Consider the following 115,343-nt stretch of genomic DNA (forward strand, 5'->3'; position numbering starts at 1 on the left):
CGACATTCCCGCCCTGCCGTTGGACGATGCGCTGGGTCGCTATGCCGCGCAGTCGCGGCGCTCGACGCTGTTTCGCAGCGCGACCGTGCAGGGGCGCATCTCCTCGGCCGTGCAGGGCCGCCATTCGCCCGAATCGGCGCTGCGCCTGCTGCTCGAGGGAACGGGCCTGGTCGCCGAGCGGCCCGAGGAAGGGCCGGCCGAGGCCTTCGTGCTGAAGGAGGCGACGGCACCGGCGCCGCCGCCGGTCCTCGGCAACGCGCCCGCCGCCGCCGACGAGGAGGACGACGGCTACGACGCCCGGCTCCAGGCCCGCGTCTGGGCCGCGCTGTGCGCCAACCCGCGCACCGCGCCGGGCAGCTACCGTTCGCTGCTGCGCTTCGAGGTGGACGCCGCGGGCAGCATCCTGCGCCCGCGCCTCCTGGGCTCGAGCGGCGACGGCGCGCGCGATGCGGCGCTGCTGCAGGCGCTGCGCGGCGTGCGCATGGACCAGCCGCCGCCCGCGGCCATGCCGCAGCCGCTGACCCTGATCGTGCTGCCGCGTACCCGGCGCGACGCGCCTTACTGCAACGCGGCGCGCTGACATGTCCGAAGGCGCGCAACCCGCATTGCTCGACTACCTGGTCGAGCGCTATGCCAGCCTCAAGCTGCGGCTCACGCGCGTGCTGCGCAACGGCGACCTGGCCGGCGACGCGCTGCAGGACACCTGGCTGCGCGTGCAGAGCCAGCCCGCCGACGACGCGATCCAGAGCCCGACCGCCTACCTGATGCACATGGCGGTCAACATCGCCATCGACATCCGGCGCAAGCAGGGGCGCACCCTGTCGAGCGACGACGTCGAGGACCTGCTGGAGCTGGCCGATCCCGCGCCGGACCCGGCGCGCAGCGCCGAGGCGCGCTCCGAGCTCGATGCGCTGGTGAAGGTGATGCGCGGCCTGCCGCAGCGCCGGCGCGAGATATTGATCCTGGTGCGCTGGGAAGGCATGGCGCAGAAGGACGTGGCGCGCCTGCTGGGCGTGTCGGTGCGCACGGTCGAGCACGAACTCAAGCGCGCCCACGACTACTGCGAAGCGCGCATGAACCATGACAAGAGATAGTTGGGGGATTTGGCCGGTGCCGAACGTCATAGCAGGTGAAGACAAGGATTCCCGCGAGGCATCGCCGGCCCTGAAGCCATGAAGACATCGCCCCACGACGGCATCGCGCCACCCGAGGAACTGCAGCGCCAGGCCGCGGCCTGGCTGCGCCGGCTCACCTCGGGGCGCGCGAGCGACACCGATGCCGAGGCCTTCCTGCAATGGAAGCGCGCCAGCCCCGCGCACCAGGCCGCCTTCGAGGAGGCGCGGCGCCGCTGGCAGCTGCTCAAGCCCGCGCTCGGCGAGCTGCTGCGCGAGGATCCGCAGACCCTGGCCCATCACCGGCAGGCGCTGCGCGGCGCGATGCCCAAACCGGCCCTGGGCCGCCGTGCCTTCGTCGGCGCGGCCGTGGGCGCGCTGGCCGTGGCCGGCATCGCGGTGGTGCGGCCGCCGCTCGGCCTGTGGCCCGCGGCCAGCACCTGGACCGCCGACTTCCACACCGGCACCGGCGAGCAGCAGGCCATCGCGCTGGCCGAGCGCATCGACGTGCTGCTGAACACCCAGACCAGCGTGCGACGCGTCGAGGCCGGTGGCCGCGTCGTCGGCATGGAGCTGCTGGCGGGCGAGGCCGCCATCGACCTGCGCGCGGGCAGCCCCGCCTTCCAGGTCGCGGCCGGCCCGGGCCGCAGCATGGCCGAGTCCGGCCGCTTCGAGGTGCGCTACCTCGCGGGCCGGGTCTGCGTGAGCTGCCTCGAAGGCACGGTGCGCGTCGCGCATCCGGCCGGCGAACGCCTGCTGCAGGCGCGGCAGCAAACCCTCTACGACACGGCGTCGATCGGCGGCGTGGTCGGCATCGAACCCGCGGCCGTCTCGGCCTGGCGCAGCGGCGAGCTGGTGTTCAGCCAGGTGCCGCTCGCGCAGGTCATCGACGAGATCAACCGCTACCGGCCCGGCCGCGTGCTGCTGATGAACGAGGCGGCCGGCAGCGATCCCGTCAGCGGACGCTTCTTCGTCGCCTCGCTCGAATCCGCGCTCTCGCAGCTCCAGCATTCGTTCCAGCTCAAGGCCCGGCGGCTGCCCGCGGGCGTGCTCGTGCTGAGCTGAGCGCCTTCGCTTTTTTCCACCCCCGGATGTGACCGCGCGATGACGCGCGCGGCTTCACGCGCGCGCCATTCCCGCCGCGAAAAATAGTTGGGGGATCGCGCCGAGGTCGCACGTCATAGCCGCAATGGGGTGTTGCTTTGCACGGCGTGCGAAGCGAATGCCTCTGCATCCATGGCTGCCCATCGCAGGGCGGCCGCATGGCATCGACTCAACCACGGCGGAACTGGCATGAACACAAGAGGGCGCGGCGCGAAGGACAACGGAGTGGGCGGGGAGCTTTCCGTCTTCAGGATGGCACCGGTGGCGAGGGTCATCACGCTGATGCTGGCTGCGATCGGCGCGGCGGGTGCGGCGCATGCGCAGCAGCGTGCGTTCAGTGCGGCGTGGATGACGCAGAAGAACATCGCGCAGGGACAAGCGATCGCTACAGGCCGGCTGCCGAATGGCCTGCCGGTGTCCTCGCTCAACACGCCGAGCGCGCAACAGCAGCAGGCGCGCGAGCAGTTGCAGCGTTCGCTCGGCAACCTGAACTTGGCCGCGCAGAGCATCGCGGCGCAGCAGGCCGCGCAGGCTGCGGCACGGCAGGCGGCACTGGACGATCCGTCTTCCGTGCCTGATGGCTTGGCCGATGGCGGTCTTCGCGTCGACACCAATTCGTTGACCGCGGGTTGGCTCAACGCGCAGGCACCGGTGCAATCGCAAGGCACCGATGGCCGTACCACGGTCACCATTCAACAGACCGGCGATCGCGCGATCCTCAACTGGGAGACCTTCAACGTCGGCAAGCGCACCACGGTCGATTTCAGGCAGCAGGCCGATTGGGCCGTGCTCAATCGCGTCAACGACCCGCAGGCACGGCCCTCGCAGATCCAGGGGCAGATCAAGGCCGATGGCACGGTGCTGATCGCGAACCGCAACGGCATCGTATTCAGCGGATCGAGCCAGACCGATACACGCAACCTCGTTGCGGCGGCCGCGAAGATCAGTGACGAGCAGTTCAAGACGCGCGGCATCTACAGCGCGCAGGCGAACGGCGCCTACACGCCGAGCTTCACCGATGCCGACGGCAAGGTCGAAGTGCAGGCAGGCGCTCGCATCAACACCACGCCGACGACCACGGTCACGCAAGGCGGCGGCTATGCGCTGCTGCTCGGCAAGGAGGTCGGCAACGCGGGTGCCATCACCACGCCGCGCGGCCAGGTGCAGATGGCGGCGGGCGACTTCTTCATCGTGCGGCCCGGCCAAGGCACCGCGGCGAACCAGACCTCCACCACGCGCGGCAATGAAGTGGCGCCGCAGTTCAATGTGGACAGCACGGCGGGCGCGGTGACGAACACCGGCTTGCTGCAGGCACCCGAAGGCGATATCACGCTCGCGGGCCGTAAGGTGGTGCAGGACGGCGTGGCCGTGTCCACGACTACGGTCGACACGCGCGGCACGATCCATCTGCTGAACGCGGCGAGCGACAAGCTCGGCAGCGTCACGGTGACCGCGCGTGCCCTCAATGCCATCCTGCTCGACGACCAGAACGGACGCACCGCACTCGACAGCCAGCGCGATGCGTTGATCGCCGATTCGGCCGTGCAGGACCTGGCACGCCGCACCGCGGCCTCGGGCGGCTTCGACAATCTCGCGCGCCTCGACGACCGCCGCGACCAGTCGCGCATCGAGATCGTCTCGGGCGGCGGCGTGGTGTTCGAAGGCGGATCGACCACGCTGGCCACTGGCGGCCAGATCGCGGTGGCCGCGAGCAATGGTCGCAGCACGGTGGCCAATGGCGCACGGCTCGATGTCTCGGGCGCCGTGGGCGTCCAGGTCGCGATGTCCTCGAACAACGTCGAGATCAACATCCAGGGCAACGAGCAGCGCGACGCCCCGCTGAACCGCGACACCACGATGCTCAACAACAGCAATGTGTGGATCGACCGGCGCAAGCTGCTGCGCGTGGCGGCCGGTGTGGGCGGCTACGACAAGGAGCGCTGGTACACGCCGGGCGGCCTGCTCGAGGTCGGCGGCTACCTGGGCCTGCAGGGCCACACCGTGTGCGAGTGGGGCGCGCAGGGCGGCAGCGTGGTGTTCGCGGGCAACGAACTGGTCGCGCAGGCGGGCTCGAACATCAACCTCTCGGGCGGCACGCTGGACGTGCAGACCGGGATGATCAAGCAGAGCTGGCTCAAGGGGGCCGATGGCCGGCTCTACGAGGTGTCGAGCGCGCCGGCCGATGTGCAGTACACGGGCCTCTACAAGGGCTACGAGGACGCGCACAAGCGCTGGGGCGACAAGACCACGGGCTTCTTCTACAACCCGCTGATCGGGCCGCAGCAGCGGCTGGAGAACGGCTACACGGTGGGGCGCGATGCGGGGCAGTTGATCGTCTCGACCGGCGCGGCCGTGCTCGAGGGCGACATCAGCTCGGGCGTTTACCAAGGCCCGAGGCAGACGACCAGGCGCGACGGCGGCATCGATGGCTATGCACAGTCGCACGACGCCGCGGCGCTCGCCGCGCAACTGATCCTCGGCAGCTACACCAGTGCCTTCAACACCAATGCGAAGAATGGTCCGACCGGCGTGTTCCACAACCTCGCACCGACCGTGGACCACATCGTGTTCGGCGGCGACCAGCCCGCGCTCGGTGACGGCATCGCGCCCGACGGCCCGCTGCCGCAGGCCCGCAAGGATGCGCTGCATGTCGACAGCGAGCGCCTCGACGGCTGGGGCCTCGGCGCGCTGATCGCCGTGGGCCGCGACAGCGTGCGCGTCGACGGCGCGCTCGCGGTGGTGCCCGGCGGCCGCATCGCGCTGCATGCGCAGCAGGTCGAGGTGAACGCGGACCTCACGGCGCGCGGCGGCAGCATCGCGCTGGGCAATGTGCTCAAGACGACCGCCACCACCGGCGTGACGGTCGAGACGCTGATGCCGTCCGACCCCACCCATCCGACCGCGGTGACGGTGGCGAATGGCGCCACCCTCGACACGCGCGGCCTGTGGACCAACCTGCAGCTCGATCCGAGCAACGGCCAGGGCCTGCCCTATGTCGACGGCGGCACGGTCGACATCCGCAGCGCGGGTGCCGTGACGCTCGCGGCCGGCAGCCTGATCGACAGCTCGTCCGGCGCGGCCTTGAAGGCCAATGGCGCGCTGGTCGCGGGCCATGGCGGCGACGTGACGCTGTTCGCGGGCTATGCCGTGCTGCCGGGCGACGCGCCGATCGACGCACCGCTGCGGCTGGACGGCGAGATCCGCGGCTTCGGCGTCGCGGGCGGCGGCACGCTGAGCCTGGGCTCGGGCCGCGCGGTGGGCATCGGCGCCGGCGTGCATGGCCTGAACGGCACGCTGGCCGCGGGCGAGACCACCGCGGTCAACCTGCAGCTCGAGCGCGACTACCTGGTGGCGGCCGGCGGCACCGTGCCCGCGGATTTCGCGGTGACGGTGCGCGCGGTCGCGGCGGGGCAGACGCTGGCCGCGGCCACGGCACCGCAGATCGATGCGGGCGCCTCGCTCACGGTCGCGGCCGACTGGGTGGTGCCGGCCGGCGGCCTCTACGTGCAGTCGACCAGCGGCATCTACTACTTCGGCGGCAGCGTGGTGCCCGCGGGCACCGCCCTGAGCCGCTTCAACGGCACGCTGCCCGCGGGCTACACCATTCCGGCCGATGCCTTCCCCGCCGGCGTGCCGATCGCGCCGGTGACCACGCGCTATGCCGCGGGCACGGTGGTCGACAGCGAGCTGCGCATTCCCGCCGGCGCGCTGGTGCTGGGCGGCAGCACCGCGCTCGCGGCGCTGCCGGTGCGCGCGGGCACGCTGCTCGACACCGGCCTGTTCCAGCAGGGCTTCTCGCGCTACGCGATCCAGGGCCGCGATGGCCTCGAGGTCGGCGACGGCACGCGGCTCGAGGTCGCGATGCCGGTGCTGCGCATCGATGCCGAGCGCACGCGGCTCGTGCCCACGGGCGCCGCGCCCGAGACGGCGCTGTCGCGCTGGACGCCGCCCGTGTATGCGGAGGACGCGGAGGCCGCAACGCTCACGCAGCGCGCGGGCGCGAGCCTGTCGCTGACGGCCGGCGCGCTGAACGCCACCGACCATGCGCCGCTGCGCATCGGCCGCGAAGCGCGGGTCGCGGTCGATCCGGGCGCGGCGATCGCGCTGCGTGCCGACGGGCAGCTCAGCGTCGAAGGCCGGCTCGATGCCTGGGGCGGCCGCATCGACCTCGCGAGCCTGCCGCAGGCGCAGGGCGCGAACGTGCTGCTCTCGACCGCGGGCCAGTCGGTGTGGATCGGCGAGACCGCGGTGCTCGACGTGGCCGGCCGCGCCCACGTGGCGCGCGACACGCAGGGCCGCGCCTACGGCGTGGCGCCCGGCGGCGGCACCATTGCCGTGGGCCTCAGCGATGCCTACGTGATCGTGCGCCCCGGCGCCTTGCTCGATGCCTCGGGCGCGGCGGTCGAGGTCGACGCGGCCGCGGGTGCGAACGGCCCCGCGGTGTCGCGCACGGTGATGCTGGCGGGCGATGGCGGCGGCATCGAGATGCGCTCGTACAGCGGCATCGTGCTCGACGGCACCTTGCGCGCGCAGGCCGGCGGCGCCAACGCCTTCGGCGGCTCGCTGGGCCTGTACCTGCAGGAGCGGCTGCAGGACCCCACGCGCGAGCCGGTCGGCGAGGCGCGCAACCAGCTCTACACGGTGCGGCTGGTGCAGAACGCCGCGCCCAGCGGCCTGGCGTCCGAGCTCGCGCCCGGCGAGGCCGATGCGCGGCTGGTCTACGGCCAGGCCACGCTCGGCGCCGACCAGGTGCGCGCCGGCGGCTTCGATGCGCTCACGCTGTCGGCGCACGACCGCATCCTGTTCGACGGCGACCTCGACCTGCAACTCGGCCGCAGCCTGAACCTGAAGCGCGGCGTGCTGACCGTGGCCGACGGCACGCCCGATGCGCAGGTGCGCATCGCCGCGCCCTACATCCGCCTGGACGGCGGCAACTGGGACCTGAAGGAGACGCTGCCGCCGACCTTCATGCCGGGCCTCGCGCTGGCCGGCGGCGGTGCCGCGCCCGCGGGCCGCAGCGCGCTGACCCTGTCGGCCGACCTGATCGACCTCTACGGCGCGGTGCTCTCGGGCGCCACCGGCGTGAAGGGCGCGGGCTCGCCCGATGGCGTCGGCTCGCTGCCGCAGAACCGGATCGTGCTCGACGGCTTCGCCGACGTGGCGCTGCACAGCAGCGGCGACGTGCGCCTGGCCGGCGGCTTCAACGTCAGCGGCAACCTCGAGGTGCGCGCCGCGCAGGTCTATCCGATGTCGGGCGCCTACGCGGCGCTGGTCGCGGGCAACCGCCCCACGGGCATCGCGCCCGACAGCACGCTCACCATCCGCTCGAGCACCGGCGGCGTGCCCGAGGTGCCGTACTCGGCCTTCGGCCAGCTGGTGCTGCTCGGCGGCACCGTCGACCAGGGCGGCGTGGTGCGCGCGCCGCTGGGCAACATCTCGATCGACACGCTGGGCGGCTTTCTCGGCACCGACTGGCAGGCCGTGCTGGTGCTCAACGGCGGCCCGGGCTTCGGCCCGGTGAACGCGAAGCTCACCGATCCCACGGTGATCCTGCGCGACGGCAGCCTGACCTCGGTCAGCGCCGCCGGCATGGAGATGCCCTTCGGCGGCACGGTGGACGGCGTGAGCTATGCCGGCCTCGCGAAGAACGGCCGCTACACCACGCAGTACAACCTCGCCGACACCTACGTGAGCCGCGGCGACAACAGCGGCACCAAGTCGGCCGACACCGACGCGCTGGTCAGCGGCATCAGCATCGGCGCCACGCGGCTGGTGGGCGAGGCCGGCGCGGTGCTCGACCTCTCGGGCGGCGGCGTGCTGCATGGCGAGGGCTTCACCTCGGGCCGCGGCGGCTCGGTCAACGTGCTCAACACGCCGCTGGTCAACACCAACCCCGCCAACGCCTCGCTGCGCCGCTTCAGCCAGCCCGGCAACGGCGTCTACGCGATCGTTCCGGGCCACGATCCGGGCTATGCGCCGGTGATCCTCGACAAGGGCGCGGGCGATCCGGCCATCGGCGCGCAGATCGAGATCGGCGCCGGCGTGCCCGGCCTGCCCGCGGGCACCTACACCTTGATGCCCGCGAGCTTCGCGCTGATGCCCGGCGCCTTCCGCGTCGAGCTCGGCGCGCAACTGCCGCTGCGCAGCCTGGGCACGGCGGGCACCGTGACGGCCGCGGGCGGCTCGTGGCTCGCCAGCGCCGTGCAGCGCGTGGCCGGCACCGCCAAGCGCGCGGCGGTGCCCACGCAGGTGCTGCTCACGCCCGCCGATGCGGTGCGCGACCTGGCCCAGTACAACGAGACCGGCTTCAGCGAGTTCCTGCTCGCGCAGGCCGAGCAGTTCGGCACGGTGCGCTCGCGCCTGCCCGAGGACGGCAAGATCCTCGACCTGCAGCTGCGCGCCAGCGACAAGGTGCAGGAGCCGCTGCGCTTCGAGGGCACGGCGCTGTTCGGCGGCGCGACGCGCGGCGAGGCGCGCGGCATCGACGGCCTGATGTTCGTCGGGTCCGACGGCAAGCTCATCGAGGTCCGCCCGCGCGATGCCGTCGACGCGGTGCGCGACGGCAGCCGGCTGTCGCTGGCCGACAGCGCGCTCAACGCCTTCGCGGCGCCCTCGCTGGCCATCGGCGGCGCCTGGCGCTACTTCGACGGTGCCAGCACCCTGGGCGAGAGCGCGCGCATGTACTTCGGCCAGGACGGCCGCGAGCATCCGGGCGTGGTGCTGCGCGACGGCACGGTGCTCAAGGCGGGGCAGGTGTTCCTGGTCGGCGACGCGATCTCGCTCGAGGGCGGCGCCGGCATCGACACGCGCGGCTTCGGCGGCCGGGTCATCGATTCGGCACTCGGCTACGTCTATGCCAACAGCCTCTCGTCGGGGCAGTTCGCGGGCGGCCCGGCGGTGCTGGCCGTGGGCAATGGCCTGCTCGACTTCCTGCCCTCGGCGGGCACGAGCACCATCGCCGTGGCCGACGGCGCGCGGCTGCGCACCGAAGGCACCATCGCCTTCGCGGCACCGGGCGCGCTCGAGCTCGGCGAGGTCGACATGGGCGCGCGCTACCTCACGGTGGCGCAGAACCAGATCAGCATCGGCACCGCCGAGAGCCTGGCCGCGGCCGCGGCGGCGGGCGTGCAGCCGCAGGGCTGGCACCTCACGCAGGCCGTGCTCGACCGGCTGCTGCGCCCCTCGGCCGAAGCCGGCGTGCCGGCGCTCGAGCGGCTCAACCTCACGGCCGGCGGCGCCTTCAACTTCTACGGCACGGTCACGCTCGACACCGGCGACTCGCCGGTGCAGATGGTGTTCGCCACGCCGGCCTTCTACGGCTGGGGCAGCGCCGGCGACACCGTGCGCATCGCCACCCGCAACCTGGTGTGGAACGGCATCGGCACCGGCGTCGGCAGCGCCGACAACCCCTATGCCAGCGTGGCGCCCGCGCCGGTGCAGGCTGGCGGGCCGGGCACCGGCAGCGGCCGGCTGGTGATCGACGCGCAGACGGTGCTGTTCGGCTACGACGCGCTGAGCCGGCCGCAGCGCCAGACCGCGCTCGACCGCCTCGCGCTGGGCTTCGCCGGCGTGGAGATCCATGCCGCGGACCGCGTGAGCGCGAACAACGCCGGCAGCCTCACCGTGGGCGGCATCCAGGCCGCCGACGGCAGCCGCACGGGCGGCGACCTGCGCATCGTCACGCCGCTGTGGACCGGCGAGGCCGGCTCCAGCATGAAGTACGTGGCCGGCGGACGGCTGGAAGCGATCGCGCCCGACGGCGGCGCCCGTGCCGACACCGCGGCGCTCGACACGCTCGGCGCCAGCCTGGCGCTCGAGGCGCGCTCGGTGCGGCTCGACACCGCGCTGGCGCTGCCCAGCGGCCGGCTCTCGGTGCGCGCCGACGGCGACATCGCGCTCGGCGACGGCGCGGCCATCGACCTCGCGGGCCGCAGCATCGACTTCTTCGACGTGCGCAAGTCGAGCTGGGGCGGCGACCTGAAGCTCGAGAGCGCGCACGGCAACATCGACCTGGCCGCCGGCTCGCGCGTGGACGTCTCGGCCGCGCGGCAGGACGCGGGCTCGTTCTCGGCCAGCGCCGCCAACGGCAGCGTGAGCCTCGCGGGCACGCTGCGCGCCTCGGGCGGCGGCGCGGACTTCGCCGACGGCCGCTTCGCGCTGACGACCGCGCGCCTCGGCGACGACGCCTTCGCGCAGCTCAACCGCCAGCTCGGCGAGGCCGGCTTCTTCGGCGCGCGCAGCTTCACGGTGAAGAACGGCGACCTGCGCGTGGGCGACGGCGTGCGCGCGCACGAGATCTCGATCGCGGCGGACGGCGGCAGCCTGCGCATCGGCGGCACGCTCGACGCCTCGGGCCGCGGCGTCGGCAGCATCGTGCTGTCGGCGCGCGACGAGCTCGCGCTCGAGGCCTCGGCGCTGCTCGACGCGCATGCCAGCGCACTGGCCGTGGACAGCCGCGGCGCGCCGATCGATGCCGCGAACCGCGCGCGCATCGCGCTGAGCTCGAGCCAGGGCACGGTGCGGCTGGCCGGCGGCGCCAGCTTCGACCTGCGCGCGGCCGACGGCATCGCGCGCGGCCAGCTCGACATCAACGCGCCGCGCACCGGCGAGACCAGCGGCGACCTGCGCATCGACGCGCCCGCGCCGCTGAACATCCGCGGCGCCAGGAGCGTGGCGGTCAATGCCTTCTGGACCTACGAGCCCACCGACGCCAACGGCAGCGTCAAGCAGAACAACGGCGATGCCAACGGCAGCCCGGTCGGCGCCGACGGCATGGTCGGCCTCGACCAGATCGACGCGCGCAGCCGCGCCTTCATCGACGCGGCCTGGAACAACGCCGGCCTGCAGGGCCGGCTGGCGGGCCTGAAGATCGACGGCGACGCCTTCCACCTGCGCCCCGGCGTGGAGATCCGCAGCAGCGGCGACCTGCACACCGTGGGCGACCTCGATCTCTCGGGCTACCGCTACGGCCCCGGCGCGAACGGCACGCGCGGCGCGGGCGAGGCCGGCGTGCTCACCTTGCGCGCGGGCGGCGAGCTGCACATCGATGGCAGCATCAACGACGGCTTCGCGCCGCCGCCCGACTCGCCCGACAGCAAGGTCTACCGCGAGGTGCTGAATTCGGTCACGCTGGAGACCGACTACCAGGTGCCCGCGGGCGGCCTCACGCTCGCCGCGGGCAGCCAGCTGCCGTATGGGGGCGTGCTCGGCTTCGACCTCGCGCTGCCGGCCAACACGCTGCTGACCCTGTCGGACGACGCACCGCTGCCGATGGACGTGGTGCTCGGCGGCAACACCCTGAACAACCGCGTGAAGGCGAACGTGGTCACCACGGCCGACATCATCCTGCCGACCGGCCGCGTGATCCCCGCGGGCACCAACACCTCGACGCTGGTCGGCGTGATCGGCACCACCACGGCGAACCTGCGGCTGCCGGCCGGCACCGTGCTGCGCGCGGGCATGAACGCGATCCAGTTCAGCAACGTCGCGATCTACGGGATGCGCATGGCGGCCACGACCTGGCGTGCCGGCACCGACGTGGCCGTGCTCAACGGCCTCGAGCTGGCCGACCCGGTCGAGCTCGCGGCCGGCAGCGTGCTGCCGGCCGGCATGTTCGTGAGCAGCGCGCTGGCGCAGACCGGCAGCCGCGCGATCTGGGCCATCGCGCCGATGCTCGGCGCGGGCAGCGCCTCGTGGTCGATGCGGCTGGTGGGCGGCGCCGACCTCGGCAGCAGCGATTCGCGCGCCGTGCGTTCGCAGGGCGGCGGCATCACGCTCAACGATCCGTTCCAGGTCAATCTGCAGGGCAAGGGCCTGGGGCCGCAGGCGCCCGGCACGAGCGTGGTGCGCACCGGCACCGGCGACCTCGAGCTGTTCGCCGCGGGCGACTACACGCAGCAAAGCCTCTACGGCGTGTACACCGCGGGCACCTGGGTGCCGGGCACGGGCGCCGGCACGGCCTGGAACGCGCCGCGCGAACTGCAGCCCGACGGCACCACGCTGGGCAGCAACCTCGGCGACCGTGACGGCTACCTCGCGGCCATCGACCCGAACCGCATGTGGTACACGACCGGCGGCGGCGACTTCACGCTGGCGGCCGGCGGCAACATCCGCGGCCTGCAGGGGAGCAATTCCGAGCTGGTCGGCGGCTGGCTGCTGCGCCAGGGCGCCGGCGAACTCGGCCAGGCCACCGGCTGGGGCGTGATGTTCGGCTCCTACGTGCTCGACGGCCCCGGCGTGTACGCCGACTACGCGGGCCTCGGTCTCGCGGCCTACGCGGGCCTGGGCGCATTGGGCGGCGGCAATGCGCGGGTGCGCGCGGGCGGCGACATCGGCACCGACCTCGCCGACACCGACCTGCCCACCAGCGGCCGCGGCATCGTGGTCGCGGTCGGCGGCAGCGGCCGCGTGATCGACGGCACGGTGGCGCAGACCGGCGGCGGCCTGCTCTCGGTGCAGGCCGACGGCCGGATCTACGGCGGCCAGTACGCCAACCTGCGCGGCGACACCGCGCTGCGCGCGGCCAGCCTCGGCGTGATGCAGCTCAAGAGCTACAGCGTGAGCCTCAACGACGACCCGCGCGGCCTCGACCCCTACATCGCCTATTCGGCCGCCAGCCGCGGCGGCGCGGTGTTCGCGCCGGGCGACGGCCGGGTCAGCGTGCAGACGCTGGGCGACCTGGTGCTGCGCGGCGTGATCGATCCGGGCCGCGGCATCCAGCGGCTCGAGACCCGGGTCAGCCTCGCCGACGGCAGCGAGGGCGCCGCCTCGAGCTGGTACACGCTGTGGACCAACGCCACCGCGATCGAGCTGTTCTCGGCCGGCGGCAACCTCTCGCCGCTGGGCACCGCGTCCGACACCACGACCGCGTTCCTGCCCTCGGTGCTGCGCGCGGTGGCGCCCGGCGGCAGCATCTACTTCGCGGGCCGGCAGCAGGACGACTACCTGATGCCGTCGCCCACCGGCCAGCTCGAGCTGCTGGCCGGCAACCGGGTGTCGGGCGTGAGCGCGAACAACACCAGCAACGCCGGCTCGCCGATCGGCCTGCTGGGCACCTCGGCCGACGCCATCGCCACGCCGTTGCGGCCGGCCTGGCGCGCGATGACGCCCGGCGACTTCGACGATGCGGCGCTGCTCGCGAGCAACTACTGGCGCGGCGGCACCTCGGCGATCGACGGCATCGCGAACCTGATCATCTACGCGAACGCCTACAGCCCCTACGACGGGCGCTACAACGGCACCGGCGGCACGCCGTTCATGTTCGGCCCCAACACGCTGAGCGACGACAGCATGGCCGGCAGCGGCACCGTCTCGCACGTCTATGCGCTGCGCGGCGACATCCAGAGCGTCGCGATCGGCGAGGTGCGCAACATCGGCAGCAGCTTCGACGGCACGCAGGGCCAGTACTTCCTGGCCTCGAAGCCGCTGCGCATGCTGGCCGGCGGCGACGTCGTCAACAGCGGCGGGCTGATCGCGCACGGCAGCGCCGCCGAGGTGTCGATGGTGGCCGCGGGCGGCGACATCTTCAACCAGGGCAGCGCCACCGGCTTCGCGATCCTCGGCCCGGGCACGCTCGAGGTGAGCGCGGGCGGCGACATCTACCTGGGCAACCGCGCGAGCCTCACCAGCCTCGGACCGGTCTCGGCGGCCGACAAGCGCCCGGGCGCGGGCATCGTGCTGCAGGCCGGCCTGGGCGCGGGCACGCCGGGCGAGGGCGCGAGCGATGTCGCGGGCTTCGCGAAGCGCTACCTCGATCCGGCCAACCTCATCGATGCCTCGGGCGCGCTGGCCGATCAGCCGGGCAAGGTCGCGAAGACCTACGACGCGGAGCTGGCGGCCTGGCTGGGCGAACGCTTCGGCTTCTCGGGCACGGCGGCCGAGGCGCTGCGCTATTTCGAGGCGCTGCCCGGCGAGCAGCAGCGCGTGTTCGTGCGCCAGGTGTTCTATGCCGAACTCACGGCCGGTGGTCGCGAGTACAACGACGTGGACAGCAAGCGCTATGGCAGCTACCTGCGCGGCCGCGAGGCCATCGCCGCGCTGTTCCCCACGCTCGATGCGGCCGGCCGGCCGGTGGCGCGCAACGGCGATATCACGCTGTTCCAGGGCGCCAGCACCAATGCCGGCGTGCGCACCGTGGCCGGCGGCGCGATCCAGACCCTGACACCGGGCGGCAGCACGGTCGTGGGCGTGGAAGGCGTGGTGCCCGCGACGGGCGACGAGGTCACGCCCGCCGGCCTGCTCACGCAGGGCGAGGGCGACATCCAGATGTACAGCAAGGGCAGCATCCTGCTGGGCCTGTCACGCATCATGACCACCTTCGGCGGCGACATCCTGGGCTGGTCGGCCGAGGGCGACATCAATGCCGGGCGCGGCTCGAAGACCACGCTGGTCTACACGCCGCCCAAGCGCGAGTACGACGCGCTGGGCAACGTGAAGCTCTCACCCAACGTGCCGAGCACCGGGGCTGGCATCGCGACGCTCGATCCGATTCCCGAGGTGCCGCCGGGGGACGTGGACCTGATCGCACCTCTCGGGACCATCGATGCGGGCGAGGCAGGGATTCGCGTCTCGGGCAACGTGAACCTCGCGGCGCTGCAGGTGGTGAATGCGGCCAACATCCAGGTCAAGGGCGAGTCGGCCGGGTTGCCGGTGATCGCGTCGGTCAACGTCGGCGCGCTCACCAATGCCAGCGCCGCCGCTTCGCAGGCCGCGATGGCGGCGCAGGACACGGTGCAGCGCGAACGCACGGCCGCGCGCCAGGCCTTGCCCTCGGTCTTCACGGTGCGCGTGCTGGGCTTCGGCAACGAGCAGCCCGAGGGTCGCGATGGCCGCGACGAGGCGCCCAAGTCCTCGACCGGTGCCAGCCTGCCGCCGAAGGAACGCTACGACCCGGCGAACCTGGTGCAGCTCGTGGGCCGCGGCCAGGACTTCCGGCCTGGCCAACTGGCGCGGCTCACCGAGGACGAGCGCCGCCGGCTGCTGCAGGACCGGTAGCTCTCCCGCCACGGACCTCCCCGTGCCCCGCCTGCCTCGCGCAGCGCGGGCGGGGGAGGGCTTCGCCGCGCACCGCGGCCCCGAACCCACGTCAAGGATCGAACCGCGATGGACATGAGCATCCAGCACGCGCTGCAGCGGCCCGAGGGCATGCCTCAGGGCCCGGCGCTGCGCGACTTCCTGGTCGCGAACTACGAGCGCCTGCGCCAGCGCCTCGCGCGCCGCCTCGGCTGCGGCGACCTCGCGGCCGACTGCCTGCACGACACCTGGCTGCGCCTGGGCGAACTCGGCGCGATGCAGGCGGTGCAGGCGCCCGAGGCCTATGTGTTCCGCATGGCCTGCAATGCGGCCGTCGATCAGTTGCGCGCCAACCGCCATGCGCGGCTGGGCGGCGAGATCGAGCTCGACCAGCTGGTCGACCCGGCGCCGGGGCCCGAGCTGATCAGCGAGTCACGCTCGAGGCTGCAGGCCGTGGATCGCGCGATGCAACGCCTGCCGCGCCGCCATCGCGCGGTGCTCGAGGCGCTGCGCATCGAGGAGATGACGCGGCACGAGGTCGCGAGCCGCTATGGCCTGTCGCTGCGCAGCGTCGACACCGCCCTGCAGCAGGCGCTGAGCTACTGCGCGCGGCACAGCGGGCAGCAAGTGCTCGCGGGTCCAAGCACCGCGCGGCGGCCGCTGCGCTGAGGCGGCATCAGTCGGCGGCCGCGCACGGCGCGCAATGCCGCAGCGCCAACCGCAACGCGGTGTCGACATTGCGCAGCGAGAGCTGATAGCGCCGCGCCACTTCCTGGCGCGTCATCTCCTCGATGCGCAGCGCTTCGAGCACCGCGCGATGGCGGCGCGGCAGCCGCTGCATCGCGCGCTCGAGCGCCCGCAGCTCGGAGCGCGCCTCGGCCACGGCCTCGGGGCCCGGCGAGGGATCGGCGAAGGCCTCGACCGTGAACTCGGGCTCCTGGACCTGCAGCGACGCGCGCTCGCCGCGCAGCCGGTCCAGCGCCACGTTGCAGGCGACGCGATAGACATAGGCCTCGGGCGCCTGCACCGCTGGCAGCGCCGCCATGTCGCCGAGCCGCAGCCAGGCATCGTGCAGGCAGTCGCTGGCGCGGTCGGCGCAGCCCAGGTGCCGCTGCAGCCGGCGATGCAGCCGCTGGTAGTTCGCCACCAGGCAGTCGCGCAGCGCGCGGCCGGGCTCGGCGCCGGCCTCGGGCGTGGCCAGGTGAACGTGGATGCTCATGTCCATGACGGGTCTGCTCTCCTGAGGGCGGGAACGGCGGGGCCGCGCCCCGTCCCGCCGGGACAGGGCGCGCTCGCTGCGCGTGAAGGACGCGTCAGTCGCGCTGTTGCAGGCGGCGCCGTTCTTCCTCGGTCAGCCGTGCCAGCAGGTCGGGCTTGAGTTCGGCGCCGTGCCCGATCACCTGCACGCGGTGGTTCGGCTCGTAGCGCACCACGCCGGGCCGGGCTTCGGGCGGCGGCTCGCGGCCTTCGGCCGGTTCGTTGCCGAAGCCCAGCACGCGCACCGTGAACACCGAGGGCAGGGCCTGGCGGCTCGCGGCGCGTTCGCGCTGCACCGTCTCCTGCGCGGCATTGGCGGCCTGCGAGGCCGCGGCGCTGGCGTTGGTGAGCGCGCCGACATTGACGGCCGTCACCACCGGCAGGCCCTTCGATTCGCCCTTGACCTCGATGTTGGCGGCATTGAGCACGTGCAGCGCGGCGATGTTGAGGTTGCCGCTGACGCGGATGCCCGCATCGCCCGCGTTGACCGTACCCTTCGGCGCGACCAGGTCGACGTCGCCCGGCACCACGTTCTCGAAGCCCTCGACGGTGCCGATGCCCGAGCCCGTGATGTCGGCCTTCTCGAGCGCGCGCGTGATGCCGTCGGCATCGGTCTCTATCACCGGTTGGCGGAACGAGCGCGTGGTCTTCGCGCCGCGGCCCGCGTCGATGTCGCCGAGCGTCGACCAGATGATCTCGTCGCCGCCCGCGAAGGTCAGCATGCGCGAGCGGTTGAGCAGCACGTCGCGCGCGGTGAACACGTGGATGTCGCCGTCGCCCAGCGTGACCAGCCCGCGGCCGTCGGCCGGCGCCTGGCCCAGCGCCGCCACCTGCAGGCCGCCGCCGGGTGCCAGCACCTCGATGCCGCCGCCCTGCAGCGTGCGCACGCTGCCGTCGGCCATCTGCACGTCGCCCTTCCAGCCGCCGCCGGGGAACAGCGTGGCGATGGCGCCGTAGCCGCGGTTGTAGCCGCCGTTGAGGGGCAGGTCGTCGACGCCGGGCAGCAGCTGGTCGCGCCCGGCGTTGCGCAGCTCCTGCATGTAGACCTCGCGCAGGAAGCGTTCGCGCGCGGGCGCTGGCAGGGTCTGGAAGCGGGCCCAGGCATCGAGCGGGGCCAGCGTCTCGCCCACGGCCTCTTGCACGAATGAGACCAGGCCGCGGCGCTCGAACTTCTTGCCGCCCCCCTCGAGCAGGCGCACGTCGTCGGTGAGGTACAGCGGCAGCGTGCGCCCGTCGAGCGTCTGCGTCAGGTAGGCCGGCATGCTCGCTGCGCGCGCGGGATCGAGGTAGGCCTGCGCGAAGGCCGCGTAGTCGGGCTCCTTGCCCTGCAGGCCGGCCATCAGCGTGATCGAGGCGCCGCGCTCGGGCAGGCCCTTGACGAGGGTCTGCGTGCGCGGCTCGCTCGAATTGAAGGCATAGCTCTGGTTGCCGACCGACTGGATCGTCAGCGGGAACGTGTTGCCGTCGCGCGCACCGGGCGCGAAGATGTCGCGCCCCGCGCTCACCAGCAGCGCGCCGGGCCCCTCGATCACGATGCCGGGGCTGCTGCCGACCACGTCGGTCGCGCTGCCGATGACGTCGTTGCCGGCCGACACGATCGAGACGTCGCTGCCGTGCAGGTTGCGCAGGTTGTACGAGACCTGGCGGATGTCGTGGCCCGCGCGGATCCAGCTCTCCTCGTTGGTCGCCACGGTGGCGCCGAGGATGGAGCCGCCGAGCGCATAGATGCGGCTCGGCGAGTGATCGCCGTCGAGCGGCATCTTCTCGGGATTGTTGAGCCCGAGCTGGCGCGAGTAGGACGAGCCGAAGGTGTTCTGCAGCACGCCGTCCAGGCCGATGCCCGAGCCCGACTCCTCCTCGCGGCCGCGTGGCATCAGCGGCGAGGGGATGAGTTCGGGCGCCGCGCGCGAGAGCACGATGCGCGGCACGCTGACCAGCGAGCCGGTGCCCTCGGAGCGGAACACCAGGTCCTGCGCCGCCAGCAGCTGGAAGTCGGCCTGCGGTGCCGGCGCGCCCGGTGCGCGCGCCGCGATGTAGCCGAGCTCCGGCGTCACGGCCATCGGCGCGGTCATGGTGTAGACCGGTCCCTGCACGATCACCGAGCCGCTCATGGCCACGATCTGCGTCGCGGCCGGGTAGCGGTTGCCGCCCTGGCCGATCGCGCTCTCGGCATAGGGCGAGCCGTCGGGGTCGCGGAAGATCGGCATGTAGGGAATCTGGCGGCTCTCGGCATAGGTGGTGTCGACCAGCGTGAGGTCGCCGCCGAGCGAGACCAGCCGCAGCGCGGTGCGGTTGGTGTGGCCGCTCATGTAGGCGCCCGGATCGACCGGGCCGCAGCAGGGATCGAACGCCAGCGGTGCCTGCAGCAGCAGCGGGTCGACCACGGTCTCCAGTCGCAGGTTGCCCTGGGTGCGCACGTCGAGCGTGGCGTCGCCGAGCGCGAGGATCGGCGCGATGTCCCAGGTGTGGACGCCATTGGCGTCGGTGGCGGTGACGGTGCGGCCGACCGCCATCTCGCCGGCCGTGATGCTGCCGGCGCCGCGGCCCACGTAGTAGTGGCCGGCGCGGATCGTGCCGCCCGCCTTGATGTCGAACAGGCCGCCGTTGCGCATCTCGAGCGTGGCCGCCTGGCCCGGCGCCAGCGCGCCGCGCAGGCGGGCGTTGGTCGGCAGCACCGCCACCACGTTGTCGAGGTCGCCGCCGGCCTCCAGCGCCAGGTTGCCGCCGCCGAGCGCGCCCAGGCCCTGGAACTGGCCGGGGTCGATCCACCAGCTCGGCTGCGTGCCGGTGAAGCGTGTGCCCCATTCGTCGGACCAGTCGGAGAACAGGCCGGTGCGCCAGTTGCCCTGGCCCTGGCGCCGCAGCCATTCGACGAAGCTCTGGTCGGTGGGCTTGGCATGCACCGAGCCCTGCGCCACCAGCCGCATGCTGCCGCCGTCGATGCCGTAGGCCGCTTCGGCCGGCGCGTTGAAGTCGTCGTAGGCGGTGGTGTCGCGGCGCCCGGCGGTGTAGATGGCCGAGACCTTGTCGGCCAGCACCAGGTCGCGCCCGGCGCGCAGCTCGATCTCGCCGGTGCCGGTGCGCACCAGCTTGCCGGCGTCGGCCGCGCCGAGCGTGATCGTGCCCTGGCCGGCCGCCTGCGCGGCCAGCGGCACCAGCGCCAGCGCATCGGCCGAGCCGCGGTCGGCGCCGGCCACCAGCGCGAGGTTCCACGAGCGGCCGGTCTGCAGGCTGCCGGCGGTGGTTGCGTCGGAGAAGCCGTCGCTGATCGATCCGTTCAGCAGCAGGTTGCCGCCGGCGCGCAGGGTCAGAGAGCCTTCGCGCGCGGTGGCGAAATCCTGCGCCAGGTTCCAGTCCGACTGCAGCGCGAGGTCGCCCGCGCTGCCGATCTCGATGCCGGGCATGACGGCGATGCCGCTCGCACCGAGCCGCGACGCGATGGCCTGCGCCTTGCCCCCGAAGGTGCGCGCATGCGCGATCGCGTCGGCCTTCACCGAATCGACGCTCACGCCGTCGTAGTCGGCCACGTCGTAGCGCGCCACGCCCTCGAGCACGGCCGATTGCGCGCCGACGATGTCGGCCTGGAGCGCCGTCACCCGCAGGTCGTCGTGCGCCGCCGTCTGGCCGGCGCGCAGCCGCACGCGGCCGCCCTGGCCGCCGCCCACGTCGATGCGGCCGCCGCGCAGGTCGAGCGCGCCATCGGCGGCGTCGAGCGTGACCGAGCCGTAGCCCAGCGGGCCGGTGGCGCCGGCGAGCAGCGCGGCGTTCGCGTTCATGGTGATGCCGTCGCCGGCCACCACGCGGATGCGCCCGCCGTAGGCCGAGCGCGTGTCGAGCATGCCGTCGAGCGTGACGTGGCCCTGGTCGGCCACCAGCAGGAATTCCTCGGCCCGCGTGGTGCCGTCGAGCAGCACGTCGCCGCTGCGCACGCGGAACGAGCGCGAGGCCTGGAAGCCGGCGTCGTTGAGCCGCGCGCTCAGGCCCGCGAAGTCGGGCAGCGAGGCGCTGTCGTACGAGATCGATCCGGCGCGCTGGCCGCTCGCGGCATGGGCATCGAGCAGGCCATCGAGCACCACGGCGCCGTTGCCGGTCACGGTGAGCGCGAGGTTGCCGGCAGCGCCGCCGGCCGGCGCGCCCGCCAGGCGCAGCGCGGCACCGGCGTCGAGCCGCACCGAGCCGCCGATCGCGGTGAGGGCGATCGAGCCCGCGTCGCCGTACTGGGTGACGTCGAAGAAGCGCTTCTCGAAGCCCGAGACGTCGATCGCCGCGCCCTCGCGCAGCCGCAGGTCGCCGCTGGCCGCGGTCACGTTGACCGAGCCGCCGCGCGCGAGCACCTGCCCCGCGAGGTCGACGCGGCCACCGGCCAGCGTGAGGCGCGCGCCCTGGCCATCGGCCGGGTCGGCATCGGAGGCAGGGCCTTCGCCGCCCGCGAGCGCCAGCAGGCCGGTGGTGCGCAGGGCCTGCGTCGCGGCCGCGCGCGCCGTCAGCAGCGGCGTGGCGAGCCGGATGTCGGCCGCGCCGGCATCGAGCGAGCCGCTGCCTTCGCCGAGGATGCGCCGCGTCGCGGCCAGTTCCAGCTGGCCGAAGCCCTGCACCGACTTGTCGCCCGTGCCCAGCACCAGCTCGTCGGCACGGATCGCCAGCGTGCCGGTGCCCACCGGCAGCGCGCTGGCATCGGCCACCGCCGCCGCGCTGTTCTCCAGCGTCAGGCCCTGGGCGCGCAGCACCACGCTCGCGTTGCCGTAGCCCGCCAGCGTGGCCGCGTCGAGCGTCACGTTGCCGAGGCCGGCGCGGCCGAAGTCGATGTCGCCGTGGAAATCCATGCTGGTGTAGCTGCGCAGCCGCAGCCGCTCGGCATTCGCGAGCTGGGCCAGCGCGCGCTGGTCGAACACCAGACCCTCGCTGCCGCCGCCGAAGCCCACGCGGCCGCCGCTCAGGGTGATGCCGCTGCCCGAGACCTGCGCCGACGAGGCGAGGGTGGTGCCGCGCGTGGCATCGATGGTCAGCGAGGCGCCGCCCTGCAGCACCGCGCCTTCCTGGATCACCGCGCGGCCGCCCTCGCTCAGGTCCACGCCCTCGCGCAGCACGCGCGCGTCGCCCGCGTTCGACAGCCGGATCAGCGCGCCCCAGTCGCGCGCCTTCGCGGTCAGCACGTCGTCGAGCGCATCCTTGGCGTCGATCACGCCGTCGTAGTTGTCGTCGAGCCAGCCGTCGGGATCGGTGTAGATGGCCTTGGCCTGCGGAGCGATCACCAGGCTGCCGGTGCTTGCCGTGTTGCCGCGCGCCGTGAGCACGCTGCCCGACTCGACCGTGACCTGGCCGCTCGCCGCCAGGATCAGCTCGGGGCCCGACAGCGCCGATTGCCCGTCGTTGCGCACCACGATGTCGCTGGCCGTCACCTCGACGCGCATGCCCAGCGGGTCGCCGGTGCGTACGCCGCCGATCAGCAGGCTGGCCGCACCGCTGTTCGACAGCGAGGCCGCGTCGATGACGAGGTAGCCCGCGGCGCGCAGCGCGCCGCCGTCCTGGCCCGCGCCCACCACGGCGATCTTCTGCGCCGCGATGTCCAGCATGCCGCCGCGCCCACCGGCCGCCGCTTTCATGTCGAGACGGCCGTCGAGCCTGAGCGAATCGGTGGCGCGCAGCACCAGCGAGCCGGCATCCACCGGCAGGCGCGGGATCGCGATGTCGGTGCCGGTGCGCCGGTACTGCGTGAGCCGGAAGGCGTCGGACGAGAAGAACTCGCTGGCCAGCGCCTCGTTGTATTCGCTGTAGCCGCGCAGCGCCTGGCCCGGAAGCACGCGCCAGCTGCTGTAGCCGGCTTCGCGCGCGCCGGTCAGCGCATCGCCCTTGAAGCCCGAGACGACCATCGAGCCGTCGGCCACGGCCACGGTGCGGGTCGCGTTGGCCGAGGCCGCGCCGCCGCCGGGCATGACCGCGAAAGCGCCCGGCAGCGCCGCGTAGCTCGCGGGCAGCACGGCATACCAGCCGGCCTCCAGGCCCTGGCCGCCCGCGAGCCAGATGCGTTCGCCCGCCGCGGCGCCCGGCGCCATGGCGGCCCGGCTCGCGGGCAGGATCGCGAACACGCCGGGCATGGCCAGCAGGTCGTGCGAGCCGCCGGTGCCGGGCACGAACTCGCGCGCCTGCAGGTCGCCGCCGCCGGCCACGTCGACCACCGAGCCCGCGGCCAGCGCCACGTTCGGCGCATCGAGCGTGATGCGCTTCTCGGGCGGCGCGCTCAGGTCGACCATGGCCTCGGTCTGCGGGCGCGTCGGGTCGGTCCAGAACTCGTTGTTGCGCAGCGCGCCGTAGGGCAGCACCTGGCCTTCGCCCGACACCGAGGTGAGGCTGCCCGCGCCGAGCGTGACGCTTTCGCCCGCCTTCAGCACGATCTGGCCGAAGGGCGCGCGCAGCACGCCGTTCTGCTCGATGCGCGACGCTTCCAATGTCAGGCTGCCGGCGGCCGACAGCGGCGCCTCGGCCTCGCCGTTGCGCTCGATGCGGATCGCATCGGTGGCGCGGATCGTGGCCCGGGCGCCGGTGGCCGGATAGACCTGCGCCGCCTGCATCAGCAGGCGTCCCTCGACGTCGAGCACGGCGCCGGGCGCATCGACGCTGTCGGCGATGCGCAGGTCGCGCGCCGTCAGCACCGTGTCGGCGAAGCCGCGGATCGCGGCGCCGCCGTCGATCTCGATCAGCGTAGCCGCGAGGTTCAGGTTGCCGGCGCGCTCGGCGGCCGCGTTGCCGGGTGTCACCTGGGGCGTCGACAGCACGATGCGCGGCGCCCGCAGGCTGGCATCGGCGCGGCCCGCGTTCGCGAGCGTGCCGCCGATGGCGATCGAGCGGCCGAGCCTGAGGTCCGCGCCGTCGAGGCGCACCGTCTTCGGCGTCTGGATCGCGAGCTGGTCGAAGCCGCCGTCGTTGACGGCCGAAGCCAGCAGCACCGAGGGCGGCCTGGCGCTGGCGGCGCCGGTGAACACGCCGCGCAGGTCGAAGCCGGGGCCGAAGTTGAGGATCTCCTCGAGGTAGCCGTCGGCGAAGAAGGCCGTGGCCGCAGGCAGGGCAGGGCCGCCGCCGGCGGCCGGCGCCTTGTTGACGACCCGGAGGTCGGCCGCGTCGGGCAGCGCCTCGAACAGCTCGACCAGTTCGCGCGTGAACACGAAGGGGCCGGCTGCCGTCGAGAAGTAGCTGCTGTAGTCGACGCCGATCGCGTCCTCCCACTTGGCGACGCCTTCGCCGCCCGCGAACTGCAGCATGATCCACTTGAGCTGGTCGGCCGGCGATTCCGCGCCGCCGGCGCTGGTGAGCCTGAGGCTGCCGCCGCGCGCGCCGGCACCGCCCGCGTGGGCGCGCAGGCTGCCGAGCACCTGGGCATGGCCCTCTATCTCGATGCTGCCGCCATCGCTGGCCAGCGCGAGCGTCGCGGCGCCGCGGTTGCGCGCGAAGCCCTGGCGCGGCACGTCGATCTCGCCGGTGCTGCCCGACACGTCGATCAGGCTGCCGGCGTCGAGCTGCGCGTCGCCGCGCAGCAGCACCTGGCCGCCATCGAGCACGCTGCCGCTGCGGCCGACGGGCCCGTCGCGATGGATCGCCGGCACGCCGCGCGCCAGCAGGCTCGCGCCCTCCGTCAGGCGGATCTCGCCGGTGCTGTGCAGCGCGATGCGCCCGGCCGGTGCCTCGAGCGTGCCGCGCACCACCACGCTGGCCGGCACCACGCCCACGGCGCCGCTGTCGTTGCCGAGCTGGATCGAACCGCCGGTGTCGACGTCGATGCGCGCGCCCGTGCCGACCTCCACCGTGCTGCCCGCCAGCAGCAGCGAGGCCGGTGCACGCGCGAGCCGCTGCTCGAGCGGCAGCGCGCGCAGCGGGCCCAGCTCGGCCAGGGTCGCGCCCGAGGCGATGCGCGTGGCGTCGACGCCGCCGAGGTCGATGGCCTGGGGCCGCAGCGAGACCGCCGCGCCTTCGGGCACGACGATGCTCTTGGCGTTGTCGACCGCCAGCGAACGGAAGCCGCGCGAGGCATAGAGGTCGGCGGGCAGGTGCAGCAGCGCTTCGCCGCCCGCGTCGACGCCACCGAGTTGCACGTCGTGGCCGTTCGCGTCGATCGACAGCGTGCCGCCCGAGCCGGCCGAGAAGGCGCGCAGGTCGAGCCGATCGAGGGTGTCGGCGCTGCCCAGCGTCAGCAGCTGGATCGCGCCGGCGTTGCCGGTGGCGACGCTGCGCTTGGTCGCGCTGCCCGCGACCTGGCCGCCGCCCGACACGTCGAGCACCGCGCCGGCCTCGGCCTGCAGCGCGCCCAGGATGATCGAGCCGCCCTTGATCGCGTGCTGCAGCCGGTCGGGACCGTCGGCGACCGTGTTGACCCAGGACCCCGAGACGTCGATGCGCGCGCCCGCGCCGAGCCTGATCTGTCCCGATGGCAGGTTGACCGAGCCGCCGGGCGCGCGGATCGTGCCCTCGATGGCCACGGGCACGTTGGTGTCGAGGGTCGCCAGGCCGACGTTGAGCGCGGCGCCGGGCTCGAGCCTGAGCACGGCATCCTTCTCGAGCAGGAAGCCCTTGCCGACGTTGAAGGTCATGGCGCCGAGGCCGGCGGCCTCGAGCGTGTCGGTCGAGAGCCAGCTGGTCTTGGTGTAGCGGCCCTCGCCGTCGACCGTGAAGAAGCGGCTGTCGACCGGGCTCTCGAGCGTGAAGTCGGCCGGCAGCAGTTCGGGCCGGTTGCCGAGGATCAGCTGACCCGGCGAGAACGCGAACGCGGGGTTGTCGGCGCTGCCCAGCACCAGGCGGCCGCCGCGGCTTTGCGTCACCGGCTGGGTGGCGCGCTCGCCCGCGACCGTGCCGCCCCAGATGCCGCCTTCGAGGATGTAGGCCTCGCCCGCGAAGACCTGGATCGAGCCGGCATCGCGGCCCTCGGTGTAGCCGGGCTCGAAGCGCGGCCGGCCGATCAGCGCGCTGCGCCAGTCGTCGGTGACGCCCCAGCGCGCATGGCTGTCGCTGAAGCGCCCGGCGATGCCGACGTACTGCATGTCGGGCGTGGCGCGGCCGATGTCGACCACGCGGCCGTCGGCGCTCAGCAGCTTGGTGGTGTCGATCCAGCCGTCGCCGTACTTCACCGAGCCGCCCGCGATGTCGAGCATCGAGCCGGCGCGCGTGATGACCGAGCCGCCGGCCTTGAGGTTGATGTGGCCGCCCAGGGTGGCGAGTTCGCCGACCGTGGTCTTGCTGAGGTTGACCCAGGTCGACACGTCGGCCAGCGGCGTGCCGACCCAGGCGCCCGGATCGTTCTCGCCGATCCACAGCACGCCGGCCATCGGGCCGTTGCCGAACACGCCGCGCACGCGCCGGTCCACCACCACCTTCTGGCCGCGCAGCCACGAGTCGCGATACAGCGGCGAATCGCGCAGCTCGTTGATGCGCAGGTCGGCCGTGACCAGGTTGCTCGCCATCGACAGCGGGATGTCCTGCAGCCCGGCCACGCTGAGCCAGGCGCCGTCGTCGATGTAGATGCGGCTGCCGTCGCGCAGGCTGGCGTCGTTGTTGGCGGGCTTGTCGGGCACCACGCCCGAGGGCTGGGCCGTGGCCAGCAGGCGGATCTCGCCCGCGGGCGCGACCAGGCGCGCGTCCTGCTGGACGTCGATGCGCTCGCCGCCCACGACGATGCGACCGGGCCGGTAGCGCGTGGCCAGCGCGCCGAGCTCGAGCTCGGTCTTGTCGGTGAGGTCGGGCATCACGGCGGTCACGCTGCCGCGCCCGAAAGTGACCGTGCCCGCGTCCCAGAACATCGGCACCGCGAACTCGCCCTCGCGGCTCAGCAGGCCCTGGCTCCAGCCCTGCAGCCGGATCGAGCCCTCGCGGTTGTTGAGCGCCGAGCTGGCCTGCAGGATGCCGTTCTGCGCGATGGTGCGGCCGGTGAGCGTGATGTCGCCGCGCGGCGCGTCGATCTGGCCGCTGTTGTCGACCTGGTAGCCGACCTCGGCGGCGCGCGCCACCATCGCGGGCATGACGGTGTCGCGCACGCCCTTGACCCAGCGCTGCTGCGAGTCGGAGGGCGAGAGCTGGCCGATGCCGTACATCGCGCCGTAGTAGCCGAAGGCGATCGCCGGCACCGCGGAGGCCGCGACCTCGAAGCCGCGCGCCGGGCTCAGGTAGTAGGGCACGGTGTCGGGCCCGGCATTCGAGGGCACGCTCGAGAGCCAGACGTTCTCGCCGGCCGCCATCACCACCTGGCCGTCGGGCGCCGAGAGGGTGCCGGCATTCGCGACCTTGGGCGCGAACAGCATGAGCTTGCCGCCCTTCTGCGCCGTGAGCCGCGCGCCGGCCTGCACGCTCACGCTGCCGGGCACGTGCGAGGGCGTGAACCAGGGCGCCGAGTTCTCGACCGTGGTGTCGATGGTGTAGGGCGCGACCTCGGGGAACTCGCCGAACTGCGGCGCCGGCGTGTTGGTGGGACTGCCGTAGGGGTCCTTGAGCAGCTCGTTGGTGTTGATGCCGGCCATGAACTGCCGGTCGGTCAGGCGCAGCGCGCTGGCCACCAGCGAGCGCGTGTCGACCTGGCTGCTGCCGGTGAAGACGATGCCGTTGCGGTTGACGATGTAGACCGAGCCGTCGGCCTTGATCTGCCCCGCGATGCGGCTCGGCCTACCGCTGGGATCGTTGACGCGGTTGAGCGCCACCCAGCCGTTGCTGCCGTCGGGCAGGGTGCCGGCGCGCTGGTCGAACTGCACCGTGGTGTTGCGCCCGACGTTGAAGCTCTCCCAGTTGAGGATCGCCTTCTCGGCGGTCTGCTCGATGCGCACCTGCGTGCGGCCCTCGGCCAGGCTCTGCTGCGGCGCCCTGGCGTTCAGCCAGCCCGCGCTGAGGCTCTGGCTGTCGACCTTGAGGCCGCCGTCGACCAGGCCGTCGGGCACCGAGTCGTCGTTCTGCGCCGCCTGCCGCGCCGCCGCCTGCGCGGCCTGCTGCGCCGCGATCGATTGCGCGGCCAGGTTCAGGTTGTTGAGCGAGCGCTGCCACTGCGCGTTGTTGCGCTGCTGCAGCGCCTGCGGGTTCGTGAGGCTGGAAGCCGGCTGCCCATTGGGCAGGTAGCCCGTGGCCGCGGCCGTGCTCTGCGCCGTGCCCTTGGCGTTGAACCAGGCGCCGCTGAAGGCGCGCTGCGCCTGGGCCGGGCCGACCACGCCGCCGGCCACCAGCACGAGCGCGATGGCGCGCGCGATCGGCGCCAGACTGAAATGCTCCCGCCCTGGTTCCAGGGACTGTCGTGGCCTGCCGATGCGCGCGCGCGTGTTCATGTGAGATTCCCGCCAATGAGTGAAGTCGTCGTGTGGTGCCGCCCTTCGCATTGCGACGGGCCGTCCTTGCAAGACACGGCAGGGCGGTGGAATCCGCCAACTTTTTTCTTCTCTCTTTTTCGCGCGCTCTTTTCTTGCGCGGCCGGCTCAGCTCAGTACCAGCAATCCACCGGGCAACGAACGCGCCTGCAGGCCGAACGAGTGCTGGATCTGCAGCAGCGCCTCGTCGAGCACGGCGATCGAGAAGCGCCCGCTGACCGGGTCGTCGCGCCGCGAGGCCGCCAGCAGCACCACGCGGCCGGGCCGGTAGCGGTTGATCTCGTCCACCACGCGCGCGAGCGGCGTCTGCCGGAACACCAGCTCGCCGCGGCGCCAGGCCGAGAGGTCGGCCGGCTCGATCGCGCGCACGCCGCTGATGGCCTGCGCGTCGTACACCAGCTGCTGGCGCGCCTGCAGCTGCCGCGTGCCCGCGGGATGCTCGAGCCGCACCGTGCCTTCGAGGCAGCTGAGGCAGGCCTTGCCCTGCAGGTAGCTGAGCTCGAAGCGGCCCGGCCCGTCGCCCCCCGCCAGCGCGCGGCCCGCGCCCGCGCTCACGACGAAGGGGGCGCCGCCTTCGGCCGGCAGGTCGACTGCGGCCTCGCCCGCGATCAACTCGAGGCCTTCGGCCTGGCGGCGCACGCTGGTCTGGGTGTTCAGCGTGACGCGCACCTGCCGTGCCAGCACGAGCTGCCGCTGCTCGCCGGTGGCGGTGCGCTCGTCGGCGCGCCATTCGCCGGCCGCGGGCCACAGGCCCAGCGGCGGATGCACGACCGCCACCACGCCGGCCGCGACCGCCGCGCCGGCGGCCGCGCCGAGAAAGGCCCGGCGGCCCGGCTGCGCCGAGGCGCCATGGCGCAGCCGCTCGTGGCGCGCGGCGAGCTTCGGGTCGGTACGCAGCAGGCCGCCGAGCGCGAGCCGCATCGAGGCCCACTGGCGCCTGGCCTCGTCGAAGGCGGCCGCGTGCGCGGGGCTGGTGCGCTGCCAGCGCTGGAAGGCCTGCACGTCCATCTGCGTGGGCTCGGCACCCGCCAGCCGGCTCAACCAGATGCGCGCCTCCTCGCGCAGCGCCTCGGCGGCTGCGGCGGGATCGTCGATCGGTGCGGAGGGTGTCTTCATGGCGTCACTGGTGCAAGACAGTTGGCGAGGCGCGAATCCGCCAACTATTTTTTCTTTCCCATCTGGGCGGCGCAGAAATCCTGCGCGCGCTTGAGTTCGTGCTCGACGGTGTGCAGCGAGATGCCCAGGCGCTGCGCCACCTCCTTCTGCGGCAGGCCTTCCCAGCGCACGAGCAGCAGCACGTCGCGGCGCCGCTGCGGCATGCGCGCGATGATCCTCTGCAGCGCCTCCATCTCCGAGCGCGACTCGGCGATCTGCTCGGGGCCCGGCGCCGCGTCGGGCACCTCGAGCAGCGCATCGACCTCGCTGCGCGGCACCACGCGGCTCTGGCTGCGCAGGTCGTTGATCGCGATGTTCACGGCCATGCGCATCAGGAAGGCGCGCGGATTCAAGATCGGCGCCTGGTCCTCGAGCCGCCGCAGGCGCAGCCAGGTGTCCTGCAGCGCGTCGCCCGCGAGGTCGTCGTTGCCCAGCACGCGCGTCAGCCGGCGCTTGAGGTCGCCATAGCGCTGCGACAGGAAGTCGAGCAGCAGCAGCCGGACTTCTTCCGACATCGCTAGCGCCCCCGGCTCGCGCAGGCCGGCGTGCCGCCCTGCTCGGGCAGGATCAGCATGGTCACCGGCTGCGGCATCTGCGGCGGCGGCGCGCGCCCGATGCGCACGCGCTCGAGCGCCTCGACCAGCAGCAGGTCGCGCCGCGCGTCGCCACTGCCGCCGAGCAGCTGCGCGCGCTGCACGCGGCCGGCCGCATCGATGCGAAAGCGCAGCAGCGAGCGGTAGCCGCCCTGCGCGGTCAGCGGGGCGGCGCACAGCGCCTCCCAGACCCGTGCCTGGATCAGGCTGTCGTAGTTCTCCTGGCCCGCGCGCGGGGCGGCGGCGACAGGGGCCGAGGGCGACGGGCCTGCGGGCTTGAGCACCAGCGCGGCGACGCGGCCCGCGCTGACTTCCTCGGCCTCGAGTCCCGTGCCCTGCAGCAGCGCCTGCAGCGCGGCCAGCGGCGCGAGGCGCCCGCGCACGGCCGCGGACGTGCGCCCGGCCACCAGCGTGCTGCTGAAGAGCGCGGCGCGGCCCGTGAGGTCGGCGAAGCGGTCGAGCGCCAGCGCGAGCGGCTGCGCGGGCAGGTCGAACTCGAAGGACGGCGCCTCGATGGCATCGGGCGCGGCGGCGAGCGGCGGCGCCACGGCCGGCTCAGCGGCGGCCAGCATCGGCGCCGCGAGCCCGCAGAGCATCCAGAGGGCGGCGCGCCGGCAGCGCGAACGACGCGCACGATCGGAAGAGGAGTCGCATCGGTGCGGCAAAGACGGGGCGCCTTGTGAGAACCGCGCATGCTCGCACCGGCCGGTGACGGTTTTGTTACTGGCGTGACGGCGCGGGCAGGTCGAGTTCGATCCAGGCCGGCGCGTGGTCGCTCGCGCCGGGGCGGCCGCGCACGTCGCGGTCCACGCCGGCCTCGCGCAGCAGCGGCGCGAGTTCGGCGTTGAGCAGCAGGTGGTCGATGCGCAGCCCGGCGTCGCGCGGGAAGCGGTTGCGCCAGTAGGTCCAGAAGGTGAAGGGCGCGCGCTCGGGATGGCGCGCGCGGATCGCATCGGTCCAGCCCTGCTTCAGCAGGCGCGCGTAGGCGGCGCGGCTCTCGGGCTGCAGCAGCGCGTCGTCGCGCCACGAGGCGGGGTTGTAGATGTCGGCATCGGTGGGCACGACGTTGTAGTCGCCCGCGAGCACCACGGGCAGACCGCTCGCGTACAGCTTCTTCGCGTGCTTGCGGAAGGCCTCGAACCACTGGAGCTTGTAGTCGAACTTCGGCCCGGGCTGCGGATTGCCGTTGGGCAGGTAGAGGCAGCCGACCAGCACGCCGTCGACCACGGCCTCGAGGTAGCGGCTCTGCGGGTCGTCCTCCATGCCCGGCAGGCCGCGCCCGGTTTCGATCGGCTCGCGCCCGCGCGCGAGGATGGCCACGCCGTTCCAGGCGGGCTGGCCGTGCGCGACCACGCCGTAGCCCGCGCGCCGGATCGCGGCGAGCGGCAATTTGGCATCGGGCGACTTGAGTTCCTGCAGGCAGGCCACGTCGGGCTTCGACTCGGCGAGCCATTCGAGCAGCCGGTCGAGCCGGCTGTGGATGCCGTTGACGTTGAAGGTGGCGATCTTCATGACGGCCATCTTCCGGCGCGTGCCGGCGCTTCGCGCGTCGGACAACGCGTCCTCCTGCCCGCAGAAATCACCCGGCCATGACGTCCCGCAGGTAGATGCCCTGCGACAGCGCGCCCTTGACCTGGCGCGTGCCCTCGTCGACCAGCACTTCCTCCTGGCCGGCCTCGATGGCCGCGAAGGACTGGCGCACCACGTCCTCGGGTGAGGCCTTCGGCACCTCGAGCGCGCGCACCATGTCGGTATCGATCGGGCCGGCATGGAAGCCCACCACCTGCGTGCCCTGCGCGCGCAGCTCGTGGCGCAGGCCGTTGGTCAGCGCCCAGGCCGCGGCCTTGCTCACGCCGTAGGCGCCGATCATCGGCGTGTTGGCCCAGCTGAGGAGCGACAGCAGGTTGAGCATCGCGCCGCCGCCGTTGCGGCCCAGCACGCCCGCGAAGGCGCGGCTCATGTGCAGCATGCCGAACAGGTTGGTCTCGAGCTGTTCGCGCAGGACGGCCACGGGGTCGGTCTCGGCATCGCCGCCGACGAAGCCGCCGAGCCGGCCGATGCCGGCGTTGTTGATCAGGAGCGTCACGTCGCGGCAATCGGCCGCGGCCTGGGCGACCTGCGCGGGATCGCGCACGTCGAGCCGGATCGGCAGCACGCCCAGCAGCGGGATCTGCGAGGGCTCGCGCGCGGCGGCATAGACCTTGGCGGCGCCGAGCGCCAGCGCCTGGCGGGCGAATTCGAGGCCGAGGCCCCGGTTGGCGCCCGTCACGAATACGACGGAACCTTGGATCTTCATGGTGTTTCCTTGTGCGCCGGAGCGCGGGGTGAGTCAAACGGTGGCCAGGGCGATCTGGTGCAGGAACAGGGTGCGGCGATGGCGGAAGCCGAGCCGCTCGTAGAGCGCGATGGCATTCGCGTTGTCGCTGAGCACGTGCAGGAAGGCGGTCTCGCCGCGCGCCTCGATGCGCGCGCGCAGCAGGTTCACGAGGCCGGCGGCCAGGCCACGTCCGCGCCAGGGGTCGTCGACGCAGACCGCGCTGATCTCGGCGTGGCCGTCGAAGCGCATGCGCTCGCCGGCCATGGCCACGAGCAGGCCCTGGTCGCGGACGCCGAGGTAGTCGCCCATCTCGAGCGTGCGCGGGCCGAAGGGGCCGGGCCGCGTGCGGCCGACGAGCGCCAGGGCATCGGGCACGTCGGAAGCGTCGAGCGGCGTGGCCTGCAGCTGCGCCGCGCGGCCCGTGCCGGGCTGCAGCGCGACCATCTGGTGGACCTGGCCCAGCAGCCTGGCCTGCAGGCCGTCGATGCCCGCGACCGGCGCGAGCGTGGGCACCATGACGCGATCGTCCGGGCCCAGCAGCGTGCGCAGCGCCTCGAAGGCGGCCGGGCTTTCCTCGACCAGCCCCGCGAACGGCGCGACCTCGGGGTGGTAGCGGCGGGCCAGGGCGTTGCCGTGGCCCAGGTGCGCCTGAAGGCCGACCAGCGCGGTCCAGGCCGAACGGTCCAGGGGGGAGTCGATGGGCGATGTCATGGTCCCTAGCGTAGGCGGGCCTTCCTAATGGCGCCATGGTCGTAAATGACAATATTGGTATCATTCGCGCCATGATGAAGCTCGCGATCCTGGCGCTCGATGGCGTGTTCGACACCGGCCTCAGCGTGTTCCTCGACCTGTTCTCCGCGGCCAACGAGGTGGCGGCCGAGCAGGGCGCGGCGCGGCCGCCCTTCGAGCTGCGCGTGGTCGGCGTGCGCCAGCGCATCCGCACCGCGCATGGCCTGACCATGGTGGTGGACCCGGCCGACGCGCTGCGCCAGCCCGACTGGGTGCTGGTGCCCGCGCTCAACACCAAGCAGCCCGCGCGCCTGGTCGAGGCGCTGGGCCGGCGCGACGTGCGCGATGCCATGGCCATGCTGCGCAGCTGGCATGCGCAGGGCAGCGGCGTGGGCGGCGCCTGCATCGCGAGCTTCCTGCTGGCCGAGACCGGCCTGCTCGACGGCCAGGAGGCCACCACCATGTGGCCGCTGGCGCCGCTGTTTCGCGAGCGCTATCCGCGGGTACGGCTCGACGAGTCGCGCATGGTGGTCGCCTCGGGCCGCGTGGTCACGGCCGGCGCGGCGATGGGCCATCTCGACCTCGCGCTGTGGCTGATGCGCCAGGCGAGCCCCGAGACCGCCGCGCTGGTGTCGCGCCTGATGCTGGTCGACAAGCGGCCCTCGCAGGCGCAATACATCATTCCCGACCACCTCGCGCATGCCGACCCGCTGATCGAGCGCTTCGAGCGCTGGGCCCGGGAACGCCTCGCGCGGGGCTTCTCGCTGCACGACGCGGCGGACGCGCTCGCGGTCAGCCCGCGCACCTTGCAGCGGCGCATGGAGGCCGTGCTCGGCAAGTCGCCGCTGGCCTTCTTCCAGGACCTGCGCGTCGAGCATGCGCAGCACCTGGTCTCGATCGGCCAGGGCCTCGAGGCGATCGCGAGCGAGGTCGGCTATGCCGATGCCGCGACCGTGCGCAGCCTGCTGCGGCGCAAGCTGGGGCGCGGGGTGCGGGAGCTGCGTTCGGCGCTGGCCTAGTGAACCCGGGGGAGGTGGCTGCTACAATTGAGAACCATTCGTATTAAATCCTGAGCGCAGCCAGTCGCTGCGGGGAGATGCCATGTCGGCCGCCGAGTTCGTGCCTCCGCACGAAGTGCAATCGCTCTACAGCAACCACCACGGGTGGCTGCAGGGGTGGCTGCGCCGCAAGCTGGGCTGCCCGCACAACGCGGCCGACCTCGCGCAGGACACCTTCGTCCGCGTGCTCGGCAAGAAGGAACCGGTGGCCGCCGCCGAGCCGCGCGCCTACCTCGCGACCATCGCCCACGGGCTGGTGGTCGACTTCCACCGCCGCCGCGCGCTCGAGCGTGCCTACCTCGAGACCCTGGCCGCGCTGCCCGAGCCGCAATCGCCCTCGCTCGAAGAACGCGCGATCGTGCTGGAGGCGCTGAGCGCGATCGACGCCATGCTCGACGGCATGAAGCCCGCGATCCGCCAGGCCTTCATCCTCTCGCAGCTCGAGGGCCTGACCTATGCGCAGATCGCGCAGCGGCTGCAGGTGACGGTGCGCACGGTCAACAACTACATGCTCAAGGCGCTCGAGCATTGCTATCTGCTCGCGCCATGAGCTCTTTCGAACTCGGCCTGCCCGCCAGCCAAGAGGCCCGCGTGCGCAAGGAGGCGATCGCCTGGTACGCGCAGCTGTGCTCGGGCGAGGCCACGCCGGCCGACCACGAGGCCTGGCGCCGCTGGCACCGCGCGCATGCGGAACACCGCCGCGCCTGGGAGAAGCTCGAGGCGATGCAGTCCACGCTGCAGCGCGTGCCCGGCCACATCGCGGCCTCGACCCTGCGCGCGGCCGGCGCGGCGCGCACCGACCGCCGGCGCCTGCTGCGCGGCGTCGCGCTGGTCGCCTCGGGCGGCGCGCTCGGCTACCTGTCGTGGCAGGTGGCCGATGGGGGCGGAAGCTGGCCCGCGCTGCTGGCCGACCACCGCACCAGCACCGGCGAGCAGCGCAGCATCGACCTCGCCGACGGCTCGCGGCTGCTGCTCAACACGCGCAGCGCGGTCGACGTGGTGTTCGACGGCACGCGGCGACTGATCCGGCTGCGCGAGGGCGAGCTGCTCGCGGAGACCGCGCGCCACCGCGTGCCCGGCAGCCACGACGCGCGCCCGTTCATGGTCGAGACCGCGCAGGGGAGCATCCTCGCGCTCGGCACCCGCTTCACCGTGCGCGGCGAGGGCGGCATCACGCGCGTCACGGTGCTCGACGACGCGGTCGAGGTCCGGGCCGCGAATGCGCCCGAACGCGCGCTGCGGCTGCAGGCCGGCCAGCAGGTCGACATCGGCAGCGACGGCGTGGGCCTGCCGCAGGCGGCCGACGCGGCCTCGGCCGCCTGGGCCCAGGGCAGCCTGGTCGTCAACGACTGGACGCTGCAGGAAGTGGTGGCCGAACTCGCGCGCTACCGGCGCGGCCGGCTGGCCTGCGATCCGGCGGTGGCGAACATCAAGGTGTCGGGCGCCTTCCCGATCCACGACACCGACAGGGCGCTGTCGGTGATCGCGCGCAGCTTCCCGGTGCGCGTGGCCAGCCTCACGCGCTACTGGGTCTCGCTGGTGCCGGCCTGATTCCTGCGTTCGGGCCCGCGTCAAAAAAATCTTCCGCCGCCTTTCATCTTTTCCGATTTCGTTCGGCCTTCCTCCTGAGAACCATGGCGAGCGCCATGGATTGCAGTTCTGCCGAAGGAATCCCATGCACGCGCACCCGTCCTCACCCACCCCCGTCTCCAAGGCGCTGCTGTGCCTGCTGGCGCTGGCGGCCGCCATGCCCGTCGCCGCGCTGGCCGCCGAGCCGGCGCGGCCTGCCGCGAGCGCCAACGCGCCCGGCGCCGCGCGCGCCTACCGCATCGAGCCCGGCCCGCTGGCCGCGGTGCTGGGCCGCTTCGCGGCCGCGGCGGGCGTGGCGCTGTCCTTCGATCCCGCCCACACCCGGGACCTGAACTCGCGCGGCCTCGACGGCAGCTTCACGGTGCAGGCCGGCTTCGCCACGCTGCTCGCGGGCACGGGCCTCGAGGCGGTCGAAGGCGGCGCGGGCGAATTCATCCTGCGCCGATCGGCGAGCGCGCAGGCCGAGCCCGGCGTGATCGAGGGCACCGGCGCGCTGCCCGCGGTACGCGTGGTGGCGCGCGCCGCACCCGTGCCCGGCGACGCCGACGACCGCTACCAGCCCACGCCCGATGCCTCGACCCTGCGCACCACCGCGCCGGTGCTCGAGATCCCGCAGGTGGTCAACGTGGTGCCCGCGCAGGTGATCCGCGACCAGCGCCCGCGCAACATCGACGATGCGCTCGCCAACGTCAGCGGCATCAACCAGGGCAACACCCTGGCCAGCACGCAGGACACGCTGATGAAGCGCGGCTTCGGCGGCAACCGCGACGGCTCGATCATGCACAACGGCATGCCGCTGGTGCAGGGCCGCGGCCTCAACGCCGCGGCCGAGAGCGTGGAGGTGCTCAAGGGCCCGTCCTCGCTGCTCTACGGCCTGATGGACCCGGGCGGCGTGATCAACGTGGTCAGCAAGAAGCCGCAGCTGACCCAGCGCACCGCGCTGTCGCTGGGCGCCTCGGGCTACGCGGGCGGACGCAACGGCACCGGCCAGACGCTCGACACCACCGGCCCCATCGGCGAGAACGGCCTGGCCTACCGGCTGATCGTCGACCGCGTGGACGAGGACTACTGGCGCAACTTCGGCACCCACCGCGAGACGCTGGTCGCGCCCTCGCTGGCCTGGTATGGCGAGGACACGCAGGCCGTGCTCTGGTACGAGTACCGCAAGTTCGTGACGCCCTTCGACCGCGGCACCGCGCTCGACCCGCGCACCAGGAGCCCGCTGGACCTGCCCAAGACCCGGCGCCTGGACGAGCCCTGGAACGAGATGCGCGGCGAGAGCCACCTGGCCCAGCTCTCGGTCGACCACCAGTTCGGTGGCGGCTGGGCCGGCCACCTGAACCTCAGCTACAACCGCGAGACCTACGATGCCAACCAGCTGCGCATCACCGGCCTGAACACCACGCGCGGCACGCTCACGCGCAGCAACGACGCCACGCACGGCGCGCTGAGCACCGACAGCTATGCCACCGCCTATGTCGACGGCCGCGTCGAGCTCGGCGGCATGCGGCACGACCTGCAGTTCGGCTGGGATGCCGAGTACCGCAAGATCTACCGCGCCGACCTGCTGCGCCAGGCCGTCACGCGCAGCTTCAGCTACCTCAATCCGGTCTACGGCCTCGAGTTCCCGTCGGCCACCGTGTCGGCCAGCGACAGCGACCAGACCGACAAGCTGCACAACCAGTCGGTCTTCTTCCAGGATTCGATCCATCTCAACGAGCGCTGGATCGCGGTGGCCGGGCTGCGCTACCAGGCCTGGTCGCAGACCGCGGGCCGCGGCCGTCCGTTCAAGGCCAACACCGACACCGACGGCTCCAAGGTGCTGCCGCGCGTGGGGCTGGTCTACAAGTGGAGCGACAGCCTGTCGCTCTACGGCAGCTACACCGAGTCGCTCAAGCCCACCTCGACCATCGCGCCGCTGTCATCGGGCTACATCGTCGATGCCTCGGTCGCGCCCGAGCAGGGCAAGTCGTGGGAACTCGGCGCCAAGCTCGACCTGGCCGGCGGCCTCACCGGCACCGTGGCGCTGTTCGACATCCGCAAGAAGAACGTGCTGGTCTCGCAATTCAACGACGTGACCAAGCTGACCGACTGGCGCACCTCGGGCGCGGCGCGCTCGCGCGGCCTCGAGCTCGACGTGGCCGGCGAGCTCGGCAGGAACTGGAGCGCGATCGCGAGCTACGCCTACATCGACGCCAAGACCACCGAAGACCCGCTGTACGCCGGCAACCGGCTGTGGAACGTGGCGCGCCAGACCGCGTCGCTGTCGGCCGTGTACGACTTCGGCCAGGTCTTCGGCGCCGAGGGCCGGCTGCGCGTGGGCGGCGGCGTGCACTACGTGGGCAAGCGGCCCGGCGACTCGGCCAACAGCTTCGTGCTGCCGGGCTACACCACCGCCGATGCCTTCGCCACCTACGACACGCGCATCCACGGCCGCAAGGTCAAGTTCCAGCTCAACGTGAAGAACCTGTTCGACAAGACCTACTACCCCTCGGCTGCGAACACCTACTTCATCTCCATGGGCGACGCGCGCCAGGTGTCGCTGCTTACCACCTTCGAGTTCTAGGCATGAAGAAGGACGCCGCTTCCATCGATCGCCGGTCCGCACTGCTGCGGCTCGCCATACCGCTTGCCGCGGGACTGACCGGCACGGCCGGCGCACAGCCGGCACCCGGCCGCAAGCTCGTGCTGCTGGTGCAGCGCGGCAGCCCGAACGCGGCGGTCGACGAGCAGGTCGCGCAGCACCTGGGCGCGCGCGGCTTCGCGGTCGCCATGCTCGACCAGGCGGTGGAGCCCGGCGCGGCAGCGGGCGCCGAACTGGTCGTGATCTCCTCGACCGTGGCCGCGAAGGACGTGCATCCGGGCTGGCGCCAGTTGCCGGTGCCGCTGCTGACCTGGGAGAACGACCTGCTCGACGACCTCGCGATGACCGGCAAGCGGCACGACGTCGATTTCGGCGAGGCGGCGAAGGAACGCTACCTGTGGCTGGTCAACGCGCCGCATCCGATGGGCGCGGGCCTGCCGGCCGGCGTGGCCAACGTCTACCAGCGGCAGGCCGGCATGAGCTGGGGCCGGCCCGGACTCGGCGCCACCACCATCGCCACCCTCTACGGCCAGCCCGAGAAGGCGGCCATCTTCGGCTACGAGAAAGGCGCCACCATGGACTACGAGTCGCTCGCGCCGGCGCGCCGCGTGATGGTCTTCCTGGGCAACGACGGCTTCACCAACCTGGCACCGGCCGGTCGCGCGCTCTTCGACGCGGCCGTGGACTGGGCCGCGGGAGCGCGCTGAATGACGATGCCGACATGGCGCCAGGCCTGGTTCCAGCTGCACTGGCTGCTGGGCATCACCGCGGGCAGCGTGCTGCTCGTGATCGGGCTCAGCGGCGCGGTGCTGTCGTTCCGCGAGGAGCTGATCGACGCGCTCAATCCCGGTGGTCGCCATGTGGCGGTGCAGGACAAGGAAGCGCTCGCGCCACTGCAGCTGCTCGCGGCCGTGCGCGAGGCCTTTCCCGGCCGCCAGGTCGGCACGCTCGCGCTGTTCGCCGAACCCGGCGCCGCGGCGCGCGTGATCTTCGCGCCGCGCCCCGGCGAGCGCCGCGGCGACACCGTCTACCTCGATCCCTATGCGGGCCGACCGCTGCCGCGGCTGGTGGGCGCCGAGTTCTTCGAATGGGTCGAGGCGCTGCATCGCTGGCTGCTGCTGCCGCGCGAGCCGGGCCGCGTCGCGGCCGGCGTGTTGGCGATCGGGCTGTTCGTGCTGGCGCTGTCGGGCCTGTACCTGCGCTGGCCGCGGCGGCCGCTCGACTGGCGCGCGTGGCTGACCTTCGACCCGGCGCTCAAGGGCCGGCCCTTTCTCTGGGGGCTGCATTCGGTGGCCGGCACCTGCGCCTTGCTGATGTACCTGGTGTTCACCACCACCGGCGTCTACTGGGCCTTCGACGCCGTGCGCGACCGCGTCGATGCCTTCGCGGGCCAGCCGCGCGCGCCCGCGCAGGCACGCAATGCGCCGCGCGTGCGCAACATGCAGCGCGACGACGCCGGCGCGGTCGACGTGGCGCCCGCCTGGGCCACGTTCCAGCGCCAGGCCGCCGCCAGCGGCTGGAGCGAGGTGATCCTGCGCGTGCCCACGGGGGCCGCGCCCACGGTGCTGTTCACCTGGCTCGATGCGCATCCGGCCCACGAACGCGCGCGCAACCGCATGACGGTGCGCCTGCCGGGCGGCGAGGTCGCGCAGGACGAGCGCCATGACGCCAAGCCCATGGGCGGCCGCTTCCTGGCCGCCATCTATCCGCTGCACATGGGCACCTATTTCGGGCTGCCGGGCCGCATCGCGATGATGCTCGCGGCGCTGATGCTGCCGGTGTTCACCGTCACGGGCTGGATGCTCTACCTCGACCGCCGGCGCAAGAAGCGCGCGGTGGCCGCGGAACGCGCGGCGCTCGCCGCCGGGGCAGGGCGGCCGTCGATCGACAACGCGACAGCGCCCGAAGGCGTGCTCGTGGCCTTCGCGAGCCAGTCGGGCACGGCCGAGGGCATCGCGCTGCGCAGCGCCGCCGCGCTCGAGGCCGGCGGCCTGCGCGTGACCGTGGCCTCGCTCGCGCGGCTCGATCCCGAACAACTGCGCCATCACCAGCGCCTGCTGCTGGTGGCCAGCAGCTTCGGCGAGGGCGGCCCGCCCGACGCGGCGCGGCGCTTCGCGCAGCGGCTGGTGCAGGTCGGCGGCGATGCGCTCGCGCACCTGCGCTACGGCCTGCTGGCGCTCGGCGACCGGCACTACGCGCGCTTCTGCGGCTTCGGCCATGCGCTCGACCATGCGCTGGTGGCGGCGGGCGCGCAGTCGCTGTTTCCGATGATCGAGGTCGACAACGGCGACACGGCCGCGCTTGCGCGCTGGCGCCGACAACTGGTGGCGCTGCGCGGCGCCGATGCGGGGCCGGCCGAGGCGCTGGCCGATGAACCGCTAGCGCCCGCATTCGAACCCTGGACCTTGAGCGCGCGCCGACTGCTGAATCCCGGCAGCCTGGGTGCGTCGCTCTACGAAATCGAACTCGCCGCGCCGCCCGATGCGACCGCCGCGTGGCGGCCCGGCGCGCTGGCCGAACTGCAGCCGCGGCTCGCGGCCGATACGGTGGCGGCCCTGTTGCGCGCGACGCCCTGGACCGCGGATGCACCCGTCGTGTTCCAGGGCCGGCACTGCACGCTCGCCGAAGCCCTGGCCCGCAGTGCCGTGCCCGCGCCGCAGTCGCTGGTGCAAGGCCTCGATGCGCAGGCGCTGGCCGATGCGTTGGTGCTGCTCGCCACGCGCCGCTATTCGATCGCGAGCCTGCCCTCGGAGGGCCACGTGCGGCTGCTCGTGCGGCAGGCGCGCCACGAGCAGGGCCTGGGCATCGCCTCGGGCTGGCTCACGGCGCATGCGCCGTTGATGGCGCAGGTGCCGCTGCGCCTGCTCGCCAACCCCGGCTTCGCGCCCGTGGCCGACGACCGCCCCTGCATCTTCGTGGGAAACGGCTCGGGTTACGCCGGCCTGCGCGGCCACCTGCGCGAACGCATCGAGCGCGGCCATCGGCGCAACTGGCTGGTGTTCGGCGAACGCCAGCTGGCGCGCGACGCCTTCTTCATGGACGAGCTGCGCCACTGGCAGGCCGCGGGCCAGGTCGAGCGCGTCGACCTCGCGTTCTCGCGCGACCACGCGCCGCGCATCCACGTGCAGGATCGCCTGCGCGAGCATGCGGGCGACCTGCGCCGCTGGGTGGGCGAGGGCGCCGCGATCTTCGTCTGCGGCAGCCTGCACGGCATGGCGGCGGGCGTGGACGAGGCGATCGAGGCCGCGCTGGGGCGTGCCACCCTCGACGACCTGATCGCCGAAGGGCGTTACCGGCGCGACGTGTACTGATAAGGCGCGCGCGGAGGAGTCGCTTCAGCCGCCGTTCAGCTTGATCGGCAAGCTCGGGGCTTTGGCCATTCTTTCGCGCATGCCCGAGCTTCCCCGTCCTTCCGCCCCCGACCCGGCCCACCTGTCCATCGACGGCCTGCGTGCATTGCACGTCGGCCCCATCGCGCTGCAGGCAGCGCGCGGCGAATGCATCGCCATCCTCGGCCCTTCGGGTTCGGGCAAGAGCGTGTTCCTGCGGCTGGTGGCCGACCTCGACCCGGGCGAGGGCCGCGTGGTGCTCGACGGCATCGATCGCGCGGCGCTGTCGGGTCCCGAATGGCGCCGGCGCGTGATCTACCAGGCGGCGGAGCCGGCGTGGTGGGGCACGGGCGTGGCCGAGCACTTTCCGGCCGGCCTCGACAGCGGCATGCTCGCGGGATGGATCGCGGAGCTCGGCCTGCCACGCGACGTGCTGCAGGCCGACATCGCACGGCTGTCGACCGGCGAACGCCAGCGGCTGGCCCTGCTGCGCTCGCTCGCGCACCGCCCCGTGGTGCTGCTGCTCGACGAACCCACCGCCTCGCTCGACCCTGCCACCACGCTCGCGGTCGAAGTGCTGCTGGCGCGCGAACAAGCCGCGGGGCTCACGCTGCTGTGGGTCACGCATTCGCACGAGCAGGCCGCGCGCGTCGCGGCACGTCATCTCGAACTGAACGCGGGCCGGCTGCAGCCGGTGGGGAGCGTCGCATGAGCCCCATCCATCTCGACGCCACCGACCTCGTGCTCGCCACGGTGCTCGTGCTGCTGAACGCGCTCGCCTCGCTGCTGCTGGGGCTGCAACTGCATCGGCAGGTGTTGTGGGCGGCCGCGCGCATGGTGGTGCAGTTGCTGCTGGTAGGGCTGGTGCTGCGCTTCGTGTTCGCGGCGGCTTCGCCGGGCGCCACCCTGGCCATCGTGCTGCTGATGATCCTGGCCGCGGCGCGCGAGGTGGCGGTGCGGCCCGCACACCGGTTGCGCGGCGGCGGCAACTTCGGCATCGGCGCGGCGGCCGTGGGCGTGTCGAGCGTGGCGACGGTGGTGCTGGCGCTGATGACCGCGATCCGGCCGCAGCCCTGGTACGACCCGCGCTATGCGATCCCGCTGATGGGCATCGTGCTCGGCAGCGTGCTCAATTCGGCCAGCCTGGGCCTCGACAGCTTCTTCGAGGGCGTGACCGAGGGGCGTGCGCGCATCGAGGCGCGGCTCGCGCTGGGCGCGACCATTCACCAGGCGATGGCGGTGCTGATCCGCTCGTCGATCCGCAAGGGGATGATCCCGATCGTCAACCAGATGTCGGCGGCCGGCGTGATCACCTTGCCCGGCATCATGACCGGCCAGCTGCTCGCGGGCATGGACCCGGTCGAGGCCGCGAAGTACCAGATCCTGCTGCTGTTCCTGCTCACAGGTGCCGGTGGCATGGCCGTCGCCGGCGCGGTCTACCTGGCGGCGCGCTCGCTGACCGACGATCGGCAGCGGCTGCGCGCCGATCGCCTGCGCTGAACCGAGCATGCGGATGCAGCCATCTTTACCTGCTGTTTTCAATCCGTCCGGCAGTTTTGCAACTGCGCTGCATCATGCTTTTGGAGAGGGTGCCGCGCCGCGGCACCCGCCGCTTCGACCCATCGACCATGCCCATGCCTGCTGAAAAACACCGGGAAGCAACGCTCGACGACGCCGCCATCCAGCGGCGCCTCGAGGACGCGGACATCCGCGTCAACCCCGAGCGCCTGCAGATCCTCGGCCGGCTGATGTCGCAAACCGGCCAGGCCTGCACGGCCCAGGAGCTCTATCCGCGCGGGGTCGAGGAATCGAATGCCGCCGCGGTGTCGCGCGTGTACCGGACGCTGCACCTGCTCGAGAAGAAGCGGGTGATCGAGCGGCGGGTGCGGCAGGTGCGCGGGCGGCCCGTGTTCACCTACATCTACGGCGAGGAGAGCGCCTCGTCGCGCATCCGCTTCCAGTGCCGAAGCTGCGGCGCCAGCGTGGTCGCCGACGACATCCAGTTGCGCGAGCAGGTCGCGAAGGTCGGGGCCGACCAGGGACTGCCCGTGGCCTCGAAGGAGGACATCGTGGTGTGGATCGCGTGCAACCGCTGCAGCGCTAGCGCACCGGACTGAACTACTCGACGCGCGCGGCCGTCTCCGACCACCAGCCGCGCAGCACCCAGTAGAGCGGCGGCAGCATCAGCACGGCGCACAGCCACGCATGGCGCGCGCCCTCTTCGAAGAAGGGCGCCACGGTCAGCGCCCAGGCCACGCCATCGTCGCGCAGCTCGGGAATGCGCAGCAGGTCGGCCACGCTGTAGAGCAGCAGTTGGATCGCGAGCAGGGCCAGCAGCAGCGCCGAGACCCGGAACGCCAGCAGCAGCCGCGCGCGCAGGTGCAGCCACTTCCACGCAGGCAGCAGCAGCCCGGTGGCGGCGACGCCCAACAGCACGCCCAGCGCGGCATCCGCCATGCCGGCGCGCGCGCCGATCGCGCGCACGAAGACCGCGATCTCGAGCGATTCGCGAAAGGCCGACAGCGCCACGAAGGCGACGACCAGGAAGGGCGCGGCCCGGCTGTCGAGCCAGGCCTCGTGGAACAGGTGGACGCGGCCGCGGATCTGCCGCACCGAGGCCGCCATGCTCGTCGCCATGACCAGGATGCCGAGCGCCATCAGGGTGCTGAGGCCGGCGCTGACGTTGCGGTCGACCGAGGCGTCCATCAGCAGCACCGACAGCGCCGCGGCGGGCGCGAGCCCCAGGCCCAGGCCCCAGCCGACGTACTTGAGCAGCGACAGACGCCGGGATTCGCGCAGGCAGACATGCAGCGAGCCCACGATCAGGATCAGCTCGGCCAGCTCGCGCAGGGTGATGGCGAAGGCGTCAAACATCGGTGGATCCGCGCGGCGTCGAGATGACAACGATTCTCATTGGTAAAGTATCGCACGGCCCTCCTCGAACGGCCCCGTGCGACACTGCCGTCGCGCCTTCGACAACAGAACAGCGCTTCGCAGCATTCAGGGGTATCGCCGTGGCCATGAACGATCAAGAAATCCTCAGCATCGTCGACCGGGCCGTCGACGAGTTCAACGGCGACCTCGACGACCTCGAAAGCGCGATCGGCATGCTGCTGCTCGGACGCCACTACGGCTGGCGCGTGGTGCTGCTGATCCACAGCCCGACCACCGTGCGCAAGTACCTGAAGATCCTCGGCCTGAAGAACCTGCGCGACGTGCTGCCCGAGGTCGGCGTGCTCGCGCACCGTTCGAACGCCTGGCGCCTGCTCGATGGCACCAAGAACTTCTGGAAGGTCGTGCGCGGCCAGATCAGCGGCGTGCGCTCCGCGCGGGTCGAGAAGTCCCCGAGCAAGCCCTCCTGAACCCTTCGATTCGTCTGGATCCGGGACTCGCCGGAGGGGGCGGCCGTGCGCGCTTGCGTGGCATTTTCCCAACACGAAAGTAGCTCTTTTGAAGACCACTGATCCTTGGCGTTCAGCGCCAGCGTCTTCCGTTTATCTCCTTTGAGATTGGCTGCCATGGCTCGCTTCGCGCCGAATCAGTAGCACTTGACAGTACTACTACCTGCTTCTACATTTGCTCGAAATTGCGAATCGTTCGTATTTCCGTCTCTTTCGCGGCCGCGACCAGAAGGGGGAGGTGGCAGCGGCGATGCGCTCTTTCGCAGCCGGCGCGAATGCGCCTTCTCTTTCCTTCATCAGTTCCAAATGAACAAGTCACGCAGCCCGCGCCTTCCGGGCATGGCACCCGCGATCGCGCCCAGCGCCGTCGTCCGGGCGATTCACCTGCTCACCGCCGGCGCCACCCTGGCCCTCGGCGCATCCACCGCCTGGTCGCAGACCGCCGACGGCAGCAACTCGCTGCCGCCCATCACCGTCACGGGCACCGAGCAGGGCTACGCCGCCAAGCGCAGCACCACCGCCACCAAGACCGACACGCCGCTGCGCGACACGCCGCAATCGATCAGCGTGGTGACCAGCGACGAGCTGCGCGACCGCGCGGTGCAGAGCATTGCCGAGGCCGCGCGCTACGTGCCGGGCGTGGGCTTCGCGCAGGGCGAGGGCAACCGCGAGACGCCGATCTTCCGCGGCATCAGCACCACCGGCGACTTCTTCATCGACGGCATCCGCGACGACGTCCAGTACTACCGCGACCTCTACAACATCGAGCGCGTGGAAGTGTTCAAGGGCCCGAACGCGATGATCTTCGGCCGCGGCGCCACCGGCGGGCTGATCAACCGCGTGAGCAAGCAGCCCGAGTGGACGCCTTCCTACGGCGCCTCGGTCACGCTGGGCTCGCACAGCAACCGCCGCCTGACGGCGGACATCAACCAGCCGATCAACGACCAGCTGTCATTCCGCCTCAACGGCCTGTACGAGAACTCCAAGAGCTACCGCGACGGCGTCTGGCTCGAGCGCTCGGGCATCAACCCGACCCTGAGCTGGCGCCCGAGCGCGAAGACGCTGGTGACGCTGGGCTACGAGCACTTCAAGGACAAGCGCATCGCCGACCGCGGCATCACCTCGTTCCGCGGCGTGCCGGTGGTCACCGATCCCTCGACCTTCTTCGGCAACGCGGCCGGCAGCCCGACCTGGTCCTCGCTCGATGCCTTCAACGCACTCGTCGAGCACGAGTTCGACAACGGCGTGGTGCTGCGCAACCGCACGCGCTGGTCCGAGCAGGACAAGTTCTACCGCAACGTGTTCCCCGGCGCGGTCAACGCGCTCGGCACCACGGTGGCGCTCAGCGCCTACGACAACGCGACCACGCGCAAGAGCTTCTTCAATCAGACGGACGTCAGCTTCACGCTGAACACTGGCGCGGTGAAGCACAAGTTCCTCGTGGGCGCGGAGATCGGCAAGCAGGACACCGACAACTTCCGCAACACCGGCTACTTCAACAACACGGCCACCAGCGTGAACGTGCCGCTGTGGCTGCCGACGACCTACGCGCCGGTGTTCTACCGCCAGTCCGCGACCGATGCCAACAACAGCGGCACCGCCAAGGTCGCGGCCCTCTACGTGCAGGACCAGATCGAGCTGACGCCGCAGTTCCAGCTCATCGCGGGCCTGCGCTACGACCGCTTCCGCGTCGACTTCCAGAACAACCGCAACGGCGACCGCTTCAAGACCAACGACGACCTGGTGTCGCCGCGCCTGGGCGTGATCTACAAGCCGGTCGAGCCGCTGTCGCTGTACGCGAACTACAGCATCGCCTACCAGCCGCGCGCGGGCGACCAGCTGTCCTCGCTGAGCCTCACCACCGCGTCGCTCAAGCCCGAGAAGTTCAAGAACTACGAGATCGGCGCCAAGTGGGACGTGCTGCCCGCGCTCGCGGCCACCGCCGCGCTCTACCGCCTCGACCGCTCCAACGTGGTGGTGCTCGACCCGACCGACCCGACCGGCGCGCGCACCATCCTCAGCGACGGCCAGCGCACCCAGGGCTTCGAGCTCGGCCTCAGCGGCAACATCACGCCGGCCTGGAGCGTCTCGGGCGGCTACTCCTACACCGACGCCAAGTTCAAGGCCGACACCTCGGCCACGATCCGCGCCGGCGCCCGCGTGGGCCAGGTGCCCAAGCACACCTTCGCGCTGTGGAACCGCTACGACTTCTCGCCGATGTGGGGCGCGGGTGCCGGCGTGATCCACCAGGCCAAGATGTTCGCGTCGAGCGAGCAGATCGTGACCAACGCGGCACCGTTCCCGAACGTGGTGCTGCCGGGCTACACGCGCGTCGACGCGGCGCTGTTCTTCACGCTGAACCGCAACGTGCAGATGCAGCTGAACGTCGAGAACCTGTTCAACCGCAAGTACTTCCTCAACGCGAACAGCAACACCAACATCACGCCGGGCGCGCCGCGCTCGTTCCGCGTGTCGCTGAACGCGAAGTTCTGATGCGTGCGGCCGGCGGGCTTCATCGCCCGCCGGCCGTGTCCGCCTGGGAGTCGAAGGTTTCAGGAGCCCGATGATGAATCCACCCACGAGCCCGCCGTGGCAGCCCGACGCGATGACCCGCCTCGTCAACCGCAAGGCGGGCCTGCGTCATCCGGCGTTCGGACCGCACTCCGGCGTCACCGACCGCAACCGGCTGCAGCACGATCGCATCCTCGCGGCCATGGTCGAGTCCGAGGGCGGCAACCTGCATCCGCGCGACCTGCACCGCAGGCTCACGCAGCGGGGCACGCCGATGAACATGTCGGCGATCTATTCGGCGCTCAAGCGGCTGGCGGCCGAGGGCGCGATCCAGCACCTGCTGGTGGAGCGCAACGGCCGCGCCGTCTCGACCTACAGCCTGCCCGAGAGCGATGCCTGCGACGCCGCGGGCCGGCTGGTCTGCACCGGCTGCCGGCGCTCGGTCGACATCCGCGGCACGGGCCTGCTGTCGCGGCTCATCGCCGATGCCTGCAAGGCCCACGTACCGGCGGCCTCGGTGGAGGCCGTCGAAGTGCAGGTGCTGTGCGAAGCCTGCCGCGAAGCGCGAGACGACTGAGCTTGGCGCCGCCTTGGCACCGCCTCACCAGCGGTGCGTGTAGCTCAGCTTCAGCACGGCACCGGGGGCGGGCAGGCGGCTCGTGTTGTTGTTGCTGCGAAGCAGCTGGCTGTAGAGCGGGAAGTACTTCCGGTTGAAGAGGTTCTCCACGCCGATCGCCAGGTTGTTCTTCTCGTCGATCTTCCAGCGGCTGATCAGGTCGACCGTGGTGTAGCCGCTGGCGTCGCGGCGCCCGAAGCTGCTCACGCCATCGAGGCGGTAGTCCTTGCCCGCATAGGAGGTCGCCTGCAGCCGGTGGCTCCACCGGCCGTCGGGCTTGTACTCGACGTAGGCCGCCAGCTTGAGCGGCGGGATGCGGTAGCCGGTCATGTCCTGGTAGCGCGCGGCGCCCTGCGGCAGCTCGCGGCCCTTCATCCAGGTGAAGCTGCCGCCCAGGGCCCAGCGCTCGTCGTCGCTGAAGTAGTCGAGCGCGCCTTCGAGGCCATGGATGCGCTCCTTGGTGCGCAGCAGGTTCAGGCCGTTGTTGAAGCTCTGCACGGCGCCGAGGTCCGACTGCGACTGGAAGGCCGCGAGGTTCGCGACCACGTTGGAGAAGCGGCCGCGCCATCCGAGCTCGAAGGTGTCGGTCTTGACCGGCTGCAGGTCGGAGCCCGCGATGTTGAAGGCCGGCGTGGCATTGCGCACCTGCAGGCCGATGTCGGGCAGCTCGAAGCCCTGGCTGTACGACAGGTAGAGGTCGTGCGCCTTGCTCGGGTTGAAGACCAGGCCCGCGTTGTAGGTCCAGCCCTTGTAGTCGACCGCGCCGCCATTGACCGGGCGCGGGTTGGCCACGCGCGATTGCGACAGCGGCACGAAGCTGTCGAAGCGCGTGCGGGCGCGGTCGTAGCGCACGCCGCCTTCGATCGACCACCGGTCGTCGAAGCGGTGCTGCAGCTGGGCGAAGCCGCCGAGGCTGCGCGTGGTGATCGGCGGCATGAAGATGCGCGAGCCGGTCTTGAGGAAGCGCAGGCCGCCGCTCAGGTCGTACAGGCGCGGATCGAACACGTCCAGCGGCATGTCGCTGCGTTCCTGGTTGAAGTCGGCGCCCCAGGTCAGTTGCGTCTTCTTGTCCGCGCCCAGCGGCGTCTTGATGGTCAGCCGGCCGCCATGGACCTCGGAGTTCTGCGTCACCTGGTCCACGTTGGCGCCGCGCACCGACACGCCGCGCGCATCGAAGGGCGCGAAGCGGGTGAAGAAGTCGCGGTAATAGAACTGTGCGGCCAGCGAGCTGCCGGCGATGTCGCGGTGCTGGTAGTCGATGCCCACCAGCGTGTTCTTCACGCGGTTCTGCTCGGCCAGTTGCAGCCCGCGCAGCGGCCGGGCCGCGGCGATGCCCGCGGGCAGCTTCGCCACCGAGGGATCGGAGCCGTAGTCGGTGTCCTGCTTCGCGTCGTAGTGGCTCGCGGACAGCTGCAGCCGCTGGTTCGCATCGATGCGCCAGCCGATCTTGGCCGAGGCGCTGTAGATGTTCGAGTCGAACAGGTCGCCCTGGCTCGGCTCGGGCGCGATGCGGCTGCCTCGCGCGTCGTAGGAGGCGCCGACGCGGCGCGCGCCGAGGCTCAGCGTGTAGTCGATCTTCTCGCCCGCGCCCGAGAGGTAGTGCTGCACCTCGCCGCCGAAGCCCGCCGAGCCGATGCGCGACAGCGGCGTCACGCCGGTCACCGTGGTCTCGGCGCGCGTCTGCCCGTCGGGCTGGCGCGTGCGGATGGAGACGATGCCGCCGGCCGCGCCGCTGCCGTAGATCGCGCTGCTGCCGCGCAGCACCTCGATCTGCTCGACATCGGCCGGGTTGACGTTGGCCAGGTTGCGCGAGGAGTCGCGGTTGGTGTTGAGCGGGATGCCGTCGACCAGCACCAGCATGTTGCGCCCGCGCAGGGTCTGGCCGAAGTCGGTGATGGTGTGGCTGGAATCGGCCATGCCCGGCACCACCTTGCTCAGCAGGGTGGCCACGCTGTCGGAACCCTGGCGCAGGCCCTCGAGCTCCTGGCGCTCGATCACCGTGACCTGGCGCGTGGGCGCCATCAGCTTGCTCTGGGTGCGGTCGGTCACCGTGATCGGTGCCAGCGCATCGCCCGGGATCGCGGGTTCGACGGCCGGTGCTACGGCACCCGAAGGTGTGGGACGGTCGGCCGGTGCCGCCGCATCGGCCGCCTCCAGGGTGAAGTTGCCGCCGCCCAGCGCGCGCGTGCGCAGGCCGCTGCCTGCCAGCAGGCGGTCGAAGCCTTCCTGCACCGCGAACGCGCCGCGCAGGCCCGGCGTCGAGAGGCCGCGCGTGCGTGCCAGGTCCATGCTGAGGTTGACGCCGGCCTGGCCCGCGAAATTGAGCAGCGCCGGGCCCAGCGGGCCCGCGGGAATGTCGTAGCGCGTGGGAGCCTGGGCCACGGCGGGATCGGCGGCCCGGGCCAGCGGCGCGGCCAGCGTGCCGCACAGGCCGAGCAGGCACAACGCGCCGCGCACGCTGCGCACGAGCGGGCGCGGCGGCGCCGCGCGGAGGGTTCGGGAAGCGGAAGGGCGGGGCCGTTCGGTCATGAAGAGGGGTCCTGTCGTCGGTCGTTGAAAGCGGGTCTCGTCCTGCATGACAGGCGAGCCGCGAAAACCGGACAGGGCGGCGCAAAAAAAGAACCCGCCGGGGTGGCGGGCCAAAGGGGGGTGGTGGTCGGGTCGGTCAACGCGCGGCGATGGTCACCCAGTAGCGCGTTCTGGATTCGATGCGCACCGGCAGGGTCTGGGCCAGCAGTTCCAGGATGCGGTCCGTGTCGTCGAGCTGGAAGGCGCCCGAGACCCGGATCTCGGCCGCCGCCGGATCGCAATGCAGGGCGCCGCTGCGGTAGCGCGCGAGCTCGGCCGCGAAGTCCGCGAGCCGCATCTCCTCGGCGTAGAGCACTCCACGGGCCCAGGCGTCGGCGCCGGCCGCCAGTGCGCGCGGCGCCGACACGGTCGTCGCGCTGAAGAAAGCCTGGCGCCCCGCGGGCACGATGACGGGTGCGCCGGGATCCCGCGCGGGCCGGATCTCGACCGCGCCTTCCAGCACGCTGAGGCGGCCGCGCGCGTCGTCGCTGCGCACCACGAAGCGCGTGCCCAGCGCGCGCAGGCTGGCGTGCGCGGTCTGGACGAGAAAAGGGCGCGGGTCGGGTGCGGTCTCGATCAGGATCTCCCCGGCGCGGTGGCGCAGCAGCCGCTGCGTGTCGTCGAAGTCCAGGCTCACGGCCGATGCGGTGTTGAGGTCGAGCCCGCTGCCGTCGGGCAGCAGCAGGTGCCTGCGCTCGCCGGTGGCGGTGCTGACATCCGCGCCGATCGCCTGCCAGGGCAGGGTGCGATAGCCGATCCACGCAGCCGATGGCACGCCGAGCAGCAGCGCCACCGTGCGCAGCAGCGCGCGCCGGCCGGCCGCGTCCCGGCGCCGGTCGAGCACCGGCATGCCCACGGCCACGGGCACCGCGCCGAAGCGGCGGCTCAACTGTTCGGCGCTCTGCCAGACGCGCTGGTGCTCGGGGCTCTGGTTGCGCCATGCCTCGCAGCCCCGCAGGTCGGCGGCGCTCGGGCGCCCGGCATGCAGGCGCGCGAGCCACTGCGCGGCTTCGTCGAGCAGCCGGGGATCGACCGGGGCGCCCGCGGGTCTCACGCGCCCTGCGCCAGCATCAGCCGAAGGCATTGCCGGAACCCCTGCGCCATGTAGCGCGTGACGGTGCGCACGCTGAGCTTCAGCCGCGCGGCGATCTCGTCGTAGGACAGGCCTTCGAGCTGCGACATCAGGAAGGCGGTGCGCACCGGGGGCGGCAGTTCGTCGAGCAGGGCGTCGAGCTCGTGCAGCGTTTCGAGCAGGATGGCGCGTTCCTCGACCGAGGGCACCAGCGCCTCGGGCAGCAGGGCCAGCGAGGCCAGGTAGGCGCGCTCGAGCGACTGGCGCTCGAAGTGATTGACCATCAGGCGCCGCGCCACGGTCGTGAGGTAGGCGCGCGGCTCGCGCAGCGGCGGAATGGCATCGGCGCGGTAGCCGGTCCACACGCGCATGAAGGTGTCGTGCGCGATGTCCGCCGCGTCGCAGCTGTTGCCGAGCCGGCTCCGCAGCCACCCGCAGAGCCACCCGTGGTGATCGCTGTAGAGCGCGTGGACCTCCCGCTGCAGGGCTGATTCGCCGACCACCATGCGCTTTCTCGTGCAGACCTGCTGCCGCCCTCTGTTTCTAAATAGGAATCCTTCGCATTGTAGTGCCTTGTGGCTACCTGGCCCCGCGCAATTCAGTGGCCGGCGCGCGGCAGCACGAAGGCGAGGGTGGCTTCGAACCCGTCCTCGTCGGCCTCGCTCCTGTCGCCGCGCGGGCGCACCAGCGAGGCCGCGATCACGTTGAGGCCGCTGCTGCCCAGCGTGAGCGTGGCGCGGCCCGCGCGGTCCGTCTTCACGCGCGGCCCTGCGGTGTTGCCCGTGAAATCGCCGATCACCTCGACACCCGCCACCGGCCGACCCTTCGACAGCACGCGCACCGCGAGGCGCTGGCCGCGCCGCAGCGCGAAGGGATCGGCCAGCGGCACGATCTCCAGCTCGGCACCAATCGGCGCGAAGGGCAGGCGGACCGGCGCGAGCAGGGTCGTGCCGTACTTCATGTAGTGCCCTGCCTTGCGCGCATCGGGCACCTGCCGGCGCGAGCCGCCGACCCACTTGCCGTCGCGGCCCTGCGACCAGAAGCCGTCCTCGAGCGCCACCCACAGCACGGCCGCGTCCTTCGCCGGCTCGACCACCGCGTTGCGCGCACGCGCCGATACCTGCACCTGCGACGGCGCACCGCTGGCGGTGAAGGCCTTCGTCTCGCGCAGCTGCCGCGGCTCGTAGGCCTCGTCGAGCGCGCCTTCGCCGAGCACCACGGCCAGTTCGCCCGCGCGCTGCGCGACCCACACGCCATGGGCCGACGACGCGCCGCAGCACAGGGCCGCGAGCGCCAGGACCATGTGCCGCAGGCCACTCCTTGCATCGATCTTCATGCGGGCCTCCTTCAGAAGTTGGCCGTCATCGACAGCCGGACGATGCGCGGATTGCCCTGCGTCACGCCGCCGTAGTTGACCGAGCTCCAGTAGCGCCGGTTCGTCACGTTCTCGATCGACAGCCGCAGGATCGATTGCGCGCCCATCAGCCGCGTGACATAGGCCGCGCCCAGGTCCCAGCGCGTGAAGCTCGGCACGATCAGCGTGTTGGCGCGGTCCAGCGGTCGGTTGCCGACGTGGTAGATGCCGGTGTTGAGCGACAGCCCCGGCACCGCCATCAGCCGGTAGTCGAGGAACAGGTTGGCCTGGAAGCGCGCCACGTTGCTCGGGCGGCGGCCCTCGAGCGCGGGGTCGCCGGTCTCGCGCTGCTGCGCGTCGAGCCAGGACACGCCGGCGATGCCACTGAGTTGCGACGTGATCTCGCCATTGGCCGTGAACTCCACGCCCCGATGCCGCTGGCGGCCCTGCTGGCGGAAGACGTTGTCGGCCGGCGAGACCGCCTGCAGCGGCTTGTCCATGTCGAAGGCCGCGGCCGTCACCATCAAGCCGTCGCGCACGCGGCTCTTCACGCCGACCTCGTACTGCCGGCTCTTGATCGGCCCGAGCTTCTGTAGCGCGTTGTCGGCATAGCTCGGTGCATAGGCCCCTTGCTCGAAGCCCTCGCCGTAGGTCGCGTAGAAGGTGGTGCGCTCCGAGGGTTTGTACATCGCGCTCACCGTGGGCACGGTCACGTTGGTCGTGTACTTCGGCGTGCCGTCGTACTTGCTGCCGATGTCGCTGCTGTAGTCGATGTGGCGCGCGCCGATCAGCAGCTGCCAGTTCGGCCCGAAGGAGATCGTGTCGCTCGCGAACAGGCTGCTCTGGCGCGCCTTGCTCGCGGGCAGGTGCGTGTCCTCGGGGATGAAGGGCGCGACGTAGGGCAGTGGCCGGTAGATGTTGCCGATGTACTGCGGGAAGCGCAGGTAGTCGCCATCGGGCGACTGCAGGCTCGAATACGAATAGCCGATGACCACCTCGTGCCCGATCGACCCGGTGTCGAAGCGCCCGGTCGTGAACACCTGGCCCGCGGTGGTGGGATAGGCCTCGCCCTCGTAGCGCGTGTTGCCGGCAATCACGTCGCCGTTCGGCGCCACTTTCGAGGCGTTGAAGAAGATCGCGTTGCGCTTGGTGCGGCTCAATGCGAGCTGCGCCGTCAGGTCCCAGTTCTCGCCGAGCGCGTAGTTCAGCCGCGCGCCGAGGTTCCAGGCGTCGGTCTTGTACTGGCCCCAGGGCTGGCCGACCAGCGTGCGCGGATCGAAGCTGCGCGCGGGCACCAGCAGGCCGTCGCTGCGCGGGCCGATCATGCCGCTGGCGGCCAGCGACTTGCGCTGCCAGTCGAAGTCGAGCTGCAGCAGCGCGTCGCGGTTGAGCTTGATGTCCACCGCGCCGCTGAGGAAGTCGCGCCGCAGGTCGCCGAAATGGGTGAAGTCGCCGACCCGCTCGCTCGCGGCATTGAAGCGGTAGCCCACGGTGCCGGCCTCGTCGAGCGGCCCGCCGGCATCGACGCTGGCATAGCGGCCGCCGTAGCTGCGCACCTCGGCGCTCACGCTCGCGAAGCGCTCGCGCGTCGGGCGCTTGAGCACGTAGTTGACGATGCCGCTGGGTTCGCCCACGCCGTACAGGAAGCCCGACAGCCCCTTGAGCACGTCGACGCGCTCCTTGTTCTCCAGCGGCACGTCGCTGTAGATGTTCGCCAGCAGGCCGTCGCGGCGCACGTTGTTGAAGGAGTTGGCCGAGAAGCCGCGCACCGCGACGCCATCGAACGAGGAGAAGCCCGAGGTGGGCGTGACGGAGGGATCGTTGCGCAGCACGTCGAGCGCGGTGCGCGCGCGCTGGTTCTCGATGGTGTCGACGGTGTAGGAGCCGACCGCGAAGGGCAGGTCCTGCAGCGAACGCACGCCGAGCGCGCCGGCGTTCACGTCCTGCACGTCGTAGAGCCGTTCGCGCTGGGCGCTGACCACCACCGGCGCCAGCGTGCCGGTGCGTGCCGCGGCCTCGGCGGCCGCGTCGGGCAGCGCGCTCGCACCGGTGGCCGGCGCGCCGATGCGGCGCAGTCGCCAGCCGCCGGCGGCCCCCGGCACCGCCTCGAGCCCGCTGCCGGCCAGCAGCCTGGCCAGGGCCTCGTTCACCGCGTAGCGGCCCTGCAGGCCGGGACTCGCGAGGCCCTGCGTCAGGGTCGGGTCGATCGCGATCATGGTGCCCGACTCGCGGCCGAAGCGGCCCAGCACGCTGTCGAGCGAGCCGGCGCCGATGGCATAGCTGCGCGGCGCTTCGGCGGCCGGTACGGGCTGGGCCAGCGCTGGCGTTGCCGAGGCGCCGAGCAGCGCCAGCGCCGCGCTCAGGCAGCCGGAGCGGGCGAAGGGCGCGAGCGGGAAGGGGCCGGTCCGGGCGGCGGACCGAGCATCGAATGCCATGGGAAGAACTCTCCGTGATCGTTGGAAGATGTGGGGCCCACGCGGCCCTCGCCGCGGGGTGTCTCTTCCTGCTTGATGCACGAGGTTTGGAAACCTGCCGTTTTTCTTCGATCTTTTTTTCGCGGCCCGTCGCCCCCGCTATCGCGCCGCGATCGTCGTCCAGTAGGGACCGATCGAACGGCGCCGCACCGGCAGCGTTTCTTCCAGCATGTCGAGCACCGCATCGGTCCGCGCGACCGGAAACGCGCCGCTCACGAGGATGGCGCCCACCGCCGGGTCGCAGCGCAGCACGCCCGGGCGGTAGCGCCCCAGCTCCGCGAGGAAGTCGTCGAGCCGCATGCGCTCGACCACCAGCACGCCCTGGGTCCAGGCCGCGGCGTTCTCGCTGCCAGGTTCGGGTGCCGAGATGCCATCCGCCGCATAGCGCGCGCCTTGGCCCGCGGGCAGGCGCAGCGTGCCTTCGCGGCCGGCCACGCTGAGCTCGACCAGGCCTTCGAGCACGACGACCTCGCCCGCGGCGGGCGCATCGGGCGCGCGCACCAGGAAGCGCGTGCCGATCGGAACCACGCGCCCGGGCCCCGCATGCACGACCAGCGGCCGCGCGGCCGGGTCGTGGCCCGAGCTGACCATGATCTCGCCGCCGAGCAGGTGGATGCCGCGCTCGGCCGCGCCGAAATGCACGTCGATCGCGCTGCGCGTGTTCAGCACCACGCGCGTGCCGTCCGGCAGCAGCACGCTGCGCTGTTCGCCGGTGGCCGTGCGGTAGTCGGCGCGCCAGCAGGCCATGTCGTCGCGCAGCGCCCAGGCGCCCACGCCGCCGCTCGCGGCCAGCACGAAGGCCTTGAGCGCCCAGCGCCGCCGCGCCGCGTCGGCGCCGCGCAAGGCGCCGCGGGCCGTCTCGGGCGCGAGGCCATGCACGCCGTCGCGCAGGTCGGCACCGAGGCCGCGCACGCGCTGCCAGGCTTGCTCGTGGTCGGGGTGCGCGCCGCGCCAATGCTCGCAGGCCGCGCGCTCGGCGGCGGAGGCGGCGCCCGATTGCAGCCGCACCAGCCATTCGACCGCCTGCGCGACGATGGCGCGATCGAGCGCCGCATCGCCCGCGGGCTGGAAGACCGCGCGCCGCGGCGCCGTGCCGACCTCAGCCGCCATAGACGGCGTCGTAGCAATGCGCATAGGCCTTCACCATGTCCTTCTGCACGATGTGGATCGACACGCCGAGCCGCTGAGCGATCTCGGCATAGGGCAGGCCGTCGAGCTGCGACAGCAGGAAGACCTCGCGCGTGCGCGGCTTCAGCCCGTCGAGCACCCGGCTGACCGCGGCCAGCGCCTCGAGCACCAGCAGGCGTGCCTCGGGCGAGGGGCTCGTGGCCTCGGGCAGGTGGGCGATCGCCTCGAGGTAGGCGCGCTCGAGCGCGAGGCGGCGGAAGTACTGCGCCGCGATGCGGCCGGCCACGGTCGTGAGGTAGGCGCGCGGCTCGCGCAGCGGGCCGGTCTCGTTGGCCGACAGGATGCGCGCGAAGGTGTCCTGCGCCAGGTCGGCCGCGTTCTCGATGTTGCCGAGCTTGCGCCGCAGCATCTGCAGCAGCCACGAATGGTGTTCGCCGTACAGCGTGGCGACCAGTCGCACGGAGGCATCGGAGGTGGACATCGGAGGACGGCAGGCCGCGCAGCTCGTTGAGAATAGTTCTCATTGTAAGAACTTCGTCTGCATGCCGAACGCAGGCGTCGCAACCGGACAACGCCGGCGCTCCCGCCGACGGGCGCGCTCAGCCGCCCTGGAGCACCGCCGACAGCGGCGCGATCCGGATCGCGCCCGGCTCGCCGGCCGCGGGCAGCGCCAGCGCGCGCAGCACCGCGTACTCGCGCATGCGCGCCGGGCCGTGCGGGTCGCCGGGCACCCGGCCCAGCGAGGGATGGCACATCAGCACGTCGCCGCGCCCGGCCACCGCGAGCCAGGCCAGCAGGCGCGCGCGATAGGCCTGGCCATCGCCCGAGAAGCCATAGACGCCGAGCAGGCGCCGGCTGGTGGGAATGCCGTGCTCGCGCGCCAGCGCCGCGAGCGCCGCGCCGCCCAGGCCGTGGATGACGGCCGCCTTGAAGCCGTCGCTGCCGTGGCGCCAGCCGGGCTCGGTGCTGCGCAGCCACGGCGGCGCGCCCGGATAGCGGCGCGCGAGCTCCGCGACCAGCAGCTCGCGCACGCCCGCGAACTGGTGCACGTGCCGGTGGCCGTCGACGAAGGCGGGCGCGCGGCCCATCGCGTCCTCGAAGCGCGCGAGCTGGGTGCGGATCTCCGCCTGGATCGCCAGCCGTGCGGCCGGGCGCAGCCGGGGTGCGACCAGCAGGCCGAGCAGACCCGGCTCGCGGCCGCCGGGCACGGCCGGGCGGGTCAGGTCCAGGTGCAGGCCGATGTCGGTGCGCTGCCGGTCGAGCCGGCGCAGCAGGCGCGCACCCGACGGCCATGCGGCGCGCCGCACCATGCAACCCACGGCGCTGATGCGCTCGCGCTCGGCGAGCACGAGCGCCGCTTCGTTGATCGCATGCCCCATGCCGAAGTCGTCGACGCAGATGCAGATCGAGCGCGGGCCCTCGGCAGTGGCCTCGCGTGGCGATGGGCTCATGGCTGCGCGTCCGCGTTCGGGGCCGTCTCGGGAATGCCCGCGCAATGCGACCCGCGCCGCGTGGCGCCGTCATGGCGCCACACGGCCAGCCGGTCGTTGACCGCCACCAGCTTCGTGCCCGCGAGCCACGGATGCGCGAGCTGCGAATTGTTCGGACCCACCAGCCAGGTGGTGCGGGGCGCGCACAGGATCGCGGGCAGTTGCGAGGCATCGACCAGCAGCCGCGAGGCCCGGGCCTTGTCGAAGCGCGCCGCATCCGCGAGTTCCTTGCGCCAGTCGTCGCGCTCCGGCTGCTGCTTCCAGTCGCCGAGCACCATCACCGGCGCGCGCAACTGCCAGTAGAAGGGCAGCTCGTAGACGTAGCTGTCGAGCATCAGCACCTGGTCGCCGGGCCCGATGCGCTCGCCCGCGGGCAGGCGCAGTCTCGCGCCCGGCTGCGGCATCGCGACCAGCGTGCCCACGCTCGCGAGGCACAGCGCCATCGCCGCGGCGGCGGCCGCCTTCAGGCCTCGTCCTTCGCGCATCGGGCCGCTGGCCAGGATGCGCCGCGCCACCAGAAAAGCCAGCGGCGCGAGCACGGGCAGCACATAGCCGACGAGCTTGGAGCGCGGCAGCGAGAAGAAGACCACGATGACGATCAGCCAGACCCCCATCAGCCGGTCGATGTCGCGCGTGGTGGTGCCGATGTCCGGCGCCGCGTTTCCGTGGCGCGGCAGCAGCAGGCCGATCGACCACGGCAGGGTCAGCGCGGCCAGCACGGGCAGATAGAACCAGAAGGGCTGCTCGTTGTTGAAGCCGCTCGAGGCGAAGCGCCGGAAGTGCTGCGTGATCACGAAGTAGTCGAAGAAGTCCGGGTACGCGCGCTGCATCGCCACGAACCAGGGCGCCGCGAGCGCGAGCAGCAGCACCCATCCGGGCAGCCAGCGGCACAGCCGCCACAGCGTGCGCAGCCGCCGCGTCCAGGCGCACCAGGCGAGCAGCACCAGGAACGGCAGCAGCAGGCCGATCAGCCCCTTGGCGAGCAGCCCGGCCGCGGCGCAGGCATGCGCACCCGCCAACGCACCGCGCCATGGCTGCGCCTCGTCGTGGGCCAGCACCGCCCAGGCCGCGAGCAGCACCGTCGCCGAGATGCAGCCGGCCACCAGCATGTCGAGGTTCGCGAACTGCGCGCCGAGGAAGAAGTAGGGCATGGTGGCGAGCACCACCGTCGACCACAGCGCGAGCCGGTCGTCGGTCCAGCGCCGCAGGAAGGCGAACAGCGCGATGCCGGCGGCGCTGGCGCCCAGCACCGAGGGCAGCCGCGCGGCCCATTCGAGCGGCCCCGCCACGCCCATTGCCGCGGCGCCGATCCAGTAGAACAGCGGCGGCTTGTGGAAGAAGGGCAGGCCGTCGAGCCGCGGCACCAGCCAGTCGCCCGAATGCAGCATGGCGAGCGCGACGCCCACGTAGCGGCCTTCGTCGGGCGCCATCAGGGACCGCGCCCCCGAGGTCGCCAGCAGCCATGCGACCAGAACCACGCCGACCCATAAGACACGTGGCCGCCCCGCGATTCCCGCGCTCATGAGCCCTCCGTGGCGAGACCGCCGCCACGCTCGCGACGCACCACGTACAGCGGCCGCCCCTTCGACTCCTCGTAGATCCGCGCGATGTACTCGCCGAGGATGCCGGTCGAGATCAACTGGATGCCGATGAAGAACATCAGGCTCACGACGATCGTGGTCCAGCCCGACACCGCGTTGCCGAACAGCAGCCGCTCGGCGCACAGGTAGAGGCCATAGGCGAAGGCCGGCAGCGCAATCGCGAGGCCCGCCACGCTCACCATCCGCAGCGGCCAGGTGGTGAAGGCGGTGAGCCCGTCGAGCGCCAGCAGCACGAGCCGGCGCGCGTTGAAGCTCGAGCGTCCCTCGGCGCGCGGCGCCGGTGTATAGGGCAGCGCCACCCCGCGAAAGCCGACCCAGGCGTACAGGCCCTTCATGAAGCGGCCGCGCTCGGGCAGGCGCATCAGCGCATCCACCACCTTGCGGTCCATCAGCCGGAAATCGCCCGCGTCCTCGGGCACCGCGAAGCGGTCCGAGGCATTGAGCAGGCGATAGAAGAGCCGGCTGCCGAGCCGCTTGAAACGGCTCTCGTCGTCGCGCCGCTCGCGCACCGCGTAGACGACCTCCGCGCCGGTGCGCCAATGCGCGAGCATCGCGTGGAGCAGCTCGGGCGGATGCTGCAGGTCGCCGTCCAGCAGGATCACCACGTCGCCCACCGCCGCGGCCAGCCCCGCGGTCAGCGCGGCCTCCTTGCCGAAATTGCGCGACAGCGAGATGCAGCGGAAACCGGGCAGTTCGCACCAGGCATCGACCACCGCGGCCGTGTCGTCGGTGCTGCCGTCGTCGACGATCACGATCTCCCAGCGCATGTGCGTGGACCAGAGGATGTCCTCCAGCAGCGGCAGCAGCCGGCGCAGGTTGGGGCCTTCGTTGAAGCAGGGGATCACGCAGGAGAGGCTGCGCGGTCGCTCGCCGGGGGGCGTGGGCGCCGGCAGCGGCGCCGGTGCCGCTTCCATCGCTTCCACCGTTTCGGCTGCTTCGGGCGCGCGGCGCAGGAATGTCTGCGCGTTCACGGCATCCTCCAGGTGGCGGGAGCCGCGCCTTCGGCCGGCAGGAGCCGGCGCGCGAGCCGCAGTGCGAGGGCCAGCGCACCCGCGAGCACCGCGCCCAGGGCGAGGCCCGCGGCGATGTCGATCGGGAAATGCACGCCCACGTAGATGCGCGCCCAGCCCGTGACGATGGCCGAGGCCAGCAGCGCGAGCCCGATGCAGCGCAGGCTCGGGCGCAGCAGGCAGGCCACGGCCACGAGGAACATCACGCTCGCATGGGTGCTGGGCAGCGAGCCGCGGCCCGCATGGTCGATGTAGGCCCGCGCCAGGCCCAGCACGAAGGGACGCGGCTGGTCCAGGCGCAACGCGATGGCATGACAGAGCAGGGCGCAGGGCCCGGTGGCTGCGAGCACGACCCACAGGTAGGCGCGGTCGGCGGCCTTCTTCCAGATCGCGAAGCCGACGATCCCCGCGCTGAGCCAGGCGCCGCCGAGCGCGAAGGCGGTGGCCAGGAACAGCGCAAACGGTGCCGGCGGCGTGCCGGCCACGAGCCATTGGAACAGGGCGAGATTGGGATCGCTCATGACACGAACTCCCACGCAGCCGCCGTGCTGCATGAAGACGGCCAACGGCCGCGCGTGAAGGGCGCAGGGCTGCGCCGGGCGCGGCTGGCGCGCCCAAAAAAGACGAACACGGGAAACCTCCGGTCGAGGAAGAGAAAGGCCGCTGCGGCAGGGCCAGCGCGGCAGGAAGGGCGGCGCGCGAGGCGTCGCTTCTCTCAGTGCGTCGGGGGTGGAGCGTTGGCGGGAGGGCGGCGCCTCCAGGGGAAAGCCGGCGGCGGCGCGCCGCCTCGGGGCGGCACCTGCTCGGGGCCTATGCGGCCGGTGGGGCCGATCGCCGGGCGCGCGACGCGCGCCAGCGGCAGCAGCGCGAGCACCAGGGCCAGCAGGGTGCCCAGGCCGGCATTCAGTGCCTGCGGGTGATCGATGCCCGCGGGCACCTGCGCAAAGATCGTGGTCTCGCGGTCGGACGCATGGTTCTCGCGGTCGTCGGCCTCGAACTGGCTCATCTCCCCGAGTGCGCGCACCCGCAGCATGGGCTCGTCCTCGATGCCGTCGCAGCAGAAGTGGGCGGCGATGAAGGGCTGAAGGAACACCAGCAGGATGCCCGCGAGGCACCACGCGCGGTGGTGTGCTTCGGCGAATCGGCGGATGCGTGCGAGCAGCATGCGCGGATGCTAGAAGCCTTGCGTGAACGGAACCTGATCGGCCGGGGCCCCGATCCCATCGCGGATAATCCCGGCGCGTTCGGACGCTTCCGAACCGCATCAGGTCAGCCACGCCGCGCCGAAGCCAACCTGCCCCAGGGACTTCGACCAACCTATTTCAGGACTTCGGCGGGCTGTGTTCGAGCGTTATTACCGCGAATTGCTGGGCTTTCTTTCCCGCAAGGTGTCCGACCGCAGCGTTGCGGCCGACATGACGCAGGAAAGCTATGCGCGCGTCTATGCGGCGCAGGCCTCGGGCTCGACCATCGGCGATCCGCGCGCGCTGCTCTACCAGACCGCGCGCAACCTCGTGATCGATCACCAGCGCCACGGCAGGGTGCGCGCCGGCGTGGAGCTGCCGCCCGCGCAACTCGAACCCGTCGAAGCGCCGGGCCCGCGAAGCTGGGAACCCGAAACCGCGCTGGCCTCGCGCCAGGGCCTGCTGGCGCTGGTCTCGGTCATCGACAATCTGCCGCCGCGCTGCCGCGAAGCCTTCATGCTCAACCGCTTCGACGGCCTGAGCTATGCCCAGGTCGCCGCGCAGATGGGCATTTCGGTCAAGATGGTGGAACAGCACATCAAGCATGCGCTCGATGCCTGCGAGCGCTGCCGCAACCTGTCCGCGGGCAACGACGGCAACACCGCCACTGTGCCGCGCAGGAAGCTCCACCGCTCGCGGCTCGAGTGAGAAAACCGTATCGCTGTCCGACCTAGGGTATTCGACCGCCCGCACGTCTACCTCGACGAGAACCAACGCCCCATGAGCCACCCATCGATCCAGCCAGCCGATGCCTCGCGCATGCGCGAGCAAGCGCTGGACTGGTTTGTCCGCCGCCGCGACGAAGCCTTCGGCGCGCGCGAGGAACAGGCCTTCCAGGACTGGCTCGCGGCCGATCCGCTGCACCGCGAGGCCTTCGAGCGCTGGGGCGGCGAATGGCAGGCCTTCGACGCGATCCCGCAGGACATGCGAAGCCTGCTGCAGCGCAACCTGGCCTACGACCGCGCCATGGAGGCCGCCAGCCCCGCCGGGACACCCGCCATGCCGGCCATGCCTTCGCGGCGCCGCGTGCTGGTGCCCGCCGTCGCGGTGGCGGCCGTCGTGGCCGTGGCGGCCGGCACGGGGCTGCTCGCCTGGAACCACTGGGAAGCCCAGCCGGTGTTCGTGCAGGCCATGGCCACCCGCCGCGGCCAGCAGCTCGACGTGCCGCTGCCCGACGGCAGCCGCCTGCGGCTCGACACCGCGACCCGGCTGGAGATCAGCTACTACCGCCAGCGCCGCGAGGTCCGGCTGCTCGAAGGCCAGGCGGCCTTCTCCGTGCAGGGCGATCCCGCGCGTCCCTTCCACGTGCTGGCCGGACCGCTGCGCATCACCGTCGTGGGCACGCGCTTCTTCGTGCGTCACACGCCCGACATCGCCGGCAGCGAAGGCGTGCACGTGGCCGTCGAGGAGGGCCGGGTGCGCGTCGGGCAGGCAGCGCGCGGCGCGGCCACCGAGGCGGGCCTGCTGCTGTCGCCCGGGCAGCAGGTCTCGAGCAATGCGCAAGGCGCGCTGTCGGCCGTCTCGCCGGTCTCCAGCGCCGGCCTCGCGCCCTGGCGCGATCACCGCGTCCGCTTCGACAACCAGCGCCTGGACCGCGCGCTGGCCGAGCTGGCGCGCTATGGCGATCCGCGGCTCGTGATCGCGGACCCCGCCGTCGCGGCCCTGCCGATCACCGGCGTGTTCGATCCGCGCGACATGGCGACCTTCCGGCGCGTGCTGCCGGCCTCGCTGCCCGTGCGCTTGAAAGAGACCGAGGGCGGCGCCGCGGAAGTGGTGCTGGCCCGATAGAACGGTCGCGCGGTCGCGCACATCGATTTTTTTCGCGGGCCCGACCTGGGGTATCCGGAAGCTCGCTCGTCTCCACGGCTGACTGCCATCCGTTTCATCTCTGGAGAACCCCTCATGTCCCGCTTTCCGTTGCGCCCCGTGCCGCTGGCCATTGCCTGCGCGCTGGTCTTCGCCGTTGCACCGCTGCACGCCCAGACCGCCGGCATCGATCTCTCGGCCGGTGCCGTGCGCTTCGACATCGCCGCCAAGCCGCTGGGCCAGGCCCTCGGCGACTGGGCCCTGCAGACGCGCATGCAGCTGATCGTCCAGCCCGCGCTGGTGCGCGACAAGATGGCGCCGGCCGTCTCGGGCGCCCTGAGCCCGAGGCAGGCGCTGGACCGGCTGCTGGCCGGCAGCGGCCTCGCGGCCCGCGTCGACGGCACGGCGGTGATCGTGCAGGAGTCGACGGCCCCGGCACCGGGCGCGACGCTGCCCCCGGTGACAGTCAACGCGCAGGAAGAGACCGTGACCGGGCCGGTGCGCGGCTACGTGGCGCTGCGCAGCGCGAGCGTCACCAAGACCGACACGCCGATCGTCGAGACGCCGCAGTCGATCTCCGTGGTCACGGCCGAGCGCATGGATGCCATCGGCGCGCGAACGCTGGGCACGGCGCTGGGCTACACGCCCGGCGTGACCTCGGCCTATAGCGCCGACAGCCGCTTCGACTGGATCTCGCTGCGCGGCTTCACCAACTACACGCCCGGCAACTACCTGGACGGCATGCCGCTGCGCAACATGAACACCTGGGGCCTGTGGCGGACCGACAACTACGGCCTGGAGCGGGTCGAGGTCCTGCGCGGCCCGGCATCGGTGCTGTTCGGCCAGGGCAGCCCGGGCGGCATCATCAACCAGACCAGCAAGCGGCCGACCGCCCAGCCGCTGCGCGAGATGCAGCTGCAGATCGGCGACCACGGCCGCCGCCAGGTGGCCGGCGATTTCTCGGGCCCGCTCGACGACGAGGGCAAGTGGCTCTATCGCATCACCGGCGTCGCGCGCGACGCCAACCTGCCGATCGATGCCAAGGAGAAGGACGACCGGCTCTACCTCGCGCCCTCGCTGACCTGGAAGCCTTCCGCCGACACCAGCCTCACGCTGCTGTCCCAGTTCCTGCGCGACCGCTCGGGCGTGGTCTACAACGCGGCGCCGGTCAAGGGAACGCTGCTGCCCAATCCGAACGGCAGGATCCGCGCCTCGACCTTCCTGGGCGAGCCCGGCTTCGACCGCTTCGACCAGAACCAGTGGATGGTCGGCTACCAGTTCGAGCACCGCTTCGGCGACACCTGGACCGTGCGCCAGAACCTGCGCTACGGCCGCCTGCGCACCGACCTGCAGCAGACCTGGCCTGGCGCCGGATACCGCACCGTCGACCCCGACAACGCCGACAGCCCGGTCAACTTCCGGCAGTTCGACCGCGTGGTGTTCGCGAGCAAGGAGAAGGCGAAGCAGTTCGTGGTCGACAACCAGGCCCAGGCCCGATTCCAGCTCGGCGCCACGCAGCACACCGCGCTGGTCGGCCTCGAGTACCAGCGCTCGCGCTACGACCAGATCAGCCGCTACGGCGGCAGCTTCGCGCCCATCGACGTGTTCGCGCCCGTCTACGGCGGTCCGGTGCAGGTGCCCGACCCGTACATCTCCAGCGACAGCACGCTGGCCCAGACCGGCCTCTACCTGCAGGACCAGATCAGGTTCGCGCAGAACTGGGTGGCGACGATCGGCGGGCGCTACGACAGCGCAGAAACCGAATCGACCGATCGCCTCGTCGACAGCTTCACGCGCATCCGCAGCCACAAGTTCACCAAGCGCGCGGGGCTGGTCTACCTCGCGCCCAGCGGCTGGGCACCCTACCTGAGCTACTCCGAATCGTTCACGCCGGTGCTCACGATCAACCCCGACACCCGGCGTCCCTTCGATCCCGAGACCGGCCGGCAGTACGAAGCGGGCCTGCGCTACCAGCCGCCGGGCACCAAGGACAGCTACAGCGCGGCGGTCTTCGACCTGCGGCGCAGGAACTACCTCTCGTACGACCCCGACTTCCAGCCGCGGCAGACGGGCGAGGTGCTGTCGCGCGGCCTGGAACTCGAGGCGCTGTTTCAGCCGATCCCGAAGATGAACGTGTCGCTGAGCTACACCTGGATCCCGCAGTACAAGACCATCGCCAGCAGCAATCCCAAGGACATCGGCACCCAGCCCAACGCGGTCGCCAGACAGCGCGCCGCGCTGTGGGTCGACTACCGCTTCGCCAACGGCGTCAAGGCGGGCCTCGGCATGCGCTACTCGGGTTCGACCCGCGGCGAAGGCAGTGCCGCCCCGGCCAAGGTGCCGGCCTACACCCTGTTCGACGCCATGGTCGGCTACGACTTCGAGCGCTGGAGCCTGGCGCTCAACCTGCGCAACCTGACCAACAAGGCCTACTTCGGCGGCTGCGATGCGAACTTCTGCTCCTTTGGCGACCTGCGGCAGGTGAGTGCCACGGCGACCTATCGCTGGTAGCTGCGCCGCGCCCAGCGTGGGCGACTGCGTGCAGTTCGATTCCACCATCGCGCACAAGCTGCGTTCGGCCGATGGGGAGGATGCGTCGGTGCTGGTGGTGATCGTCGCGAAGTAGCGGCGGCCTCACCTACTTTCTCGCCGCGGACTTCCGCACCCCGCCGCCCGCGCCCAGCGCGGCGGCAATGGCGACGATGCGCTCGACCATCGGATCCTGCGTCCGCGCGCTCCATGCGACCGCGATGGTCACGACGTCGACCTGTTCCTTCAAGGGCTTGATCGCGACCCGCTCGCCGCCGAGCTCCTGCAGCCCCAGCGGCACCAGCGCGATGCCCTGGCTGCAGCCGACCATGGCGATCTGCGAGGTGACCGAGCGCGATTCGTGCAGGATGCGCGGCGTGAAGCCGTGCGCGCGGCAGGCCGCGACGATGCCGTCGAAGAAGCTCGGGCTCACCGCGCGCGGGAACATGATGAATTCCTCGTCCGCCAGCTCGCGCAGCGCGATGGTCTTGCGCGCGGCCAGCCGGTGCCACGAGGGCAGGGCGACGCCGAGGCGCTCGGTGCGCAGCGGCCGCGCCTGCACCCCTTGCCCCGCGTCGCCCTCGATGCGCGCGAAGGCCACGTCGATCACGCCCTCTTCGAGCGCGACCAGCGCCTCGGCACTGTCGATCTCGATCACCGAGATGCTCGCGTCCGGCACCTCGGCCTTCAGCTGCTCGATCACCGCGGGCAGGGGGCTGGCCATGGCCGTGGTGATGGCGCCGATGGTGAGCATGCGCCCGCGGCCGCGCAGCGCCTCCTGCACCGAGACCTCCACGCGGTCCATCTGGAACACCAGCTTCTTCACGGCCGGCAGGATGGCCGCGCCCTCGGCCGTGAGCTGCACGCCCTTGCTCGAGCGCTCGAAGAGCCGGACCTTGAGCGCGGCCTCCAGCACCTGGATCTGCTCGGTCAGCGGCGGCTGCGACATGCCGAGCCGCGCCGCGGCGCGCCGGAAGTGCAGCTCCTCGGCGACCACCGAGAAAAGGTAGAGATGGCGGAGCAGGCGAAAGTTGATCATCGATAGGCCGAGCGTATCAAGTTCTTCCCTTCTTGCGAATGGACGTATCGCACCCGGCCCCGGAACATCGGCTTTCCCTTGCACCCGTGAACGCCATGACGGACCCGATCGCCTCCCTCGCCGCCACCAGCCCCTGAAAGACCATGACCACCGACGCCCAACGACTCTCCCGCCTCGCCGACCTGGACACCAACACCGTGTCCGACGCGCTGGACTTCCTCGAACTGCCCGGCGCCACCGTGGGCCTGCGTCCGCTGTGGCGGTGCCCGAAGATCGTCGGCCGCGCCTCCACCATCCAGTTCGCGCCCAAGCAGGCCAGCGGCGGCCTGACGGTGCATCCCATCACCAGCGTGATCGCCGAAAGCCGCGGCGACGACCGGATCCTCGTGATCGCCGGCGGCATCGAGGGCGTCTCGTGCTGGGGCGACATCGTCGCCAATGCCGCCACCATGAAGCACATCCGCGGCACGGTGATCGACGGCTTCAGCCGCGACATCGAGGGCAGCGAGGCCATCGGCTACCCGGTGTACGGCCGCGGCGTGACCATGGTCAGTGCCCGCAACCGCCTGGTGCAGACGGGCTCGGGCGCGCCCGTGAAGGTCGCGGGCGTCGAGGTCGCGCAGGACGACTTCGTGATCGCCGATCGCTGCGGCTGCGTGTTCGTGCCGGCCGCGCGCATCGACGAGATCCTCGACATCGCGGAACGCACCGCCGCGAAGCAGGCCGGCATGGTGTCGCGGATCCGCGCCGGCCAGTCGGTGGCCGAGGCCATGCACGACAGGCACTTCGCGGCGGTGATGGACGAGCGCCAGCCCGCCGAGGCGCGATAGACCGATCCGCATCGTCCAGTCCTCCGAGGTACTCCATGAGAAAAATCGCAATCCTCCTGGCGGCTGCGCTCGCGCTGGGCAGCGCCGCCGAAGCGCCGGCCCAGACTCTCGAGCGCATCCGCAGCACGGGCGTGGTCACGCTCGGCGTGCGCGACAGCTCGCTGCCGATGTCCTATGTGCTGGGCAGCGACCAGGCCGTGGGCTTCCAGGTCGACATCTGCCAGCGGATCGTCGCCGCGATCAGGAAGCAGCTGAACCTGCAGAAGCTCGAGGTCCGCTACCAGGTCGTGACCTCGCAGAACCGCGTGCCGCTGGTGAAGAACGGCGCGGTCGACCTCGAGTGCGGCTCCACCACCAACAACCAGGCCCGCCAGCAGGACGTCGCCTTCACGCTCACCACCTACATCGAGGAGGTGCGCATGGCGGTGCGCGCCAGCTCGGGCATCCGCTCGATCAAGGACCTCGAAGGCAGGACCGTGGTGGCGACCACGGGCACGACCTCGGTCCAGCATCTGCGCCGCAACAGCCGCGCCACGGGCCTGAAGTTCAACGAGATCCTCGGCAAGGACCACGCCGAGAGCTTCCTGATCCTCGAATCGGGCAAGGCCGACGCCTGGGTGATCGACGCGGGCCTGCTCAATGCGTCGATCGCCAATGCGAGGAATCCGGCCGACTTCGCCGTGGTGGGCGAGGTGCTCAACACCGAGCCGCTGGCGATCATGCTGAGCAAGGACGACGCGCCGCTCAAGGCGCTGGCCGACCGGACCCTGCGCGACATGATGCGTTCGGGCGAGATGAAGACGCTGTGGAACAAGTGGTACGCCGACCCCATTCCGCCGCGCAACGTACGGCTGAACATGGCGCCGCCCGCCGCGCTGCAGAAGCTCTGGCAGGACCCCAACGACCTGCCGATGGAAAGCTACGCGGCCGCGCGATAGACCACCACACCCAGCGAGCACACCGTGACCCTTTCCAACTTCGACATCGGGCCCGTCCCTCAACTGGCGCCCGAGGCGCTGACCGCCGCGCTGCGGGACGTCGTCACGCCGCACCTCAGCGACAACCTGCGGCGCCTGTCGGGCATCGTCGGCCTGCAGCGCTTCCACCGCGCGCGCAAGCTGGTCGGCACCGCCTTCACGATCAAGGCGCGGCCCGGCGACAACCTGCTGATCTATCGCGCGCTCAAGGACATCGAGCCCGGCCACGTGCTCGTGATCGATGGCGCGGGCGATCCCCACAACGCGCTGGTCGGTGAGCTGATCATGCTCTACGCGATGCAGCGCGGCTGCGCGGGCTTCGTGATCGACGGCGCGATCCGCGACACGCGCGCCTTCTTCGAGGCCGACTTCCCGTGCCACGCACGCAGCAGCACGCACCGCGGGCCCTACAAGTTCGGCCCCGGCTCCATGAACCGCGACGTCTGCGTCGGCGGGCAGGTGGTGCATCCGGGCGACGTGGTGGTCGGCGACGAGGACGGCGTGGTCTGCTTCGATCCCGCGGACGGGGAGCGCCTGCTCGCGGCCGTCGCGCAGACCGCCCGGACCGAGGACGCGATCAAGGCGGAGATCGCCACCGGGCGCGTCGAACAGGGCTGGCTCGACCGGACCCTGTCGGCGCACGGCCTCTGACATCCCTCACCACAATCCCAGCGAAAGCCATTCCCATGCAACAAGAAGACAAGGACCTCGTGGCCCTGTTCGAAGGCCTCGACACCCCCGGCGTTTCGGACGCTATGGACAAGCTCGGCCTGCCGGGCCATTGCTTCGGCCTCGTGCCGCTGGCCGACTACGCCGGCGTGACCGTGGGGCCCGCCTTCACGGTGAAGTACGTTCCGGCCAGCACGCCCGCGGGCTCGGTCGGCGACTTCATCGACGACGTGGCCGAGGGCGACGTGCTCGTCATCGACAACGGCGGACGCACCGACTGCACGGTCTGGGGCGACATCATGACCCAGTACGCGGGCCGGCGAAGGATCGCCGCCACCGTGATCGACGGCGTCTGCCGCGACGTGTCGAAGGCATTGAACGACGGCTACCCGTTGTTCACGCGCGGGCGCTTCATGCGCACCGGCAAGGACCGCGTGCAGGTCGAGGGCGTGAACGTTCCCGTGTCCGTCGGGCAGGCCCGCGTGGTCGCGCGCGACATCGTGGTGGCGGACGCGAACGGCGTGCTGGCGGTGCCGCGCGCGCGGGCCCGCGAGGTCGCGGAACTCGCGCGCAGGATCGAGACCGCCGAGTCGCAGATCCGCGCCTGGATCGAGCAAGGCAAGACGCTCGGCGAGGCGCGCGCGGCGATGGGCTACCACACGCTGCAGCGGAAGATGCCATGAGCAACGACACCGCAGTGGCATCGGCCGCCCGATTGAACGTGCATCTCGAGGCCGCCCAGCCCTCCGCGACCTACCGGATGATGGACCGGGTGGCGGCGCGACGCGCGGGCGGTGCCAGTATCGTCTCGCTGTCGGCCGGCGAGCCCGACTTCGACACGCCCGCGCACATCGGCGACGCGGCCGTGGCGGCCATCCGCGAGGGCCATACGCGCTACACGCAGGTCGCGGGCCTGCGCGCGCTGCGCGAGGCCGTCGCGGCCAAGTTCCGACGCGAGAACGGCCTGGACGTCGGCTGGCAGGACACGATCGTCTGTTCAGGCGGCAAGCAGGTGATCTTCAACGCGCTCGCGGCGACCTTGAACCTCGGCGACGAGGTGATCGTGCCGGCGCCTTACTGGGTCAGCTACCCCGAGATCGTGCAGCTGTGCGGCGCCAGGCCGATCGTGGTGCCTTGCGGTGGCGAGTCCGGCTTCAAGCTCGGGCCCGAGGCGCTGGAGGCCGCGATCACGCCGCGCACCCGATGGCTGATCCTCAACTCGCCGAGCAATCCGACGGGCGCCGTGTACACGCTCGCGGAACTGCGCGCGCTCGCCGAGGTGCTGATGCGCCATCCCCAGGTGCTGGTGCTGGCCGACGACATCTACGAGCACCTGGTCTTCGACGGGCTGGCCTTCCACACGCTGGCCCAGGCCGAACCCCGCCTCGCCGCGCGCACGCTGACGATGAACGGCGTGTCGAAGGCCTATGCCATGACCGGATGGCGCATCGGCTTCGGCACCGGCCCGCGCTGGCTGCTCGATGCCATGGAGAAGCTGCAGGGCCAGCAGACCTCGGGGGCCAGTTCGATCTCGCAGCATGCGGCGCTCGCGGCGCTGAACGGGCCGCAGGACTTCATCGCGCGTTCGCGCGCCGCCTTCGAGCGGCGCCGCGATCTGCTGGTCGCGTCGCTGAACGCCGCGCCAGGCTTGCGCTGCGACAGGCCATCGGGCGCCTTCTATGCCTTCGTCTCGTGCGAGGCACTGATCGGCCGGACGACCGCGGCCGGGACCGTGCTGGCCAGCGACGAGGATGTTGCGCTCGCGCTGCTCGACGAGGCGGATGTGGGCGTGGTCCACGGCGCGGCCTTCGGGCTGGCGCCGTACTTCCGCATCGCCTATGCGCTCGACGACGCATCGCTCGACATGGCCTGCCGGCGCATCGACCGCTTCTGCCGCGCGCTGCGCTGAGCCGGGCTCAGGGCAGCAGCCAGGCCTGCATCCACACCGACACGTGATCGAGCATTTGCTCGATCACCTGCGCGTCCGTCAGGCCCGATTTCTTCGGCACGTGAAAGCCATGGTCGGCCGCCGCGTATTCATCGACGCTCGCCCAGTCACCGAGCGAGGCAACGACCTGCGCGAAGCAGGGCGGTTCCGCGAGCTTGTCCTGCGCGCCGTGCACGAACAGCATCGGCACGTCGACCTCGTGCAGGTGCGCCGCGCGATCGATCGAGGGCTTGCCGGCCGCGTGCAGCGGGAATCCGAGGAAGACCAGCCCGGTCACCTCGGGCAGCAGGCCCAGCGCCTGGGCCTGCGAGGTCATGCGCCCGCCGAAGGACTTGCCGCCCGCGAACAGGGGCAGTCCCTGGAAGTGCGCGGCAGCGCCGGCCACGGCCGCGCGCACCGTGGCATGCGCGAGCGGCGGTGCGTCGGGCCGCTTCGAGCCGCGTTCCATGTACGGGAACTGGTAGCGCAGGCAGGCGATGCGGCGTTCGGCGAGGCCCTGCGCCACGGCCTCCATGAACGCGTGCGTCATGCCCGCGCCCGCGCCGTGCGCGAGCACGAGGGCGAAGCGTGCATCGTCGGCCGCGTCGATCAGGCCCGACACGCGCAGCTCGGCATCGACCTCGATCGTGATCTTTCTCGACGTGCTCATGCGGCGACCTCGACGGGTGGGAGTCCGAACAGCCGCCGGCTGTTGGCGCTGCAGGCCGCGACGACCTCGGCGACATCGCGTTCGAGCAGTTCGGCCACGCCCGCGGCAACCCAAGGCAGGTACGCCGGTTCGTTCGGCTTGCCGCGCAGGCCCGCGTTCTTCGGCAGCAGGTAGGGCGCATCGGTCTCGAGGTGCAGCCGGTCCAGCGGAATGGCCGGGATGGCGGCGCGCAAGGCCTGGCCGCGCTGCAGGTCCGTCACCCAGCCCGTGATGCCGATGTCGAGGCCCATCGCGAGAAAGGCCTCGGCTTCGGCGCGATCGCCGGTGAAGCAGTGGACCACGCCGTGCGCGCCATCGGCCACCACGGGCGCGAGCATGTCGTGGAAATCTGCGAAGGCATCGCGGCAGTGCAGGAACAGCGGCTTGCCGGTCTGCGCGGCCATCGAGAGCTGCCGGTCGAAGGCCGCGCGCTGCGCCTCGGGCGTCGAGAAGTTGCGGTTGTAGTCGAGGCCGCATTCGCCGACCGCCACGACCTCGGGGCAGCGCCAGAGTTCGGCCAGCTGCTCGAAGGTGGCAGCGTCGAAGGACTTCGCGTCATGCGGATGCACGCCCGCGGTCGCGAAGACCACGCCCCGATGCGTCCGCGCCAGCTCGAGCGCGCGCAGGCTCGAGGCGAGCGAGGTGCCCGTGGCCAGGATCTGCGCCACGCCCGCGGCCTTGGCACGCGCCAGCAGCGGCGCGGTGATCGACGCCAACTGGCCCGAATGGAAGTTGACGCCGATGTCGACGAGGGAAGGGGAGGCGGCTTTCGCTTCGATGCTCATGCATCGATGGTACGAGAACACCGCGCGTGCACGCGGTGCCCGCGCGATGCCGCGGCCCTCAGCTGCAGCTGTAGCTCGCCGCCACGTTCACGTCGCCCGAGCCCTTGTACTTCGGGTACTTGGGGTACTGGCAGGCGGGCATGCTGCGGGCCGTGCCGCCGCTGGTGAAGCTGTAGGTCAGCTGCGTGGGTGCGTCGTCGTTCTCCACCCAGCCCATGATGGCCGAGGCCCAGTCCACTTCCTGCAGGCTGCCGCCGGCACCATGCCCGCCGCCGGGAACGATGAAGAAGCGCGTGGCGCTGTTCGGATCGGCGAGCCCCAGCGACTTCGCGATGCCCGTCATGGTGGTCCAGTTGCGGTAGTGATCGTTCGGCGACAGCAGCGCGTCGCTGCCGGCGTGCCAGGAGATCAGCTTGCGGCCCGAGGCCACATAGCTGGCGATGGCGGCCTTGTCGTGGTCGGCACCGATGCGCGCCAGGCCCGCGCCGAGCATGTAGTAGTCGGTCTCGAGCTGGAAGCCGGCCTGCTTGGCCGGCGTGAGCCAGGCGGGGTCGCCGCTCGCGAGCAGCGCGAAGCCACCGCCGAGTCCGCCCCAGCCGAGCCCGAGGCCGTTGCCCCACGAATAGCCCGAGAGCACGGTCGAGCCGTTCGAGAGCTTCAGCGGCGACAGGAAGGACTGCAGCGTGCCCACCTGCGCGGCGCTCAGGCAGAGGGCCGGATCGCTGCTCGCGCCTGCCACGCCACACTGCAGCACGGCCGGATCGAAGCTGCAGGCCTGCGGATTGCCGATCAGGCCGTCGCTGGCGCCGTCGAGCGCATCGCAGGCCGACAGTGCGGCCGCATAGGCCGCGCCGGTCTGCGCGGGGCTCAGCGCCGCGGGCGTGCCGGTCAGCGAGGCCGCGCGCAGCCAGGCACCGGTCTGGCCCGCCATGTCCATGGTCTCGCAGCCCGCGACGATGCCGTCGAACTCCTGCGGCCAGCGCTGCGCGGCGATGTAGGCATTGCGTCCGCCGTTGGAACAGCCGTTGAAGTAGCTGTGGGTCGGCGCCTTGCCGAAGAAGGCCTGCGCGACGGCCTTGCCGAAGCGCAGCGTGGTGCCCACCGCGGCATAGGCGTAGTCGGTCGCCGATTGCTGGCCCTCGGGCGTGCCGCTGGCCCAGACGCCGGGGGCAGCCTGCGCGGGCACGCTCGCGCGGTTGCCGCCGTTCGAAGCCGCATACACCGCGCCCTTCAGCGCGAGCGTGGGATCGACCGCCGTCACCGCGCCGCCGCCGTCCTTGGTCACCGCCGAGGCGATGCGTCCGTCGAAGCCACCGCCACCCTGTTGCCAGTAGCGGCCGGTCCAGTTGTCGGGCACGTCGATCTCGATGTCGAGGAAGGGTGCGCGCGTGCCCAGCACCTGGCAGAAGCCCGAGGCGTTCACCGCCGTCTTGGCTTCGAAGCGCGCGGTCTGCGTGACCGTGACGCCCGCCAGCACCTGGCCCTTGAGGCCGTTGCAGGTGCTCTTGAGCTGCTCGACGCTGGGGCCCGACGGACCCGCGGGCGGCGGCGCGGCCGGTGCGGGCGCGGGCGCCGGAATCGGGAGGAAGCCGCTGCCGCCGCCGCCGCCACCCCCGCAGCCTTGCAGGGCCAGGCCGGCGGCCATCAGCAGGCCCGCCGACAGCAGGGCACGGTTCACACACTTCTCGTCGCGCATGGTTGTCTCCGATTTTTGATGGGTGCCGGATGGCCGGCGGATCTCGCTCGATGGGCTTCGTCGTCCGGTCGATGTGGATCGATCAGAAAACCAACCGACCGGTCGGTTTGGAAGCCGCGCAAGGCTAACGCAGCAGCGCGGACACGGGCAAGCGGCAAAGGCTCGGGACTAACCCCTAAGATCGCGGACCGCGTGGCCTCGCGCGCAGCCCTTCATTGCCCTCCATGACCGTTGAGACCGCTTCCTCCCGCCCCGGCGACCAGCGCAGCCTGATCGCCAGGGCCGCCGCCGAGCTGTTCGCCCGCAAGGGCTATGCGGCGACGTCGATGAACGAGATCGCCGAGGCCAGCCATCTGTCCAAGCCCGGCCTCTACCACCACTTCAAGGACAAGGCCGAGGTGCTGCTTCACATCGCTGACGGCCATGTGTCGCGCCTGGTCGACATCGTCACGGGCGTGGAAGCGCTGCAGCTCGCGCCCGACGAGCGGTTGCCCGAGCTGATCGAGGCCTTCATGGCCGAGTACGCCGAGGCGCAGCACGAGCACCGCGTGCTCACCGAGGACGTGCGCTTCCTCGCTCCCGAGGCGCAGGCGCGCGTGCTCGACAAGGAGCGCACGGTGGTGCGGGTGTTCGCCGACGCCATCGCCGCCACGCGCCCCGACCTGCACGCCTCGCAGCTGCACAAGCTGCTGACGATGTTCCTGTTCGGCATGCTCAACTGGATGTTCACCTGGTTCAAGCCCGGAGGCCGCTTCTCCTACGACCAGATGGCGCCGATCGCGACGCAGCTGTTCCTCAACGGCATCACGGGGCTGGAGATCGCGCCGGCAAAGAAGGCGCCGAAGGCGCGCAAGCCGTGATCGGCTGATCGGCCCCATCGCGCGTCTCGCTGTCATGGATCTCGCGAAGGGCGGGCCGCTCAATCGAGCTTGATGCGGCCGCTTGCGAGCAGTGCGCGGTGGCGCGCGATCTCGGCGGCGATGGTGCGCTGCATTTCCGCGGGATCGCCCGAGGCGGGATCGAAGCCCTGCGCGACCAGGGACTGGCGCAGCTTCGGGCTGGCCAGTGCGCGCTGCCAGGCCTGCAGGACTTCGCGCCGCGCCGCCGCCGGCGTGCCGGTGGGCAGCACCAGGCCGACCCAGGAGTGGTACTGGTAGCTGCGCAAGGCCGGCACGCCGGTTTCGGCGTAGCTCGGCACCTCGGGCAGCATCGCCCAGCGTTGCGAGGACGTGGCCGCCAGCGCGCGCACGCGGCCGCTCCGCACGAGCGGGACGATGGGCGCGGTGGCGTAGAGCATCAGGTCCACTTCGCCGCCCGCCAGCGCATTCATCGCCTGGGCCTCGCCCTTGTAGGGGATGTGCCGCGCGTCGATGCCGAGCGTGCGCAGCAGCTCCTCGCTCTGCAGGTGCAGGCTGGTGCCGATGCCGAAGGAGCCGTAGGTCAACTCGCCCGGATGCGCCTTCGCATAGCGCACCAGCTCGGCCATGTCGGCCACCGGCAGGTCGGCGCGCACCGCCACCACGCCGGCATTGGCCGCCACGATGCCCAGCGCATCGAAGTCGTTCAGCGGGTCATAGCCGGGCGCCTTGTCGAGCACCGGGTTGACCGAGGCGATGGAGGGCGAGACCGCGATCAGCGTGCGGCCGTCGCGCGGTGCGCGCAGGGCCGCCTGCACGCCGATCTTGCCGGCCGCGCCCAGGCGGTTGTCGACCAGCACGGGATGGCCGAGCGCGGCCGCGAGTTCGGGGGCGAGCAGCCGCGCCACGCGGTCGATGGGGCCGCCGGGCGGCGCGGGCACGATGATGGTGGAGACCTGCGGTGCGGCGGCGCAGGCCGCGCCGAACAGCAGGCCCGCCGCGAGCAGCAGGGCCGTGCGGCGCCTCGCGGTCGGCCGCGGTGCAGGGGGCTCCTGCGGCTTGTCTCTTCTTGTCATGCGGGCATCGTAGGCATGCCCTCTCATATTCGGAAATACCTTTTGGCGTCACATTTCCATATGCCGCGAGTATGGCTGCGTCGATGCCATGCGCTGCTTCACGCGCCGTGCAGGTACTGCGTGGGTGTGGTGCCGAGGCTGCGATCGAACAGCGCAACGAATGCACCGATGTTGCAATACCCGTCGCTTCGCCGCCGCGGCGCCCCCGCTCAGTGCGATGCCAGCACGTGCGCCTGGTACGACACGTCGAGCAGCTTGCCCTTTTGCACGTAATAGCGGTCGAGCCGCCACTCCTTGAGGATGTCGAGGGCCAGATCGAAGCTCTTGAGCTTCAGCGCATAGAGGCTGGCCAGGGAGAAATCGACATCCGATTCCAGCGCCAGGACCAGCCGTGCCAGGGTCAGGGACTCCTCGCTGTTCGGGTCGGCCGTGATGAGCCGGCGTGCTTCCTTGATCGCGTTCATGGAGGTCCTTCGTCGCGCTCGTTCGAGCGCTGTCGCGGTGGTGAAACGCAACCCTGGCTTGTCGTGCACTTCTGCGAGGCCGTCTGCTCCGCGTCGGGATTCGGCCCGCCAAGGTCTTGGAGCGGGAAGAGGCAGTCTAGCACCGCGTTTCCGGCGGCCGGACGCGCTGGAACGGCCCTTACACTGCCGCCCATGCGTACGCCGGGCGCCACCTCCACCCCGTCGGGCCAAGTGCCCGGGCCCGCCGACTCCCACGCCCAACTGGTCCGCGAACGCCTGCTGCGCCGCATGTTCGTGATGGGCCCGCCCACGGTGCTGACGGCGCTGGCCTCGGCGATCGCGATGGCCGGCGTGTTCTTCGGAATGACGCGCGGCTTCGGCGCGCTGGCGTGGGGCGTCGCGATCTGCACGCTGCTGTGCCTGCGGCTGGTGTTCATGCGCTGGAACGCGCGCCTCTATCCCGAGCCCGAGTTCACGCTGCGCCAGCCCGATGGCGCGTGGCGCTTCATGCTGCCGCTGGGTGCCTACATGTCGATGTGGACCCTGGCGCCCTGGGCGCTGATGCCACCGGGCACCGAATCGCCGATGCGCATCCTGATCCTGCTGCTGGGCATGTTCGCGGTGCTGATGGGCTCGGTGCCGGTGATCGCCACCTGGCGCGCGATGGTGCCCGTGGTCACGATCCCGCTCACGCTGGGCGTGGTCACGCGCTTCGCCTGGATGGGCGGCACCGATGGCTGGTTCATCTGCGTGGTCGGGCTGCTGTTCGGCGGCTCGATGGCGCGCTATGCGCTGTCGCAGCACCAGCTGATCCGGCGCAGCCTGTCCGACCAGATCGACAAGGAACTGCTGAGCGAGCAGCTGCTGCGCCAGTCCTTCGAGCTGCAGCGGCTCAACCGCGAGCGCAGCCGCTTCTTCGCCTCGGCCAGCCACGACCTGCGCCAGCCCGTGCATGCGCTGGCGCTGTTCTCGCGCTCGCTCGAACGCGACCTGGCCGACCATCCGCTGGCCCCCGTGGCCGGCCGCGTGGTGCAGGCCACCGATGCGGTGAGCGGCCTGCTCAACGCGATGCTCGACATCTCGAAGATCGATGCCGGCACCGTGGTGCCGCAGCCGGTGCGGATGGCGGTGGACCCGCTGTTCCTGCGGCTGTCGCAGATCTTCGAGCCGCGCACCCAGCAGGCCGGCCTCGCGCTGCGCTTCCACACCGCGCCCGAATGGCTGCAGACCGATGGCGACCTGCTGCTGCGCGTGCTGACCAACTTCGTCGACAACGCGCTCAAGTACACGCGCCAGGGCGGCATCCTCGTGAGCGCGCGGCCGCGCGGCGACCGCCTGCGGCTGGCCGTGTGGGACACCGGCCTGGGCATCGCGCCCGAGCACCTGCCGCATGTGTTCGACGAGTTCTACCAGGTCGACAACCCGCAGCGCGATGTCGCGCGCGGCCTGGGCATCGGGCTGGCGATCGTCAAGCGGCTGGTGGACCTGCTCGGCGGCGAGATCGGCGTGCGCTCGCGGCTCGGCCACGGCAGCGTGTTCTGGGTCGACCTGCCGCGCCGCCCGCCCGTGCCCACCGCCTTGCCCATCGCGCCCGCGGCCATGCCCGATACCGCGCAGGCCGACATCACCGAACTGCCGCTGGTGCCGCCACGCGTGCTGCTGCTCGACGACGAGCAGCCGGTGGGCGAGGCGGTGCGCATGTGGCTCGCACCCTACTGCGAGCGCATCGAGATCACCTGCCGGCTCGCCGATGCCAGCGCGCAGGTGCGCGCCACGCCCGACGGCTTCGACGCCTTCCTCATCGACTTCCGGCTCGCCGATCCGCAGGACGGCATCGAGGCGACCGCGGAATTGCGCCGGCTCGCCGGCCGCCGCGTGCCCACGATCCTGGTCACGGGCGATACCGATCCCGAGCGGGTGCGCGCGGCCTATGCCAGCGGGCTGGTCGTGATGTTCAAGCCGGTGCAGCCGGAGGTGCTGCTGCGAACGCTGCACCAGATCATTCGCGGAGAGCACGAGGAGCAGGACTGAGAGGCCCCGCGGGCGATCTGCGGCACCTGCGGTTCAGGTGTCCGCCGGCTCCACCGTCAGCTTGAAGCCCAGCGCCTTGATGACCTTGAACAAGGTATCGCTGCTGGGCGCTCTTTCTCCCGAGAGGCTCTTGTACAGGCTCTCGCGGGACAAGCCCGTGTCCTTGGCGAGCTGGGCCATGCCGCGTGCGCGCGCAATGGCGCCAAGTGCCCCTGCCAGCTCGGCCGGGTCGTTGTCATCCACGACCTGGCGCAGATACTCCACCATGTCGGCTTCGCTGGCGAGGTAGTTGGCGATGTCAAAGGGACGGGTCTTGATCTTGCTCATTTCGCAACTCCAGAGCCATCTTCCTGGCTCGTTCAATGTCGCGCTGCTGGGTCGATTTGTCGCCACCACCCAGCATGACGATGATGGTCCCGGCCTGCTCGATGAAATACATGCGCCAACCGGGGCCAAAGAACTCACGCATTTCAAAAACACCTTCCCCGACGGGCGCGACGTCCCCCAGATTCCCTCGGCGCGCCTTGTCGAGCCGACGGGCCAGCCGGATGCGCGTCATGCCATCCTTCAACCCCTCCAGCCACCCTGAGAACTCATCGGTTTCAATGACCGTGAACATGGGCCATTGTAGCCACAAGGCTACAGTTGCGCAACGACGCAGCGTGCTCAAGCGGCCACGCGCTCCGCCGCCTCCAGCGTCTGCGAGATCAACGTCGAGATCGTCATCGGCCCCACGCCGCCCGGCACCGGCGTGAGCGCCGCGCAGCGCTCGAACAGCCCCTCGGTCTCGATGTCGCCGACGCCGCCCTCGTGGTAGCCGGCATCGATGACGATGGCGCCGTCGCGGATCCAGTCGCTGCGGATGAAGCGCGGCCGGCCGACGGCGCCGACGATCACCTCGGCGCGCCGCACCTCGTCGGCGAGGTTCGCGGTCTTCGAGTGGCACACGGTCACCGTCGCATCGGCGTTCAGCAGCATCATCGCCAGCGGCTTGCCGAGGATCGGGCTGCGGCCGACCACCACCGCGCGCTTGCCGGCGACGCCGATGCCGTAGTGCGCGAGCAGCCGCATGATGCCCGCGGGCGTCGCCGAGCCGAAGGCCGGCTGGCCCAATGCCATCCGGCCGAAGCCGTGGCTGGTGACGCCGTCCACGTCCTTGCGGATCGCGATGCGGTCGAAGCACTGCCGCTCGTCCACCTGCCCGGGCACCGGATGCTGCAGCAGGATGCCGTGCACCTGTTCGTCGGCGTTCAGCGCATCGATCTCGCGCAGCACGTCCGCCGTGGTCGCGCGCGCATCGAGCGTCACGACGCGCGAGTCCATGCCGACGCGGCGGCAGGCATTGCCTTTCATCCGCACGTAGGTCGCGGACGAGGGATCGTCGCCGACCAGGAGGGTCGCGAGGATGGGGGTGCGTTCGCCGTTCCTCGCCTTCAATGCGAAGACCCGCTGTCGCAGCGCCTCCTCGTTCGCGGTGGCGACCGACTTGCCGTCGAGCAGGATGCAGGGCGTCGGGGCGGTCATCGCGCACCTCCGGAGCGGAGGGGCGAAAGCCGTGGAAGCCAAAGGATGCGCCGGTGCGGCGCGGACATGCGGACACTCATCGTCGGAACTCCTGAAAAGACGACAGACATGCCCAGGCGATCGGCGTGACGATGGCCGCGTTCCCTGATGGTGCTCCATCCGTTCGCCAGTTGCGCGGCGACGCGATTATCGGACAGCGGCCGTGCTGCCCCTCTTCGAGGAAGGCCGCCTAGGCCTTCGGCCCCTCGTCGCGCAACCGCCGCCACAGCGTCGAGCGGCTGATGCCGAGAATGGCGCAGGCCTGGCCCTGGTCGCCCTGGACCGACTGCAGCACCTCGCGCACCCGTTGCCGCTCCGCGGCCGTGCGCGCCCCCTTGAGCAGGCGATTGCGCGCAGGCGCCGGGCGTGCCTGCGTGCATTCGGCGAACACCTCGAGCAGCCGGGCGCGGTCCAAGCGGCCTTCGGGCGCCAGGTAGCCGTGGCAGGCCAGCAGGCGCTCGACGAGGTTCTCCAGTTCGCGCACATTGCCGGGCCAGCCGTAGCCCGCGGCCAGCTCCAGCAAGGCGGCGAGCCAGGCCGACGCCTGGTCCGCGGGCACACCCGCCGCGGGCGCGCGGCGCGCCATCAGGCCGGCGGCCAGGGGCGCGATATCGGCGCCGCGTTCGCGCAGCGGTGGCGTCTCGATGCGCAGCACCGCGAGCCGGTAGTACAGATCGCGCCGGAACAGGCCACGCTCCACCTGGGCCGCCAGGTCGGCATGGGTGGCCGCGATCACGCGCAGGTCGACCGGCACCGCCGCGGTGGCGCCCACGCGCAGCACCTCCCGCTCCTGCAGCACGCGCAGCAACCGGGTCTGCAGCGCCAAGGGCATGTCCCCGATCTCGTCGAGGAACAGGGTGCCCGTGTGGGCGGCCTCGATCAGGCCGGTCTTGCCGCCGCGCCGCGCACCGGTGAAGGCGCCTTCCTCGTGGCCGAACAGCTCGCTCTCGAGCAGGCTCTCTCCCAGCGCCGCGCAGTTCACGGCCAGAAAGGGCTGGGTGGCGCGCCGGCTCGCGCTGTGGATGCCCTGGGCCACCAGTTCCTTGCCGGTGCCGCTCTCGCCGACGATGAGCACGGTGGCGTCGCTGGCCGCGCACTGCCGCGCCAGCTCGCGCACGCGCCGTGCCGCGGCGCTGTCGCCCGCGAAGGCCTCGATCCGGTAGCGCGTGGGCGCGCCGCGTTGCCGCTGGTTGGCGCGCAGGTGGCGGTCGGCGCGCTGGATCACGGCGGGGTCGCGGCACACCAGCAGCGCGCCGGTGACCTCGCCGCTCTCGACGATGGGCGCGCGCCGCACGACCAGGGTGCGCATGCCGATCTGCAGCACCTCCTCGACCGGGGCCTCGCCCAGGCGCAAGGTGGCGCCGAGGTCCAGCACGGGCTCCACCTCGCTCAGCACGCGGCCGACCAGCTCCGCCACGGAAGCGCCGAGCAGCTGCGCCATGGCCGGGTTCAGCGCCTCGATGCGCTGGCGCAGGTCGACCGCGACCACGCCGTCCTGCAACTGGCCGAGGATGGTGCCGAGCCGCTCATGGCGCGCGCGCTCGGCATGGCCGTGGCGCGCCAGGTGGAGGGCGTCCTGCAGCGCCTGGCGCACGGCGTCCTCGGAATACATCAGCACGCTGGCGATGCCGGCCTGCTCGGCCAGGTCGGCCACCAGCCCGGGCGACACCACGGCCTCGATGCCGGCGGCGCGCAGGGCCTCCACGCAGGCCGGCGCGTCCTCCGCGCCGCAGTAGCTGAACTGCGCGATGCCCATGCCGAACAGGGCGTCGAGCTGCGCCAGGTGCTCCGACGGACCGTCGAACGACACCAGGCCCACGCGCGGCGAGAGGGCGCGCGCCGCGGCCAATGCGCGCATCAGGTCGAAGCCGCGCACCTCCACGATGGCCACCGGAATGTCCAGGTGCCGGCGCAGCCATTCGCCGCTGGCGCCCGCGGCCACCACCGCGTCGACGGGGCGCCGGGCATGCAGCGCGCGCACGGCCGCCACGGCATCGTCGAAGGCCTGCCCGACCAGCTCGACCTGTGCCTGCCCGGCCACCTCCGGTATCAGCCGCGCCAGCACGCGGCCCAGGCGGTGGCGGGCCACGGCCACGATATGCAGCGGCCGCGGCGTGACGGGGGAATGAGGGCTCGGGGCGGCGGGCAATGTATTCATTTCAATGGATTTCATTGTCTCATTCATGAAATCAGATTGAAATCCAAACCCGGACGAGCACCCGCCGAGGCAGCGCGAATTCCTTTCGAATCAATGACTTGGCAACGAGGGGAGCGCCCTTCGGGCCGATGGCACAGCGCTTGCGCAAACCCCGGTTCCAAGCTCAAAAACCAGGAGACCTCCGTGCACTTCCATCGCCTTTCCACCATCGCCTGCACGACCGCCGCCGCGCTGGCGTGCGCCTTGCCCCTGGCCGCGCAGGCCCAGGCCTGGCCCGCCAAGTCCATCCGCTTCGTCGTGCCGTTCGCGGCGGGCGGCGCCAACGACCTGTTGGCGCGCTCGGCGGCCGAAGGGGCGGCCAAGGTGCTGGGCCAGCCGGTCATCATCGACAACCGTCCCGGCGCGGGCGGCTCGCTCGGCGCCGACCTGGTGGCGCGCAGCGCGCCCGACGGCTACACCTTCCTGATCAGCGCCGCGGGCGTGATCTCCAACAGCATGATCAAGAAGTCCCTGCCGTTCAAGGACGAGGACCTGGTGCCGGTGGTCATGATCGGCCTGGCGCCCTCGGTGATCGTGGTGCCCAAGTCGGCCCCGTACGACAACCTGCGCGACTTCGTCGAGGCCTCGAAGAAGGGCGCGGGCTTCAACTTCGCGACCGCGGGCACAGGCAGCACGCCGCACTTCGTGGCCGAGATGCTCAACGTGAAGTACGGTGCGAAGCTGCAGGCCGTGCCGTACAAGAGCGGCTCGGAGAGCACGACCGCCGTGCTGGGCGGGCAGGTCGAGGGCACCTCCGAGGCCAGCATCATCGCGTTGCCGCACATCCGGGGCGAGGGCAAGTTCAAGCCGCTGGCCACCACCTGGACCCAGCGCATCTCGGCCTACCCGCAACTGCCCACGGCCGTCGAGCAGGGCTTCCCCGAGGTGCAGATCGCGCACTGGGCCGGCCTGCATGCGCCGCGCGGCACGCCCAACGACATCCTGGACAAGCTCGCCGCCGCCGTCGACAAGGCCATGCGCGATCCCGCCACCGTGGCCAAGCTCCAGGGCCTGGGCATCGAGCCCGTCGGCGGCACGCGCCAGGAGTTCGTGAAGTTCACCGATGCCGAGCGCAAGCGCCTGGGCGAGATCGTCAAGGCGGCCCGGATGCAGGAGAAGTGAGCGCACCGCGGGTTCTCCTTTCTTTTCCTTCCAGCCGATCCATGAATACCAAGCAACAACTGCGCGCCCTGGCGCAGGCCCGCCGCGGCGTCATCGTTCCGGGCGCCTTCAATGCCCTGTCGGCCCGCGTCGCCGAGGACCTGGGCTTCGAGGCGATCTACATCACCGGCGCCGGCGTCACCAACATGTGGTTCGGCCTGCCGGACCAGGGCTTCGTGGGCCTGGCCGAGATGGCCGACCACACGGCGCGCATCCGCGATGCGGTGCGCGTGCCGCTGATCGTCGATGCCGACACCGGCTTCGGCAACGCGCTCAACGTGCGCCATGCGGTGCGCACCCTCGAGCGCGCGGGCGCCGACTGCATCCAGCTCGAGGACCAGATCGCACCCAAGCGCTGCGGCCACTTCGAGGGCAAGGCCGTCATCTCGACGGAGGAGGCCGTGAGCAAGATCAAGGCGGCCGTCGATGCGCGGCAGGACCCCGACCTGCTGATCCTGGCGCGCACCGACGCCTGTGCCGTGCTGGGTTTCGAAGCCGCGATCGAGCGCGCGCAGAAGTTCGCCGAGGCCGGCGCCGACATCCTGTTCGTCGAGGCGGTCACCAGCGCCGAGCAGATCCGCGCCCTGCCGCAGCGCCTCGACCGGCCGCAGCTCATGAACATGGTGATCGGCGGCAAGACGCCCGTCTTCGGCGCCGAGGACCTCGGCGGCATGGGCTATGGCCTCGTGCTGTACGCGAACGCCGCGCTGCAGGGCGCCGTGGTCGGCATGCAGAAGGCGCTCACGGTGCTGCGCGATGCGAGGCGGCTCGAGGAAGATCCCGCGCTGGTCGCTCCGTTCGCCGAGCGCCAGCGGCTGGTGGGCAAGCCCGCGTGGGATGCGCTCGAGCGCCGCTACACATGAGGCGGCCGCTCGGGCGTTGACGGGTGCGAGCCCTTCATCGCTGCCCGGACGCGAACAGCTCCAGGTGCCCGCTGCGCAGCTGGAACTTCTGCACCTTGCCCGTTGGCGTCATCGGCAGCGCGTCGACGAAGCGGATCGACTTCGGCACCTCGAAGCGGCCCAGGCGCTCGCGGCAGAAGGCCAGCAGCTCGTCCTCGCCGCAGGCCTCGGCGGCGGGGCGCCGCACCACGAAGGCCGCGACCGCCTCGCCCCAGTGCGGATGCGGCAGGCCCACCACGGCCGCGGCGCCGACCGCGGGATGGGCCAGCAGCACCGCCTCGAGCTTGATGCTCGAGACGTTCTCGCCGCCGGACTTGATCATGTCCTTCTTGCGGTCGAGGAACAGCATCTGCCCGTCGGCCTCGAACATGCCGATGTCGCCCGTGTGGTGCCAGCCGAAGCGGCGCGCCGCGGCCGTCGCCTCGGGGTCCTTGAGGTAGCCGAGGAAGACGTTGGGGCCGCGATGGACGATCTCGCCGATCTCGCCCGGCCCGAGCAGCCGGCCGTCGTCGTCCATCACCGCGGTCTCGACGCCCGCCACCGACATGCCCCAGCAGTTGCCGTCCTTGTCGGGATGGTCGCTCGCGCGGTAGACCATGGTCGGCGGGTACATCTCGGTCTGCCCGGTGCCCAGGCGCACGTCGGCGCACATCTCGCTGCGGATCTGCGCGAGCAGGTTCTTCGGTATCGGCGCCAGGCCGTACATGCACAGGCGCAGCGACGACAGATCGGTGGTGGGGCGCTGCGGATGCTTCATCAGCGCGTCGTACATCATCGGCAGGCACGACAGCCAGCTGATGCGCTCGCGCTCGATCGCCGCCAGCATGGCCGCGGGATCGAAGCCGCTGGCCAGCCAGATCGTGGCGCCGGTCAGCAGCGCGCCCATGCTGATGGTGTGCTGCGCGCAATGGAACAGCGGCAGCACCGAGCCGACCACGTCGTGCTCGGTGGCCTCGAAGCTCTGCGCGCAGCTCAGCAGCGCGCCGTGCACCGAGCGGTGCGAATGCATCACGCCCTTCTGCTTGCCGGTGGTGCCGCTGGTGTACATGATCAGCGCGAGCTCGTCGTCGCCACCCGGCGCGCCCAGTGGCTGCGTGGGCGCGCGCGAGGCCAGCGCGTCGAAGGGCAGGGTGCCCGCGGCGGCCGGCTGCGGGCCGCCGATCACCACCGTCAGCAGGCCCAGGCGCTCGATCAGCGCGCGCAGCGCCGGCACGGCAAATAGCGGCGCGTCGATGAAGGCGGCGCCGACCTCGGCATGGCTCAGCACGTGCTCGATCGCGGCCGCGTCGAGCTGCACGTTGACCGGCACCCAGACATTGCCGGACTTGTGGATGGCCTGGATCGCGCTCAGGTGCTCGATCGAGTTGAGGCACAGGGTCGCGATGCGGTGGCCCGTGAATCCCTGGTCGCGCAGCGCCTCGCCGACGCGCTCGCTGCCCGCGTCGAGCTCGGCGAAGCTGATGCGCCGCTCGCCCTGGATCACGGCCGTCTTGCCGGGATGGCGACGGGCGCCGCGGCGCACGATGTCGGCGAGGGACACGCGCGCGATGGCCGCGCGTTCGGGGTCGATGGTCTGCATGCGGGGGTCTCCTGAAAGGGGGCGAAGCGAAGAGGTCACGGTTCCACGAAGAAGTCGATCAGCGGCTCGACGCCCGGCGTCACGAGGTAGGGCGCGAAGTCGGTCACGCCGGCCTCGCGCAGCACCTGCTCGTCGAGCAGCAGCTGGCCCGTGAGCTCGCGGCTCGGCCGGGTCAGGATGTGCCAGGCGGCGTCGGCCATGATGGCCGGCACGCGTGCCTGGCCCGCCACCTCGGGCGCCGCGATGCGCAGCGCGCTGGTGGCGATCACGGTGCGCGGCCACAGCGAATTGCTCGCGATGCCGCGTTCGCGCAGCTCCTCGGCCAGGCCGCGGCTCAGCATGCTCATCGCGTATTTCGAGGTGGTGTAGGCCGCATGGCGCGCGAACCACTTGGGGTTCAGGTCCAGCGGCGGCGACAGGGTCAGGATGTGCGGATTGGCGGCCTTCTCGAGGTGCGGAAGGCAGGCCTGCGCGCAGAGGTAGCTGCCGCGCGCATTGATCTCGAACATCAGGTCGTAGCGCTTCATCGGCGTGCGCTCCACCGTCTCGAGGTGGATCGCGCTGGCGTTGTTGACCAGGATGTCGATGCCGCCGAAGCGCGCCACGGCGGCGTCGACGGCCGCGCGGACCTGCGCCTCGTCGCGAACGTCGACCACCACCGCGAGCGCCTGGCCGCCGGCCGCGACGATCTCCTCGGCGGCGCTGTGGATGGTGCCCGGCAGGCGCGGATCGGCCGTCGCCGTCTTGGCGGCGACCACGATGTTGGCGCCGTCGCGTGCGGCCCGCAGCGCGATGGCCTTGCCGATGCCGCGGCTCGCGCCGGTGACGAAGAGGGTCTTGGATTTCAGGGAAGGCATGAACGCTCCGGAATCGCGATCGCTCGATCGCGGGATGCGCAGGCTATGCGCGCCGGGCGGGGCGGCGCTTGCGCAGACTGGCTGGCATGGCGCCGCGCGGCAACTCAGCCAATCGACGCAAGGCGCGCCGCCATGCTGCGAGCGACGATCGGCGGGCCCACTCCCGGCGCGAGCCCCGCACCCGATGATCACGCTCTACCACTGCGCGAATGCCCGTTCGTTCCGCGTTCTCTGGATGCTCGAGGAACTGGGCACGCCCTACCGGCTGGAGATGCTGCCGTTTCCGCCGCGCGTGCTGCAGCGCGACTACCTCGCGATCCATCCGCAGGGCACGGTGCCGCTGCTGGTCGACGGCGAGATCCGCATGAACGAGTCGGTCGCGATCTGCCAATACCTGGCCAGCCTGCATGCGCCGACGCCATTGAACGTGGAGCGCGACGAGGCCGGCTATGCGCAGTACCTCAACTGGCTGCACTTCGGCGAGGCCTCGCTGACCTTTCCACAGGCCCTGGTGCTGCGCTACGGCACGCTCGAGCCGCAGGAGCGCCGGCTGCCCCAGGCCGCGCAGGACTACGCGCAGTTCTTCCACGGCCGCCTGCGGACGATCGAGCAGCTGCTGGAGACGCAGGACTTCGCCTGCGCCGGCCGCTTCACGGCCGCCGACATCTCGCTCGGCTATGCGCTGATGCTGGCGCGCGTGCTGGGGCTGCACGAGCGCTTCGGTCCGGCGGTGGGCGCGTACTGGTCGCGGCTGAGCGCGCGCGCGGGCTTCGAGCGCGCGATGGCGGTGCAGGAAGAGACGGCCGCGCGGTTGGGCCTGCCGTTGGTGCCGACCGCCGGCGTGGGCACCGGCAGGCGGCCACCGGCGCACGGCTGAAGCGCGGGCCGCTAGAGCGAGAGCGTGCCTTCCACGCAGCTCACGCAGGCACCGCCCACGCGCACCTTGCCGTGGGCATCGACGCGCACCTTCACGCGCCCATCGCGTCCCACGCAACGCCCCTGCGCGGCCACGTAGGCGATGCCGTCGGACGGCAGCAGGCCGCGTTCCCACTGGAAGGCCGCCGCGCTGGCATTGCCGCTGCCGCAGACGGGGTCTTCCTCGACCCCGCTCGAGGGCGCGAAGGCCCGGACCTCCATCGCCACCTCGCCTTGCGCATAGCGGCCGTACACGATGAGGCCGGTGACGCCGAGACGGCGCTCGAAGGCCGCGAGCCGCGCGAAGTCGGGCCGCAGGTCGATCACCGTGGCCGCGTCGGCCAGCGGCAGCACGACCCAGCGCGGGCCCACGTCCACGATGGCCGGCGCGGCCTCGGGGTTCGGCTGGCGGCCCAGGATGCGCCCGAGCTCCACGAGGTCGTCGGCCGCCAGCGGTGCCAGTTGCGCGGAGGGCAGGGCGAAGGCCAGCTCGCGGCCCTCGGGGCCGTCCTCCACCGTCACGTCGACAAGGCCGACGCCGCACTGCTGCACCAGCCGGCCGCCGTCGCGCAGCGTGCCGCGTTTGGCTTCGAGGAAGGCATGCGCGCTGCCCAGGGTCGGATGACCGGCGAAGGGCAGCTCGTTGCGCGGCGTGAAGATGCGCAGGCGATAGTCGGCCTCGGGCACGGTGGGCGGCAGCACGAAGGTGGTCTCCGAGAGGTTGGTCCAGCGCGCGATGGCCTGCATGGCCTCGGTGTCCAGGCCGTCGGCGTCGAACACCACGGCCACGGGATTGCCGGCCAGCGGCGTGGCTGTGAAGACGTCGACCACGGTGTAGCGATGGGGTTGTTTCATGCGGGGCTCCAGGGGATGTCGGTGCGTCAGGCAGTGTCGTGCATTCACTTCGCGGCGGCGTCCAGCACCGTCGAAAGGGCGGACAGCGCGGGGGCCAGGCGGTCGGGCGGCAGGTAGCCGAAGCCCAGGCGAAAGACGCGCTCGCTCTCGCCGAACCAGGCGCCCGAGGCCAGCTGCAGTTCGTGCCGCGGCAGCAGCTCCCAGAAGCGCGAGACGGCCGCGTCGTCGAAGCGATCGGCGCGCAGGCGCAGGCAGCACAGCGCGCCGCCGTCCGGGCGGATCCATTCGATGCGCTCGCGCTCGGCCTCGCACCAGGCCGCCAGTGTCGCGAGGCCTTCGGCGAGCAGCCGGCGGCGCGGCGCGAGCACGGGTTCGCGATGGCGCAGCAGCGCGGTGGCCAGCGCCTCGTCGAGCACCGAACCTGAGATCACGGTGTTCATCTTGGCCACGACCAGCCGCGCGCGCAGGTCCGCATCGGGCACCGTGAGCCAGCCGGTGCGCAGACCCGGCGCGCCCAGCGCCTTCGACACCGAGGCACCGGTGACGATGCGCGGATGCAGCGCGGCCAGGCTTTCCGGCACGGCCTCGTCGCCGTAGCCGGCCTCGCGGTAGGTCTCGTCGATGAACAGGAGGGCCTGCGGCGCCTGGCGCTGCAGCAGCGCGAGCAGTTGCTCGATGGCGGCGCGCGGCGTGCGCACCCCGCTGGGGTTCTGCGGCGAGGCGAGGCTCACGAGCCGGGTCTTCGGCGACAGGCTGGCGGCGATCGCGTCCAGGTCGAGCCGGTAGCCGTTCTCGAAGCGCAGCCCGACCTCGCGCACGGTGACGCCCGCGCCGCGCAGGCAGTCGCGGCTCGGCGGAAAGCAGGGCGTCACGAGCACCGCTTCGTCGCCGGGCCGGCAGACCTCGAAGGCCAGCAGGAACAGCCCGAGCGCCGTGCCCTGGGTGGTGACGATCTGCTCGGCGGGCACGCCGCAGGCCTTGGCGATCTCCTCGCGCAGTTCGACCGAGCCGGCCGAGCGGCCGTAACCCAGCTTCAGGCCGCGCAAGGTCTCGAGCCCGGCCATGTCGAGCACGTCGCCGACCGTCAGGTCCTGCGAGGTGCTCTCGGCCAGGTTGAACGGCCGGTTCACGTCGAGCAGGGAAATGATCTCGTTGTAGGGAAAGCGGCCGCGCCACGCCGGCTGTGCCGCCTCGGGGGCTTCGTGTTCAAGCACTGTCATTCGTTTCCAGGTCGCCCGGGTGGGAGGTTCATCCAGCGCCCGGGGCGTATCGGGCAGCAGGGAATACGGGCCATGCTAGTGATCGCCGGGCCATCGGAACAGCCACAATTTCCGCGAAATCGGACCAGTACAGTTCGCGTGCCTTCGGAAGCCGGTTCGCCCACAATCGAACCTCGTCATGCACGAGTCCCCCATGAACACAGGCACCCTTCAGCGCAACAGGCAAACGGCCGGCAGCGCGCCCGCACCCCATCGCTACGAGCAGCTCGCGGAACTCATCGTCGACACGATCGACAACGGCACGCTCGCGCCCGGCGAGCGCCTGCCGTCGGTGCGCGCCGTCAGCGAGCAGCACGGCATCAGCATCTCGACGGTGCTGCAGGCCTACCGCCTGCTCGAAGACCGCGGCGTGCTGGTCGCGCGGCCGCAGTCAGGCTTCTACGTCGCCGCCACGCAGGGCGGAACGCTGGCGCTGCCCTCGGTCTCGCGCCTGCGCTCGAAGGCTTCGACCGTGTCGATCAGCGGCGCCGTCGCGGCCCTGCTCGAGCACGCCTCCAACCCGGCGCTCGTGCCGCTGGGCTGCGCGGTGCCCGACGCGGCCCTGCTGCGCTCCCACCGGCTCGACCTCGCGCTCGCGCGTGCCGCGCGCCAGCATGGCGATCGCCACAACGTCTACGGCACGCCACGCGGCGACCCGCGGCTGCGCCGCGAGATCTCGCGGCGCGCGATGCGCATCGGGCATGCACTGTCGCCCGACGACGTGGTCATCACCAACGGCTGCACCGAAGCCTTCACGCTCGCGCTGAGCGCCGTCGCCAGGCCCGGCGACACCATCGCGGTGGAGTCGCCCACCTACTTCGGCTTTCTCCACACGCTCGAAGTGCTCGGACTCAAGGTGCTGGAGCTGCCCACCGATCCCGTCGAGGGCATCCACATCGAGGCCTTCGCGCGGCTGCTCGATACCGCTCCGGTGGCGGCCTGCCTGCTGTCGTCGAGCTTCAGCAATCCGCTGGGCGTGTCGATGCCCGATGCACGCAAGCGCGAACTGCTGGCCTTGCTCGCGCGGCACGACGTGCCGCTGATCGAGGACGACGTCTACGGCGACATCCACTTCGCGCGCGAGCGGCCCACGCCCTTCATCGCGCTCGACGGCGGCGCGAACACCCTCTACTGCAGCTCGTTCTCGAAGAGCCTCGCGCCCGGCTACCGCGTGGGCTGGATCGCGCCCGGCAAATACGCGCAGCAGGTGGTCGACCGCAAGCTCGCCTTCAGCCTCTGCAGCCCGGTGCTGCCGCAGGTCGCGCTCGCGGACTTCCTGGCCAGCGGCGCCTACGACGCGCACATGCGCCGATTGCGCCGCCTGCTCGAAGAAAACCTGCGGCACCTGACCCGCGCCATCGAGGCCAGCTTTCCGGCCGAGACACGCGTCAGCCGGCCCGCCGGAGGCTTCGCGCTGTGGGTCGAACTGCCGCGCGGCTTCGACTCGCGCGCGCTGTTCGACGCGGCGCTCGAGCTCGGCATCTGCTTCGCGCCGGGCGATGTGTTTTCCGCGAGCCGGCGCTTTCGCAACTGCCTGCGACTGAGCGCCGGCTGGAGCTGGAGCGAGCGGATCGAGGAGGGGGTTCGGCGGCTGGGGACACTGGCTCGCCGACAACACATCTGAAGGTCGGCGGTCCTCAGCCTCGACGCAGCAGATCGACGCCTGAGAACGGACCGCGCCCTTGCTGCAGCCTGCCGCCGGTCGACAGGCCCCCGAGCTCGATCGACACCCAACCCACGGCGGCGATCATCGACGCCACCTGCGCATTCGCATCCACGTGATCGCCCGACACGAAGATCACGCGTCGCCCGCCCTGCTGTTGCGGGTCTTCCGCGAGCAATGCCGCCGGCAGCGTGTTGAAGGCCTTGACCAGCCTGGCGCCCGGAACGAGATCGGCCACGATCTCGCTCGAGGTGCGGCCACGAAGGTCGGCGACGACGAGCTGGCCGTTCCTCTCCAGGTACGGGTTGCTGGTGTCGATGACGATTTTTCCGGCCAGCGATCCCAGGGTCGGCAGGGCCTCGGGAAGATGGCTCCATCGGAGTGCGAGGACCACCGTCGGTTCGGCGGCGGCCTCGGCTGCCGTGTCCGCGCGTGCGCTGGGGCCGAGCTCCCCGACGAGGTCGGCCAGCGAATCCGGCCCCCGGCTGTTGGCGAGGACGACCTCGTAGCCGGCCCGCGTGAATTGCGCCGCGAGCGCCTTTCCGATCCTGCCCGCTCCAATGATTCCGATGGCCATGGGTCCGTGTCCTTCCACTGTCGTGATTGAAACTGTCCGCGCGTCAAGGAATGAGAACGACCGAGCCCATGACTTCGCGCGCCGCGATGGCGCGGTGGGCCGCTGCGGCGTCCTTCAGCGGGTAGCTGCGATCGATGGCGGCGGTGATGCGGCCCGACCTGAACGCGTCGAACAGCGCGTCGGCGCCCGCCAGCAAGGCTTCGCGGGTCATCAGGTAGTGGGAGGACGACAGCCCCGTGAGGAACAGCGAACCCTTGGCCATCAGGAGGCTGGCATCGACGGGCGGCGTCGGGCCCGAACTGAAGCCGAAGCTCACCATCGATCCCAACGGCCGCAGGCAATCGAGCGACAGCAGGAATGTCTTCCGGCCGACGCCGTCGTACACGACATCGACGCCCTGGCCCGCCGTCAATTCGAGCACCCGGGCCACGAAATCCTCCTCGCTGTAATCGATGACCTCGTCGCAACCGTTGGCGCGGGCCACGGCCCTCTTGCCGGCGGAACCGACCGTGCCGATCACGCGCGCGCCGAGCGACCTGGCCCATCGGCATGCGATATGCCCCACGCCGCCCGTGGCGCCGTGATAGAGGAGGGTGTCGCCCGCCGCGATCGGCCGCGCCTTGAACAGCAGGCACCAGGCGGACAGGCCCTTGGACAGGATGGCGGCGACCTGCCGATCGTCGATGTCGTCGGGCACGGCGATGACATGGTCCGCCTGCACCAGGCACTCCTGCGCATAGGTTCCGCTGGCGCTGCGATAGGCGACGCGGTCGCCCGGCACGATGTCCGTGACCTCCGCGCCGACCGCGACGACCACGCCGACGCCCTCGGTGCCGGGCACGAACGGCATCGGCGCGGGAAGAACGCCCGCGCGCCGGAGGGTGTCGCTGAAATTGACGCCGATCGCGGTCTGTCTCACGCGCACCTGCGAGGGGCCAGGTTCGGCCGTGGGTACCTGCCCGAACTCGAGGACCTCGGGTCCCCCGGCCGCGCGAACGACGATGACTTGGTTCACTCTTTTTTCTCCCTGTGGCGTTGCCCGGTGCGTGCGTCCATTCCGGTGATCGGGAGCGCGCACGAAGACAGCAGAAGCGGATCTTAGAATGATCATTCTAAAGATGCCGAAGCGGCCTTGCCGTGGCACTACCTTCGCCAGGGTTTCTCGCGGCTTCGTTCGCACACGGGTGGCCGGGCTTGCGACGCCTTCGCGGCAGCACCTCGCCGTCTAAGATGCCCGCGAGAAGCGCCGGCCCGCAGGCCTGGCGAAGCGGCATCGACCATCGCAGCCGGGTCTCCCGGGATCGTTCAAATGGCAGGAAAAAAAGTCATCCACCCCAATGAAGCCGAAGCCGGCCAGAACCGCCGCGCCCAGGTCCTGGAAGCCGCCGCGGTCTGCTTCAGCAAAGACGGCTTCCACGGCACGAGCATCCAGAAGATCTCCGAAGCCGCCGGCATGAGCCCGGGCCACATCTATCACTACTTCCAGAACAAGGAAGCCATCATTCATGCGTTGATCCAGCAGAACCTGGGACGTGCCTTCGAGCACCTGTCCCATATCGAGGAGCGCAGCCGGGTCGCGGGCCCCGCCGATGCGCTGGTCGAGGAGATGCGCCATGCGGTGCGCACGCGCACCGATCCCCGGCACGTGCCCCTCGAGCTCGAGATCCTGGCCGAGTCCGCCCGGAACAGGAGCGTGGCGAAGTTCTTCCAGCGCGCCGATCGAGCGATCTACGAAAAGATCGAGGGCGTCGTCACGGCGATCCCGTCGTCCCGGGGCCTCTCCGCGGCCGAGCTGGAAGCGACCATCGACGTGATCGTTGCCATGTCCGACGGCCTGGTGTTCCGGGCCGTCGGCAATCCGAAGATGAACAAGGAGGAGGTCGGGAAGCTCATGCAGCGGGTGATGCGATTGCTGCTGGAGGATCGGAAGTCCTGATGCGGCCATCCGCCGTGGTGGATCGCGCCGCCGCCCGGCCTCACCACGCCGGAGCGCGCCGCCCCTCCTCGGCGAGGAACTCCACCAGCGTCGGCAACGACGCATCCATCGGCCGGTTGGCACGCACGCGCATCACGTAGCCCCATGAGCCGGCCATGCGCAGGCCCGGCGTCAGCGCCACCAGCCGGCCGCGCGCCAGTTCCTCGTCGACCAGCGGCGCACGCCCCAGCGCGATGCCCACGCCCGCCGCGGCGGCCGCCACCACGGTGCTCAGGCCGCTGAGCAGCAGCGGTTCCTGGCCCGCGCCGTCGGGCAGGCCCAGCCGGGGGCGCCAGGTGCGCCAGTCGGTCTCGGGGCTGTCGATGTGCTTCTCCTCGAGCCAGCGGTGGCGCGCGAACACGCGCGGGTCGTCGCGTTCGCCGGGCGCGACCAGCGTGGGACTGCACACCGGCACCACGGTCTCGGTCATCAGCGGGATGTCGCCCGGCGCCGCGAGGTGGGGGCCCAGCGCGCGCACGTGCAGGAACGCGAGGTCGATGTCCTGCGCGTCCCATGCGGGGTCCTGGCTGGCGTGCAGGAACAGCTGGATGTCGATGTCGGGATGCAGCTCGATGAAGCGCCCGATCCGCGGCGCCAGCCACAGCGCCGCGAGCGACGGGTTGGCCGAGATGTTGAGGCTGTTGCGCCGCGTGCCATGGGCACCGGCGCGGGTGTTGCGGCAAGCCGTTTCGAGCAGGGTCAGGGCCTGTTGCACCGACACCAGCAGCGCGGCGCCGGCCTCGGTGGTCCGCGCGCGACGCACCGTGCCGCCGCGATGCAGCAGGGTCACGCCCAGGTCTTCCTCGAGCGCGCGCAGCTGGTGGCTGATGGCGCTCTTCGTGACATGGAGTTCGGACGCGGCGCGGCTCAGGCTGCCCAGGCGGGCAACGGCTTCGAAGGCGCGCAGGGCAGCCAGTGGTGGCATGGGGCAGGGTGGAGCGGCAAAGGGTGCAATCTATCTCAACCCAGGATTGAAAAACCATCGCTTTCGCCGCGCGGCGCCATGCATGACGATGACGGCCTTACAGGAAGAACCGATCGCACCACCATGTATTTCGATATTCGACTTTGGCAATTGACAGCGGGCCTGCGCCTGCAGCTGGCGGGCGGCATCCTGCTCGGCCTGCTGGCGCTGGCGGCCGGCATCGCGCGCTATGTGTTCCTCGGCCAGCTGCTGGCGCGCGTGTTCGACGGCGCGCCCCACGGCGACTGGATCGCCCCGGCGGCCTGGGTGGGCGCGATGGTGCTGCTGCGCGCGCTGTTCGACCATCTGCGCACGGTGCAGGCCAACCGCGCCTCGGCCGAGGTGCAGCAGGCGCTGCGCGCGCGGCTGTACGACCGCATCGTCGCGCTCGGGCCGGCCTGGTTCGCCAACCAGCGCACCGGCGGCGTGATGCTGACTGTGGTCGATGGCGTGGAGCAGCTGCAGACCTTCTTCGGCCAGTACCTGCCGCAGGTCGTGATCGCGGCCGCGGCGCCGTTCGCCATCTTCGCGGTCATCGCCTTCTGGGACCTGCCGACCGCGCTCGTCTTCCTGGTCGCGGCGCTGTTCGCGCTGTTCGGGCCGATGGCCGTCCACATGCTCGACAGCCGCGCGAGCCTGGCGCGCACGCGCTCGCTCAATGCCTTCGGCGAGGAGTTCCTCGATGCCGTGCAGGGCCTGCCCACGCTGAAGTCCTACGGCCAGGGCAAGGCCTGGGGCGAGCGCCTCGCGGCCCGGGCGCGCAAGCTCTCGGACAACACCTTCTGGGTGCTGTCGGTGAGCCTGCTGACGCGCGGCATCAGCGACCTCGGCGTGGCACTGGGCGCGGCGCTGGCGCTCACGGTGGGCGCCTGGCGCGTGACGGCCGGCGACATGAGCGTGGAAGCCCTGCTGATCGTGCTGATGGCCGGCACCGAGATCTTCCGTCCGCTGCGCGAGCTGCGTTCGGTGCTGCACCGGGGCATGCTGGGCCAATCGGCCGCGGCGAGCATCCATGCGCTGATGGATGCGCAAGCGCCGACGGCCTCGCCCGACACAGCGCCAAACGCCGCCGGGCCCACGCATCTCGCGCCCACCATCGAATTCGACGGCGTGGCCTTCTCCTACTCGCCGCAGCGCGCCGCCCACCAGGGCCTGTCGTTCCGCATCGCCGCCGGCGAGCGCGTGGGCATCGTGGGCCCGAGCGGGGCCGGCAAGTCCACCATCGTGCGGCTGCTGCTGCGCGAGTTCGTGCCGCAATCGGGCACGGTCCGCGTCGGCGGCCACGACGTCAACGGCCTGGCCACGCAGACCCTGCTGGGCCACATGGCGCTGGTGAGCCAGGACATCACGCTGTTCCACGGCACGCTCGACGACAACCTGCGCCTGGGCCGGCCCGACGCCACCCACGAGCAGGTGCGCGCCGCGGCGCGGGCCGCCAACATCGACGACTTCATCATGGCGCTGCCGCAGGGCTACGCCACCCAGGTCGGCGAGCGCGGCCTGCAGCTCTCGGGCGGCCAGCGCCAGCGCGTGGCGATCGCGCGTGCCCTGCTGCGCGACGCGCCGATCCTGATCCTCGACGAGGCGCTGTCCTCGGTCGACACCGAGAACGAGGCGCTGATCCAGCAGGCGCTGGACCGCCTGATGGTCGGCCGCACCACGCTGATCCTCGCGCACCGCCTGGCCAGCATCATCGGCGCCGACCGCTGCCTGGTGCTGGACCAGGGACGCGTGGTCGAGGAGGGCCGGCATGCGGTGCTGATGCAGCAGCGGGGCCTCTATCACCGCCTGATGCACGAACAGGCCGTGGGCCTGGCCGGCGCGGCGCCCGCGCCCGTCGAAGCACAGGCCGCATCGGTGCGGCGCGTTGCCGCGGAAGAGGAGGGCGATCGCGGCCCCGCGTTGCTCCCGCTCGATGCCGACGCCGAGCAGGTCGGCTGGAAGGCCACGCTCGCCACCTTGCTGTCGGTGGTGCGGCCCTGGCGCGGCACGCTGATCGCCACCATCCTGTTGGGCGTGGCGCGCGTCGCGGCCTTCATCGGCGTCGGCGTGCTCAGCGCACTCGTGGTGGCCGCGATCCGCGACGGCCGCGACACCTCGGCGCTGATCGTCGGCCTGCTGGTCGCCGCGCCGCTGGCCGCGCTGTTCCACTGGCTCGAGTCGTGGCTGGCCCATGCCATGGCCTACCAGCTGCTGGCCGACATGCGCGTCAAGCTCTACGACAAGCTCGAGCGGCTCGCGCCCGCCTACCTGCTGCAGCGCCGCTCGGGCGATCTGGTCGCGCTGGCCACGCACGACGTGGAGATGGTCGAGTACTTCTACGCCCACACCATCGCGCCGGCCATCGTCTCGGTGCTGGTGCCGCTGTCGGTGCTGGGCTTCCTCGCGCTCTACAGCTGGCCCGTGGCGCTGGCGCTGCTGCCATTCCTGGCCTATGCGCTGGTGTCGCCGATCCGTGGCCGCCGCCAGGTCGATGCGCTCGGCGACCGCGCCCGCCATGCGCTGGGCGAGATGAGCGCCCATACCGCCGAGACCATCCAGGGCCTGGCCGACCTGACCGCCTTCCAGGCCACGGGCCGCCGCCGCACTCAGTTCCTCGAGGTGGCGGACCGCAGCCGCGCGCGGCGCCTGGACATCCTGAACGACCTGTCGCGCCAGACCGCCTGGTTCGAGATCGCGATGGGCCTCGGCGGCCTGGCCGTGGCCGTGGTCGGCGCGCTGCAGGTCGCGAGCGGCGCCTTGCCGGCCGGCATGCTGCCGCTGCTGGTGCTGATCGCGCTCGCCACCTTCCTGCCGGTGTCCGAGATCTCGCAGGTCAGCCGCCAACTGGCCGACACCATCGCGGCCACGCGCCGCCTGCACGTGGTCGAGAGCGAGCCCGAGCCCGTGGTCGACGGTCCGCTGCCGCCGCCGACGGCCACCCACGGCCTGTCGCTGGCCTTCGAGCGCGTCTGCTTCGCCTATCCGGGCAAGGCGCAAGACACCCTGCACGAGCTCGGCTTCGAGGTCCCGGCCGGCGCCACCGTGGCCGTGGTCGGCGCTTCGGGCGCCGGCAAGAGCACCGTGGCCAGCCTGCTGCTGCGCTTCTGGGATCCGCGCCAGGGCAGCGTGAAGCTCGACGGCGTGGACGTGCGCGAGCTGCGGCTCGACGGCCTGCGCGAACGCGTCGCGCTGGTGTCGCAGGACACCTACCTGTTCAACGACACGCTCGAGGCCAACATCCGCCTGGCGCGCCCCGATGCCAGCGGCGAGGAACTGGCGCTGGCGCTCGATCGCGCCGCGCTGACGGACTTCGTGCGCACGCTGCCCGAGGGCCTGGCCACGCGCGTCGGCGAACGCGGCATGCAGCTGTCGGGCGGCCAGCGCCAGCGCATCTCGATCGCGCGCGCCTTCCTCAAGAACGCGCCGGTGCTGATCCTCGACGAGGCCACCTCGCACCTGGACACGCTGTCGGAGCTGCAGGTGCGCGGCGCGCTCGATGCGCTGATGCGGCACCGGACCACGCTCGTGATCGCGCACCGGCTGTCGACCATCCGCGATGCCGACCTGATCCTCGTGCTGGAGAACGGCACGCTGGCGGAAGCCGGCACGCACGACGAACTGCTGCGGCGGCAGGGCGTGTACGCGAAGCTCGCGAGTCACCAGGGGGCGGCGCAGCCGCAACTGGCGCAGGCCTGAATCGGATCAGGAGGGCGGCCGCGACCAGCCGAGTTCGCCCTGAAGGAACTGCGCCGCCTCGGGCGGCAGATCGTTCCCGTCGAAGAAGGGCCCCACGGGCCGCTCGACCACGATGCGGCCCGCCTGCAGGTAGGCCACCCGCGTGGCCAGGCGCTTGGCCTGGCCGAGGTTGTGCGTGCTCATCACCAGCGTCACGCCGCTGGCGGCCACCTCCTCGATGAGCGCCTCGATCTCGTTCTTGGCACCGGGGTCGAGGCTCGCGGTCGGTTCGTCGAGGAACAGGATGTCGGGCTGCAACGCCCAGGCGCGCGCCAGTCCCAAGCGCTGCTGCTGGCCCCCCGACAGCGCGCGGGCGGGTCGGGCCGCGTGCTCGAGCAGGCCCACGCGCGCCAGCGCGTCGCGGCAGCGCCCGACGCGCTCGGCGGCGGGCACGCCCGACAGCCAGAGGCCGAGCCGGACATTGCGCGCCACCGAGAGGCTCAGCAGGAAGGGGCGCTGGAACAGCATGGCGGTGCGCGGCATGCGCCCCTCGGGCCGCAGCGGGCGCTGCGCGCAGCGGCCGTCGCAGGGCAGCAGGCCGTGCAGCACGCGCAGCAGCGTGGTCTTGCCCGAACCGTTCGCGCCGACGAGAACGAGCCTGTCGCCGCGCGAGACGGTCAGCGAGGCATCCCGGAGCGCCACCAGCGCGCCGAAGCGCACCTCGGCATGCTCGGCCACGATCAGCGGCGCGGCGTCGACGGCGACCGGCGGATGATGGGTGGGCGATGGAGCGGCGGGCTCCGGGCCCGGTCGCGCGGCGGCGCGCAGCGGCCGGTTCGCGATCCACTGCAGCAGCCCGATCGCGCCATTGATCGCGCCGACCACGGCCAGCAGCACCAGGCCCAGCGCCAGCGCGAGCGCGAGATCGCCCTTGCTGGTCTCGAGCGCGATGGTGGTGGTCATCACGCGCGTGACGCCGGCGATGTTGCCGCCGACGATCATCACTGCGCCGACCTCGGCGATGGCGCGTGCGAAGGCCGTGAGCAGCACCGTGGCCACGCCCATGCGGTCGTGCACCAGCATCAGCAGGGCGGCGACCAGGGGCCGTGCGCCGAGCGAGCGCAACTGGTCCCCGCCCTCGGCCAGCGCCGCCAGCACCAGCCGGCGCGAGAGGGCGGCGATCAGCGGCGTGACGAGCACGCTCTGCGCCACCACCATCGCCGCGGGCGTGAACAGGATGCCGAGCTCGCCCAGCGGGCCCGAGCGCGAGAGCAGCAGGTACACCAGCAGGCCCACCACCACCGCGGGCAGCGCCAGCAGCGTGTTGACCAGCCACACGGCCAGCGCATGGCCCGGGAAGCGCGCCACCGCGAGCCAGGCGCCCAGCAGCAGGCCGATCAGCGCGCCGATCGCGCACGCGGTCGCGCTGACCTGCAGCGACAGCGCGGTGATGTGCACGAGCTCGGGGTCGGCACCGACGATGAGCCGCCACGCCAGCGCCCAGCCTTCGTTCATGGTGTTCATCGAAGCAGCGCCCGGCTCAGCCGCGAGCCGAGGTTCGCGATGGGGTGCCGGGAAGGCCGGCGCCGTTCACTGGTTCGCGTTCGGGAAGAACAGCTGCTCGCCGTCGATCTTGTACGAGGCGACCACCGCCTGGCCGGCCGGCGACACGACCCAGTCGGAGAAGGCCTGCGCCAGGTCCTTCTTGACGTGCGGATGCTTGGCCGGGTTCACGACGATCACGCCGTACTGGTTGAAGAGTTCCTTGTCGCCCTCGACCACGATGCCCAGGTCGCCGCGGTTCTTGAAGCTCAGCCAGGTGCCGCGGTCGGAGAGCACGTAGGCATTGGTCGAGGCCGCGATGTTGAGCGCCTGGCCCATGCCGCAGCCGCACTCCTTGTAGCCGGCGGGCTTGGCGCTCGCGAGGTCGATGCCGGCCAGCTTCCACTGGCGCAGCTCGGCCGAGTGGGTGCCGCTCTTGTCGCCGCGCGAGATGAAGGCGCCGCCCGTGGCGCCGAGCCGCTTGAGCGCGGCCGCGATGTCCTTGCCGCGCGCGCCGGCCGGGTCGGACTTCGGGCCGATCAGCACGAAGTCGTTGTACATGACCGGGCGGCGGGGCAGCCCGAAGCCCTCGGCGACGAACTTCTCCTCGGCCGGCTGGTCGTGCACGAACTGCGCGTCGGCGTCGCCGCGGCGCGCCATGTCGAGCGCCTGGCCCGTGCCCACGGCCACCACGCGCACCGCGATGCCCGAGGCCTGCGTGAACTGCGGCAGCAGGTGCTTGAAGAGGCCCGACTGCTCCGTGGAGGTGGTGGAGGCCAGCACGATGAACTTGTCCTGCGCCTGGGCGAGGGGCGCGAGCAGCGCGCCGGCAAGAACGCCGGCGAAGGCGAGAAGGGTGGAGCGTTTGCGCGAGTTCATGGGTGACGGTCCTTTTTTCAGATTGGCGGATCGACGCGAAAGCCCAGCCGGCCGAGCGCCTCGCGTGCCGCGGCCGATTGCAGCAGGGCCACGAAGGCCTGCACCGGCGCGCGCGCCAGCCGGGCCTTGGGCACCACGAAGTCGTAGCGTTCTTCCTGCACCGGGATGAAGCCCAGGCCGTACTGCCGCGCGACCGTGTCGATGGCCAGGCCCCAGTCGGCGCGCTGCTGGGCCACGGCGACGGCGACCGCGTTGTGCGACTTGGTCTGCACGCCGTAGCCGGGCGGCTTGGCGCTGCCGAGCAGGCGGTCGATGAGGATGCGCGTGCCGCTGCCGGCATTGCGGTTGACCATGGTGCAGCCGGGCTCGGCAATGGCGCCGGCGATCGCCGACGCGGCGTCGCGGCCCTCGAAGCGCGCATCGCCGGGTCGGTAGACGACGCCCTGCATGCGGCCATAGCCGGTGATCAGTTCGAGCTCCGGCGTGAGCAGCGGCCGGTTGTAGACGCCGGTGGCCGGGTCCATCAGGTGGATGCCCGCCAGGTCGCATTCGCCGCGCCGGGCGGCCATCAGCCCGCCCGTGCTGCCCACGTTCATGGCCTTGATGCGCACGCCCTGGCGCATCAGCTCGCCGGCCAGCCAGTCGAGGCCCACGCAATGGCTGCCGATGAGGATCAGGTCCGCGGGGTCGAGCCCCTGGCCCAGCAACTGCACCTGCACCGGCGCGCCGGCGTCGACGATCTCGGTGTGCTGGCCGATGGTGATGAAGCCGTCGGCGCTGCTGAAGGTGGTGACCGAGCCCGAGCCCTTGCCCATGGGGTAGGCGGCCAGGCCCTCGTCGGTGGGCACCAGGCCCACCAGCAGGTATTCGGTGCGGCCGCGCTCGGAGTTGATGCGCATCGGCAGCGTGGCCGCGACATGTTCGCGCCGCTCCGGCGGCAGGCCCGCGAAGGCGCGGATCACGGGCGCCAGGAATTCATGGAAGGTGAACACCGCCGAGGTCGGGAAGCCCGGCAGGATCACGACCGGCTTGCCGCCCGTGACGGCCAGGCACACCGGCTTGCCGGGCTTGAGCGCCACGCCGTGCGCCACCACGCCCGGATCGCCGAGCGCGGCGACCACGCGGTAGGAGAGATCGCCTTCGCCCTTGGAGGTGCCGCCCGAGAACACCACGGCATCGCATGCCAGCCCGCGCGCGAGCGCGGCCGACAGGGCTGCCTCGTCGTCCGGGATCACGCCCAGGCGCACCGGCAGCCCGCCGAGCTCCTCGACGGCCGCGCCGATGATCGCGGCGTTGGAGTCGTACACCGCGCCCGTGGGCAGCGGCGCGCCCGGCGCGACGATCTCGTTGCCGGTGGAGAAGATCGCCACGCGCGGCTTGCGGTGCACATGGACCTCGGCCAGGCCGAGCGCCGCGAGCACGCCGATCTCGCGCGAACTCAATCGCTGCCCGCCGCGCAGCACCGTTTCGCCGCGCGCGATGTCGGTGCCGGCATAGCTGACGTTCTCGCCCTCGGTGACCGCGCGGCGGATCTGCACCTGGCCGTCCTCGGCATCGGTGTGCTCCACCATCACCACCGCATCGGCGCCGCGCGGCAGCATGCCGCCGGTGGCGATCGAGGTCGCGCGGCCGCTCGTCACTTCGCGCCGCGGCACGATGCCGGGCGCCAGCGTCTCGTCGGCGAGCGCCAGGGCGCGCGCCTGCTCCTCCATCGCGCCCCAGGTGTCGGCGGCCCGCACGGCGAAGCCGTCGACGTTGGAGCGGTCGAAGCCCGGCACGTCGATGGCGGCCACCACGTCGTCGGCCAGCACGCGGCCCAGCGCCTCGTGCAGGGGAACCGTCTCGCTGCCCAGCGGCGCGAGTGTCAGGTGCTCGCGGAAGCGGCGTTCGGCCTCGTCGCGCGTGACGACATCGAGGAATTGCGATTGGGGTTTCACGGTCAGTCGTAGAAATGGACGGTCACTTCGGTCCCGGGACCGAAGCCTTCGCTCTCGGCCGGGGCGACCACGAAGCCGTCGGCCCGCGTGGTCGAGCTCAGCACGGAGGCGCCCGAGAGCGCGAGCGGCTCCACGCCGGCCTCGCCGATCTTCACGCGCACGTAGTCGACGCGCCCCACCTGCGAAACGATCTTGCGCGCCACGGTGGCGCGCGCCTGGCGATAGGGCCAGTCGGCGGGCCGACCGCCGATGCGGCGGATCGCGCGGCCCGCGAAGAAGTCGTAGGCGCACAGGCAGGACACCGGGTTGCCCGGCAGCAGGAAGACCAGCGCGTCGCCGATGCGGCCCATGCCGGCCGGGCTCGAGGGCCGCATCGCGATGCCGTGGATCGCGAGCTCGCCGAGCTCGGCCAGCAGGCGCGGCGCATGGTCCTCGGCGCCCACGCTGGAGCCGCCCGAGACCAGCACCACGTCGGCGCCCGCAGCGGCCAGCGCCTGCGCGATGACCCGAGGGTCGTCGCCGAGCCGCTGGTGCGACTCGAGCAGGCCGCCATCGCGCGCGACCAGGCCGCGCAGGGTCATCGAGTTGGCGTCGTAGATTTCGTAGGGGCCCTTGGCCGTGCCGGGCGCTCGCACCTCGTTGCCGGTCACGAGCAGGCGCACGCGTGGCCGACGAACGACATCCAGCTGCGCCAGACCCAGCGAAGCAGCCAGGCCCGCGTCCTGCGGGCGCAGCCGACGGCCCGCGGCCAGGGCGGCACTGCCGCGCGCGATGTCCTCGCCGACATGGCCCACGTGCTGGCCGGGCGCGACCGCGCGCGTGATGCTCAGGCGCCCATCCTGTTCGCTCGCGTACTCGGCGGGCACCACGGCATCGAGGCCCGCCGGCACGGGGGCGCCGGTCATGATGCGGATGGCGGCGCCCGCGGGCACCGTGCCATCGAAGGGCCGGCCAGGCCAGGCGTGGCCGACGACCGGGAACACCAGCGGGTTGTACTCGCCGGAGCCCGTGGTCTCGCCGCCGCGCAGCGCATAGCCGTCCATGGCGGCACGATCGAACTCGGGCACCGCGATCGGCGCGATCACGTCGTTCAGCAGCACGCGTCCCGTGGCGTCGTCGACCGCGACCGATTCGCCCGGCAGCAGCGGCGTGTGGGCATCGATCCAGGCGAGGGCGGTGGGAACTTCGGCGCGCTGCGTGAAGCCGCGCATGCGTACATCGGGCGAGGCGGTTCGTTCGGGTGGGGGCATTGCGGCCAGTATAGGAGTTGGGTGCCACCGGCCCTGCGCGCCGGGGACCATCGCCGTTGAGCCCGCGCCGACGCTGGCGCGCGGCGCGGCCCGCTCACTTCTTGGGGGCGGGATGAACCTCGGACGAGGGCTGGTTCGCGCTCGGCGGCGATGCCGCCGTGGGGGCCGGCGAGTGCGCGCCAGAAGCTTCGATCGGCTTGGCCTCGGTCGGTGCCGCCGCGGCGACGTAGGGACCGGGATCGGCGCAGGCCGGCGTCGCGGGCGCGGCCGGCACCGTCTTGCCGGCGGCCTGGGCACTCGCGCGGTACTTGGCCGCGACCTGGTCCTGCGCCTTGCACAGCAGGTAGGCGTCGACCTTGCCGCTCCATGCGGTGCGGGCCGCCGTATCGGCGGCCTTGGCCTGGGCTTCGGGACCGAGCGGCGGCAGCTTCGCGAAGGCCGGGGACGAAGCCAGCGCCAGCGTGAGCGCGCCCTGGAGGATCAGCGTGTGCTTCATGCGGAGGTTCCTTGCACGGTCACCGGCCGCGCGGGGGCCGATGCATCGGACGGAGTCGAGCGCTGCGCCGGGATCTTGCCGGCCGCGATGTCGTCGTACCAGAGCTTGTGATGCTCGCGCGCCCAGGTCTCGTCGACATAGCCTTCGCGCATCGCCTTGTAGGCACCGGTCATGCCGAGCGTGCCGATGTAGATGTGGCCCATGATCATGGCCATCATCAGCAGCGTGGCCACGGCATGCACCATGTGCGCGACCTGCATCTCGCCGCGCGTGTAGACGAAGCCCGGCAGCAGCTTGTCGAGGAACAGGCCCGAGCCGATCACGATGCTGCCGAGGAACAGCACGCCGCCCCAGAACACCGCCTTCTCGCCGGCATTGAAGCGGTGCGACGCGGGTTCCTTGCCGCCGAACAGGCCGCCGCCGTGCTTGAGCCAGGTGAAGTCTTCCTTGCGCGGCCAGTTGCTGCGGATGAAGGTGAAGATCATGAACAGCGTGGTCACGACGAACAGCGGTCCGACGAAGTTGTGCACGGTCTTGAGCACGTAGGCGAGGTAGCCGAACAGCGAGCTGCCGAGTATCGGCAGCAGGAAGAACTTGCCGAAGGCCATCACGATGCCCGAGATCGCGAGCGTGACGAAGGCGATGGCGTTCGACCAGTGCGTGGCGCGCTCGAAGGGCGTGAAGCGCTCGATCTTGCGGCCGGTCTCGGGCTCGTGCAGCCGGATGGTTCCGCGCGTGAAGTAGAAGATCGCGAGCGCCAGCAGCGTGACGAAGAGCAGGGCGGCGCCGTAGGGAATGATCCAGTTGTTGCGCACCTGGCGCCAGGCCTCGCCGGCGTTGGTGAAGCGCGAGCCCGGGTACTGCACGAAGCGCTGGATCAGGTTGCCGGCCTCGGGCGCCTCGCTCGCCGGCAGGCTGCTGTAGCCGGTGACGCCGCCGCTCACCTGGCGCCACATCGGCGCGTTGTTGCCGGGCTGGACCTTGTTGCGCTCGCCGTTGGTCTGGTTGAGGTAGTTCGGGTCGGCGCTGGCCTCGGGCTTGACGTCGAAGATGTTCTGGCTGCGGATGCCCGCGCCGGCCTGCGGCGCAGGCGCGGTGGCGGGGGCCGGCTCGGTGACGGCACCGCCCGCGGCCGGCGCGGCGCCCTGCGCCAGCGCCATCGCCGCGCAGCCCAGCAGCGCGGTCGTCAACAGCGCCTTGAACGCTGGCCTGATGCTGATGGTGACGCTCATGCGGCCTCCGGCTCAGTTCTCTCGGGTGTATTCGTTCTGGCCGTTCGAGCGGAGCTTGATCTGCTGCTCCCATGCCGTCTTGTCGCCGACCTTCCAGCCCGGCGCGGTGAAGACCGTGCCGGTGTTGGTCTGCGTGCCGGTCCCGCTCCAGGGCACGGCGTCGTGCTTGACGCCCTCGGCATTCGTCTGCGGCTTCTCGCCGCAAGCCGCGAGCAGCAGCGTGCCCCCAGCGAGCGCGACCAGGACCAGCGCCGCGCGCTTCACTTCTTCTCTCCGGTGGCCGGCGTGCCGGCCTGCTGCGAGCCGTAGGCCGTGCCCCAGCCCCAGACTTCGGCGCCCGTGCCGCGATGCAGCACGCGGGTGCGGAAGATGTCGGCCACCACGTCGCCGTCGCCGGCCAACAGCGCCTTGGTCGAGCACATCTCGGCGCAGGCCGGCAGCTTGCCCTCGGCCAGGCGGTTGCGGCCGTACTTCTCGAACTCGGCCTCGGAGCCGTTGGCCTCGGGGCCGCCGGCGCAGAAGGTGCACTTGTCCATCTTGCCGCGCGCGCCGAAGGTGCCCTGCGACGGGAACTGCGGTGCGCCGAACGGACAGGCGTACGAGCAGTAGCCGCAGCCGATGCACACGTCCTTGTCGTGCAGCACCACGCCCTCCTCGGTGCGGTAGAAGCATTGCACGGGGCACACGGCCATGCAGGGCGCGTCGGAGCAGTGCATGCAGGCCACCGAGATCGACTTCTCGCCCGGCAGGCCGTCGTTGAGCGTGACCACGCGGCGGCGGTTCACGCCCCACGGCACCTCGTTCTCGTTCTTGCAGGCCGTGACGCAGCCGTTGCATTCGATGCAGCGTTCGGAATCGCAGACGAACTTCATTCTTGCCATGGTGATTCCTTATGCTTTCTCGATGTTGCAGACCGTGGTCTTGGTCTCTTGCATCATGGTGACGCTGTCGTAGCCGTAGGTGGTGCTGGTGTTGATCGCCTCGCCGCGCACGATCGGCGCCGCGCCCTTGGGGTAGTAGGCGAGCAGGTCCGCGCCCTGCCAGTGGCCCGAGAAGTGGAAGGGCATGAAGACCGTGTCGGGTCCCACGCGCTCGGTCACCATGGCCTGCACGTTGAGCTTGGCGCCGGTGGGCGTATGCACCCAGGCCCGCTCGCCGTTGCGGATGTTCTTCTCGGCCGCCACCTTCGGGTTGATCTCGATGAACATCTCCTGCTGCAGCTCGGCCAGCCAGGGGTTGGAGCGGGTTTCCTCGCCGCCGCCCTCGTATTCCACGAGCCGGCCCGAGGTCATGATGTACGGGAACTTCTCGGCCACCTTGTCGGCCAGGTTCTTCTGCTGCACCGTCTTGTAGAGCGTGGGCAGGCGCCAGAACGCCATCTTGTCGTCGTGCGTCGGGTACTTCACGGCCAGGTCGGGCCGGGTGCCGTAGAGCGGCTCGCGGTGCTGCGGAATGCCGTCGGGGAAGTTCCACACCACGGCCCGCGCCTTGGCATTGCCGAAGGGATGGCAGCCGTGGTTCTTCATGAACACGCGGATCATGCCGCCCGAGCTGTCGGTCTTCCAGTTCTTGCCCTCGGCCTTCGGCTTCTCGGCCTCGGTCAACTCGTCCCACCAGCCGAGCTTCTTGAGCAGCATGTGGTCGAGCTCGGGATAGCCGGTCGTGATGTCGGCGCCCAGCGAGTACGAGCCGTCCTCGGCCAGCAGGTTCTTGCCGTTGCGCTCCACGCCGAAGTTCGCGCGGAAGTTGCCGCCGCCGTCCATCACGTGCTTGGACGGGTCGTAGAGGTTCGGCGAGCCCGGATGCTTGAGCTCGGGCGTGCCGTAGCAGGGCCAGGGCAGACCGTAGTAGTCGCCCGAGATGTCGTAGCCGTTGACCTTGTCCTTGACCGCGCCCTTGGCCTTGAGCGTGCGCACGTCGAAGGCGGCCATGTTGCGCATGTGCGCCTGCAGCCGCTCGGGACTCTGGCCCGAGTAGCCCACGGCCCAGCAGCACTTGTTGATCTCGCGCAGGATGTCGTCGGGCACGGGCTCGTCCATGCCCTTGACCTTCTGCATCTTGAAGTTCTTGCTGAGTTCCTTGCCGAAGCCCAGGCGGTCGGCGAACTGCTGCATGATCATGTGGTCGGTGCGGCTCTCCCACAGCGGCTCGATGACCTTCTCGCGCCACTGGATCGACCGGTTCGACGCCGTGACCGAGCCGCTGGTCTCGAACTGCGTGCAGGCCGGCAGCAGGTAGACCGCGCGGTTCGCGTTCGCGTCCTCGGGCCGCCCCGGCATCGCGGCCATCGCCGCGGTTGCGGAAGGATAGGGATCGACCACGACCAGCAGGTCCAGCTTGTCCATGGCGCGCTTCATCTCGAGACCGCGGGTCTGCGAGTTGGGCGCATGGCCCCAGTAGAAGACGCCGCGCAGGTTCGAGTCCTGGTCGATCAGCTCGTTCTTCTCGAGCACGCCGTCGATCCAGCGCGACACCGTGATGCCGGGCTTGGTCATCATCGCGGGCGAGGCGAAGCGGCCCTTGATCCAGTCGTAGTCCACGCCCCAGGTCGCGGCGAAATGCCGCCACGAGCCTTCGACCAGGCCGTAGTAGCCGGGCAGCGAATCGGGGTTCGGGCCGACGTCGGTCGCGCCCTGCACGTTGTCGTGGCCGCGGAAGATGTTGGTGCCGCCGCCCGACTTGCCGACGTTGCCGAGCGCGAGCTGCAGGATGCACGAGGCGCGCACGATGGCGTTGCCGATCGTGTGCTGGGTCTGGCCCATGCACCAGACGATGGTGCCGGGCCGGTTCTCGTTGAGCATCGTGGCGACCTTGAGCACCTGCGCCTCGCTGACGCCGCAGGCCTCCTCGACCTTGTCGGGCGTCCACTTGCTCATCACTTCCGCGCGCACTTCGTCCATGCCGTAGACGCGGTCGTTGATGTAGCGCTTGTCTTCCCAGCCGTTCTTGAAGATGTGGTGCAGCAGGCCGAACAGGAACGCGATGTCCGAGCCCGAGCGGATGCGCACGTACTCGTGGGCCTTGGCCGCCGTGCGCGTGAAGCGCGGGTCGACCACGATCATCTTGCAGCCGTTCTCCTTGGCATGCAGCATGTGCAGCATGCTCACCGGGTGGGCTTCGGCCGCGTTCGAGCCGATGTACATCGCGACCTTCGCATTGCGCATGTCGTTGTACGAATTGGTCATGGCGCCGTAGCCCCATGTGTTCGCCACGCCAGCGACCGTGGTCGAGTGGCAGATGCGCGCCTGGTGGTCGCAGTTGTTGCTGCCGAAGAAGCTCACGAACTTGCGCAGCAGGTAGGCCTGCTCGTTGCTGTGCTTGCTCGAGCCGATCCAGTAGATGGCGTCGGGGCCGCTGGCCTTGGTGAGTTCCTTGAGCCTGGCGGTGATCTCGTCGAGCGCGGTGTCCCAACTGATGCGCTCGTACTTGCCGTTGACGAGCTTCATCGGGTAGCGCAGGCGGAACTCGCCGTGGCCGTGCTCGCGCAGCGCGGCGCCCTTGGCGCAATGGGCGCCGAGGTTGATCGGCGAGTCGAACACCGGTTCCTGCCGCACCCAGACGCCGTTCTCGACCACCGCGTCGGAGGCGCAGCCGACCGAGCAGTGCGAGCAGACCGTGCGCTTCACCTCGATCTTGCCGGCGCCGATGGCCACGGGGCGGCCGTCGGCGGCACGCGACTTCTGGATCAGCGTGAGCTGGCTCGCGGCGAGGCCCACGCCGACGCCCAGGCCCGAGCGGCGCAGGAAGGCGCGCCGGTCCATGGTCGGCAAGGCGTTCGCGAGGCCGCGCCGCAGGCTGTGGATGAAGGGCGACGATGCCGTGGCGGGATCGGCGGCGTGTGCGCGCGCGGCGTGGGGGGATTTCTTGGTCAGAAGCACCGTGGACTCCTCAGGCCGAAGCGGTCTTGTAGTAACGCTGGACGTGCTCGCTCAACGAATAGCCGCCGCCTTTTTCGGGCGGGGGCGGCAGGGAGGAGGGGGCGTCGGCGGTGTCGACGGGTGTCTCGACGACCTTCGGCAGCGCGGTGACGGCCGCCACGGCGGCGCCGGCGGTGGCGGCACCGAGGAAGAATCCTCGGCGGGATGCCGGCTTGAGGCCGGTGTCTTGGCTATCCTGCATGGTGGCTCCAGGAGTGGCTAGGCTCGACGCAATGGCATCCGTCGGTGCCGCTTGATACTAGACCAGCGGGCATCGACGGGCAACCCGGATTCCCCTCCCTCATGCCAGCATGTCGAAGGCCTGGGCCTCGACCTCGCCGAACGCGCGGGTGAAGATGGCCAGTGCCGCATAGAAGCGGGCCTGGGGATGCCGGGATACTGCGTCGCACAAATCGCCCAGGAAGGGCTGGATGTGCTTCGAGAAAATAGCCTGTTGTTGTGTAAGGTTGGCGACTTCCACGTCGTCGCCCGCGATCAGGTAGCGCATGACCTCGAACAGGCACGCGATGTGGTCCTCGGTCTCGTAAGTGGCCTCAGCGCGCGCGAGGCCCAGGCGGTCGAGGTCGTTGCGCAGTTGCACGAGCGGCTTGTCGTTGAGGAAGCCGCTCAGGTAGTGCGACCCGAACAGCAGCACCTCGGGCTTGCCGAGGCCGCCGAAGAGCGCGTCGTATTCCTCGCGCGCCGCGGCCGCGCTGGTGTCGCGCGCCACGCCGACCAGCTGGCGCCACGGCTCCTCCAGGAACGAGCCCGCGGCCGGTGCCTCGGTGGGCGCGACCTGGAAGGCCTGCAGCAGCTCGGCATCGGGGGCGGCATACCAGAGGCGGGCCAGCAGGCCGTAGAGCTCGGCGCGCGCCACCTCCTCGTCGAGTGCCGATGACACCGGAAAGGCTTCGTTCATAGCGGCGCGATCTTCACTTCGTTGGTGGCGCTGTAGAGGTCGATGACCCGGCAGTCGCTGCACATCTTGAGGCGCTCCAGCGCCTCGCCCTGGAACATCGCGTGGCCGGCGAGCTTGCCGAGCATGGCCTCGATCGCTTTCTGCGTGCCGAAGGGCTTGCTGCAGCGGATGCAGGCCCAGGGCTTTGCTTCGTTGAGGACCACGGGCTGCTTGCGCTCGGGCGCGACCAGCAGCCGCGGCACCAGCGAGACCGCGTCCTCGGGGCAGGTGGTCTCGCACAGGCCGCATTGCACGCAGTTCTTCTCGATGAAGCGCAGCTGCGGCGCCGTCTGGCTGTCGAGCAGCGCGCCCGACGGGCAGGCGCCCACGCAGGCCAGGCACAGGGTGCACTTGTCCTTGTCGACCGCGATGGCGCCGAGCGGCGAGCCCGCGGGCAGCTCGACGACCAGCGGTGCCTCCGCCTGCACGGCGGGGGCCGCGCCCGTCAGGTGGTCGAGCGCCATCTCGAGCCGGCCGCGCTTGTCCGCGCCGACCGCGAAACGGGCCGGGGTCGCGGGCAGGCGCTGCGTGGTGGTGCGCAGCTCGGCCAGCGCGGCATCCAGCACGGCCGTCGAGTCCGCCTCGATCAGGCGCAAGTGCGTGCCCGTGTAGCCCAGGCCGCGCAGCAGCGCCTGCGCGATCTCCATCTGCTTGCGCAGCGCCGCGAGGTACTGCGGCGCCTCCTCGCCGGTACAGAGCACCGCCACCTGCGAGGCACCGAAGGCGATCGCGCCGAGCCACAGGTCGATGCCCGTGCTCGCGGCATGGAAGAGCCCCACCGGGATCACGCGCGCCGGCACGCCCTGCGCCGTGCCGAGCTGCGCCCGGCGGCCGAGCCGCTCGATCAGCGCCTGGCCGGATTCCTGGCTGTGCAGCAGCAGCGCGGCGTCGCGGCCGCCCGCGGCCGCGTAGGCGCCGAGCAGCTTGCGCAGCTTGAGCCCCTGATCGGGCGCGCGCGGGTAGGTGTAGCCCAGTGCACCCGACGGGCACACGGTGGTGCAGGCGCCGCAGCCGACGCAGAGGTTCGGGTTGACGACGATGCGCTGCCGCTCCTTGTCGCTGGCAATGGCATGCGCCGAGCACACCTCGACGCAGGCGTTGCAGCCGACCACCTCGTTGCGGCTGTGCGCGCAGAGGTTCTGCCGGTAGTCGAAGAACTTGGGCTTCTCGAACTCGCCGACCAGCTCGCGCAGCCGCAGCAAGGTCTGCAGGCCCTCGGCATGCGCGACGCCGCCCGGCAGGTGGAAGTAGCCCTGCGGCGGCGCGTGCCAGTCGATCAGCGGCGCGGCGCCCAGGTCCAGCACGAGGTCGAAGGCCGCGTCGAAGGCCTGGGGCGCGCGCGCGAAGTCGATCGCCCCCGCCACCTTGCAGGCGCGCTCGCAATCGCGGTGCGAGGTGCAGCGCGCGCTGTCGATCTGGTAGTCCAGGCCGATCGCCTGTTCGGGGCAGGCGACGACGCAGGCATCGCAGCGCGTGCACAGGTCGAGGTCGATGGGGTTGTCGCGCGTCCAGCGCAAGGTGAAGGCACCGAGCCAGCCCGCGAGCGAATCGATGCGGCCCGCGATCACCGGCCAGCGCCGTTCCTGCGCGCCGCCGGCGACACCCGGGCCCTGCGCCCACAGCGTCACGTCGAGCGCGTCGCCGACCAGCGCCGCGGCGCGCTCGGCCTCGTCGAGCGGCCCGACGATCAGCAGCCGGCCCTGGCTGTTGTAACTCACGGTCGAGACCGGATCGGGCTCGGGCAGGCTGGCGGCCGCGAGCAGCGCGGCGATCTTCGGCATCGCGTGCTTCGCGTCGCGGCTCCAGCCGCCCGTCTCGCGGATGTTGACGAAGCGGATCGGCGAACTCGCGCCGGGCGTCTGCGTGGCGAGCTCGCCGAACAGCCGCTTCTCCTGCGTGCAGGCGACCACCACGTCGTCGCCGGACTGGATCGCGCGCTGGAAGGCGGGCGCTTCGCGGCGGCACAGCGCCGAATGCAGGGGAAGGGTTTCAGGCAGTGCCGTGCCGAGCGTCTTCGGCTCGAGCGGCATCGTCTGGTTGCAGTCGCAGATCAGCGTGGTGGTCATCGGTCTCTTGGCTGGCTGGTTGCGCGGCGGCAACTGGCGGGCTGGGGAGTTCCCCGGGGTCTTCCGACTGTGCCACGTCCTCCGTCCCCACGGTTTCGGGGGTTTCCGGGGGCATTTCCCCGGGCTCCTCGTCGAAGAGCTTGAGGAACTTGGCACTCGCCATCTGGCGCAGCACGCCGTCGGGGATCGGCGTGGGCTTGGAGTAGTCGTCGACGTAGGTGTCGAGGCCGTCCATCACGTTGAAGTGCGGATCGGAGAAGAGCTTGCGGAAGGCCGCGTTCTTGACCTCGGGCGCCACGCCCTTGGCTACGAACGGCTTGTAGTCGGATTCGATGCCGAGCCCTTCCACGTCCGCGAGCGTCAGCGGTGGCGCCGTCTCCGCGTCGCTCGGCGCAACCGGGGCGGGATCGGTGGCATCGGTGCGCGGGGCCGGGACCGGCTCGGTGGCCGGCACCGGGGAGGGCGCGAGTTCCGGCGCGGCCTTCGCTTCGACGGCGGCCTCGGTCTCCCGCACCTCCTGCTTGCGCCGCGACCAGCGTCCGAGAAAACCCTCAGACATCGCCGGCTCCCCGTCCGCGCTTCTTCTCGGTCGTCACGCTCGCGGCATTGCCGAAGCGGTCGACCAGCGACCTGAAGCTCTCGGGCCGGCGCCGCCGCTTGGGCTCGATCACGTAGTGCTCGTCGACGAAGGCGCGCACCCACTCGACCACCTCCGAAGGCGCCGGCACCTGCTCGACGGTTTCCTGCGCGTCGAGCCAGCGTCCGGCCTCGTAGTAGCTGAGCGTCACCACCACCGGCCGCGGGATCGGCTCCGGCGCCAGCGTCGCTTCCTCGTCCATGCGCCAGAGCACGAACCAGCACGGCGTCGGCGTGATCGCGTTGAGGTGGTAGCCCTCGGCCTCGTCGCGGAACAGCTCGACCTTGAAGCCCGGATGCAGCCAGCGCTGCTCGCCGTCCTGGTCCTGCAGCAGGCGCGGCTCGCTGCCGAAGCCGGGCTCGTCGGGCAGCACGCTGTCGAGCGTCCAGCGCCACGGTTGCCAGTGGGCGGAGGGACCATGCAGCCGCTCGCGGCGCATGAGCACCGCGACGTCGAGCGTCGGGCGGCCGGTGGGCGCGGCCGCAGGAGTTTCGGGGGTAGGCATCGAGCGAACGATAGCCGATCGCCGCCGCGGCAAGACAAGGCCCCGCCGCCTGAGCGGCGACGAAGCGCTCGTGTCCTACGCCGCCCCGCCGCTGCGGGCCACGGCCATGGGACATCGGGTAGCATGCCGCGCAGACCTATAGAGAGATGACGCGTTGCCCGAACCCCTCGGGCGGCTCGGCGGCACGGTCGCATCGGGAAGCACCCGATCGCCATGCCGCGACAAGTTGACCACGATCAATGACCTTGCCTCCGGCATTCGTCAGCATCGCCACTCGACCCGGTGGCGCGGCAGGCCCCGTCCACCCCCGACCCGCGGAACGCGCCGCCGTCGGCGCCATGCGGGTCCCGGCCCTTTCCCGTTCCCCTCACCGCAGCGAAGCCTGACCGTTTCGCCGAAGCTATGACCACAGCCATGCGCCCGCTCGAACCGGTGCGACTAGCCACATTGGACGAACTTCGCGGCCGCATACGCCGCAAGAGCAAGCTGAAGGGCCGCCAGCCCGACCACGTCGCGCTCGAGGAGGTCCGGGCCCTGATCGGTCCCGCGCCCCACAGGCGCGACCTGCTGATCGAGCACCTCCATCGTCTCAACGACGAATGGCAGTGCCTGCACGACCGGCACCTGGTGGCGCTGGCGCGCGAGATGAACCTGCCGATGGCCGAGGTCTTCGAGGTCGCGACCTTCTACCATCACTTCGAGGTGCTTCGCGGCGATGACGAGCCCGCGGCGCTCACGGTGCGCGTGTGCGACGGACTGTCCTGCGAACTGGC

At 71.5% G+C, this 115,343-nt stretch carries 86 protein-coding genes, 1 pseudogene and 1 riboswitch (2 of these 88 only partly in view); of the genes and pseudogenes, 34 read left to right on the forward strand and 53 right to left on the reverse strand.

What is annotated here, in order from left to right; all coding sequences use genetic code 11:
* From R0232_RS35705 to R0232_RS35725, 5 genes are all read left to right on the forward strand, one after another.
* Positions 1 to 580: the 3' portion of a TonB family protein gene (locus tag R0232_RS35705; RefSeq protein WP_431513997.1), read on the forward strand. Its footprint begins 44 nt before the window's first position; the window shows 580 of its 624 coding nt (coding positions 45-624); its start codon lies beyond the left edge, outside the window; the stop codon is at positions 578 to 580.
* 1 nt (position 581) lies between these two features.
* On the forward strand, positions 582 to 1,094 hold the full coding sequence (locus R0232_RS35710) for an RNA polymerase sigma factor (protein WP_093349994.1): 513 nt from the start codon (positions 582 to 584) through the stop codon (positions 1,092 to 1,094).
* 78 nt (positions 1,095 to 1,172) lie between these two features.
* Positions 1,173 to 2,177, forward strand: a complete 1,005-nt coding sequence (locus R0232_RS35715; protein WP_431513998.1) for a FecR family protein — start codon at positions 1,173 to 1,175, stop codon at positions 2,175 to 2,177.
* A gap of 291 nt (positions 2,178 to 2,468) precedes the next feature.
* Positions 2,469 to 15,209: a filamentous haemagglutinin family protein gene (locus tag R0232_RS35720; RefSeq protein ID WP_431514633.1), complete on the forward strand. Its 12,741-nt coding sequence runs from the start codon at positions 2,469 to 2,471 to the stop codon at positions 15,207 to 15,209.
* Positions 15,210 to 15,317: 108 nt separating this feature from the next.
* Positions 15,318 to 15,896 carry an RNA polymerase sigma factor gene (locus tag R0232_RS35725; RefSeq protein ID WP_431513999.1) on the forward strand — a complete coding sequence of 193 codons (579 nt, stop codon included), beginning with the start codon at positions 15,318 to 15,320 and terminating at the stop codon, positions 15,894 to 15,896.
* Positions 15,897 to 15,903: 7 nt separating this feature from the next.
* Here R0232_RS35725 and R0232_RS35730 read toward each other — a convergent pair whose 3' ends face one another.
* The 8 genes from R0232_RS35730 to R0232_RS35765 form a co-directional block, all read right to left on the reverse strand.
* Positions 15,904 to 16,446: an RNA polymerase sigma factor gene (locus R0232_RS35730; RefSeq protein WP_431514000.1), complete on the reverse strand. Its 543-nt coding sequence runs from the start codon at positions 16,444 to 16,446 to the stop codon at positions 15,904 to 15,906.
* 94 nt (positions 16,447 to 16,540) lie between these two features.
* Positions 16,541 to 27,769, reverse strand: a complete 11,229-nt coding sequence (locus tag R0232_RS35735) for a filamentous haemagglutinin family protein (protein WP_431514001.1) — start codon at positions 27,767 to 27,769, stop codon at positions 16,541 to 16,543.
* A gap of 147 nt (positions 27,770 to 27,916) precedes the next feature.
* On the reverse strand, positions 27,917 to 28,924 hold the full coding sequence (locus tag R0232_RS35740) for a FecR family protein (RefSeq protein ID WP_431514002.1): 1,008 nt from the start codon (positions 28,922 to 28,924) through the stop codon (positions 27,917 to 27,919).
* Positions 28,925 to 28,968: 44 nt separating this feature from the next.
* Positions 28,969 to 29,478 (reverse strand): RNA polymerase sigma factor, encoded by a 510-nt coding sequence (locus R0232_RS35745; RefSeq protein WP_431514003.1) that lies wholly within the window; start codon positions 29,476 to 29,478, stop codon positions 28,969 to 28,971.
* 2 nt (positions 29,479 to 29,480) lie between these two features.
* Positions 29,481 to 30,128, reverse strand: a complete 648-nt coding sequence (locus R0232_RS35750) for a TonB C-terminal domain-containing protein (RefSeq protein WP_431514004.1) — start codon at positions 30,126 to 30,128, stop codon at positions 29,481 to 29,483.
* Between the two features lie 148 nt (positions 30,129 to 30,276).
* A complete protein-coding gene (locus tag R0232_RS35755) occupies positions 30,277 to 31,068 on the reverse strand; it encodes an exodeoxyribonuclease III (protein WP_431514005.1) in 792 nt (263 codons plus the stop codon).
* Between the two features lie 67 nt (positions 31,069 to 31,135).
* The gene (locus tag R0232_RS35760) at positions 31,136 to 31,852 is read right to left on the reverse strand and encodes an SDR family oxidoreductase (protein WP_431514006.1); all 717 of its coding nucleotides are present in this window, start codon (positions 31,850 to 31,852) and stop codon (positions 31,136 to 31,138) included.
* A gap of 33 nt (positions 31,853 to 31,885) precedes the next feature.
* The gene (locus tag R0232_RS35765) at positions 31,886 to 32,584 is read right to left on the reverse strand and encodes a GNAT family N-acetyltransferase (RefSeq protein WP_431514007.1); all 699 of its coding nucleotides are present in this window, start codon (positions 32,582 to 32,584) and stop codon (positions 31,886 to 31,888) included.
* Positions 32,585 to 32,658: 74 nt separating this feature from the next.
* Here R0232_RS35765 and R0232_RS35770 point away from each other — a divergent pair, with 74 nt between their 5' ends.
* The 9 genes from R0232_RS35770 (at position 32,659) to R0232_RS35810 (ending at position 43,280) form a co-directional block, all read left to right on the forward strand.
* Complete coding sequence (locus R0232_RS35770) at positions 32,659 to 33,621, forward strand: GlxA family transcriptional regulator (RefSeq protein WP_431514634.1); 963 nt, start codon at positions 32,659 to 32,661, stop codon at positions 33,619 to 33,621.
* A gap of 82 nt (positions 33,622 to 33,703) precedes the next feature.
* Complete coding sequence (locus R0232_RS35775) at positions 33,704 to 34,210, forward strand: sigma-70 family RNA polymerase sigma factor (protein ID WP_208510176.1); 507 nt, start codon at positions 33,704 to 33,706, stop codon at positions 34,208 to 34,210.
* Positions 34,207 to 35,211: a FecR domain-containing protein gene (locus tag R0232_RS35780; RefSeq protein WP_431514008.1), complete on the forward strand. Its 1,005-nt coding sequence runs from the start codon at positions 34,207 to 34,209 to the stop codon at positions 35,209 to 35,211. Before R0232_RS35775 ends, R0232_RS35780 begins: the two co-directional genes overlap by 4 nt.
* A 124-nt stretch (positions 35,212 to 35,335) precedes the next feature.
* On the forward strand, positions 35,336 to 37,816 hold the full coding sequence (locus R0232_RS35785; protein ID WP_431514009.1) for a TonB-dependent siderophore receptor: 2,481 nt from the start codon (positions 35,336 to 35,338) through the stop codon (positions 37,814 to 37,816).
* A gap of 2 nt (positions 37,817 to 37,818) precedes the next feature.
* On the forward strand, positions 37,819 to 38,541 hold the full coding sequence (locus tag R0232_RS35790) for a hypothetical protein (RefSeq protein WP_431514010.1): 723 nt from the start codon (positions 37,819 to 37,821) through the stop codon (positions 38,539 to 38,541).
* 6 nt (positions 38,542 to 38,547) lie between these two features.
* Positions 38,548 to 41,145 (forward strand): PepSY domain-containing protein, encoded by a 2,598-nt coding sequence (locus R0232_RS35795; RefSeq protein ID WP_431514635.1) that lies wholly within the window; start codon positions 38,548 to 38,550, stop codon positions 41,143 to 41,145.
* A gap of 79 nt (positions 41,146 to 41,224) precedes the next feature.
* Positions 41,225 to 41,875, forward strand: a complete 651-nt coding sequence (locus R0232_RS35800) for an ABC transporter ATP-binding protein (RefSeq protein ID WP_431514011.1) — start codon at positions 41,225 to 41,227, stop codon at positions 41,873 to 41,875.
* The gene (locus R0232_RS35805; RefSeq protein ID WP_431514012.1) at positions 41,872 to 42,663 is read left to right on the forward strand and encodes an ABC transporter permease; all 792 of its coding nucleotides are present in this window, start codon (positions 41,872 to 41,874) and stop codon (positions 42,661 to 42,663) included. The genes R0232_RS35800 and R0232_RS35805 overlap by 4 nt, the downstream gene beginning before the upstream one ends.
* Positions 42,664 to 42,797: 134 nt before the next feature.
* Positions 42,798 to 43,280, forward strand: a complete 483-nt coding sequence (locus R0232_RS35810; RefSeq protein WP_431514013.1) for a transcriptional repressor — start codon at positions 42,798 to 42,800, stop codon at positions 43,278 to 43,280.
* A 1-nt stretch (position 43,281) separates the two neighbouring features.
* Here R0232_RS35810 and R0232_RS35815 read toward each other — a convergent pair whose 3' ends face one another.
* On the reverse strand, positions 43,282 to 44,037 hold the full coding sequence (locus R0232_RS35815; RefSeq protein WP_431514014.1) for an FTR1 family protein: 756 nt from the start codon (positions 44,035 to 44,037) through the stop codon (positions 43,282 to 43,284).
* A 146-nt stretch (positions 44,038 to 44,183) separates the two neighbouring features.
* Here R0232_RS35815 and R0232_RS35820 point away from each other — a divergent pair, with 146 nt between their 5' ends.
* From R0232_RS35820 to R0232_RS35830, 3 genes are all read left to right on the forward strand, one after another.
* Entirely contained in the window at positions 44,184 to 44,525 is a 342-nt protein-coding gene (locus R0232_RS35820; RefSeq protein WP_431514015.1) for a hypothetical protein, read from the forward strand.
* A gap of 345 nt (positions 44,526 to 44,870) precedes the next feature.
* On the forward strand, positions 44,871 to 47,057 hold the full coding sequence (locus R0232_RS35825; RefSeq protein WP_431514016.1) for a TonB-dependent receptor: 2,187 nt from the start codon (positions 44,871 to 44,873) through the stop codon (positions 47,055 to 47,057).
* A 73-nt stretch (positions 47,058 to 47,130) separates the two neighbouring features.
* Entirely contained in the window at positions 47,131 to 47,652 is a 522-nt protein-coding gene (locus tag R0232_RS35830; RefSeq protein WP_431514017.1) for a hypothetical protein, read from the forward strand.
* Positions 47,653 to 47,676: 24 nt separating this feature from the next.
* Here the strand turns inward: R0232_RS35830 and R0232_RS35835 are convergent, their stop codons facing one another.
* The 12 genes from R0232_RS35835 to R0232_RS35890 all read right to left on the reverse strand — a co-directional run bounded on the left by R0232_RS35835 (position 47,677) and on the right by R0232_RS35890 (position 61,553).
* Positions 47,677 to 50,220 carry a TonB-dependent siderophore receptor gene (locus R0232_RS35835; RefSeq protein ID WP_431514018.1) on the reverse strand — a complete coding sequence of 848 codons (2,544 nt, stop codon included), beginning with the start codon at positions 50,218 to 50,220 and terminating at the stop codon, positions 47,677 to 47,679.
* Between the two features lie 136 nt (positions 50,221 to 50,356).
* On the reverse strand, positions 50,357 to 51,313 hold the full coding sequence (locus R0232_RS35840) for a FecR domain-containing protein (protein WP_431514019.1): 957 nt from the start codon (positions 51,311 to 51,313) through the stop codon (positions 50,357 to 50,359).
* Positions 51,310 to 51,837 (reverse strand): sigma-70 family RNA polymerase sigma factor, encoded by a 528-nt coding sequence (locus R0232_RS35845; RefSeq protein ID WP_296782198.1) that lies wholly within the window; start codon positions 51,835 to 51,837, stop codon positions 51,310 to 51,312. Before R0232_RS35845 ends, R0232_RS35840 begins: the two co-directional genes overlap by 4 nt.
* Positions 51,838 to 51,929: 92 nt before the next feature.
* Positions 51,930 to 52,667, reverse strand: a complete 738-nt coding sequence (locus R0232_RS35850; protein ID WP_431514020.1) for a DUF4198 domain-containing protein — start codon at positions 52,665 to 52,667, stop codon at positions 51,930 to 51,932.
* Between the two features lie 11 nt (positions 52,668 to 52,678).
* Complete coding sequence (locus tag R0232_RS35855; RefSeq protein ID WP_431514021.1) at positions 52,679 to 55,120, reverse strand: TonB-dependent siderophore receptor; 2,442 nt, start codon at positions 55,118 to 55,120, stop codon at positions 52,679 to 52,681.
* A gap of 138 nt (positions 55,121 to 55,258) precedes the next feature.
* Positions 55,259 to 56,269, reverse strand: a complete 1,011-nt coding sequence (locus R0232_RS35860) for a FecR domain-containing protein (RefSeq protein ID WP_431514022.1) — start codon at positions 56,267 to 56,269, stop codon at positions 55,259 to 55,261.
* Positions 56,259 to 56,768, reverse strand: a complete 510-nt coding sequence (locus R0232_RS35865; protein ID WP_431514023.1) for a sigma-70 family RNA polymerase sigma factor — start codon at positions 56,766 to 56,768, stop codon at positions 56,259 to 56,261. Before R0232_RS35865 ends, R0232_RS35860 begins: the two co-directional genes overlap by 11 nt.
* A gap of 118 nt (positions 56,769 to 56,886) precedes the next feature.
* Positions 56,887 to 57,738: a ChbG/HpnK family deacetylase gene (locus R0232_RS35870; protein ID WP_431514024.1), complete on the reverse strand. Its 852-nt coding sequence runs from the start codon at positions 57,736 to 57,738 to the stop codon at positions 56,887 to 56,889.
* Complete coding sequence (locus R0232_RS35875) at positions 57,735 to 59,255, reverse strand: ArnT family glycosyltransferase (protein WP_431514025.1); 1,521 nt, start codon at positions 59,253 to 59,255, stop codon at positions 57,735 to 57,737. Before R0232_RS35875 ends, R0232_RS35870 begins: the two co-directional genes overlap by 4 nt.
* Positions 59,256 to 59,296: 41 nt before the next feature.
* On the reverse strand, positions 59,297 to 60,292 hold the full coding sequence (locus R0232_RS35880; RefSeq protein WP_431514636.1) for a glycosyltransferase family 2 protein: 996 nt from the start codon (positions 60,290 to 60,292) through the stop codon (positions 59,297 to 59,299).
* A 53-nt stretch (positions 60,293 to 60,345) separates the two neighbouring features.
* Positions 60,346 to 60,909 carry a phosphatase PAP2 family protein gene (locus R0232_RS35885; RefSeq protein WP_431514026.1) on the reverse strand — a complete coding sequence of 188 codons (564 nt, stop codon included), beginning with the start codon at positions 60,907 to 60,909 and terminating at the stop codon, positions 60,346 to 60,348.
* A 194-nt stretch (positions 60,910 to 61,103) separates the two neighbouring features.
* Positions 61,104 to 61,553 (reverse strand): hypothetical protein, encoded by a 450-nt coding sequence (locus R0232_RS35890; protein ID WP_208511760.1) that lies wholly within the window; start codon positions 61,551 to 61,553, stop codon positions 61,104 to 61,106.
* A gap of 175 nt (positions 61,554 to 61,728) precedes the next feature.
* Between R0232_RS35890 and R0232_RS35895 the strand changes: the two genes are divergently transcribed.
* The 3 genes from R0232_RS35895 to R0232_RS35905 all read left to right on the forward strand — a co-directional run bounded on the left by R0232_RS35895 (position 61,729) and on the right by R0232_RS35905 (position 65,949).
* Positions 61,729 to 62,280 carry an RNA polymerase sigma factor gene (locus tag R0232_RS35895; RefSeq protein ID WP_431514027.1) on the forward strand — a complete coding sequence of 184 codons (552 nt, stop codon included), beginning with the start codon at positions 61,729 to 61,731 and terminating at the stop codon, positions 62,278 to 62,280.
* 72 nt (positions 62,281 to 62,352) lie between these two features.
* Positions 62,353 to 63,420 carry a FecR family protein gene (locus R0232_RS35900; protein ID WP_431514028.1) on the forward strand — a complete coding sequence of 356 codons (1,068 nt, stop codon included), beginning with the start codon at positions 62,353 to 62,355 and terminating at the stop codon, positions 63,418 to 63,420.
* 114 nt (positions 63,421 to 63,534) lie between these two features.
* Positions 63,535 to 65,949, forward strand: coding sequence for a TonB-dependent siderophore receptor (locus R0232_RS35905; RefSeq protein WP_431514029.1), 2,415 nt, complete (start codon positions 63,535 to 63,537; stop codon positions 65,947 to 65,949).
* A gap of 127 nt (positions 65,950 to 66,076) precedes the next feature.
* Here R0232_RS35905 and R0232_RS35910 read toward each other — a convergent pair whose 3' ends face one another.
* Complete coding sequence (locus tag R0232_RS35910; RefSeq protein WP_431514030.1) at positions 66,077 to 67,006, reverse strand: LysR family transcriptional regulator; 930 nt, start codon at positions 67,004 to 67,006, stop codon at positions 66,077 to 66,079.
* Between the two features lie 143 nt (positions 67,007 to 67,149).
* Here R0232_RS35910 and R0232_RS35915 point away from each other — a divergent pair, with 143 nt between their 5' ends.
* Genes R0232_RS35915 through R0232_RS35935 form a run of 5 tightly spaced genes read left to right on the forward strand, consistent with a single transcriptional unit; the run spans position 67,150 to position 71,391 of the window.
* Positions 67,150 to 67,836 (forward strand): RraA family protein, encoded by a 687-nt coding sequence (locus tag R0232_RS35915; protein ID WP_431514031.1) that lies wholly within the window; start codon positions 67,150 to 67,152, stop codon positions 67,834 to 67,836.
* Between the two features lie 35 nt (positions 67,837 to 67,871).
* On the forward strand, positions 67,872 to 68,774 hold the full coding sequence (locus R0232_RS35920) for an amino acid ABC transporter substrate-binding protein (RefSeq protein ID WP_431514032.1): 903 nt from the start codon (positions 67,872 to 67,874) through the stop codon (positions 68,772 to 68,774).
* A gap of 24 nt (positions 68,775 to 68,798) precedes the next feature.
* Positions 68,799 to 69,464: an RraA family protein gene (locus tag R0232_RS35925; protein ID WP_431514033.1), complete on the forward strand. Its 666-nt coding sequence runs from the start codon at positions 68,799 to 68,801 to the stop codon at positions 69,462 to 69,464.
* A gap of 35 nt (positions 69,465 to 69,499) precedes the next feature.
* Positions 69,500 to 70,165: an RraA family protein gene (locus tag R0232_RS35930; protein ID WP_431514034.1), complete on the forward strand. Its 666-nt coding sequence runs from the start codon at positions 69,500 to 69,502 to the stop codon at positions 70,163 to 70,165.
* Positions 70,162 to 71,391 carry a pyridoxal phosphate-dependent aminotransferase gene (locus tag R0232_RS35935; RefSeq protein WP_431514035.1) on the forward strand — a complete coding sequence of 410 codons (1,230 nt, stop codon included), beginning with the start codon at positions 70,162 to 70,164 and terminating at the stop codon, positions 71,389 to 71,391. Before R0232_RS35930 ends, R0232_RS35935 begins: the two co-directional genes overlap by 4 nt.
* 7 nt (positions 71,392 to 71,398) lie before the next feature.
* Here R0232_RS35935 and R0232_RS35940 read toward each other — a convergent pair whose 3' ends face one another.
* Genes R0232_RS35940 through R0232_RS35950 form a run of 3 tightly spaced genes read right to left on the reverse strand, consistent with a single transcriptional unit; the run spans position 71,399 to position 74,599 of the window.
* Complete coding sequence (locus R0232_RS35940; protein ID WP_431514036.1) at positions 71,399 to 72,079, reverse strand: alpha/beta hydrolase family protein; 681 nt, start codon at positions 72,077 to 72,079, stop codon at positions 71,399 to 71,401.
* The gene (locus R0232_RS35945; RefSeq protein WP_431514037.1) at positions 72,076 to 72,903 is read right to left on the reverse strand and encodes a TatD family hydrolase; all 828 of its coding nucleotides are present in this window, start codon (positions 72,901 to 72,903) and stop codon (positions 72,076 to 72,078) included. Before R0232_RS35945 ends, R0232_RS35940 begins: the two co-directional genes overlap by 4 nt.
* A 58-nt stretch (positions 72,904 to 72,961) precedes the next feature.
* The gene (locus tag R0232_RS35950) at positions 72,962 to 74,599 is read right to left on the reverse strand and encodes a tannase/feruloyl esterase family alpha/beta hydrolase (RefSeq protein WP_431514038.1); all 1,638 of its coding nucleotides are present in this window, start codon (positions 74,597 to 74,599) and stop codon (positions 72,962 to 72,964) included.
* Between the two features lie 224 nt (positions 74,600 to 74,823).
* Here R0232_RS35950 and R0232_RS35955 point away from each other — a divergent pair, with 224 nt between their 5' ends.
* Positions 74,824 to 75,459 carry a TetR/AcrR family transcriptional regulator gene (locus R0232_RS35955; protein ID WP_431514039.1) on the forward strand — a complete coding sequence of 212 codons (636 nt, stop codon included), beginning with the start codon at positions 74,824 to 74,826 and terminating at the stop codon, positions 75,457 to 75,459.
* 59 nt (positions 75,460 to 75,518) lie between these two features.
* On the opposite strand, the gene R0232_RS35960 is transcribed toward R0232_RS35955, so the two are convergent.
* Both R0232_RS35960 and R0232_RS35965 read right to left on the reverse strand, forming a co-directional pair.
* Positions 75,519 to 76,532, reverse strand: a complete 1,014-nt coding sequence (locus R0232_RS35960) for a tripartite tricarboxylate transporter substrate binding protein (RefSeq protein ID WP_431514040.1) — start codon at positions 76,530 to 76,532, stop codon at positions 75,519 to 75,521.
* Between the two features lie 209 nt (positions 76,533 to 76,741).
* Positions 76,742 to 76,996, reverse strand: coding sequence for a hypothetical protein (locus R0232_RS35965; RefSeq protein ID WP_398491550.1), 255 nt, complete (start codon positions 76,994 to 76,996; stop codon positions 76,742 to 76,744).
* A gap of 192 nt (positions 76,997 to 77,188) precedes the next feature.
* Here R0232_RS35965 and R0232_RS35970 point away from each other — a divergent pair, with 192 nt between their 5' ends.
* Complete coding sequence (locus R0232_RS35970; RefSeq protein ID WP_431514041.1) at positions 77,189 to 79,027, forward strand: hybrid sensor histidine kinase/response regulator; 1,839 nt, start codon at positions 77,189 to 77,191, stop codon at positions 79,025 to 79,027.
* Positions 79,028 to 79,060: 33 nt separating this feature from the next.
* Here the strand turns inward: R0232_RS35970 and R0232_RS35975 are convergent, their stop codons facing one another.
* The 4 genes from R0232_RS35975 to prpR all read right to left on the reverse strand — a co-directional run bounded on the left by R0232_RS35975 (position 79,061) and on the right by prpR (position 82,748).
* Positions 79,061 to 79,354, reverse strand: coding sequence for an addiction module antidote protein (locus tag R0232_RS35975; RefSeq protein WP_093349783.1), 294 nt, complete (start codon positions 79,352 to 79,354; stop codon positions 79,061 to 79,063).
* On the reverse strand, positions 79,326 to 79,646 hold the full coding sequence (locus tag R0232_RS35980) for a type II toxin-antitoxin system RelE/ParE family toxin (RefSeq protein WP_431514042.1): 321 nt from the start codon (positions 79,644 to 79,646) through the stop codon (positions 79,326 to 79,328). The genes R0232_RS35975 and R0232_RS35980 overlap by 29 nt, the downstream gene beginning before the upstream one ends.
* A 47-nt stretch (positions 79,647 to 79,693) precedes the next feature.
* Positions 79,694 to 80,551 carry a tetrahydrofolate dehydrogenase/cyclohydrolase catalytic domain-containing protein gene (locus R0232_RS35985; protein WP_431514043.1) on the reverse strand — a complete coding sequence of 286 codons (858 nt, stop codon included), beginning with the start codon at positions 80,549 to 80,551 and terminating at the stop codon, positions 79,694 to 79,696.
* Between the two features lie 103 nt (positions 80,552 to 80,654).
* A riboswitch (ZMP/ZTP riboswitch) is annotated at positions 80,655 to 80,735 on the reverse strand.
* Between the two features lie 45 nt (positions 80,736 to 80,780).
* The gene (prpR, locus tag R0232_RS35990) at positions 80,781 to 82,748 is read right to left on the reverse strand and encodes a propionate catabolism operon regulatory protein PrpR (RefSeq protein WP_431514044.1); all 1,968 of its coding nucleotides are present in this window, start codon (positions 82,746 to 82,748) and stop codon (positions 80,781 to 80,783) included.
* A 207-nt stretch (positions 82,749 to 82,955) separates the two neighbouring features.
* Here prpR and R0232_RS35995 point away from each other — a divergent pair, with 207 nt between their 5' ends.
* The gene (locus R0232_RS35995; RefSeq protein WP_431514637.1) at positions 82,956 to 83,909 is read left to right on the forward strand and encodes a tripartite tricarboxylate transporter substrate binding protein; all 954 of its coding nucleotides are present in this window, start codon (positions 82,956 to 82,958) and stop codon (positions 83,907 to 83,909) included.
* A gap of 41 nt (positions 83,910 to 83,950) precedes the next feature.
* The gene (locus R0232_RS36000) at positions 83,951 to 84,811 is read left to right on the forward strand and encodes an isocitrate lyase/PEP mutase family protein (RefSeq protein WP_431514045.1); all 861 of its coding nucleotides are present in this window, start codon (positions 83,951 to 83,953) and stop codon (positions 84,809 to 84,811) included.
* A 34-nt stretch (positions 84,812 to 84,845) separates the two neighbouring features.
* Here R0232_RS36000 and R0232_RS36005 read toward each other — a convergent pair whose 3' ends face one another.
* Together R0232_RS36005 and R0232_RS36010 are read right to left on the reverse strand one after the other, a co-directional pair.
* Positions 84,846 to 86,429 carry a class I adenylate-forming enzyme family protein gene (locus R0232_RS36005; RefSeq protein ID WP_431514046.1) on the reverse strand — a complete coding sequence of 528 codons (1,584 nt, stop codon included), beginning with the start codon at positions 86,427 to 86,429 and terminating at the stop codon, positions 84,846 to 84,848.
* Between the two features lie 35 nt (positions 86,430 to 86,464).
* Positions 86,465 to 87,286, reverse strand: a complete 822-nt coding sequence (locus R0232_RS36010; RefSeq protein ID WP_431514047.1) for an SDR family oxidoreductase — start codon at positions 87,284 to 87,286, stop codon at positions 86,465 to 86,467.
* 184 nt (positions 87,287 to 87,470) lie between these two features.
* Here R0232_RS36010 and R0232_RS36015 point away from each other — a divergent pair, with 184 nt between their 5' ends.
* Positions 87,471 to 88,163, forward strand: a complete 693-nt coding sequence (locus R0232_RS36015) for a glutathione S-transferase family protein (protein ID WP_431514048.1) — start codon at positions 87,471 to 87,473, stop codon at positions 88,161 to 88,163.
* Between the two features lie 11 nt (positions 88,164 to 88,174).
* Here the strand turns inward: R0232_RS36015 and R0232_RS36020 are convergent, their stop codons facing one another.
* On the reverse strand, positions 88,175 to 89,056 hold the full coding sequence (locus tag R0232_RS36020) for a PhzF family phenazine biosynthesis protein (protein ID WP_431514049.1): 882 nt from the start codon (positions 89,054 to 89,056) through the stop codon (positions 88,175 to 88,177).
* A 44-nt stretch (positions 89,057 to 89,100) separates the two neighbouring features.
* Positions 89,101 to 90,276, reverse strand: coding sequence for a pyridoxal phosphate-dependent aminotransferase (locus tag R0232_RS36025; protein WP_431514050.1), 1,176 nt, complete (start codon positions 90,274 to 90,276; stop codon positions 89,101 to 89,103).
* Between the two features lie 193 nt (positions 90,277 to 90,469).
* Here R0232_RS36025 and R0232_RS36030 point away from each other — a divergent pair, with 193 nt between their 5' ends.
* Positions 90,470 to 91,939, forward strand: a complete 1,470-nt coding sequence (locus tag R0232_RS36030; RefSeq protein ID WP_431514051.1) for a PLP-dependent aminotransferase family protein — start codon at positions 90,470 to 90,472, stop codon at positions 91,937 to 91,939.
* Between the two features lie 13 nt (positions 91,940 to 91,952).
* On the opposite strand, the gene R0232_RS36035 is transcribed toward R0232_RS36030, so the two are convergent.
* Both R0232_RS36035 and R0232_RS36040 read right to left on the reverse strand, forming a co-directional pair.
* Positions 91,953 to 92,555: an NADPH-dependent F420 reductase gene (locus R0232_RS36035; protein ID WP_431514052.1), complete on the reverse strand. Its 603-nt coding sequence runs from the start codon at positions 92,553 to 92,555 to the stop codon at positions 91,953 to 91,955.
* Between the two features lie 43 nt (positions 92,556 to 92,598).
* A complete protein-coding gene (locus tag R0232_RS36040) occupies positions 92,599 to 93,570 on the reverse strand; it encodes a quinone oxidoreductase family protein (RefSeq protein WP_431514053.1) in 972 nt (323 codons plus the stop codon).
* Between the two features lie 294 nt (positions 93,571 to 93,864).
* Here R0232_RS36040 and R0232_RS36045 point away from each other — a divergent pair, with 294 nt between their 5' ends.
* Positions 93,865 to 94,491, forward strand: a complete 627-nt coding sequence (locus R0232_RS36045; RefSeq protein ID WP_431514054.1) for a TetR/AcrR family transcriptional regulator — start codon at positions 93,865 to 93,867, stop codon at positions 94,489 to 94,491.
* A 40-nt stretch (positions 94,492 to 94,531) separates the two neighbouring features.
* Here the strand turns inward: R0232_RS36045 and R0232_RS36050 are convergent, their stop codons facing one another.
* On the reverse strand, positions 94,532 to 95,455 hold the full coding sequence (locus R0232_RS36050; protein WP_431514055.1) for a LysR substrate-binding domain-containing protein: 924 nt from the start codon (positions 95,453 to 95,455) through the stop codon (positions 94,532 to 94,534).
* A gap of 123 nt (positions 95,456 to 95,578) precedes the next feature.
* Here R0232_RS36050 and R0232_RS36055 point away from each other — a divergent pair, with 123 nt between their 5' ends.
* Positions 95,579 to 99,172: an ATP-binding cassette domain-containing protein gene (locus tag R0232_RS36055; RefSeq protein WP_431514056.1), complete on the forward strand. Its 3,594-nt coding sequence runs from the start codon at positions 95,579 to 95,581 to the stop codon at positions 99,170 to 99,172.
* A gap of 6 nt (positions 99,173 to 99,178) precedes the next feature.
* Here the strand turns inward: R0232_RS36055 and R0232_RS36060 are convergent, their stop codons facing one another.
* From R0232_RS36060 to R0232_RS36130, 15 genes and pseudogenes are all read right to left on the reverse strand, one after another.
* On the reverse strand, positions 99,179 to 99,889 hold the full coding sequence (locus R0232_RS36060; RefSeq protein WP_431514638.1) for an ATP-binding cassette domain-containing protein: 711 nt from the start codon (positions 99,887 to 99,889) through the stop codon (positions 99,179 to 99,181).
* A gap of 108 nt (positions 99,890 to 99,997) precedes the next feature.
* A pseudogene (locus R0232_RS36065) lies at positions 99,998 to 100,675 on the reverse strand (ABC transporter permease); the annotation flags it as partial.
* A 66-nt stretch (positions 100,676 to 100,741) separates the two neighbouring features.
* A complete protein-coding gene (locus R0232_RS36070) occupies positions 100,742 to 101,572 on the reverse strand; it encodes a substrate-binding domain-containing protein (protein ID WP_431514057.1) in 831 nt (276 codons plus the stop codon).
* 17 nt (positions 101,573 to 101,589) lie between these two features.
* Positions 101,590 to 103,509 carry a molybdopterin biosynthesis protein gene (locus R0232_RS36075; RefSeq protein WP_431514058.1) on the reverse strand — a complete coding sequence of 640 codons (1,920 nt, stop codon included), beginning with the start codon at positions 103,507 to 103,509 and terminating at the stop codon, positions 101,590 to 101,592.
* A gap of 2 nt (positions 103,510 to 103,511) precedes the next feature.
* On the reverse strand, positions 103,512 to 104,759 hold the full coding sequence (locus R0232_RS36080; protein WP_431514059.1) for a molybdopterin molybdotransferase MoeA: 1,248 nt from the start codon (positions 104,757 to 104,759) through the stop codon (positions 103,512 to 103,514).
* Between the two features lie 94 nt (positions 104,760 to 104,853).
* Positions 104,854 to 105,255 (reverse strand): hypothetical protein, encoded by a 402-nt coding sequence (locus tag R0232_RS36085; protein WP_431514060.1) that lies wholly within the window; start codon positions 105,253 to 105,255, stop codon positions 104,854 to 104,856.
* Entirely contained in the window at positions 105,252 to 106,487 is a 1,236-nt protein-coding gene (locus R0232_RS36090; RefSeq protein ID WP_431514061.1) for a formate dehydrogenase subunit gamma, read from the reverse strand. Before R0232_RS36090 ends, R0232_RS36085 begins: the two co-directional genes overlap by 4 nt.
* Before the next feature lie 12 nt (positions 106,488 to 106,499).
* Entirely contained in the window at positions 106,500 to 106,751 is a 252-nt protein-coding gene (locus R0232_RS36095; protein WP_208507584.1) for a hypothetical protein, read from the reverse strand.
* On the reverse strand, positions 106,748 to 107,368 hold the full coding sequence (fdh3B, locus tag R0232_RS36100) for a formate dehydrogenase FDH3 subunit beta (RefSeq protein ID WP_208507583.1): 621 nt from the start codon (positions 107,366 to 107,368) through the stop codon (positions 106,748 to 106,750). Before fdh3B ends, R0232_RS36095 begins: the two co-directional genes overlap by 4 nt.
* 9 nt (positions 107,369 to 107,377) lie before the next feature.
* Positions 107,378 to 110,365, reverse strand: a complete 2,988-nt coding sequence (locus R0232_RS36105) for a formate dehydrogenase subunit alpha (RefSeq protein ID WP_431514062.1) — start codon at positions 110,363 to 110,365, stop codon at positions 107,378 to 107,380.
* Between the two features lie 10 nt (positions 110,366 to 110,375).
* On the reverse strand, positions 110,376 to 110,606 hold the full coding sequence (locus R0232_RS36110) for a formate dehydrogenase (protein ID WP_203207275.1): 231 nt from the start codon (positions 110,604 to 110,606) through the stop codon (positions 110,376 to 110,378).
* Between the two features lie 99 nt (positions 110,607 to 110,705).
* Positions 110,706 to 111,323: a TorD/DmsD family molecular chaperone gene (locus R0232_RS36115; RefSeq protein WP_431514063.1), complete on the reverse strand. Its 618-nt coding sequence runs from the start codon at positions 111,321 to 111,323 to the stop codon at positions 110,706 to 110,708.
* The gene (locus R0232_RS36120) at positions 111,320 to 113,392 is read right to left on the reverse strand and encodes a 4Fe-4S dicluster domain-containing protein (protein WP_431514639.1); all 2,073 of its coding nucleotides are present in this window, start codon (positions 113,390 to 113,392) and stop codon (positions 111,320 to 111,322) included. Before R0232_RS36120 ends, R0232_RS36115 begins: the two co-directional genes overlap by 4 nt.
* Positions 113,352 to 113,987 carry a DUF3306 domain-containing protein gene (locus tag R0232_RS36125; RefSeq protein WP_431514064.1) on the reverse strand — a complete coding sequence of 212 codons (636 nt, stop codon included), beginning with the start codon at positions 113,985 to 113,987 and terminating at the stop codon, positions 113,352 to 113,354. Before R0232_RS36125 ends, R0232_RS36120 begins: the two co-directional genes overlap by 41 nt.
* Complete coding sequence (locus tag R0232_RS36130) at positions 113,980 to 114,570, reverse strand: DUF3305 domain-containing protein (protein ID WP_431514065.1); 591 nt, start codon at positions 114,568 to 114,570, stop codon at positions 113,980 to 113,982. The genes R0232_RS36125 and R0232_RS36130 overlap by 8 nt, the downstream gene beginning before the upstream one ends.
* 414 nt (positions 114,571 to 114,984) lie before the next feature.
* Between R0232_RS36130 and R0232_RS36135 the strand changes: the two genes are divergently transcribed.
* On the forward strand, positions 114,985 to 115,343 hold the start of the coding sequence (locus R0232_RS36135) for an NADH-ubiquinone oxidoreductase-F iron-sulfur binding region domain-containing protein (protein WP_431514066.1). The gene runs 1,417 nt beyond the window's last position; the window shows 359 of its 1,776 coding nt (coding positions 1-359); it begins with the start codon at positions 114,985 to 114,987; its stop codon lies beyond the right edge, outside the window.

It is taken from the genome of Variovorax sp. DAIF25 (assembly GCF_050711835.1).
Lineage (GTDB): Bacteria > Pseudomonadota > Gammaproteobacteria > Burkholderiales > Burkholderiaceae_C > Variovorax.

Coding starts and splice junctions, on each gene's coding strand:
- R0232_RS36025 (WP_431514050.1), bottom strand. CDS start 90,276: ATGACAGTGCTTGAACACGAAGCCCCCGAGGCGGCACAGCCGGCGTGG.
- R0232_RS35785 (WP_431514009.1), top strand. CDS start 35,336: ATGCACGCGCACCCGTCCTCACCCACCCCCGTCTCCAAGGCGCTGCTG.
- R0232_RS35845 (WP_296782198.1), bottom strand. CDS start 51,837: ATGGTGGTCGGCGAATCAGCCCTGCAGCGGGAGGTCCACGCGCTCTAC.
- R0232_RS35740 (WP_431514002.1), bottom strand. CDS start 28,924: ATGAAGACACCCTCCGCACCGATCGACGATCCCGCCGCAGCCGCCGAG.
- R0232_RS36055 (WP_431514056.1), top strand. CDS start 95,579: ATGTATTTCGATATTCGACTTTGGCAATTGACAGCGGGCCTGCGCCTG.
- R0232_RS35775 (WP_208510176.1), top strand. CDS start 33,704: ATGTCGGCCGCCGAGTTCGTGCCTCCGCACGAAGTGCAATCGCTCTAC.
- R0232_RS35970 (WP_431514041.1), top strand. CDS start 77,189: ATGCGTACGCCGGGCGCCACCTCCACCCCGTCGGGCCAAGTGCCCGGG.
- R0232_RS35885 (WP_431514026.1), bottom strand. CDS start 60,909: ATGAGCGATCCCAATCTCGCCCTGTTCCAATGGCTCGTGGCCGGCACG.
- R0232_RS35860 (WP_431514022.1), bottom strand. CDS start 56,269: ATGGCGGCTGAGGTCGGCACGGCGCCGCGGCGCGCGGTCTTCCAGCCC.
- R0232_RS36110 (WP_203207275.1), bottom strand. CDS start 110,606: ATGCAGGATAGCCAAGACACCGGCCTCAAGCCGGCATCCCGCCGAGGA.
- R0232_RS36000 (WP_431514045.1), top strand. CDS start 83,951: ATGAATACCAAGCAACAACTGCGCGCCCTGGCGCAGGCCCGCCGCGGC.
- R0232_RS35950 (WP_431514038.1), bottom strand. CDS start 74,599: ATGCGCGACGAGAAGTGTGTGAACCGTGCCCTGCTGTCGGCGGGCCTG.
- R0232_RS35770 (WP_431514634.1), top strand. CDS start 32,659: ATGAAGCTCGCGATCCTGGCGCTCGATGGCGTGTTCGACACCGGCCTC.
- R0232_RS35815 (WP_431514014.1), bottom strand. CDS start 44,037: ATGTTTGACGCCTTCGCCATCACCCTGCGCGAGCTGGCCGAGCTGATC.
- R0232_RS35735 (WP_431514001.1), bottom strand. CDS start 27,769: ATGAACACGCGCGCGCGCATCGGCAGGCCACGACAGTCCCTGGAACCA.
- R0232_RS36035 (WP_431514052.1), bottom strand. CDS start 92,555: ATGGCCATCGGAATCATTGGAGCGGGCAGGATCGGAAAGGCGCTCGCG.
- R0232_RS36115 (WP_431514063.1), bottom strand. CDS start 111,323: ATGAACGAAGCCTTTCCGGTGTCATCGGCACTCGACGAGGAGGTGGCG.
- R0232_RS35930 (WP_431514034.1), top strand. CDS start 69,500: ATGCAACAAGAAGACAAGGACCTCGTGGCCCTGTTCGAAGGCCTCGAC.
- R0232_RS35865 (WP_431514023.1), bottom strand. CDS start 56,768: ATGTCCACCTCCGATGCCTCCGTGCGACTGGTCGCCACGCTGTACGGC.
- R0232_RS35830 (WP_431514017.1), top strand. CDS start 47,131: ATGAATCCACCCACGAGCCCGCCGTGGCAGCCCGACGCGATGACCCGC.
- R0232_RS35795 (WP_431514635.1), top strand. CDS start 38,548: ATGCCGACATGGCGCCAGGCCTGGTTCCAGCTGCACTGGCTGCTGGGC.
- R0232_RS35965 (WP_398491550.1), bottom strand. CDS start 76,996: ATGAACGCGATCAAGGAAGCACGCCGGCTCATCACGGCCGACCCGAAC.
- R0232_RS36050 (WP_431514055.1), bottom strand. CDS start 95,455: ATGCCACCACTGGCTGCCCTGCGCGCCTTCGAAGCCGTTGCCCGCCTG.
- R0232_RS36005 (WP_431514046.1), bottom strand. CDS start 86,429: ATGCAGACCATCGACCCCGAACGCGCGGCCATCGCGCGCGTGTCCCTC.
- R0232_RS35825 (WP_431514016.1), top strand. CDS start 44,871: ATGAACAAGTCACGCAGCCCGCGCCTTCCGGGCATGGCACCCGCGATC.
- R0232_RS35760 (WP_431514006.1), bottom strand. CDS start 31,852: ATGAAGATCCAAGGTTCCGTCGTATTCGTGACGGGCGCCAACCGGGGC.
- R0232_RS35905 (WP_431514029.1), top strand. CDS start 63,535: ATGTCCCGCTTTCCGTTGCGCCCCGTGCCGCTGGCCATTGCCTGCGCG.
- R0232_RS35805 (WP_431514012.1), top strand. CDS start 41,872: ATGAGCCCCATCCATCTCGACGCCACCGACCTCGTGCTCGCCACGGTG.
- R0232_RS35935 (WP_431514035.1), top strand. CDS start 70,162: ATGAGCAACGACACCGCAGTGGCATCGGCCGCCCGATTGAACGTGCAT.
- R0232_RS35975 (WP_093349783.1), bottom strand. CDS start 79,354: ATGAGCAAGATCAAGACCCGTCCCTTTGACATCGCCAACTACCTCGCC.
- R0232_RS35955 (WP_431514039.1), top strand. CDS start 74,824: ATGACCGTTGAGACCGCTTCCTCCCGCCCCGGCGACCAGCGCAGCCTG.
- R0232_RS36045 (WP_431514054.1), top strand. CDS start 93,865: ATGGCAGGAAAAAAAGTCATCCACCCCAATGAAGCCGAAGCCGGCCAG.
- R0232_RS36020 (WP_431514049.1), bottom strand. CDS start 89,056: ATGAAACAACCCCATCGCTACACCGTGGTCGACGTCTTCACAGCCACG.
- R0232_RS36030 (WP_431514051.1), top strand. CDS start 90,470: ATGAACACAGGCACCCTTCAGCGCAACAGGCAAACGGCCGGCAGCGCG.
- R0232_RS35800 (WP_431514011.1), top strand. CDS start 41,225: ATGCCCGAGCTTCCCCGTCCTTCCGCCCCCGACCCGGCCCACCTGTCC.
- R0232_RS35780 (WP_431514008.1), top strand. CDS start 34,207: ATGAGCTCTTTCGAACTCGGCCTGCCCGCCAGCCAAGAGGCCCGCGTG.
- R0232_RS35910 (WP_431514030.1), bottom strand. CDS start 67,006: ATGATCAACTTTCGCCTGCTCCGCCATCTCTACCTTTTCTCGGTGGTC.
- R0232_RS36070 (WP_431514057.1), bottom strand. CDS start 101,572: ATGAACTCGCGCAAACGCTCCACCCTTCTCGCCTTCGCCGGCGTTCTT.
- R0232_RS35920 (WP_431514032.1), top strand. CDS start 67,872: ATGAGAAAAATCGCAATCCTCCTGGCGGCTGCGCTCGCGCTGGGCAGC.
- R0232_RS35985 (WP_431514043.1), bottom strand. CDS start 80,551: ATGACCGCCCCGACGCCCTGCATCCTGCTCGACGGCAAGTCGGTCGCC.
- prpR (WP_431514044.1), bottom strand. CDS start 82,748: ATGAATACATTGCCCGCCGCCCCGAGCCCTCATTCCCCCGTCACGCCG.
- R0232_RS36120 (WP_431514639.1), bottom strand. CDS start 113,392: ATGCCGCTCGAGCCGAAGACGCTCGGCACGGCACTGCCTGAAACCCTT.
- R0232_RS35960 (WP_431514040.1), bottom strand. CDS start 76,532: ATGACAAGAAGAGACAAGCCGCAGGAGCCCCCTGCACCGCGGCCGACC.
- R0232_RS35720 (WP_431514633.1), top strand. CDS start 2,469: ATGGCACCGGTGGCGAGGGTCATCACGCTGATGCTGGCTGCGATCGGC.
- R0232_RS35915 (WP_431514031.1), top strand. CDS start 67,150: ATGACCACCGACGCCCAACGACTCTCCCGCCTCGCCGACCTGGACACC.
- R0232_RS35725 (WP_431513999.1), top strand. CDS start 15,318: ATGGACATGAGCATCCAGCACGCGCTGCAGCGGCCCGAGGGCATGCCT.
- R0232_RS35820 (WP_431514015.1), top strand. CDS start 44,184: ATGAACGATCAAGAAATCCTCAGCATCGTCGACCGGGCCGTCGACGAG.
- R0232_RS36085 (WP_431514060.1), bottom strand. CDS start 105,255: ATGAAGCACACGCTGATCCTCCAGGGCGCGCTCACGCTGGCGCTGGCT.
- R0232_RS35730 (WP_431514000.1), bottom strand. CDS start 16,446: ATGAGCATCCACGTTCACCTGGCCACGCCCGAGGCCGGCGCCGAGCCC.
- R0232_RS36130 (WP_431514065.1), bottom strand. CDS start 114,570: ATGCCTACCCCCGAAACTCCTGCGGCCGCGCCCACCGGCCGCCCGACG.
- R0232_RS35850 (WP_431514020.1), bottom strand. CDS start 52,667: ATGAAGATCGATGCAAGGAGTGGCCTGCGGCACATGGTCCTGGCGCTC.
- R0232_RS35755 (WP_431514005.1), bottom strand. CDS start 31,068: ATGAAGATCGCCACCTTCAACGTCAACGGCATCCACAGCCGGCTCGAC.
- R0232_RS36080 (WP_431514059.1), bottom strand. CDS start 104,759: ATGCCCCCACCCGAACGAACCGCCTCGCCCGATGTACGCATGCGCGGC.
- R0232_RS35715 (WP_431513998.1), top strand. CDS start 1,173: ATGAAGACATCGCCCCACGACGGCATCGCGCCACCCGAGGAACTGCAG.
- R0232_RS35945 (WP_431514037.1), bottom strand. CDS start 72,903: ATGAGCATCGAAGCGAAAGCCGCCTCCCCTTCCCTCGTCGACATCGGC.
- R0232_RS35745 (WP_431514003.1), bottom strand. CDS start 29,478: ATGTCGGAAGAAGTCCGGCTGCTGCTGCTCGACTTCCTGTCGCAGCGC.
- R0232_RS35765 (WP_431514007.1), bottom strand. CDS start 32,584: ATGACATCGCCCATCGACTCCCCCCTGGACCGTTCGGCCTGGACCGCG.
- R0232_RS36125 (WP_431514064.1), bottom strand. CDS start 113,987: ATGTCTGAGGGTTTTCTCGGACGCTGGTCGCGGCGCAAGCAGGAGGTG.
- R0232_RS35710 (WP_093349994.1), top strand. CDS start 582: ATGTCCGAAGGCGCGCAACCCGCATTGCTCGACTACCTGGTCGAGCGC.
- R0232_RS35790 (WP_431514010.1), top strand. CDS start 37,819: ATGAAGAAGGACGCCGCTTCCATCGATCGCCGGTCCGCACTGCTGCGG.
- R0232_RS35810 (WP_431514013.1), top strand. CDS start 42,798: ATGCCTGCTGAAAAACACCGGGAAGCAACGCTCGACGACGCCGCCATC.
- R0232_RS35880 (WP_431514636.1), bottom strand. CDS start 60,292: ATGGAAGCGGCACCGGCGCCGCTGCCGGCGCCCACGCCCCCCGGCGAG.
- R0232_RS35855 (WP_431514021.1), bottom strand. CDS start 55,120: ATGGCATTCGATGCTCGGTCCGCCGCCCGGACCGGCCCCTTCCCGCTC.
- R0232_RS35890 (WP_208511760.1), bottom strand. CDS start 61,553: ATGCTGCTCGCACGCATCCGCCGATTCGCCGAAGCACACCACCGCGCG.
- R0232_RS35940 (WP_431514036.1), bottom strand. CDS start 72,079: ATGAGCACGTCGAGAAAGATCACGATCGAGGTCGATGCCGAGCTGCGC.
- R0232_RS35835 (WP_431514018.1), bottom strand. CDS start 50,220: ATGACCGAACGGCCCCGCCCTTCCGCTTCCCGAACCCTCCGCGCGGCG.
- R0232_RS35900 (WP_431514028.1), top strand. CDS start 62,353: ATGAGCCACCCATCGATCCAGCCAGCCGATGCCTCGCGCATGCGCGAG.
- R0232_RS36010 (WP_431514047.1), bottom strand. CDS start 87,286: ATGCCTTCCCTGAAATCCAAGACCCTCTTCGTCACCGGCGCGAGCCGC.
- R0232_RS35870 (WP_431514024.1), bottom strand. CDS start 57,738: ATGAGCCCATCGCCACGCGAGGCCACTGCCGAGGGCCCGCGCTCGATC.
- fdh3B (WP_208507583.1), bottom strand. CDS start 107,368: ATGGCAAGAATGAAGTTCGTCTGCGATTCCGAACGCTGCATCGAATGC.
- R0232_RS36090 (WP_431514061.1), bottom strand. CDS start 106,487: ATGAGCGTCACCATCAGCATCAGGCCAGCGTTCAAGGCGCTGTTGACG.
- R0232_RS35750 (WP_431514004.1), bottom strand. CDS start 30,128: ATGCTGGCCGCCGCTGAGCCGGCCGTGGCGCCGCCGCTCGCCGCCGCG.
- R0232_RS35980 (WP_431514042.1), bottom strand. CDS start 79,646: ATGTTCACGGTCATTGAAACCGATGAGTTCTCAGGGTGGCTGGAGGGG.
- R0232_RS36015 (WP_431514048.1), top strand. CDS start 87,471: ATGATCACGCTCTACCACTGCGCGAATGCCCGTTCGTTCCGCGTTCTC.